Source organism: Paenibacillus sp. 102 (assembly GCF_039549175.1).
In the GTDB taxonomy this organism is placed as follows: Bacteria; Bacillota; Bacilli; order Bacillales; family Bacillaceae_G; genus Bacillus_A.
This window is the reverse complement of the sequence record NZ_JBCGHT010000005.1, coordinates 112096-227438: the sequence shown is the minus strand read 5'-3', so window position 1 is coordinate 227438 and position 115343 is coordinate 112096. Positions and strand designations below refer to the sequence as shown.

The 115343-nt window shown below is 36.6% G+C and carries 118 protein-coding genes, 1 tRNA gene, 1 other RNA gene, 3 pseudogenes and 3 other annotated features (2 of these 126 only partly in view); of the genes and pseudogenes, 81 read left to right on the top strand and 42 right to left on the bottom strand.

The genetic code is table 11. The features are described 5' to 3' along the window. The 3 genes and pseudogenes from AAIE21_RS15140 to AAIE21_RS15130 all read left to right on the top strand — a co-directional run. Nucleotides 1–25: the 3' end of a MerR family transcriptional regulator gene (locus tag AAIE21_RS15140; protein WP_343267527.1), read on the top strand. It extends 737 nt beyond the left edge of the window; only the last 25 of its 762 coding nucleotides appear in the window; its start codon lies beyond the left edge, outside the window; its stop codon occupies nucleotides 23–25. Beyond that, nucleotides 22–639, top strand: coding sequence for a hypothetical protein (locus tag AAIE21_RS15135; protein ID WP_343267526.1), 618 nt, complete (start codon nucleotides 22–24; stop codon nucleotides 637–639). Before AAIE21_RS15140 ends, AAIE21_RS15135 begins: the two co-directional genes overlap by 4 nt. Before the next feature lie 91 nt (nucleotides 640–730). After that, nucleotides 731–1150 (top strand): annotated as a pseudogene (locus tag AAIE21_RS15130) (DUF4362 domain-containing protein); the annotation flags it as partial. 294 nt (nucleotides 1151–1444) lie between these two features. On the opposite strand, the gene AAIE21_RS15125 reads toward AAIE21_RS15130, so the two are convergent. After that, on the bottom strand, nucleotides 1445–3115 hold the full coding sequence (locus tag AAIE21_RS15125; protein WP_343267525.1) for an IS200/IS605 family accessory protein TnpB-related protein: 1671 nt from the start codon (nucleotides 3113–3115) through the stop codon (nucleotides 1445–1447). A 323-nt stretch (nucleotides 3116–3438) separates the two neighbouring features. On the opposite strand from AAIE21_RS15125, the gene uvrB reads away from it, so the two are divergent. From uvrB to AAIE21_RS15050, 15 genes are all read left to right on the top strand, one after another. Then, the gene (gene uvrB / locus AAIE21_RS15120; RefSeq protein ID WP_343267524.1) at nucleotides 3439–5415 is read left to right on the top strand and encodes an excinuclease ABC subunit B; all 1977 of its coding nucleotides are present in this window, start codon (nucleotides 3439–3441) and stop codon (nucleotides 5413–5415) included. Between the two features lie 5 nt (nucleotides 5416–5420). Continuing rightward, the gene (gene uvrA / locus AAIE21_RS15115) at nucleotides 5421–8291 is read left to right on the top strand and encodes an excinuclease ABC subunit UvrA (RefSeq protein WP_343267523.1); all 2871 of its coding nucleotides are present in this window, start codon (nucleotides 5421–5423) and stop codon (nucleotides 8289–8291) included. A 343-nt stretch (nucleotides 8292–8634) separates the two neighbouring features. Continuing rightward, nucleotides 8635–9009 carry a phage holin family protein gene (locus AAIE21_RS15110; protein WP_343267522.1) on the top strand — a complete coding sequence of 125 codons (375 nt, stop codon included), beginning with the start codon at nucleotides 8635–8637 and terminating at the stop codon, nucleotides 9007–9009. 162 nt (nucleotides 9010–9171) lie between these two features. Next, nucleotides 9172–10101, top strand: coding sequence for an HPr(Ser) kinase/phosphatase (gene hprK, locus AAIE21_RS15105; protein WP_343267521.1), 930 nt, complete (start codon nucleotides 9172–9174; stop codon nucleotides 10099–10101). Between the two features lie 23 nt (nucleotides 10102–10124). Continuing rightward, nucleotides 10125–10937, top strand: a complete 813-nt coding sequence (gene lgt / locus AAIE21_RS15100; protein ID WP_343267520.1) for a prolipoprotein diacylglyceryl transferase — start codon at nucleotides 10125–10127, stop codon at nucleotides 10935–10937. A 66-nt stretch (nucleotides 10938–11003) separates the two neighbouring features. After that, on the top strand, nucleotides 11004–11642 hold the full coding sequence (gene ppaX, locus AAIE21_RS15095; RefSeq protein WP_343267519.1) for a pyrophosphatase PpaX: 639 nt from the start codon (nucleotides 11004–11006) through the stop codon (nucleotides 11640–11642). Nucleotides 11643–11663: 21 nt separating this feature from the next. Next, a complete protein-coding gene (locus tag AAIE21_RS15090; RefSeq protein ID WP_343267518.1) occupies nucleotides 11664–12185 on the top strand; it encodes an acyltransferase in 522 nt (173 codons plus the stop codon). Nucleotides 12186–12315: 130 nt separating this feature from the next. Continuing rightward, the gene (locus tag AAIE21_RS15085; protein ID WP_343267517.1) at nucleotides 12316–13827 is read left to right on the top strand and encodes a tetratricopeptide repeat protein; all 1512 of its coding nucleotides are present in this window, start codon (nucleotides 12316–12318) and stop codon (nucleotides 13825–13827) included. A 77-nt stretch (nucleotides 13828–13904) separates the two neighbouring features. After that, the gene (trxB, locus tag AAIE21_RS15080) at nucleotides 13905–14861 is read left to right on the top strand and encodes a thioredoxin-disulfide reductase (RefSeq protein ID WP_343267516.1); all 957 of its coding nucleotides are present in this window, start codon (nucleotides 13905–13907) and stop codon (nucleotides 14859–14861) included. A 170-nt stretch (nucleotides 14862–15031) separates the two neighbouring features. Next, complete coding sequence (locus AAIE21_RS15075) at nucleotides 15032–15838, top strand: DUF368 domain-containing protein (protein ID WP_343267515.1); 807 nt, start codon at nucleotides 15032–15034, stop codon at nucleotides 15836–15838. Between the two features lie 194 nt (nucleotides 15839–16032). After that, nucleotides 16033–16491: an NUDIX hydrolase gene (locus AAIE21_RS15070; RefSeq protein WP_001190078.1), complete on the top strand. Its 459-nt coding sequence runs from the start codon at nucleotides 16033–16035 to the stop codon at nucleotides 16489–16491. 20 nt (nucleotides 16492–16511) lie between these two features. Continuing rightward, the gene (gene rapZ, locus AAIE21_RS15065) at nucleotides 16512–17393 is read left to right on the top strand and encodes an RNase adapter RapZ (protein ID WP_017153387.1); all 882 of its coding nucleotides are present in this window, start codon (nucleotides 16512–16514) and stop codon (nucleotides 17391–17393) included. 3 nt (nucleotides 17394–17396) lie between these two features. Then, nucleotides 17397–18350 carry a gluconeogenesis factor YvcK family protein gene (locus tag AAIE21_RS15060; RefSeq protein WP_343267514.1) on the top strand — a complete coding sequence of 318 codons (954 nt, stop codon included), beginning with the start codon at nucleotides 17397–17399 and terminating at the stop codon, nucleotides 18348–18350. An 87-nt stretch (nucleotides 18351–18437) separates the two neighbouring features. Continuing rightward, nucleotides 18438–19388 (top strand): DNA-binding protein WhiA, encoded by a 951-nt coding sequence (gene whiA / locus AAIE21_RS15055; RefSeq protein WP_003201892.1) that lies wholly within the window; start codon nucleotides 18438–18440, stop codon nucleotides 19386–19388. A 22-nt stretch (nucleotides 19389–19410) separates the two neighbouring features. Beyond that, entirely contained in the window at nucleotides 19411–19668 is a 258-nt protein-coding gene (locus AAIE21_RS15050) for an HPr family phosphocarrier protein (protein ID WP_006096515.1), read from the top strand. A gap of 41 nt (nucleotides 19669–19709) precedes the next feature. On the opposite strand, the gene AAIE21_RS15045 is transcribed toward AAIE21_RS15050, so the two are convergent. From AAIE21_RS15045 to AAIE21_RS15000, 10 genes are all read right to left on the bottom strand, one after another. Further along, entirely contained in the window at nucleotides 19710–20939 is a 1230-nt protein-coding gene (locus AAIE21_RS15045) for a DUF438 domain-containing protein (protein WP_343267513.1), read from the bottom strand. 12 nt (nucleotides 20940–20951) lie between these two features. Then, complete coding sequence (locus AAIE21_RS15040) at nucleotides 20952–21179, bottom strand: DUF1858 domain-containing protein (RefSeq protein ID WP_343267512.1); 228 nt, start codon at nucleotides 21177–21179, stop codon at nucleotides 20952–20954. Nucleotides 21180–21649: 470 nt separating this feature from the next. Next, nucleotides 21650–22231 carry an ATP-dependent Clp endopeptidase proteolytic subunit ClpP gene (gene clpP / locus AAIE21_RS15035; RefSeq protein ID WP_001049156.1) on the bottom strand — a complete coding sequence of 194 codons (582 nt, stop codon included), beginning with the start codon at nucleotides 22229–22231 and terminating at the stop codon, nucleotides 21650–21652. A 298-nt stretch (nucleotides 22232–22529) separates the two neighbouring features. Continuing rightward, entirely contained in the window at nucleotides 22530–23399 is an 870-nt protein-coding gene (locus AAIE21_RS15030) for a DUF421 domain-containing protein (protein ID WP_343267511.1), read from the bottom strand. 21 nt (nucleotides 23400–23420) lie between these two features. Further along, nucleotides 23421–23627 (bottom strand): DUF1657 domain-containing protein, encoded by a 207-nt coding sequence (locus AAIE21_RS15025; RefSeq protein WP_343267510.1) that lies wholly within the window; start codon nucleotides 23625–23627, stop codon nucleotides 23421–23423. An 11-nt stretch (nucleotides 23628–23638) separates the two neighbouring features. Then, nucleotides 23639–23989, bottom strand: coding sequence for a stage V sporulation protein AE (gene spoVAE, locus AAIE21_RS15020; RefSeq protein WP_098336686.1), 351 nt, complete (start codon nucleotides 23987–23989; stop codon nucleotides 23639–23641). Then, nucleotides 23986–25002 carry a stage V sporulation protein AD gene (gene spoVAD / locus AAIE21_RS15015; protein WP_343267509.1) on the bottom strand — a complete coding sequence of 339 codons (1017 nt, stop codon included), beginning with the start codon at nucleotides 25000–25002 and terminating at the stop codon, nucleotides 23986–23988. Before spoVAD ends, spoVAE begins: the two co-directional genes overlap by 4 nt. After that, nucleotides 25003–25479 carry a stage V sporulation protein AC gene (gene spoVAC / locus AAIE21_RS15010; RefSeq protein WP_343267508.1) on the bottom strand — a complete coding sequence of 159 codons (477 nt, stop codon included), beginning with the start codon at nucleotides 25477–25479 and terminating at the stop codon, nucleotides 25003–25005. It abuts the gene before it with no gap. A gap of 34 nt (nucleotides 25480–25513) precedes the next feature. Beyond that, nucleotides 25514–26002 carry a YhcN/YlaJ family sporulation lipoprotein gene (locus tag AAIE21_RS15005; RefSeq protein WP_343267507.1) on the bottom strand — a complete coding sequence of 163 codons (489 nt, stop codon included), beginning with the start codon at nucleotides 26000–26002 and terminating at the stop codon, nucleotides 25514–25516. 115 nt (nucleotides 26003–26117) lie between these two features. After that, nucleotides 26118–26324 carry a DUF1657 domain-containing protein gene (locus tag AAIE21_RS15000; protein ID WP_033673197.1) on the bottom strand — a complete coding sequence of 69 codons (207 nt, stop codon included), beginning with the start codon at nucleotides 26322–26324 and terminating at the stop codon, nucleotides 26118–26120. 180 nt (nucleotides 26325–26504) lie between these two features. On the opposite strand from AAIE21_RS15000, the gene AAIE21_RS14995 reads away from it, so the two are divergent. From AAIE21_RS14995 to eno, 9 genes are all read left to right on the top strand, one after another. After that, nucleotides 26505–26580: transfer RNA gene (locus AAIE21_RS14995), tRNA-Arg, on the top strand. Between the two features lie 524 nt (nucleotides 26581–27104). Next, nucleotides 27105–28412, top strand: coding sequence for an RNA polymerase factor sigma-54 (gene rpoN / locus AAIE21_RS14990; protein WP_343267506.1), 1308 nt, complete (start codon nucleotides 27105–27107; stop codon nucleotides 28410–28412). A gap of 9 nt (nucleotides 28413–28421) precedes the next feature. Further along, a complete protein-coding gene (locus AAIE21_RS14985) occupies nucleotides 28422–28667 on the top strand; it encodes a glutaredoxin family protein (RefSeq protein ID WP_343267505.1) in 246 nt (81 codons plus the stop codon). 135 nt (nucleotides 28668–28802) lie between these two features. Next, nucleotides 28803–29831: a gapA transcriptional regulator CggR gene (cggR, locus tag AAIE21_RS14980; protein WP_343267504.1), complete on the top strand. Its 1029-nt coding sequence runs from the start codon at nucleotides 28803–28805 to the stop codon at nucleotides 29829–29831. 26 nt (nucleotides 29832–29857) lie between these two features. Next, the gene (gap, locus tag AAIE21_RS14975) at nucleotides 29858–30862 is read left to right on the top strand and encodes a type I glyceraldehyde-3-phosphate dehydrogenase (RefSeq protein WP_000161237.1); all 1005 of its coding nucleotides are present in this window, start codon (nucleotides 29858–29860) and stop codon (nucleotides 30860–30862) included. A 139-nt stretch (nucleotides 30863–31001) separates the two neighbouring features. Beyond that, nucleotides 31002–32186 (top strand): phosphoglycerate kinase, encoded by a 1185-nt coding sequence (locus tag AAIE21_RS14970; RefSeq protein WP_001036331.1) that lies wholly within the window; start codon nucleotides 31002–31004, stop codon nucleotides 32184–32186. 32 nt (nucleotides 32187–32218) lie between these two features. Then, nucleotides 32219–32974, top strand: a complete 756-nt coding sequence (gene tpiA, locus AAIE21_RS14965; protein WP_343267503.1) for a triose-phosphate isomerase — start codon at nucleotides 32219–32221, stop codon at nucleotides 32972–32974. Next, on the top strand, nucleotides 32971–34500 hold the full coding sequence (gene gpmI / locus AAIE21_RS14960; RefSeq protein ID WP_343267502.1) for a 2,3-bisphosphoglycerate-independent phosphoglycerate mutase: 1530 nt from the start codon (nucleotides 32971–32973) through the stop codon (nucleotides 34498–34500). Before tpiA ends, gpmI begins: the two co-directional genes overlap by 4 nt. A 30-nt stretch (nucleotides 34501–34530) precedes the next feature. Next, nucleotides 34531–35826, top strand: coding sequence for a phosphopyruvate hydratase (gene eno, locus AAIE21_RS14955; RefSeq protein ID WP_343267501.1), 1296 nt, complete (start codon nucleotides 34531–34533; stop codon nucleotides 35824–35826). A gap of 49 nt (nucleotides 35827–35875) precedes the next feature. On the opposite strand, the gene AAIE21_RS14950 is transcribed toward eno, so the two are convergent. Continuing rightward, entirely contained in the window at nucleotides 35876–36826 is a 951-nt protein-coding gene (locus tag AAIE21_RS14950; RefSeq protein ID WP_343267500.1) for a nucleoside hydrolase, read from the bottom strand. Between the two features lie 355 nt (nucleotides 36827–37181). Between AAIE21_RS14950 and AAIE21_RS14945 the strand changes: the two genes are divergently transcribed. The 7 genes from AAIE21_RS14945 (at nucleotide 37182) to ssrA (ending at nucleotide 43925) form a co-directional block, all read left to right on the top strand. Further along, nucleotides 37182–37550 carry a CidA/LrgA family holin-like protein gene (locus AAIE21_RS14945; protein ID WP_343267499.1) on the top strand — a complete coding sequence of 123 codons (369 nt, stop codon included), beginning with the start codon at nucleotides 37182–37184 and terminating at the stop codon, nucleotides 37548–37550. Further along, on the top strand, nucleotides 37547–38239 hold the full coding sequence (locus tag AAIE21_RS14940; RefSeq protein ID WP_343267498.1) for an LrgB family protein: 693 nt from the start codon (nucleotides 37547–37549) through the stop codon (nucleotides 38237–38239). Before AAIE21_RS14945 ends, AAIE21_RS14940 begins: the two co-directional genes overlap by 4 nt. 94 nt (nucleotides 38240–38333) lie before the next feature. After that, nucleotides 38334–38567 carry a preprotein translocase subunit SecG gene (gene secG, locus AAIE21_RS14935; protein WP_343267497.1) on the top strand — a complete coding sequence of 78 codons (234 nt, stop codon included), beginning with the start codon at nucleotides 38334–38336 and terminating at the stop codon, nucleotides 38565–38567. A 393-nt stretch (nucleotides 38568–38960) separates the two neighbouring features. Next, complete coding sequence (locus AAIE21_RS14930; protein ID WP_343267496.1) at nucleotides 38961–39701, top strand: alpha/beta hydrolase; 741 nt, start codon at nucleotides 38961–38963, stop codon at nucleotides 39699–39701. A 535-nt stretch (nucleotides 39702–40236) separates the two neighbouring features. Beyond that, nucleotides 40237–42648: a ribonuclease R gene (gene rnr / locus AAIE21_RS14925; protein WP_343267495.1), complete on the top strand. Its 2412-nt coding sequence runs from the start codon at nucleotides 40237–40239 to the stop codon at nucleotides 42646–42648. Between the two features lie 324 nt (nucleotides 42649–42972). After that, on the top strand, nucleotides 42973–43440 hold the full coding sequence (gene smpB / locus AAIE21_RS14920; protein WP_001123909.1) for an SsrA-binding protein SmpB: 468 nt from the start codon (nucleotides 42973–42975) through the stop codon (nucleotides 43438–43440). A gap of 126 nt (nucleotides 43441–43566) precedes the next feature. Then, nucleotides 43567–43925: a transfer-messenger RNA gene (ssrA, locus tag AAIE21_RS14915) on the top strand. Nucleotides 43926–44105: 180 nt separating this feature from the next. Here the strand turns inward: ssrA and AAIE21_RS14910 are convergent. The 3 genes from AAIE21_RS14910 to AAIE21_RS14900 all read right to left on the bottom strand — a co-directional run bounded on the left by AAIE21_RS14910 (nucleotide 44106) and on the right by AAIE21_RS14900 (nucleotide 46447). Further along, complete coding sequence (locus AAIE21_RS14910; RefSeq protein ID WP_343267494.1) at nucleotides 44106–45011, bottom strand: MerR family transcriptional regulator; 906 nt, start codon at nucleotides 45009–45011, stop codon at nucleotides 44106–44108. Between the two features lie 149 nt (nucleotides 45012–45160). After that, entirely contained in the window at nucleotides 45161–45439 is a 279-nt protein-coding gene (locus tag AAIE21_RS14905; protein WP_343267493.1) for a DUF1648 domain-containing protein, read from the bottom strand. Nucleotides 45440–46138: 699 nt separating this feature from the next. Next, on the bottom strand, nucleotides 46139–46447 hold the full coding sequence (locus AAIE21_RS14900) for an ArsR/SmtB family transcription factor (RefSeq protein ID WP_343267492.1): 309 nt from the start codon (nucleotides 46445–46447) through the stop codon (nucleotides 46139–46141). Nucleotides 46448–46587: 140 nt separating this feature from the next. Here AAIE21_RS14900 and AAIE21_RS14895 point away from each other — a divergent pair, with 140 nt between their 5' ends. Both AAIE21_RS14895 and AAIE21_RS14890 read left to right on the top strand, forming a co-directional pair. Further along, nucleotides 46588–47811 carry an MFS transporter gene (locus tag AAIE21_RS14895; protein WP_343267491.1) on the top strand — a complete coding sequence of 408 codons (1224 nt, stop codon included), beginning with the start codon at nucleotides 46588–46590 and terminating at the stop codon, nucleotides 47809–47811. 26 nt (nucleotides 47812–47837) lie between these two features. Further along, entirely contained in the window at nucleotides 47838–48773 is a 936-nt protein-coding gene (locus tag AAIE21_RS14890) for an aldo/keto reductase (protein ID WP_343267490.1), read from the top strand. 482 nt (nucleotides 48774–49255) lie between these two features. On the opposite strand, the gene AAIE21_RS14885 is transcribed toward AAIE21_RS14890, so the two are convergent. The 3 genes from AAIE21_RS14885 to AAIE21_RS14875 all read right to left on the bottom strand — a co-directional run bounded on the left by AAIE21_RS14885 (nucleotide 49256) and on the right by AAIE21_RS14875 (nucleotide 51729). Then, the gene (locus tag AAIE21_RS14885; RefSeq protein WP_343267489.1) at nucleotides 49256–50536 is read right to left on the bottom strand and encodes a purine/pyrimidine permease; all 1281 of its coding nucleotides are present in this window, start codon (nucleotides 50534–50536) and stop codon (nucleotides 49256–49258) included. 127 nt (nucleotides 50537–50663) lie between these two features. Continuing rightward, a complete protein-coding gene (cynS, locus tag AAIE21_RS14880) occupies nucleotides 50664–51113 on the bottom strand; it encodes a cyanase (RefSeq protein WP_343267488.1) in 450 nt (149 codons plus the stop codon). A 34-nt stretch (nucleotides 51114–51147) separates the two neighbouring features. Continuing rightward, nucleotides 51148–51729: a beta-class carbonic anhydrase gene (locus AAIE21_RS14875; protein ID WP_343267487.1), complete on the bottom strand. Its 582-nt coding sequence runs from the start codon at nucleotides 51727–51729 to the stop codon at nucleotides 51148–51150. A 167-nt stretch (nucleotides 51730–51896) separates the two neighbouring features. On the opposite strand from AAIE21_RS14875, the gene AAIE21_RS14870 reads away from it, so the two are divergent. Beyond that, nucleotides 51897–52328: an Lrp/AsnC family transcriptional regulator gene (locus AAIE21_RS14870; RefSeq protein WP_343267486.1), complete on the top strand. Its 432-nt coding sequence runs from the start codon at nucleotides 51897–51899 to the stop codon at nucleotides 52326–52328. Nucleotides 52329–52558: 230 nt separating this feature from the next. Here AAIE21_RS14870 and AAIE21_RS14865 read toward each other — a convergent pair whose 3' ends face one another. The 3 genes from AAIE21_RS14865 to AAIE21_RS14855 are packed head-to-tail and all read right to left on the bottom strand — an operon-like array spanning nucleotide 52559 to nucleotide 53899. After that, on the bottom strand, nucleotides 52559–53086 hold the full coding sequence (locus AAIE21_RS14865; RefSeq protein WP_343267485.1) for a permease: 528 nt from the start codon (nucleotides 53084–53086) through the stop codon (nucleotides 52559–52561). Continuing rightward, the gene (locus tag AAIE21_RS14860) at nucleotides 53083–53565 is read right to left on the bottom strand and encodes a hypothetical protein (RefSeq protein ID WP_343267484.1); all 483 of its coding nucleotides are present in this window, start codon (nucleotides 53563–53565) and stop codon (nucleotides 53083–53085) included. Before AAIE21_RS14860 ends, AAIE21_RS14865 begins: the two co-directional genes overlap by 4 nt. Continuing rightward, a complete protein-coding gene (locus AAIE21_RS14855; RefSeq protein ID WP_343267483.1) occupies nucleotides 53558–53899 on the bottom strand; it encodes a PadR family transcriptional regulator in 342 nt (113 codons plus the stop codon). Before AAIE21_RS14855 ends, AAIE21_RS14860 begins: the two co-directional genes overlap by 8 nt. Before the next feature lie 563 nt (nucleotides 53900–54462). Here AAIE21_RS14855 and AAIE21_RS14850 point away from each other — a divergent pair. After that, the gene (locus AAIE21_RS14850) at nucleotides 54463–55335 is read left to right on the top strand and encodes a YitT family protein (RefSeq protein ID WP_343267482.1); all 873 of its coding nucleotides are present in this window, start codon (nucleotides 54463–54465) and stop codon (nucleotides 55333–55335) included. A gap of 102 nt (nucleotides 55336–55437) precedes the next feature. On the opposite strand, the gene AAIE21_RS14845 is transcribed toward AAIE21_RS14850, so the two are convergent. After that, nucleotides 55438–56205: an NADH dehydrogenase subunit gene (locus tag AAIE21_RS14845; protein ID WP_343267481.1), complete on the bottom strand. Its 768-nt coding sequence runs from the start codon at nucleotides 56203–56205 to the stop codon at nucleotides 55438–55440. 1 nt (nucleotide 56206) lies between these two features. Then, on the bottom strand, nucleotides 56207–56536 hold the full coding sequence (locus tag AAIE21_RS14840; protein ID WP_343267480.1) for a PadR family transcriptional regulator: 330 nt from the start codon (nucleotides 56534–56536) through the stop codon (nucleotides 56207–56209). A 221-nt stretch (nucleotides 56537–56757) separates the two neighbouring features. Between AAIE21_RS14840 and psiE the strand changes: the two genes are divergently transcribed. The 15 genes from psiE to tyrS all read left to right on the top strand — a co-directional run bounded on the left by psiE (nucleotide 56758) and on the right by tyrS (nucleotide 72084). Next, complete coding sequence (psiE, locus tag AAIE21_RS14835; protein ID WP_174100984.1) at nucleotides 56758–57162, top strand: phosphate-starvation-inducible protein PsiE; 405 nt, start codon at nucleotides 56758–56760, stop codon at nucleotides 57160–57162. A gap of 84 nt (nucleotides 57163–57246) precedes the next feature. Further along, nucleotides 57247–57969, top strand: a complete 723-nt coding sequence (locus tag AAIE21_RS14830; protein WP_343267479.1) for a helix-turn-helix transcriptional regulator — start codon at nucleotides 57247–57249, stop codon at nucleotides 57967–57969. A 96-nt stretch (nucleotides 57970–58065) separates the two neighbouring features. Continuing rightward, complete coding sequence (gene csaA, locus AAIE21_RS14825) at nucleotides 58066–58395, top strand: chaperone CsaA (protein ID WP_343267478.1); 330 nt, start codon at nucleotides 58066–58068, stop codon at nucleotides 58393–58395. Nucleotides 58396–58861: 466 nt separating this feature from the next. Then, nucleotides 58862–60400: an ABC-F family ATP-binding cassette domain-containing protein gene (locus AAIE21_RS14820; RefSeq protein ID WP_343267477.1), complete on the top strand. Its 1539-nt coding sequence runs from the start codon at nucleotides 58862–58864 to the stop codon at nucleotides 60398–60400. 47 nt (nucleotides 60401–60447) lie between these two features. Further along, nucleotides 60448–61641 carry an MFS transporter gene (locus AAIE21_RS14815; protein ID WP_343267476.1) on the top strand — a complete coding sequence of 398 codons (1194 nt, stop codon included), beginning with the start codon at nucleotides 60448–60450 and terminating at the stop codon, nucleotides 61639–61641. A 337-nt stretch (nucleotides 61642–61978) separates the two neighbouring features. Continuing rightward, on the top strand, nucleotides 61979–62197 hold the full coding sequence (locus tag AAIE21_RS14810) for a DUF3955 domain-containing protein (RefSeq protein ID WP_343267475.1): 219 nt from the start codon (nucleotides 61979–61981) through the stop codon (nucleotides 62195–62197). A gap of 437 nt (nucleotides 62198–62634) precedes the next feature. After that, complete coding sequence (locus AAIE21_RS14805; protein ID WP_343267474.1) at nucleotides 62635–64203, top strand: spore germination protein; 1569 nt, start codon at nucleotides 62635–62637, stop codon at nucleotides 64201–64203. Continuing rightward, on the top strand, nucleotides 64203–65309 hold the full coding sequence (locus AAIE21_RS14800; protein WP_343267473.1) for a spore germination protein: 1107 nt from the start codon (nucleotides 64203–64205) through the stop codon (nucleotides 65307–65309). The genes AAIE21_RS14805 and AAIE21_RS14800 overlap by 1 nt, the downstream gene beginning before the upstream one ends. Further along, the gene (locus tag AAIE21_RS14795; RefSeq protein ID WP_343267472.1) at nucleotides 65290–66495 is read left to right on the top strand and encodes a Ger(x)C family spore germination protein; all 1206 of its coding nucleotides are present in this window, start codon (nucleotides 65290–65292) and stop codon (nucleotides 66493–66495) included. Before AAIE21_RS14800 ends, AAIE21_RS14795 begins: the two co-directional genes overlap by 20 nt. A 128-nt stretch (nucleotides 66496–66623) precedes the next feature. Further along, nucleotides 66624–67019, top strand: coding sequence for an SET domain-containing protein (locus tag AAIE21_RS14790; protein ID WP_343267471.1), 396 nt, complete (start codon nucleotides 66624–66626; stop codon nucleotides 67017–67019). Between the two features lie 117 nt (nucleotides 67020–67136). Beyond that, nucleotides 67137–67697 (top strand): sigma-70 family RNA polymerase sigma factor, encoded by a 561-nt coding sequence (locus AAIE21_RS14785; RefSeq protein WP_343267470.1) that lies wholly within the window; start codon nucleotides 67137–67139, stop codon nucleotides 67695–67697. Further along, entirely contained in the window at nucleotides 67667–69061 is a 1395-nt protein-coding gene (locus AAIE21_RS14780) for a DUF4179 domain-containing protein (RefSeq protein ID WP_343267469.1), read from the top strand. The genes AAIE21_RS14785 and AAIE21_RS14780 overlap by 31 nt, the downstream gene beginning before the upstream one ends. Before the next feature lie 192 nt (nucleotides 69062–69253). Then, nucleotides 69254–69508, top strand: coding sequence for a hypothetical protein (locus AAIE21_RS14775; RefSeq protein ID WP_343267468.1), 255 nt, complete (start codon nucleotides 69254–69256; stop codon nucleotides 69506–69508). Between the two features lie 28 nt (nucleotides 69509–69536). Beyond that, on the top strand, nucleotides 69537–70454 hold the full coding sequence (gene murB / locus AAIE21_RS14770) for a UDP-N-acetylmuramate dehydrogenase (protein ID WP_343267467.1): 918 nt from the start codon (nucleotides 69537–69539) through the stop codon (nucleotides 70452–70454). A gap of 74 nt (nucleotides 70455–70528) precedes the next feature. After that, nucleotides 70529–70750 (top strand) — a binding site (T-box leader). A 71-nt stretch (nucleotides 70751–70821) separates the two neighbouring features. After that, on the top strand, nucleotides 70822–72084 hold the full coding sequence (tyrS, locus tag AAIE21_RS14765) for a tyrosine--tRNA ligase (protein ID WP_343267466.1): 1263 nt from the start codon (nucleotides 70822–70824) through the stop codon (nucleotides 72082–72084). 318 nt (nucleotides 72085–72402) lie between these two features. On the opposite strand, the gene AAIE21_RS14760 is transcribed toward tyrS, so the two are convergent. From AAIE21_RS14760 to AAIE21_RS14750, 3 genes are all read right to left on the bottom strand, one after another. Continuing rightward, the gene (locus AAIE21_RS14760) at nucleotides 72403–73581 is read right to left on the bottom strand and encodes an NAD(P)/FAD-dependent oxidoreductase (protein WP_343267465.1); all 1179 of its coding nucleotides are present in this window, start codon (nucleotides 73579–73581) and stop codon (nucleotides 72403–72405) included. A 44-nt stretch (nucleotides 73582–73625) separates the two neighbouring features. Then, the gene (locus AAIE21_RS14755; RefSeq protein ID WP_343267464.1) at nucleotides 73626–74066 is read right to left on the bottom strand and encodes a DUF1641 domain-containing protein; all 441 of its coding nucleotides are present in this window, start codon (nucleotides 74064–74066) and stop codon (nucleotides 73626–73628) included. A 459-nt stretch (nucleotides 74067–74525) separates the two neighbouring features. Continuing rightward, nucleotides 74526–74876, bottom strand: a complete 351-nt coding sequence (locus tag AAIE21_RS14750) for a winged helix-turn-helix transcriptional regulator (RefSeq protein ID WP_343267463.1) — start codon at nucleotides 74874–74876, stop codon at nucleotides 74526–74528. A 317-nt stretch (nucleotides 74877–75193) separates the two neighbouring features. Between AAIE21_RS14750 and AAIE21_RS14745 the strand changes: the two genes are divergently transcribed. The 4 genes from AAIE21_RS14745 to AAIE21_RS14730 all read left to right on the top strand — a co-directional run bounded on the left by AAIE21_RS14745 (nucleotide 75194) and on the right by AAIE21_RS14730 (nucleotide 79042). After that, the gene (locus tag AAIE21_RS14745; protein WP_343267462.1) at nucleotides 75194–76429 is read left to right on the top strand and encodes an MFS transporter; all 1236 of its coding nucleotides are present in this window, start codon (nucleotides 75194–75196) and stop codon (nucleotides 76427–76429) included. Then, entirely contained in the window at nucleotides 76429–77268 is an 840-nt protein-coding gene (locus AAIE21_RS14740; protein ID WP_343267461.1) for an aldo/keto reductase, read from the top strand. The genes AAIE21_RS14745 and AAIE21_RS14740 overlap by 1 nt, the downstream gene beginning before the upstream one ends. Nucleotides 77269–77412: 144 nt before the next feature. Then, nucleotides 77413–77973, top strand: a complete 561-nt coding sequence (locus AAIE21_RS14735; RefSeq protein WP_343267460.1) for a biotin transporter BioY — start codon at nucleotides 77413–77415, stop codon at nucleotides 77971–77973. Between the two features lie 139 nt (nucleotides 77974–78112). Then, nucleotides 78113–79042, top strand: a complete 930-nt coding sequence (locus AAIE21_RS14730; RefSeq protein WP_343267459.1) for a thioester domain-containing protein — start codon at nucleotides 78113–78115, stop codon at nucleotides 79040–79042. Between the two features lie 26 nt (nucleotides 79043–79068). Here AAIE21_RS14730 and AAIE21_RS14725 read toward each other — a convergent pair whose 3' ends face one another. Together AAIE21_RS14725 and AAIE21_RS14720 are read right to left on the bottom strand one after the other, a co-directional pair. Further along, on the bottom strand, nucleotides 79069–79437 hold the full coding sequence (locus AAIE21_RS14725; RefSeq protein WP_343267458.1) for a YxeA family protein: 369 nt from the start codon (nucleotides 79435–79437) through the stop codon (nucleotides 79069–79071). 152 nt (nucleotides 79438–79589) lie between these two features. Next, the gene (locus tag AAIE21_RS14720; protein ID WP_343267457.1) at nucleotides 79590–80228 is read right to left on the bottom strand and encodes an NAD(P)-dependent oxidoreductase; all 639 of its coding nucleotides are present in this window, start codon (nucleotides 80226–80228) and stop codon (nucleotides 79590–79592) included. A 324-nt stretch (nucleotides 80229–80552) separates the two neighbouring features. On the opposite strand from AAIE21_RS14720, the gene AAIE21_RS14715 reads away from it, so the two are divergent. The 3 genes from AAIE21_RS14715 (at nucleotide 80553) to AAIE21_RS14705 (ending at nucleotide 85203) form a co-directional block, all read left to right on the top strand. Further along, a complete protein-coding gene (locus tag AAIE21_RS14715) occupies nucleotides 80553–81980 on the top strand; it encodes an alanine/glycine:cation symporter family protein (protein ID WP_343267456.1) in 1428 nt (475 codons plus the stop codon). A 327-nt stretch (nucleotides 81981–82307) separates the two neighbouring features. After that, nucleotides 82308–83489 carry a NupC/NupG family nucleoside CNT transporter gene (locus AAIE21_RS14710; RefSeq protein WP_343267455.1) on the top strand — a complete coding sequence of 394 codons (1182 nt, stop codon included), beginning with the start codon at nucleotides 82308–82310 and terminating at the stop codon, nucleotides 83487–83489. A gap of 532 nt (nucleotides 83490–84021) precedes the next feature. Continuing rightward, nucleotides 84022–85203, top strand: a complete 1182-nt coding sequence (locus AAIE21_RS14705) for a NupC/NupG family nucleoside CNT transporter (RefSeq protein ID WP_343267454.1) — start codon at nucleotides 84022–84024, stop codon at nucleotides 85201–85203. A gap of 40 nt (nucleotides 85204–85243) precedes the next feature. On the opposite strand, the gene AAIE21_RS14700 is transcribed toward AAIE21_RS14705, so the two are convergent. The 3 genes from AAIE21_RS14700 to AAIE21_RS14690 all read right to left on the bottom strand — a co-directional run bounded on the left by AAIE21_RS14700 (nucleotide 85244) and on the right by AAIE21_RS14690 (nucleotide 87470). After that, entirely contained in the window at nucleotides 85244–86413 is a 1170-nt protein-coding gene (locus AAIE21_RS14700) for a DUF418 domain-containing protein (RefSeq protein WP_343267453.1), read from the bottom strand. A gap of 171 nt (nucleotides 86414–86584) precedes the next feature. Further along, nucleotides 86585–87091 (bottom strand): ferritin, encoded by a 507-nt coding sequence (locus AAIE21_RS14695; protein ID WP_343267452.1) that lies wholly within the window; start codon nucleotides 87089–87091, stop codon nucleotides 86585–86587. Nucleotides 87092–87146: 55 nt separating this feature from the next. Further along, nucleotides 87147–87470: a MazG nucleotide pyrophosphohydrolase domain-containing protein gene (locus AAIE21_RS14690; RefSeq protein WP_343267451.1), complete on the bottom strand. Its 324-nt coding sequence runs from the start codon at nucleotides 87468–87470 to the stop codon at nucleotides 87147–87149. A gap of 73 nt (nucleotides 87471–87543) precedes the next feature. On the opposite strand from AAIE21_RS14690, the gene AAIE21_RS14685 reads away from it, so the two are divergent. Together AAIE21_RS14685 and AAIE21_RS14680 are read left to right on the top strand one after the other, a co-directional pair. Continuing rightward, complete coding sequence (locus AAIE21_RS14685) at nucleotides 87544–88122, top strand: LOG family protein (RefSeq protein WP_343267450.1); 579 nt, start codon at nucleotides 87544–87546, stop codon at nucleotides 88120–88122. Nucleotides 88123–88289: 167 nt separating this feature from the next. Further along, entirely contained in the window at nucleotides 88290–88541 is a 252-nt protein-coding gene (locus AAIE21_RS14680; protein WP_343267449.1) for a hypothetical protein, read from the top strand. 23 nt (nucleotides 88542–88564) lie between these two features. On the opposite strand, the gene AAIE21_RS14675 is transcribed toward AAIE21_RS14680, so the two are convergent. Together AAIE21_RS14675 and AAIE21_RS14670 are read right to left on the bottom strand one after the other, a co-directional pair. Further along, a complete protein-coding gene (locus AAIE21_RS14675) occupies nucleotides 88565–88762 on the bottom strand; it encodes a hypothetical protein (RefSeq protein ID WP_343267448.1) in 198 nt (65 codons plus the stop codon). 549 nt (nucleotides 88763–89311) lie between these two features. Beyond that, complete coding sequence (locus AAIE21_RS14670) at nucleotides 89312–89749, bottom strand: Dps family protein (RefSeq protein ID WP_343267447.1); 438 nt, start codon at nucleotides 89747–89749, stop codon at nucleotides 89312–89314. Nucleotides 89750–89963: 214 nt separating this feature from the next. On the opposite strand from AAIE21_RS14670, the gene AAIE21_RS14665 reads away from it, so the two are divergent. The 4 genes from AAIE21_RS14665 to AAIE21_RS14650 all read left to right on the top strand — a co-directional run bounded on the left by AAIE21_RS14665 (nucleotide 89964) and on the right by AAIE21_RS14650 (nucleotide 93902). After that, nucleotides 89964–90398 (top strand): DUF3920 family protein, encoded by a 435-nt coding sequence (locus AAIE21_RS14665; RefSeq protein WP_343267446.1) that lies wholly within the window; start codon nucleotides 89964–89966, stop codon nucleotides 90396–90398. Nucleotides 90399–90512: 114 nt separating this feature from the next. Further along, the gene (locus AAIE21_RS14660; protein WP_343267445.1) at nucleotides 90513–90923 is read left to right on the top strand and encodes a MarR family winged helix-turn-helix transcriptional regulator; all 411 of its coding nucleotides are present in this window, start codon (nucleotides 90513–90515) and stop codon (nucleotides 90921–90923) included. A gap of 49 nt (nucleotides 90924–90972) precedes the next feature. Continuing rightward, entirely contained in the window at nucleotides 90973–91671 is a 699-nt protein-coding gene (locus tag AAIE21_RS14655; protein ID WP_343267444.1) for a pirin family protein, read from the top strand. 581 nt (nucleotides 91672–92252) lie between these two features. Further along, entirely contained in the window at nucleotides 92253–93902 is a 1650-nt protein-coding gene (locus tag AAIE21_RS14650) for a M4 family metallopeptidase (protein WP_343267443.1), read from the top strand. A gap of 51 nt (nucleotides 93903–93953) precedes the next feature. On the opposite strand, the gene AAIE21_RS14645 is transcribed toward AAIE21_RS14650, so the two are convergent. Beyond that, nucleotides 93954–94268 carry a metal-sulfur cluster assembly factor gene (locus AAIE21_RS14645; protein WP_000076465.1) on the bottom strand — a complete coding sequence of 105 codons (315 nt, stop codon included), beginning with the start codon at nucleotides 94266–94268 and terminating at the stop codon, nucleotides 93954–93956. Nucleotides 94269–94407: 139 nt separating this feature from the next. Between AAIE21_RS14645 and AAIE21_RS14640 the strand changes: the two genes are divergently transcribed. Next, nucleotides 94408–95502 carry a TIGR04053 family radical SAM/SPASM domain-containing protein gene (locus AAIE21_RS14640; protein ID WP_343267564.1) on the top strand — a complete coding sequence of 365 codons (1095 nt, stop codon included), beginning with the start codon at nucleotides 94408–94410 and terminating at the stop codon, nucleotides 95500–95502. A gap of 437 nt (nucleotides 95503–95939) precedes the next feature. On the opposite strand, the gene AAIE21_RS14635 is transcribed toward AAIE21_RS14640, so the two are convergent. Next, complete coding sequence (locus AAIE21_RS14635; RefSeq protein WP_343267442.1) at nucleotides 95940–96734, bottom strand: class I SAM-dependent methyltransferase; 795 nt, start codon at nucleotides 96732–96734, stop codon at nucleotides 95940–95942. 114 nt (nucleotides 96735–96848) lie between these two features. Then, nucleotides 96849–97122: a binding site (T-box leader), on the top strand. Nucleotides 97123–97174: 52 nt separating this feature from the next. On the opposite strand from AAIE21_RS14635, the gene metG reads away from it, so the two are divergent. Next, nucleotides 97175–98809: a methionine--tRNA ligase gene (gene metG / locus AAIE21_RS14630; RefSeq protein ID WP_343267441.1), complete on the top strand. Its 1635-nt coding sequence runs from the start codon at nucleotides 97175–97177 to the stop codon at nucleotides 98807–98809. Between the two features lie 24 nt (nucleotides 98810–98833). Here the strand turns inward: metG and AAIE21_RS14625 are convergent, their stop codons facing one another. After that, a complete protein-coding gene (locus AAIE21_RS14625) occupies nucleotides 98834–99736 on the bottom strand; it encodes an EamA family transporter (protein WP_343267440.1) in 903 nt (300 codons plus the stop codon). An 879-nt stretch (nucleotides 99737–100615) separates the two neighbouring features. Here AAIE21_RS14625 and AAIE21_RS14620 point away from each other — a divergent pair. Beyond that, complete coding sequence (locus AAIE21_RS14620) at nucleotides 100616–101230, top strand: DedA family protein (RefSeq protein WP_343267439.1); 615 nt, start codon at nucleotides 100616–100618, stop codon at nucleotides 101228–101230. Between the two features lie 275 nt (nucleotides 101231–101505). On the opposite strand, the gene AAIE21_RS14615 is transcribed toward AAIE21_RS14620, so the two are convergent. After that, nucleotides 101506–102192 (bottom strand): hypothetical protein, encoded by a 687-nt coding sequence (locus AAIE21_RS14615; protein ID WP_343267438.1) that lies wholly within the window; start codon nucleotides 102190–102192, stop codon nucleotides 101506–101508. Between the two features lie 164 nt (nucleotides 102193–102356). Between AAIE21_RS14615 and AAIE21_RS14610 the strand changes: the two genes are divergently transcribed. The 4 genes from AAIE21_RS14610 to AAIE21_RS14595 all read left to right on the top strand — a co-directional run bounded on the left by AAIE21_RS14610 (nucleotide 102357) and on the right by AAIE21_RS14595 (nucleotide 104662). Then, entirely contained in the window at nucleotides 102357–102578 is a 222-nt protein-coding gene (locus AAIE21_RS14610) for a helix-turn-helix transcriptional regulator (protein ID WP_343267437.1), read from the top strand. Continuing rightward, nucleotides 102568–103275, top strand: a complete 708-nt coding sequence (locus tag AAIE21_RS14605; protein WP_343267436.1) for a DUF3169 family protein — start codon at nucleotides 102568–102570, stop codon at nucleotides 103273–103275. The genes AAIE21_RS14610 and AAIE21_RS14605 overlap by 11 nt, the downstream gene beginning before the upstream one ends. A 29-nt stretch (nucleotides 103276–103304) precedes the next feature. Next, complete coding sequence (locus AAIE21_RS14600) at nucleotides 103305–104381, top strand: site-2 protease family protein (protein ID WP_343267435.1); 1077 nt, start codon at nucleotides 103305–103307, stop codon at nucleotides 104379–104381. A 140-nt stretch (nucleotides 104382–104521) separates the two neighbouring features. Then, nucleotides 104522–104662 carry a DUF3985 family protein gene (locus tag AAIE21_RS14595; RefSeq protein ID WP_336453390.1) on the top strand — a complete coding sequence of 47 codons (141 nt, stop codon included), beginning with the start codon at nucleotides 104522–104524 and terminating at the stop codon, nucleotides 104660–104662. Between the two features lie 83 nt (nucleotides 104663–104745). Here AAIE21_RS14595 and AAIE21_RS14590 read toward each other — a convergent pair whose 3' ends face one another. Further along, entirely contained in the window at nucleotides 104746–105132 is a 387-nt protein-coding gene (locus AAIE21_RS14590; RefSeq protein ID WP_343267434.1) for a DUF3938 domain-containing protein, read from the bottom strand. A gap of 574 nt (nucleotides 105133–105706) precedes the next feature. Between AAIE21_RS14590 and AAIE21_RS14585 the strand changes: the two are divergent. Together AAIE21_RS14585 and AAIE21_RS14580 are read left to right on the top strand one after the other, a co-directional pair. Further along, nucleotides 105707–106008, top strand: a pseudogene (locus AAIE21_RS14585) (site-specific integrase); the annotation flags it as partial. Nucleotides 106009–106216: 208 nt separating this feature from the next. Further along, nucleotides 106217–106747 carry an SMI1/KNR4 family protein gene (locus AAIE21_RS14580; protein WP_343267433.1) on the top strand — a complete coding sequence of 177 codons (531 nt, stop codon included), beginning with the start codon at nucleotides 106217–106219 and terminating at the stop codon, nucleotides 106745–106747. 137 nt (nucleotides 106748–106884) lie between these two features. Here the strand turns inward: AAIE21_RS14580 and AAIE21_RS14575 are convergent, their stop codons facing one another. Further along, a complete protein-coding gene (locus AAIE21_RS14575; protein WP_343267432.1) occupies nucleotides 106885–107778 on the bottom strand; it encodes a YitT family protein in 894 nt (297 codons plus the stop codon). Nucleotides 107779–108053: 275 nt separating this feature from the next. Here AAIE21_RS14575 and AAIE21_RS14570 point away from each other — a divergent pair, with 275 nt between their 5' ends. From AAIE21_RS14570 to AAIE21_RS14555, 4 genes and pseudogenes are all read left to right on the top strand, one after another. Then, a complete protein-coding gene (locus tag AAIE21_RS14570; protein WP_343267431.1) occupies nucleotides 108054–108338 on the top strand; it encodes a hypothetical protein in 285 nt (94 codons plus the stop codon). 28 nt (nucleotides 108339–108366) lie between these two features. Beyond that, nucleotides 108367–109149 carry a membrane protein insertase YidC gene (locus AAIE21_RS14565; RefSeq protein ID WP_343267430.1) on the top strand — a complete coding sequence of 261 codons (783 nt, stop codon included), beginning with the start codon at nucleotides 108367–108369 and terminating at the stop codon, nucleotides 109147–109149. 380 nt (nucleotides 109150–109529) lie between these two features. Next, nucleotides 109530–110183 (top strand): annotated as a pseudogene (locus AAIE21_RS14560) (hypothetical protein); the annotation flags it as partial. 287 nt (nucleotides 110184–110470) lie between these two features. Continuing rightward, nucleotides 110471–110707 (top strand) — a binding site (T-box leader). A gap of 65 nt (nucleotides 110708–110772) precedes the next feature. After that, nucleotides 110773–112086, top strand: a complete 1314-nt coding sequence (locus AAIE21_RS14555; protein WP_343267429.1) for an APC family permease — start codon at nucleotides 110773–110775, stop codon at nucleotides 112084–112086. 112 nt (nucleotides 112087–112198) lie between these two features. On the opposite strand, the gene AAIE21_RS14550 is transcribed toward AAIE21_RS14555, so the two are convergent. Further along, nucleotides 112199–112447, bottom strand: a complete 249-nt coding sequence (locus AAIE21_RS14550) for a PepSY domain-containing protein (protein ID WP_343267428.1) — start codon at nucleotides 112445–112447, stop codon at nucleotides 112199–112201. A 252-nt stretch (nucleotides 112448–112699) separates the two neighbouring features. Here AAIE21_RS14550 and AAIE21_RS14545 point away from each other — a divergent pair, with 252 nt between their 5' ends. Beyond that, entirely contained in the window at nucleotides 112700–113872 is a 1173-nt protein-coding gene (locus AAIE21_RS14545; RefSeq protein ID WP_343267427.1) for an MFS transporter, read from the top strand. A gap of 77 nt (nucleotides 113873–113949) precedes the next feature. Further along, entirely contained in the window at nucleotides 113950–114129 is a 180-nt protein-coding gene (locus tag AAIE21_RS14540; protein ID WP_343267426.1) for a hypothetical protein, read from the top strand. A gap of 23 nt (nucleotides 114130–114152) precedes the next feature. Here the strand turns inward: AAIE21_RS14540 and AAIE21_RS14535 are convergent, their stop codons facing one another. Then, nucleotides 114153–114911 (bottom strand): TrmB family transcriptional regulator, encoded by a 759-nt coding sequence (locus AAIE21_RS14535; protein ID WP_343267425.1) that lies wholly within the window; start codon nucleotides 114909–114911, stop codon nucleotides 114153–114155. 131 nt (nucleotides 114912–115042) lie between these two features. After that, nucleotides 115043–115343, bottom strand: the end of a protein-coding gene (locus tag AAIE21_RS14530) for an adhesin (protein ID WP_343267424.1). It continues 335 nt past the right edge of the window; 301 of the gene's 636 nt are visible here — the last part of the coding sequence; its start codon lies beyond the right edge, outside the window; the stop codon is at nucleotides 115043–115045.

The following is a 115343-nucleotide window of genomic DNA, read 5'->3' as shown; positions in this document are numbered from 1 at the left end:
TGATGAGAGGGAGCGTGGGAAATGAGTATACTTGCAGAATATCGTTGGTATTTCTTAATTGGGGCGGAAGTTGTATTTTGGGTATCAGCTATTGGATTCTTTTTATTGCGTTATGGATTTCGGTTACGGAAAGCTAGTTTTATCGCTGGAATTGTGTTACTTCTTAATGAAATATTTATTTTAGCTTTAGGTGTCATTGATTATTATGAAACTGGTAAGTTTTCTAACTTTCAAATCATTACGATAGTGATATTACTATACGCAATCTTTTATGGAAAAAAAGATTTAAAGAAATTAGATATACGTATCCAGAAGCTTGTTGCCAAATGGCGAAATGAACCGATGCCTATCATTGAAGATCCATTAGAAGTTACTGGCTGGGCTCATACGAAGCAGGAAATATGGGAATGGAGCCTACATCTCATTTTATTTACGATTGTTCATATTGGATTTTTCTTTATGTATGGGCTTGTGCCAATTGAACAGTGGGGAGATTGGCTTGAAAAAGGTATTGTTTTAAATGAGGCGGCAAGTCGTGTGAGCCAGATATGGGGTGTTGTACTTCTTATTGATACGATCATTACATTTTCATATGTGTTTTTTCCGAAGAAGAAGAAAGGGGAAGAGAAGTCACTTTAAAAATGAGAGTGGCTTTTTGTTTGAGGGAAGGTTGTGGTAGTAGTTACAAAGAATCTTTTACGTTGTATATAAATAGTATGAACAGGAGAGGATGACAATAAGAAAAAGAACGAGTTTGATATATCTTTTCATAGTAAGTTTAGTAGCATGTTCACAATCGGGCGGTAAAATTGATGAGAATAATGATGTAATTGCAAAAGATCATAAGGTTTCTAATTTACATAAATTTGAGAAGTTCGTTACGAATGTTGAAAAAGGTGCAGCAGATAAAATACGTATTGTGAATTACACACACGAAGGAGATCCAATCTTTCAAACGCTAGAATACGATGGAAACGAAATAAGCTATTCTTCAGATAGTTCCTATGATAAATTTGCAGGTAAAGATAAAGGGATTTACTCCGATACTTGTAAAAACATAATAAAAGATATTCGTGAAGATATAAGGTATACGCTACATGATTGTAAGAAAGAAATTGGTCATAATGGGTATCACTTGTTCAGTTTGCCATTGAACTACCCCCACCTACCTCTACAAGAGCTTGAGGTGGGGGATTCTTCTGTCTCTGTCCTCGCAAAAACAGTTCCTCTCGTTCAACAAAGAGGATACAACGATATAGAGTTCGGTAGTGTCTATATGTAATGTAAGACGACCCATTCTATCTTCCGACGAAAGGCAAACAAAATAGGTACAACTACTTTTTCTTATATCGAGGCTAGAACACTTTGTCATGCATCCAGTTCCTAGACTTATTATCTGCTCTGGTAATAAGCGTAAAAATCTGGGACAAGGCGTTATGTTTCTTTATGCAAATCGTTTTGCTAGTTTTCTCTTTTCATTTTCAAACAAGTGTAACCGTTCGACTTGTAAGGCTTCTTTCGGTTGATCTACATCGTATAGCTGATAGAAATGATGTGTGCGAATATCCAATCGATTGTTTAATCGATGCCAATGACTCCAGTGATGTGCGTCTTTCTTTGGAATATAAGGCTGAAGCACCTGAGGTACTTTTTCTTTATATCCTAATCCCCGGCGTCCAATGGTAAAGGCCGCGGATTGATGAATAGAGATACCGAATTTCCGCATATATTTCATCTTTCCTGCAATCGAAGTATAAGCGGGATTCACTTGAAAGACAGCCACGTCTCTTTTATCTGCACGATTCAAAATTGAGTTTGTCATCTTCGCATACGCGAACATACTCTTCATTCGATTTGCTTGTTTATTTCCGTATCGATCCCCTGTTTTCGATTGGGTTGTATCTAACTTCTCGATGACAATCGGCTTGTTATACCGCTCCGCTAAGTCCACTAAGCGAATCGCTTCCACTTCGATGATTTTTGTGATTTGTCCTGTAGATTTACCCATAATAGAAAAACGAAGGGAACCACTTCCTTTATAATTTCCATCCTTCGTTACATTTGCCCAAGCAAAATGCTCAAGATTGCAATCTACACCGATTACACCATCTGATCTACTGTAATTCGTGTGAGGGTTTTTCGGCACATCGATTAAACATTTTACAATGTAATACTCCCCATAGTCTTCAACAGACCATGCAATCGGTTTACCATGCTTTTTCTTATTCTTACACTGTAATTGGGTTGTGATTACTTCTTCAATCATTTCTTGCCCATACGGGAACGTAACAGCTGGAAACATAAGTGTTTTCCCGGAACTTGTCGTCATCCACAATTCTTTTGTCTCGAGCACATACTGAAATACAAAATTGCCATGTTTGGCATCTTTCCGTCCAGATAGGATCAGTTGTTTATTTCGAGCACGAGAAAATAATGTTTTCCATTTGTCATGGTTACGTACAAACTCGCGGATCGTAAATTGCGAGCGAAACAGTTTTTTGCTTCCAAATACTGCGCTTGGAATATTCGTTTGATCGGATGAAAGTTTTTGCGTTAAACGGGATTGTCTGTGAGTGAGATGACCGATTTTCGCCTGAATTCTTTTCATTTGAATATCTAAGTATTGGTGTTCAAACAAATATTCACTCAGCCAAATTAAGGTGTCTTTTTTACGAGATAAGGAGATGAGGTTGTTGTGCTTCGCGAAGCGGGTGTTTTTCGGAAATGTCAGCGTTCCTTTCACACAACTTTGTTTGATTTTGCGAAGACTTGCTAGTTTTGTCCGTTCTTGTTTCAACTTTTTCTTAGGTTTCTTAAGCTTCTCTTGCGTTTGCTTCTCATATAATTTCTGTAACGCCATTAAACCTGTAAACAACGCCTTTGCTTCTTGCACCGCACTGTTTGCATAATAATCATTCAATTGGTATTTCCGCTTGAGAACGAGATGAAGACTGTCTGGATACAACTTACGGTTCCAACGTTTTTCACGAACAATCGTTTGAAACGCAAAGCGTTTTGCCTGATTAAATGTTTCAACGGTATCTGCCAATGCATCTACCATTTCATGCGGTACATCTATCTTGTAGATTCGTTTCGAGAAATACGCTCTCTTCACCTGTTCTCACCTTCTTTTATTTGATAAGATCATTATACACTGAAGGGAACGTATGTTCTACAAAAAAAGAGACGTTTTCTTGAAAAAGAAAAAACCGATTCATCCCCCACCTTCACTTCGTTTAGAGGCAGGGGTCTTCTCGGTTAAAATGATAAAATAAATGAAATTAAAACGGGAAGTGACTTATATAAAGAAGGATCCTTCCTTTTTCTATTATATATTGTCGAAAACTTTACCGAATATCTGTTCGTTTTCTTGGTTTTTTTATGGGTATTCGTGGTAAAATGGGAATACAGATTTTTTTATGAGGAGGTCGGATTTTTTTGGAACATCAATTTGAGATTGTCTCAGAGTATTCCCCGCAAGGTGACCAGCCAAGAGCGATAGAGCAGCTGGTAGCAGGGATTAACAATGGTAAGAAACATCAAGTGTTGCTTGGAGCGACAGGAACGGGAAAGACATTTACGATTTCAAATGTCATTAAAGAAGTGAAGAAGCCAACACTTGTAATGGCTCATAATAAAACATTAGCAGGGCAGCTGTATAGTGAGCTCAAAGATTTCTTTCCGAACAATGCGGTTGAGTATTTTGTGAGCTATTACGATTATTATCAACCGGAAGCGTATGTACCACAAACCGATACGTTTATTGAAAAAGATGCCCAAATTAATGATGAGATTGATAAATTGCGTCACTCAGCAACATCAGCCTTATTTGAACGTGATGATGTCATTATTGTAGCAAGTGTGTCTTGTATTTACGGTTTAGGTTCGCCAGAAGAATATCGTGAACTTGTTGTTTCACTGCGCGTTGGTATGGAAAAGGACCGCAATCGGTTGCTTCGTGAACTTGTTGATGTGCAGTACGGTCGTAATGATATTGATTTTAAACGCGGAACATTTCGGGTGCGCGGAGATGTAGTCGAGATTTTTCCGGCATCGCTTGATGAACATTGCATTCGGATTGAGTTTTTTGGTGATGAGATTGATCGAATTCGTGAAGTGAATGCCTTAACAGGCGAAGTATTAGCAGAACGTGAGCATGTGGCAATCTTCCCGGCGTCTCACTTCGTTACACGTGAAGAAAAAATGAAAGTTGCCATTGAAAATATTGAAAAAGAATTGGAAGAACGTTTAAAAGAATTAAATGATAACGGTAAATTGTTAGAAGCGCAGCGGATTGAACAACGGACTCGTTATGATTTAGAAATGATGCGCGAGATGGGATTTTGTTCAGGTATTGAGAACTACTCCCGTCATTTGACGCTTCGTCCAGCAGGATCAACGCCGTACACATTAATAGATTACTTCCCTAATGATTTCTTAATTGTTATGGATGAGTCACATGTAACGGTGCCGCAAGTAAGAGCAATGTATAACGGGGATCAGGCACGTAAACAAGTGCTTGTTGATCATGGATTCCGTCTACCGTCAGCGATGGATAATAGACCGCTTATGTTTGAAGAATTTGAAGAGAAAACGAATCAAGTTGTGTATGTATCAGCAACACCAGGACCATATGAACTAGAGCATACGCCGGAAGTTGTGGAACAAATTATTCGTCCAACTGGGCTTTTAGATCCACAAATTGAGGTAAGACCAATTGAAGGACAAATAGATGATTTATTAGGAGAAATCCATGACCGCATTGCGAAGAATGAGCGCGTATTGATTACGACATTAACAAAGAAAATGTCAGAGGACTTAACAGATTATCTAAAAGATGTTGGCATTAAAGTAAACTACTTGCATTCTGAAATTAAAACGCTGGAGCGGATTGAGATTATTCGCGATCTTCGCCTTGGTAAGTTTGATGTGCTTATTGGTATTAACTTGTTGCGAGAAGGGCTTGATATTCCAGAAGTATCACTCGTAGCTATTTTAGACGCGGATAAAGAAGGATTCTTACGTTCAGAGCGATCATTGATTCAAACAATTGGCCGTGCCGCACGTAATGAACACGGTCATGTAATCATGTACGCAGATCGCATAACGAGATCGATGGGAATTGCGATTGAAGAGACGAAACGCCGTCGTCAAAAACAAGAAGCTTACAACGAGGAACACGGTATTACGCCGAAAACAATTCAAAAAGAAGTGCGTGATGTGATTCGTGCAACGACAGCCGCAGAAGAGACGGAAGTATATGAAGCAGTGCCGGCTAAGAAAATGACGAAGAAAGAACGAGAAAAAACAATCGCGAAGATGGAAGCAGAAATGAAGGAATCGGCAAAAGCGCTAGACTTCGAGCGTGCAGCTGAGCTGAGAGATTTACTGCTAGAATTAAAAGCGGAAGGGTGAAAATAGTGAGCAAAGATTTTATCGTTGTAAAAGGTGCGAGAGCGCATAACTTAAAAAATATTGATGTAACCATTCCGAGAGATCAGCTCGTTGTTGTGACAGGTTTGTCTGGTTCAGGAAAATCATCATTAGCATTTGATACGATTTATGCCGAAGGACAGCGCAGATACGTGGAGTCTTTATCCGCGTATGCGCGCCAGTTTTTAGGGCAAATGGATAAACCGGATGTGGATACAATTGAAGGGTTATCTCCAGCTATTTCAATCGATCAAAAAACGACGAGTCGTAATCCTCGTTCAACGGTCGGAACAGTGACGGAGATTTATGACTATTTACGTCTATTATTTGCACGTATTGGGACACCGATCTGTCCGAACCATGGAATTGAAATTACATCACAAACGGTAGAACAAATGGTAGATCGTGTTTTGGAATACCCAGAGCGTACGAAATTACAAGTGTTAGCACCGATTGTTTCAGGGCGTAAAGGTGCGCATGTGAAAGTATTAGAAGATATAAAGAAACAAGGTTATGTCCGTGTGCGCGTTGATGGTGAGATGCTTGATGTGTCTGATGAGATTACATTAGATAAAAATAAAAAGCATTCCATTGAAGTCGTAATTGACCGTATTGTTGTGAAAGACGGAGTTGCGAGCCGTCTTGCCGATTCCCTTGAAAGTGCACTCAAACTTGGGGGAGGCCGTGTATTAATCGATGTAATTGGAGAAGAGGAACTTTTATTTAGTGAGCATCACGCTTGTCCGCATTGCGGTTTCTCAATCGGGGAGCTAGAGCCTCGTATGTTCTCTTTTAATAGTCCATTTGGAGCTTGTCCGTCTTGTGATGGGCTCGGTTCGAAATTAGAGGTAGATTTAGAACTTGTGATTCCAAACTGGGATTTATCGTTAAATGGGCATGCGATCGCTCCTTGGGAACCGACTAGTTCCCAATATTATCCGCAATTACTACAATCGGTGTGTAATCATTACGGCATTGATATGGATATGCCTGTAAAGGATATACCGAAAGATTTATTCGATAAAGTGTTGTACGGAAGTGGAGAAGAGAAGGTTTATTTCCGTTATGTGAATGACTTTGGTCAAGTGAAAGAAAGCGAGATTTTATTTGAAGGAGTTATTCCAAATATCGAACGTCGTTACCGTGAAACGAGTTCTGATTATATTCGTGAACAAATGGAAAAGTATATGGCGGAGCAAGCATGTCCGAAATGTAAGGGCGGCCGCTTAAAGCCGGAAAGTTTAGCTGTTTTTGTTGGTGGGAAAACAATTGCGGATGTAACGAAGTATTCTGTTCAAGAAGTTTACGATTTCTTCTCGGACATTGAATTAACGGAGAAGCAAGAACAAATCGCTCGTTTAATTTTACGTGAAATTAAAGAGCGTGTAAGTTTCTTAATTAACGTTGGGCTGGACTATTTAACATTAAGCCGCGCTGCAGGAACGCTATCAGGCGGTGAAGCACAGCGTATTCGTCTGGCAACGCAAATTGGTTCTCGTTTAACTGGTGTATTATATATTCTTGATGAACCTTCTATCGGCTTACACCAGCGTGATAATGACCGTCTAATTCGTACATTGCAGGAAATGCGCGATCTAGGAAATACACTAATCGTTGTTGAGCATGATGAAGATACAATGATGGCTGCTGATTACTTGCTTGATATCGGTCCTGGTGCAGGGATTCATGGTGGGCAAGTTGTGTCAGCCGGTTCACCAGATGAAGTGATGAATGATGATCATTCATTAACTGGTCAATATTTAAGCGGTAAGAAGTTTATTCCGGTTCCACTTGAAAGACGTAAAGGGGACGGGCGTAAAGTTGAAATTATTGGTGCGAAAGAAAACAACTTAAAAAATGCAAAAATGTCATTCCCGCTTGGTACATTTGTAGCGGTTACTGGCGTATCTGGCTCCGGGAAAAGTACGATGATCAATGAAGTTTTATATAAATCGTTAGCGCAGAAGTTATATAAAGCGAAAAGTAAGCCAGGAGCACATAAGGACATTAAAGGCCTGGAACATTTAGATAAAGTTATTGATATTGATCAATCACCAATCGGGCGTACGCCACGTTCAAACCCAGCGACATATACAGGTGTTTTTGATGATATTCGCGATGTGTTTGCGCAAACGAATGAAGCGAAGGTACGTGGATATCAAAAAGGACGCTTTAGCTTTAACGTGAAAGGTGGCCGCTGTGAAGCTTGTCGCGGTGATGGGATTATTAAAATTGAAATGCACTTCTTACCGGATGTATATGTTCCATGTGAAGTATGTCATGGAAAACGTTATAATCGTGAAACGTTAGAAGTGAAATATAAAGATAAGAACATTTCTGAAGTACTAGGAATGACGATTGAAGATGGGGTAGAATTCTTTGCGAACATCCCAAAAATTAAACGGAAGTTACAGACGCTTGTAGATGTAGGTCTAGGCTATATGAAATTAGGCCAGCCAGCTACCACATTATCAGGTGGTGAAGCGCAGCGTGTGAAACTTGCATCTGAATTACACCGCCGTTCTACAGGTCGTACGTTATATATTTTAGATGAGCCAACAACAGGTTTACATGCGCATGATATTGCACGACTTCTAGAAGTACTGCAGCGCCTTGTTGAAAGTGGTGAAACAGTACTTGTAATTGAGCATAACTTAGATGTGATTAAGACAGCAGATTATATTGTTGACCTTGGCCCAGAAGGTGGAGACAAGGGCGGACAAATCGTTGCTTCAGGGACACCGGAGCAAGTTGTAAAAGAAGAACGTTCGTATACAGGGAAGTATTTAAAAACGATTTTAGAGCGTGATACAGCTCGTATGAAAGAGAAGATGAAAGAGGTTGAAGTAGGGAGCTAAGCCGATTGGCTGGCTCCTTGTTTTACTTTGTGGGAGTAATCAGATTTAGAATGATAGGTATACAAGTATAGGGGATGGAATAAGTTATTATATAAATTTACTTTGACTTTTCAGTATGTAAGTCGTAGCTATAAAAACAAAAGGTGACTCGCACTCATTTTCCCCCATTATTTTCCTGTGTCATGGGGCTAAAAAAGGTTCTGACCGCTCCTAGGCATGGCCGGATGCTCTCTCCCCACCAAAAAAGAAAGGTTTTCTCTTGTTTTTTAATTTACATGACACTTGGCGTTTCCTAGCCATTAGCGTATGATTAAGTATATATGTCAAAAGGATGTGTAAGAAAATGAGATGGATTCTATCACTTCTTGTAAATAGCGTCGTGTTAATTGTTGTATCAGGTCTTCTAAAGGGAATTGCACCAGACGCATTTTACATAGAAAATATACAAACGGCAATTATTGCGAGCATTATTTTATCGATTCTAAATGTGTTTGTAAAACCGTTGTTAATTTTAATTACGTTACCGATTACTGTGTTAACATTTGGATTTTTCTTAATCGTAATTAATGCAATTACGTTAAAAATAACAGATTCTTTATTAGGTGATGCTTTTAATATATCAGGATTTGGTGTAGCGATTCTTGCGGCAATTTGCATTTCTATTTTCAATATGCTGATTGATAAAGTAATTGTAGAGCCGTTATCTGAAAAGAAATAGAAAAATGACAAAAAGAAAAACATTTCACGAGTCTCATGAAATGTTTTTTTCTATTTAATAGAAACCATATTTCTTGTTTACAGAAAAAAATGGTACAATATCGGATAGAATGGAATTTTACATCAAATGAGACTGAACCCGCAGCGGAGTGGAGGTTTACATATGCCAAAAGTAAGGACAAAAGATTTAATTGAACAATTTCAATTGGAATTAATAAGTGGTGAAGAAGGAATTCATCGTCCAATTGATACAAGTGACTTATCGCGACCTGGAATTGAAATGGCAGGTTTTTTTACATATTATCCAGCTGATCGCGTCCAGCTTCTTGGGAAAACGGAGCTTACGTTTTTCGATACGCTAACGAGTGAACAAAAGCAAGAAAGAATGAAAGTTCTTTGTACAGAAGAGACACCTTGTATTATTGTAACTCGTAATCAAGATGTACCGAAGGAATTATTGCAGGCATCAAGTCAATCTGGTGTGCCTCTTTTACGTTCTTCTCAAACGACGACAAGGTTATCAAGTCGTTTAACAAACTATTTAGAGGGTAAGTTAGCGCCAACAACTGCCGTTCACGGTGTGTTAGTGGATATTTACGGTGTTGGTGTTTTAATTACAGGTCAAAGTGGTGTCGGGAAAAGTGAAACAGCACTTGAACTTGTAAAACGTGGTCATCGTTTAGTGGCTGATGATAGTGTAGAAATTCGTCAAGAAGATGAAGATACATTAGTCGGAAGCTCTCCAGATTTAATTGAGCATTTATTAGAAATTCGTGGGCTAGGGATCATTAACGTAATGACGTTATTTGGTGCAGGTGCCGTACGAAACTATAAGCGTATTACACTTGTAATTAGTCTTGAGATTTGGGATCAAAAGAAAAACTATGATCGCCTAGGTCTTGATGAAGAGAAAATGAAGATTATAGATACAGAACTTACGAAGATTACACTTCCGGTTCGTCCTGGTCGAAACTTGGCTGTTATTATTGAAGTAGCGGCAATGAACTTCAGATTAAAACGAATGGGAGTCAATGCAGCGCAACAATTTTCAGAGCGCTTAATGAGTGCGATTGAACTAGGGAATCAGGAGTGATTTAGGAGAGGGAGGTCATACATATGCTGTTAGGGTCTGTACCACAGCTAGACCGCGTAGCAATTCAACTTGGACCATTCCCAGTTTATTGGTATGGGATTATTATCGGTACGGGTGTTTTGCTTGGACTTTGGCTTGCTACTCGCGAAGGTGAACGATTAGGTATTCCGAAAGATACATTTGTTGATCTTGTTTTATTTGCGGTACCGATTGCGATTATTTGTGCGAGAGCATACTATGTTATTTTTGAATGGGAATATTATGTACAAAACCCAAGCCAAATTATTAATATTCGTCAAGGTGGTTTGGCAATTCATGGTGGCTTAATCGGGGCGGTTATTACGGGAGTTTTCTTTGCGAAAAGACGCGGTGTTTCCTTCTGGAAGTTAGCTGATATTGCAGCGCCAAGTATTTTACTTGGACAAGCAATTGGACGATGGGGAAACTTTATGAACCAAGAGGCTCATGGCCGTGAAGTAACGAGACAATTTTTAGAAGGTTTATATTTACCGGATTTTATTGTGAATCAAATGTATATTGCTGGTGTTTACTATCATCCAACGTTCTTATATGAATCATTATGGAATTTTGCTGGTGTAATTCTATTATTGTTATTACGCAAAGCGAATTTACGTCGTGGTGAATTGTTCTTTACTTACTTAATTTGGTATTCAATTGGCCGTTTCTTTGTAGAAGGCTTACGTACAGATAGCTTAATGTTAGGACCTCTTCGTATTGCACAAGTGGTGTCCATCGGGCTTGTTGTTATTTCGATCATTTTCATTATTGTGAGACGTAAAATGGGGCAAGCTGATAAAAGATATTTAGAAAACTAGAAAAAAGTAGCATCTTGTATGAGATGCTGCTTCTTTCATATTCAGGCAGCGAAAGGACCTTAGCATATGAAAATAAATACAGTGTTATTTGATTTAGATGGAACATTAATTAATACAAATGAACTTATTATTTCTTCCTTTTTGCACACGTTAAACAAGTACTATCCGGATCAATATAAGCGCGAAGACGTATTGCCATTTATCGGTCCATCTTTGCATGAGACGTTTCGTTCAATGGATGAAAGTAAGATAGATGAGATGATTCAGTGCTATCGCCAGTTTAATCATGACCATCACGATGAACTAGTGGAAGAATATGAGACTGTTTATGAGACGGTCCAAGAGTTAAAGAAGCAAGGATACAAAATTGGAATTGTAACAACGAAGGCAAGACAAACGGTAGAAATGGGTTTAAGACTTTCTAAATTAAATGAGTTCTTTGATGTTGTTGTTACAATTGATGACGTAGAACATGTGAAACCACATCCAGAACCAATTGAAAAAGCATTAAAGCTACTAGGTGCAAATCCAGAAGAAACATTAATGGTTGGCGATAATCATCATGATATAGTAGGCGGACAAAACGCAGGTACGAAAACAGCGGCAGTTGCCTGGACGATTAAAGGAAGAGAGTACTTAGAATCGTATAAGCCGGATTATGTACTAGATAAAATGAGTGATTTGTTATCCATTTTGTCTGAATAGTAGGTAAGGGGAGAGAGCCAAGTGCGACGGACAACGCGCTACCCTGTTTCAGGAGCAAATTCATTATGGAATGTATATAAGACAGTATCGTTCTTTAAGGTGCTGAAAAATTTTATTGTCATTCAAATTGCACGCTATACACCTTTTTTATCGATGAAAAATTGGTTGTATCGCACATTTTTACGAATGAAAGTAGGAAAGCAAACATCATTTGCACTTATGGCAATGCCGGATCTTATGTTTCCGGAAAAGATTACAGTTGGAACGAATTCAATAATCGGCTATAATACAACGATTTTAGCTCATGAATATTTAATTACGGAATATCGCCTCGGAGAAGTAGTGATAGGGAATGAAGTGATGATCGGGGCGAATTCGACTGTATTGCCAGGTGTGAAGATTGGGGACGGTGCCATTGTTTCAGCAGGGACGCTTGTTCACCGTGATATACCAAGCGGTGCTTTTGTAGGCGGGAATCCCATGCGTATTATTTATACGAAGGAAGAAATGGTAGAGGAGAGAAGGTCAATGTTAAAAATGTAACATTTCTCTTCTCTTTTTATGAATAAAAAGGAAATAATTGATTATAATATACTGTTTTGTTTTTTACGGAATCGTTTATACTTATAGATAAAAGAATGTGTGAGCGAGAAAACAAAAAACTGGAGGATATATGGGGAAAAATCAACGGATGTATAAGGAGAACGGACAAGTTATCTCTTTTAATCAATTAGCTGATTTCTTTTATAAAAAAGGAATGAAAGCTTATCAGGGTCATAAATTACAAGATGCAATTAAATACTTTCGAAGAGCGGCACAAAGTGAGCAAGAGCCGTTTATTTTATGTCAATTAGCAACTGTATTATCTGAAGTCGGTGAGTATCAAGAATCAAATCAAATTTTCTTGAAGTTGATTCGTTCGAATTCTGATATTGAGCAGTGCTATTATTTTATCGCAAATAATTACGCATATCTCGGTTTGTTTCAGCAAGCAAAGAAGTATGCAGAGAAATATTTAGAGATAGCAACAGAAAAAGAATTTGTGGAAGATACGTTAGAATTACTTGAGATTATGGAAGAAGAATCGTTTGATACGGAAGAAATTGAAGATGAAGATGAATTAATTGTTATGCAGGAAGAGGCGAATCGCTATATCCGTAACGGACAATTGGAGGAAGCGATTGCTACACTTGAAGTTGTAACGAAGGATTATCCAGAGTTTTGGTCGGGTTATAATAACTTAGCAATTGCTCATTTTCAGTTAGGAAATGTGGATAAAGCATTAAAGTTAACAGAAATGATTTTAGAGAAAAATCCTGGTAATATACATGCGCTTTGTAATACACTTATTTTTCTATATTCAATTGGAGAGCATAAGCAAGTCGAAGCGTTAGCTGGGCAATTAGAATCAGTATACCCAATGTCATTTGAGCACCGATTGAAGCTAGGGACAACATTTGCGACAATTGGTCACTTTGCATCAGCATATAAATGGTTAAGATTATTAAAGCGTCAAGGATATGAAGGAGATGTCAGCTTTTATTATTGGTTTGCATACTCTGCTTATATGATAGAAGATCAACATACAGCGGAAAAGATGTGGCAATCTGTTGTAGAATTACACCCTGATAAAAAAGGGAAAGAGCCGTGGAATGCCCTGCATTTAGCTGATGAAGGACAGAATGTTTTGTTTGAAGAATTGCGGAAATCTTTCCAGCAAAGTGAAACGTTAGAAGAGCAAATGCTAGCACTGTATTTAATGAATGAACTAACAACACCTGAAAAAATTGGCTTCTTCTTTGATGTGACGCAAGCGAAAAATCGTGTGCCGATTGTTTCGCAACTGGCAAAATACTTCTTTTTAATGAGTAGTAATAAGAGTATTCCAGGTGAGTTACAACCGTTTGAACAATGTATTCGGATTGCGGATGCCTTATATAACTATACCAATAAAGAAGATGAATTGATTGAAGAATGCTTGCATTTTTGGTTTTGTACTTTTATACGCTTATATACATCTGGGACGGTATTTACGAATGTGTTTGGTTGGTCTGCGGCAATCGAATATATTGTGCGCGGCCAGCAGAGAAATAAAATGACACAAGCCGAACTAGGAAATATATATAATGTATCTGTAGCAACTGTGAGAAAATATGTGCAAGTAGTAAAGCGTACTCACGCATAGGCAAATCATTGGGAAAAAACAGATGCTAACAGTATAATGAGGGTAAGTTATGGTAGGAATGAATAGGAGTGAATAGTGTGTCAGAAGAAAAAATTTATGATGTCATTATTATTGGTGCTGGACCAGCTGGGATGACAGCTGCAGTGTATACGTCTCGTGCAAATTTAAGTACGCTTATGCTTGAACGTGGTATTCCGGGCGGACAAATGGCAAATACAGAAGATGTAGAAAACTATCCAGGTTATGAATCCATTTTAGGACCTGATTTATCAAATAAAATGTTCGAGCATGCGAAGAAATTTGGTGCTGAATATGCATATGGTGATGTGAAAGAAGTCATCGATGGTAAAGAATATAAAACAATTATAGCTGGTAAGAAAGAATACAAAACACGTGCAATTATCGTTGCAAGTGGTGCAGAGTACAAAAAAGTCGGTGTACCAGGTGAAAAAGAACTTGGTGGCCGCGGTGTATCATACTGTGCAGTATGTGACGGTGCATTCTTTAAAGGAAAAGAACTTGTTGTTGTTGGCGGCGGAGACTCTGCTGTTGAGGAAGGCGTGTATTTAACACGTTTCGCATCAAAAGTAACAATCGTTCATCGCCGTGACGCTCTTCGTGCACAGAAAATCCTGCAAGACCGTGCGTTCCAAAATGAGAAAGTAGACTTCATTTGGAATCACACTGTAAAAGAAATTAACGAAGAGGGCGGTAAAGTAGGTAGCGTAACACTTGTAGATGTAAACAGTGGTGAAGAACAGGAGTTTAAAACTGATGGTGTCTTCATTTATGTTGGTATGTTACCACTATCAAAACCATTTACTGAACTTGGTATTACGAATGAAAATGGTTATATTGAAACGAACGAGCGCATGGAAACGAAAGTTCCTGGTATTTTCGCAGCTGGTGATGTTCGTGAGAAAATGCTTCGTCAAATTGTAACAGCAACTGGCGATGGTAGTATTGCAGCGCAGAGTGCACAGCACTATGTAGAAGAGTTGTTAGAGGAATTAAAAACTGTAACAGAACAATAAGGATATGAATCCTTTTAGAGAAGAGAGCTACCTTCATAGATGGTGGCTTTCTTTATTTTTTATTTAAAATGTAAAATTTTTGTCAAAATTCCGATGGAAGGTACAGATGGTTATTGTTATACTAGAATTTACGGAAAAAATGATTATGAGAAATGAGGAGTTTATTCGGTATGGAATGGCGTAATATATATCGCGGTTTTTGTATGGGCGTTAGTGATTTAATTCCTGGTGTTAGCGGCGGAACAATTGCTGTTGTGCTAGGAATTTATGAAAGGTTACTTGCGGCGATTAGTGGATTTTTTAGTCGTGAATGGAAAAAGCATTTAGGCTTTTTAATTCCGCTTGCTGCTGGTGTAGCAGTAGCGTTTTTAACATTAAGTCATGTTATTAAGTATTTACTGGAAAATCATTATGAGCCAACACAGTTTTTCTTCCTTGGTTTAATCTTGAGCATTTTACCAATGTTAATGAAGGAAGCAAATGCAAAGGAAACATTTAAAGCAGGACATATTGTTATACTAATCGTTGCAGCGGTTCTTGTAGCTGTAACGGCATTCTTTAAGCCAGATAAAGCAGCGGATCCAATTACGACGTTAACAATTTTAAATACAGTAGGTCTATTCTTGGCAGGATGGATGGCTAGTATGGCTATGCTTCTTCCAGGGATTAGCGGATCATTTATTTTATTAATTATCGGTGTGTATCCAACAGCAATTAATGCGCTAACAACATTAAACCTACCACTAATTGCAGTAATCGGTGCAGGTGTTATGGTTGGGTTTGTGGTGAGTAGTAAAGGGATTAGCTACTTATTAGCACATTTTAAAAGTGCAACATTTGCGGCGATTATCGGTCTCGTTATCGGATCGATTGCAGTAGTGTTTCCTGGAATTCCGACCGGTAGCATGTCGATTGTGAGTTCAATTATTACGTTTATTTTAGGCTTTGCGATTGTATCGTATTTTAGTAAAAAGTAAGTGGTCAATCTCCTTGGCGATAAAATTCGTTAAGGGGATTTTTTATGTTCTTAGGAAGAATAAGTTTGTTTACTTATTAGTAATTTGCTTATTTAAGGGGCTAGCCTCCTTCATTGTGACAAACTGTTTTTGATAGTATAATGAAATGAGTATGTGATGAAAAAATTCATCACAAGTAGCTGAGGTGAAGAAGCATGCAAAGAGTAACAAACTGTGTGTTAATTAAAGATAATGAAGTTCTCCTATTACAAAAACCTCGTCGGAACTGGTGGGTTGCACCGGGCGGAAAAATGGAACGCGGTGAAACGGTAAGAGATTCTGTTGTTCGCGAATATCGTGAAGAAACAGGTATTTATTTAAAGAACCCAGCATTAAAGGGGGTCTTCACTTTTGTCATCCAAGAAGGTGATAAAGTTGTTTCTGAATGGATGATGTTCTCCTTTTTAGCCACAGATTTTGCAGGAGAAAACAAATTGGAAAGCGAAGAAGGCATCATTGGCTGGCATACATTTGATAAGATTGATGAATTAGCGATGGCGCCAGGAGATTATCACATTATTGATTACTTAATTAAAGGAAATGGAATCATCTACGGTACGTTTGTATATACACCAGACTTTGAATTACTTTCATATCGATTGGATCCAAGCTAAACCGCCGAGGAGGGGATACAATGACAGCAAATAATGATATTAAAATGGTAATTATTACAGGGATGTCCGGTGCAGGAAAAACAGTAGCCCTGCAAAGTTTTGAAGATTTAGGATATTTTTGTGTAGATAACTTACCACCGATGTTATTGCCAAAGTTTGTTGAACTGATGGCAGACTCGAAAGGGAAAATGAACAAGGTGGCACTAGGTATTGATTTACGTGGCCGCGAATTTTTTGAACATTTATGGGGAGCGCTTGATGATTTATCAGAACGCACTTGGATTATTCCTCATATTTTATTTTTAGATGCGAAAGATAGCACGCTTGTAACGCGTTACAAAGAAACGAGACGTTCGCATCCACTTGCACCGACAGGACTTCCGTTAAAAGGAATTGAGGCCGAGCGTAATTTATTAACAGACATGAAGGCAAGAGCGAATATTGTACTTGATACGTCTGAGTTAAAACCGAAAGAATTACGCGAAAAAATTGTTCATCTGTTTTCAACAGAAAACGAGCAAGCATTTCGTGTGAATGTGATGTCATTTGGATTTAAGTACGGCATTCCAATTGATGCAGATTTAGTATTTGATGTTCGTTTTTTACCAAATCCATATTATATTCCACAGATGAAGCCGTTAACAGGACTGGATGAAGAAGTTTCGTCATATGTGCTCAAGTTTAATGAGACGCATAAATTTTTAGAAAAGTTGACGGATCTTATTACTTTCATGCTTCCTCATTATAAAAGAGAAGGCAAGAGTCAGCTTGTAATTGCGATTGGATGTACAGGTGGGCAACATCGTTCTGTGACACTTGCAGAATACCTTGGAAAACATTTGAAGCCAGAATATATCGTTCATATATCTCATCGTGATGTGGAGAAGAGAAAGGGCCATTAAGGGATGAAAAAAGAGAGAAAACCTAAAATTGTCATCATGGGAGGAGGAACTGGACTATCGGTTTTATTACGAGGATTGAAGAAATACCCTGTTGATATTACAGCGATTGTTACAGTAGCTGATGATGGTGGCAGTTCAGGTAGATTGCGTGATGAGTTAGAAATTCCACCACCAGGCGACATTCGTAACGTGCTTGTTGCGTTATCAGATGTGGAGCCGCTTGTGGAAGCTTTATTTCAACATCGTTTTACATCCGGAGAAGGTTTAACGGGTCATGCATTAGGTAATTTATTATTAGCTGGTATGACGTCGATTACAGGAGACTTTTTCCATGCCATTACAGAAACGAGTAAAGTGTTAAATGTGAGAGGGCGTGTTTTACCAGCGGCCAATCAAAGTGTTGTTCTTCATGCCGAATTGGAAGATGGGCAAATTGTAACAGGTGAATCGAAAATTCCGTACTTTGGGAAAAAAATCAATCGTGTGTTTTTAACACCGGGTGATGTAGAGCCATTGTATGAGACATTGATGGAAATTCAGCGAGCAGATTTACTTGTCTTCGGTCCAGGTAGTTTGTACACAAGTATTTTGCCAAACCTAATTGTAGAAAAGATCGGTAAAGCTGTTCTTGCTGCAAGGGCGAAAAAAGTATATGTATGTAATGTCATGACGCAAGCTGGAGAAACGATGGGATATACAGCATTTGATCATGTGCAGGCTTTACATGATCACCTTGGCGAACCTTTCATTGATACAGCAATTGTAAATAATCATGATATTCCTACTGAATTACGTAAACTGTATGCAGAAGAAATGTCTGAACCTGTTGTAGTTGATGAAGATCGTTTTGCTGAAAGTGACATTCGCTTAATTCAAGATGAATTGGCAAAGTATGATGATCAAGTTGTAAGACATGATACATTAAAATTAGCTTCTATTTTATATTCGTTATTATAAGCATGCGTTATCTCTGTATGAGATAACGCTACTCATTCATATAGGACAAGATTTTTGTTCCAAAATATAGTATAAGGAGGTGGGGCTGTGTCATTTGCATCAGAAACAAAGAAAGAGCTCACGAAGCTTGAAATGAAGGAGTGCTGTGAGAAAGCAGAATTATCAGCATTGCTTCGAATGAACGGATCACTTTCTTTTTCAAACCGTCGCCTTTCGATTGATATTCAAACAGAAAATGCAGCAATCGCAAGAAGAATTTACACATTGCTGAAAAAAGGATATGACGTGACGGTAGAATTGCTTGTTCGTAAAAAAATGCGACTGAAGAAAAATAATGTATATATCGTTCGGCTTGTTGAGAAATCTCGTGAAATATTAGCGGATTTGCATATTGTTAGGGAAGACTTTTCATTTATTCGTAATATTTCACAAGAATTGATTGAAAAGAAATGCTGCAAACGATCCTATTTAAGAGGTGCATTTTTAGCAGGTGGTTCAGTAAATAACCCAGAAACATCATCTTATCATTTAGAGGTCTTTTCGTTATACAAGGAACATAATGATTCTATATGTGAACTGATGAACGGATTTGATTTAAATAGTAAGACACTGGAAAGGCGTAAAGGGTACATTACGTATTTAAAAGAGGCGGAGAAAATTACGGAGTTTTTAAACATTATCGGTGCACATAATGCATTGTTAAGATTTGAGGATATTCGTATTGTTCGTGATATGCGTAATTCGGTCAATCGTTTAGTGAACTGCGAAACAGCCAATTTAAATAAAACAATTGGTGCCGCTTTAAGGCAGATTGAAAATATTCGTTACATTGATGAAACGGTTGGACTCGATGTTTTGCCAGATAAATTACGAGAGATTGCACAATTACGTATTAATTATCAAGATGTAACATTGAAAGAACTAGGCGAGATGGTATCTGGGGGGAAAATTAGTAAATCAGGTATCAATCATCGCTTGCGTAAAATCGATGAAATTGCAGAGAAATTACGCGCGGGGGAACCGGTAGCAAAAAAATAACGGTAAAGGGGAAATGGGAGCTATGGTTCAGAAACAAGTTGAGGTTGCATTAAAAAACGGCTTACAAGCACGTCCGGCTGCGTTGTTTGTACAAGAGGCAAATCGTTTTCATGCTGATATTTTCATTGAGAAAGATGGCAAAACAGTCAATGCGAAGAGCATAATGGGGATTATGAGCTTAGCGATTGGGTCTGGCAGCAACGTAACGATTATAACAGAAGGTTCAGATGCGGAAGCAGCTTTAGAAGCGCTGGCAGCATATGTACAAAATAAACAGTAAAAAGCTATCGCATGTAGCGATAGCTTTTTTGATTGGATAAATTATGAAAGGATCCGTTTTTCTCCTTGGAGCTCACGAATTGGTTGAATGTTTTGTGTGAATTCGACAGTACCCATATATTTCCCATCTGTATTTCGCACTGCGAAGTAGCGAATATATACATATTTATCTTGAAATTGAATCCAAAAATCTTCGCAATCTTTTTTTCCAGATTTGAAATCTTCTAAGAGTTTTTCAACGACATGAACGCTTTTTGGAGGATGGCAGTTTTGGACTGTTCGACCAATGACAGCTTTCGTGCGGGCAAAGATTCGTTCTTTTCCATGAGAGAAGTAGCGCACAACATCATTTTCATCAATGAATGTAATATCAACAGGTAAGTGATTTAACATTAGTTCTAACTGCTTTAAAGATAATATACCTGTTTCGAAACGAATCAGTCCTTCGGATATGGCTTCTTCTTTAATCATATTTCTTTCTGGTTTCCATGTACTTGTAGGACTTGTTAAGCAGTAGCCGATTTCATCACTTTCATGAGCGATTTTTAACCATTCATCTTCTGTAAGAGTTTGAAGGGCCATCGGAAATAAAATATTTTCTTCTTTAAAAATCATTTCAGTTACGTCATGGATGACGAAAGAAACGCGGTCTAAGACTGATTTTTTATCTTGATTATAATTTACTAATTTTTGTTTTGCTTCTTTAATAGCGGCACGAATTCTGTCATCAACGCCCCACATGACTTGAGTTGGCCCATAAATGCCGTATTTCTCTAAATAAGGGAAAAGTAGATTTTCTTTCCGGCTATAATGTTTATCAACATCTAGTAATAAATTTAAGTCTTCTATTAGTTTATAAATATTTTCTTCGTTATCTTCTTTTTCAAAATGTTCATAGTGAAGTTGAAGTTTGAAATTCACAAGTAGATCGATTTCTTTGTTTTCCAGTTTAAATGTATGAATGGGATGGCCTGGTTGCTCTTCTTGTTTATTAGATTGATGAATTTCTTCAATGGATCCTTTAAAAACAGCTGTATGAACGGAGCATAAGCGTTGTACTTCTTCAACTGGAATTTCTTCTTCCTCCATAAGTGCCTGTTCGAGCTTTGAAATTTCTGCTACAGTAATATTTCCGATTGCTTCTTGAAACTGAGTTGTTACATCTTCAATGTTTTTTCCGTTATGAAGATCTTTAATAATAGTCTTTAAGATTGTTTGTCGTTCAGAGCTATTTATATTTTCTTGTTCACGGTTATTAATCATTTCGCTCATAAGGATTCTCCTCTACTCGTTAATGTTAAATCCACTATTTTGAAAAGCTTCTTTTACTGTGTCCAATGAAATACCTTTCATTCGGCACCCTTTCGGAATAGTCATTACACGTCCAACTGTTTGCAGCATATTAGGTTTTGTTATATTTTCAAAGCCAAGCTTTTTTAAAATTGGGATGATTTCAGGATGTTGAGTTGTTAAATCATAAACAGTGTGATGAAAATTAATTTGTTTTGGCATCATTCTCACCTCGAAATAAATGATATGAATTATCATTTACACTGTAACATAAAGATCGGAATATGATTGTGAGCCAAATCACACATTTGTTTTTTTTACAGGTTTGTCACTTTTTCTGTATTAAATAATGGGTATGGAGAGGGTGGGAGAGGTAATTTTGTCGAGTGGTCGATATGTTGTGTCGAATCGTCGATATATTTCAATTTGCGCCGATATATCATGAGAAGTAGGCGATATATTGAAAAAATTGCTGATATATTTTGTGAAATGGTCAATAAGAAAGGCTATCGCATGAGCGATAGCCTTTTTGAGAGCAGTTCTAAACGAGCCGCTTCTGCTTTTAGTATTATCCAGCTCCGGCGGCTAGAATGTCCGGTCGTTTCGCCCCCTCGGACGAGGCAAAAAGCGCCTCGTCCGAGGGGGTTCCAACGTCCTCCTGTTCTAAACGAGCCGCTTTCGCTTTTAATATATTAACGGTTTGTAAAGATTTTATCGATTAAGCCGTATTCTAGTGCTCTTTCTGCTGTCATGAAGTTGTCGCGGTCTGTGTCGCGTTGTAGTACTTCTAATGGTTGACCTGTGCGATCAGCAAGAATTTGGTTTAATTTTTCACGTAAGAATAGGATACGTTTTGCAGCGATTTCAATTTCAGTCGCTTGACCTTGTGCACCGCCAAGTGGTTGGTGAATCATAACTTCACTGTTTGGAAGTGCGAAACGTTTTCCTTTTTCACCTGCTGCAAGTAGGAAAGCACCCATAGATGCTGCCATACCGATACAAATTGTTGATACTTGTGGTTTAATAAATTGCATTGTATCGTAAATTGCCATACCTGCTGTGATAGAACCACCAGGGCTGTTGATGTATATGTGAATATCTTTTTCAGGGTCTTGGGATTCCAAGAATAAAAGCTGGGAAACGATTGAGTTTGCTACGTTGTCATCAATTGCACTACCAAGCATAATGATGCGGTCTTTTAATAGGCGAGAGTAAATATCGTAAGCGCGTTCTCCACGATTTGTTTGTTCAATTACTGTAGGAATTAAATTCATCTGTTATTTCCTCCTTTGAAAGCTTTCTTAGTCTTATAATACAATTATGGTCAATAAAGGTCAAACGAAACCACTTAAATCAAAAAAAATATGTAGTTGTATCATGATTTATTCGCTATGTATTTGAAATTCCCTGCTTATGTATCTTCAACATCATAACCGAATTATATAAATTTAAACGTATTTGATAAAGTGAAACGTTAATCAGTGGGGGAAAGGGAAGGGTGTGAAAAGGGAGGATATTCTGTTGGCGAAATAACAAAAGAACGCCTTTTCTGTAGAAGCGTTCTTTTGCTTATTATTCCTTTAAAAGATAGGTTACTCTATTTAAAATAGTTTCAATTTGTTTTGCGTTTTTGCTATACATTTGACTTGCTGATTTTGAATTTGTTTCTAATGAAAATAATTCAAGATCAGCCTGGCATTTTTTCAAAGAAGCCAATAATAATGGTTTATCTTGAGGAGACGGCATTTGAAGTTTATCATCATAAATATCGACAGTAAGTTGTCCGTAAGAATCGATTTGTCCAATAAAAACATTTTCTATCACGACGCCGATTTTTTCTAATTCGGCATGAAGCCAGGCGCGATTATGACCACTGGCTGCAAGTGGTTCATCAAGTACATTCCCATCCATAATGACAGTTTGTGTTTCTTTTGCAGGTGCGACTTGTAAACCAATATCTTTTGGAGTAAGTGGCTGTTTGTCTCTCTTTAACAAGACATTTAGTTCACCGCCCGACTCCAATACAGCATATTCAATGTCTGCTATGTTAAATACATTCCTCTTTCTAAGAAGCTCTAGTAATTCATCAATTGTATAATTTTCTTTCTTTAAATTATCCTCAAGAACTTTTCCGTCTTTTATAAAAACAGTTGCTTTTCCTTCAATGAAATTTCTGAGCCGCTTGTTTTTTAAAGCAACCATACCTGCGAAAAATGGAACAAGAGAAAAAACAAGCATACTAGAAACACCATGCCAAAAGTTTCGTTCCAATCCTGATGTAACTTCAGCAGCGATGTTACCGATTGTCAAACCTGCAACGTATTCGAAAAATGAAAGCTGTGAGATTTGTCTTTTTCCAAGCAATTTTGTCATTGAAAATAAAATAACTAAAATAGCTAAAGAACGTATAATGACAAGTAACCAGTCTGATACATGAGGCATGTTAATTTCCTCCTGTTCTACCTAAAATCCTTTATATTGTGGTTCTTCTCGTTCTAATACTGAAATTCTACTTTTAAGGTCAGCGATTACACTGTCCATTTCCATCATACATTCATGGAAAACCCGTTTTGCTTCTTCATCAGCGGCATTTTGTGAAAATGTACTTAAACTTGCTTGTGCGCTTTTTAAACTTGCGAGACATGTTTTTACGCTGGCGATAACGGTCATGCAAACACCTCTTATCCTTTTGGTTTAAATAGTAATGCTCCGATAAATCCGAATATAATGGCTGCAGATATACCGGCACTTGTGACTTTAAACATACCTGTTATTACACCGACAATGCCATGTTTGGCTGCTTCGGCCATAGCTCCATGAACAAGGGCGTTCCCGAAACTTGTAATCGGAACCGTTGCTCCAGCGCCTGCAAAATCAATTAAAGGCTCGTACAGACCGAATCCATCTAGTATCGCACCAGCAACAACGAGCGTTGCCATTGTGTGAGCGGGTGTGAGCTTACCGACGTCAAACATAAGCTGCCCGATTACGCAGATGAGCCCACCGACGACAAAGGCCCAGAAAAAGATCATTGTTGTACACCTCCAAATTCAATCGATACGGCATGAGCGATACACGGAATAGACTCGTCTTGCTGGAAGGTAAGAGGGGATAGTAAAGCACCAGTAGCTACGACAAGTATTCGATTGAATTCTCCTTTTTTCATTCTGTTCAATAAATGTCCGTATACGACGGTCGCTGAACAACCGGGACCACTTGCTCCAGCTAATACAGGTTGACCCTCTCTATAAATAAGTAATCCGCAATCTTGAAACTGTTCACTTGCTACTTTTGTTCCGTGCTTATGCAGTAAATCATAAGCAATTTCACGCCCGACATGACCGAGATCCCCTGTAACGATTAAGTCGTAGTAGGATACATCAATTTGTCTTTCCCTTAAATGTGCTTCAATCGTATCAACAGCTGCAGGAGCCATTGCACCTCCCATGTTAAAGGGGTCGGTTAGACCCATATCAATAACTCGGCCAATCGTCGCTGATGTAACACGTGGCCCTTCTCCTTGATCGCTCAAAAGAGCGGCGCCAGCTCCTGTGACGGTCCATTGAGCAGTAGGAGGTTTTTGACCGCCATATTCAGTAGGATAGCGAAATTGTTTTTCAACAGCAGTATTGTGACTGGATGCACCTGTTAATAAATATTTTGCTCCTTTTGCATTTACAATACTTGCACCGAGGGCAAGTCCTTCCATAGAGGTAGAACAAGCACCAAATAATCCAATATAGGGAGCGCCGAGTGTACGGCAAGCGAAGCTAGAGGGAGTAATTTGGTTAATAAGGTCACCTGCTAAAATGAATTGAATATCTTCTTTGCGAAGCTTTGCCTTTTCGGTTGCGCGACTGCAAGCTTCTTCAAATAACACTTTATGTGCTTTTTCATAAGAGTCTTGCCCAAGCCATAAATCTTCATGAAGGGCATCAAAATCTTCAGGGATTTTTCCTTTCGCTTCAAATGGTCCACCGATAACCCCTGTTGAGATGATAACTGGTTTATTTTCAAATACCCATGTTCGGTGTCCTTGTAACATTTACATTCCTCCCCATTGGATGAGAATGGTTTTAATAAGACCGATAACAAAAGCGGCAAATACACCAAATAAAATAACGGATCCCGCTAATTTAAACATGTTGCCACCTACTCCAAGGACAAAGCCTTCTGTCTTATGTTCAATGCAAGCAGATATAACGGAGTTTCCAAATCCGGTAACAGGTACGGCTGTACCAGCACCCCCAAATTGGGCAAGGCGATCATATACGCCAAATCCTGTAAGCAGCATAGAAATAAAAATCAGTGTTGCTACTGTAGGGTTTCCTGCTGAGCGCTCTGAAAAATCAAAGTATGTGATGAAGAAGGTGGAGATAAGTTGACCGATTAAACAAATAAAACCACCTACAAAAAAAGCTTTTATGCAATTTTTTAAAACGGGCCTTTTCGGTTCACGTTGTTGCTCAAATTTTTTATACTCTTGTTGTATTGGTGTTAAATCTTTATCTTTACTTGGCATGTGAATCATTCCTTTTCCTTTAGAGAACGTACAATTAAGTATCAGAGTTCATTTCTGAGTGGACTGTCTTTAATTTCTTTCTAATGTATTTTTTGTCTGCTTCTTTTTTCTTAATTTTGTTTTCCAGCTTATCTAATAGGATGAAAATCTTTCGATCCGTACTGACATAGATATTGAAAGTAGGGTTTTCTTTTTTTAATTGTTTTTTGATTTTTGCTTTCAATGGTTTTAACTGAAACCGTTCATGATGTTCTGGTTTAACAGCTATGTAAAGATCTGTGTTAGAGTTAGCAGCTCTAGCTTCTAGTATTTCTTCCGTGGCAAGTGCCTTTTTTTTCGCGTCATGCGCGATAGATTGATTAAAAGATTCCTCCATACTTACTTTCGTTAATTGAGGATCCTTTTTTTTGTCTGTTTTTTTCTGTGTTTCTTGTTTCACCTCTTTATCTAAAGAATGCGTACATCCTGTTATGAAACCTAATAGAAGCACGAATAACACGGTAATTGTGCCAAATTTTCGCATCGCAATCATTCCATTTCTATTGCTTTATGTAATTCGAGTGAAAAAGGATGATATGGAATCATCCTTTTTCTGTTTCTCAAACAGTGAGTACCATAAGATAAAACAGTACTTTCACTTATTGTTGTCCGTATTGAGGCTCTTCTTGCTGAACTTCTTCAACACGTGGATTTAAAGTATCAATGATAGATTGCGTTTGCTGCGCAGCTGTCTGGAAAAGTTGTTTTGCTTGTTGGTTATCCGTATCAAGCGCGAATCCCTCTAAGCTTGCTTGTGCACTTTTTAACCCAGAAACAGTTTGCTTTAATTTTGTAATTACAGTCATTGAATGAAGCCTCCTTTGGAATATCAATTCAAAGATTATGATTTGTGAATAGGGGTGAAAATATAATTTCCAAATTTAGGTTTTTGACTTTGTTTTTGAAGAAATAGGAGGGAGTTTTTTTACGCGATAGTAGTTGCGTACATTGACATAAGAAGATATAATTACCAGTATATTGTTCATGCGCCCATAGCTCAGTTGGATAGAGCGGTGGTTTCCGGTACCACGTCTGTCGGGGGTTCGAATCCCTCTGGGCGCGTCAAAAAGTCCTAACTTACATTTGTAGGTTAGGACTTTTTTATTTTATTTCGATTATATATTGGTAATTCGACACAAAACATCGACCGTTCGGCAATATACAAAATGATTCTGTTTTCTCTTTTATTTTCCTTCTTGTTATATCTGGTTATAAGATTTAATATTAGTATGTGGTAATAAAAAAGGCTTTATGTCGCTTTTTCAATTTGTATGTATATAAGTCGCTTCTATGAAAGCAAAAAGAGACCTTCGCTTACTGTCTTCTTTTGACTTTACTTGGCATGGGGCAAAAAAAGCACTGACCGTTTCTATGCGTAATCGGATGCTCTCTTCCATCCAAAAAGGAAGGTTTTTAATTTGTATTTACATATTTTTTATTATTTTCTTTCAATATTATTCATTTTGCAGTTGTAAGATGTAAATGTCATTAATACATATAAATTAATAATATTTTGGAATGGGTATCCATGCAGGATTCTCCTTTTAACAAACTTATTGTACAATAGAAACAAGGGGGAGATTAGTTTGAAGGCAAGTCTTTTACAAGAACAAAGCTTACGTTTGGCAATGACACAAGAGTTAAGACAAGCGATTACAATGCTCCAGTATAATGTACAAGAATTATCGGAGTTTTTGTATGAGCAATCGTTAGAGAATCCCCTTATTGAGTTAGGTGGTTTTGAGAGGGAGAGGAAAAAGAGCTCTAACACAAGTAAAAGTACCAGCAAACAAGTCGACAATCAAATGGAAATCTATAGTGTGGATTCCACAACGATTCAACAACATTTATTAGATCAAATACAGTATTATAAAATAGACGAAGAAGAGCGAAAAACAGCTTCTTTCATTATTATGAACATGGATGAGAATGGATACTTACAAGAAACGAATGAAGAATTAGCAGAGCTACTTTCTGCGTCAATTAATGCGGTAGATCGCTCTATAGAACTTGTCCAATCATTAGAGCCAGCAGGGGTAGGAGCACGTAACATTCAGGAATGTCTATCAATTCAGTTGAAGCGCTTACAAAGGAGGGATGGGTTGGCGGAAGAAATTGTGGATGAACATTTCGCTTATTTCGTTAAGAAAGATTGGCGAAAGCTCGTTCAAGTTATGAAATGTAGTAATGAAGAATTACAGGATGCTGTAAACTGCATTACATCACTACAGCCAAAACCAGGTCTCGCATTTTCTTCTGAGAAGCCGCTTTATATTGTTCCGGATATGGCTGTGAAAAAAGACGGTAGTCGTCTGGTTTTACAAATGAATGAACGGAATATGCCGAGAATTGAAATTCATTCAGAGTATAGTGCGCTTCTTCATAATAGTGAAAGTGAAGTGGCTTCCTATGTATCTGAGAAGTATCAGCATGTGCAGTGGATTATGCGTAGTTTAAAGCAACGAAAACAAACGCTTTTGCAAGTAATGGACATCATTATGGAAAAGCAACATGATTTCTTTTGGAAAGGTCCAGAGTATTTAAAACCGCTTGCTTTAAAGGAAGTAGCAGAGGAATTAAGTGTACATGAGTCCACAATTAGCCGTGCTACACGTAATAAATATGTACAAACGCCGCATGGATTGTTTGAAATGAAGTCATTCTTTAGTAATGCGGTCGCTACAACAGAAGATGAAGCTGTTTCTACAAAGCGTGTAAAACAATTTATTCAAAAGCTTGTAGAACAAGAAAATAAGAAAAAACCACTTTCAGATCAAAAAATTTCAAAATTGTTAGAAGAAGAGCATGAAATCGTTATTTCAAGAAGAACAGTTGCGAAATATCGAGAGCAAATGAACATTCCGGCTTCTTCTTTAAGAAAAACAATTGGATAGGTGAAGAAGATGAAGGTTGTTTTATATACGAAAACGGACTGTGGACTTTGTGAGAAAGCAAAGCAGCTTTTGAAAGAAGTGCAACATGAATATTCTTTTGACATCGAGGAAATAGATATATACGAAGATGATGAGCTTTTAGAAAAGTATCAAATTATGATTCCCGTTGTAGAAATTGACGGAAAACAGGCGGAATACGGTGTCATTCACAAAGATGTCATAATAAACTATATAAAGAATGCAGTTAAGAGTTGAATAAGTTTCTATCTCCTGTTACAATAATACACGTAGCAGGGATTATTTTTTTAAACCTAGTGGGACATAAAATGTCACTATGGGACATAAAATGACCACAAGGGAAAATGAACCGATGCAGTGAGGAGAAATGATATGCGCTCATGGATTCAAAATACAAAAAAATTATTACCTGATCTGCTACCTGTTATGCAAACGAGAATGCAAATTCTTCAACACATTCGTCTCATGCAGCCGATTGGAAGAAGAAACTTATCTGCAAGTCTTGGTATGACAGAACGAGTATTGCGAAGTGAAGTACAAGTTTTGAAAGAACAAAACTTAGTTCACGTCGCCTCTTCTGGAATGACTTTAACAGAAGAAGGAACAACTGTGGTTCTTGCTTTGGAAGACTTTATGAAAGAAATTTCCGGGCTAAAGGTTTTAGAAAAACAACTTAAGGAAACATTAGACTTGGATGAAGTTTTCGTTGTCCCTGGTGATAGTGATGAATCACCTTGGGTCAAATTGGAGATGGGCCGTGCTTGTGTGACTTGTATAAAAGACCGTCTGACAGCGAATAATATCGTTGCTGTGGCTGGAGGAACAACGCTAGCTGCTGCTGCGGACATGATGCAACTCGATTGCAAAGATTTACATATGCTATTTGTCCCAGCACGTGGTGGAATTGGTGAAGGTGTCGAATTAGAGGCCAATACCATTTGTGCGAAAATGGCACAGAATACGATGAGTAATTACCGCTTATTGTATGTTCCAGACCATGTTAGTAGCGAAGCATATGCGTCCATTGTGACAGAGCCTTCCGTGAAAGAAGTTCTTGAGTTGATTCGATCTTCCAATATCGTTATTCATGGAATAGGTGATGCGTTAACAATGGCACGTCGCAGAAGTACTTCAGAAGCAGATTGGATGAAAATTAAAGCAAGTGAAGCAGTCGGCGAAGCTTTCGGTTATTACTTCAATGAACAAGGTAATGTCGTTCATAAAGTACAAACAGTTGGCATGCAGCTAAAAGATTTACAAAACGTATCTCACGTTGTTGCAGTCGCTGGAGGTTCTTCAAAAGCAAAAGCAATACAGGCTGTAATTAAGCAAGGGCATACTTCGATTCTGATTACAGATGAAGGTGCAGCAAAACAATTAACAAAGGGTATTACCCTTTAATATAATCCCCCAAGGAGGAAATTCAAATGACTAAAATTGGTATTAATGGATTTGGACGTATCGGACGTAACGTATTCCGCGCAGCTCTTAACAACTCTGAGGTAGAAGTAGTAGCAATCAACGACTTAACAGACGCTAAAACATTAGCTCACCTTTTAAAATATGACACAGTTCACGGAACTTTAAATGCAGAAGTATCTGCTAACGAAAACAGCATCGTTGTTAACGGTAAAGAAATTAAAGTTATCGCTGAGCGTGACCCAGCACAATTACCATGGAGCGACTACGGAGTAGAAGTAGTAGTAGAATCTACTGGCCGTTTCACTAAAAAATCAGACGCTGAGAAACACTTAGGTGGATCAGTTAAGAAAGTTATCATCTCAGCTCCAGCTTCTGACGAAGATATCACTGTAGTTATGGGTGTTAACCACGAACAATACGATGCAGCTAACCACAACGTAGTATCTAACGCTTCTTGTACTACAAACTGTCTAGCTCCATTCGCTAAAGTATTAAACGAAAAATTCGGCGTAAAACGCGGAATGATGACAACAATTCACTCTTACACTAACGACCAACAAATCTTAGACTTACCACACAAAGATTTACGTCGTGCTCGTGCAGCAGCTGAAAACATGATCCCAACATCTACTGGTGCAGCTAAAGCTGTAGCATTAGTATTACCAGAACTTAAAGGTAAATTAAACGGTGGCGCTGTACGTGTTCCAACTGCTAACGTTTCTCTTGTTGACTTAGTTGTTGAACTTGACAAAGAAGTAACAGTTGAAGAAGTAAACGCAGCATTCAAAGCAGCTTCTGAAGGCGAATTAAAAGGTATCCTTGGATACAGCGAAGAGCCATTAGTATCTATCGACTATAACGGATGTACAGCTTCTTCTACAATCGATGCATTATCTACAATGGTAATGGAAGGTAACATGGTTAAAGTACTTTCTTGGTACGATAACGAAACTGGTTACTCTAACCGCGTAGTAGACCTAGCTGCATACATGACTTCTAAAGGTCTTTAATTCTTAAGTATATAAGCAATCAATGACAAAACGAGGGAGAGGGTTTGTTCCCTCTCTCTCTTCTTTCGTTTTAGAAGCAAATGTGTTAAGCTTTTGAATGGGTTTTGTCAATCCTAACTAGTAGTCGGAGGGAAATCCAATGAACAAAAAATCAATTCGTGACGTAGATTTAAAAGGTAAACGAGTATTTTGCCGCGTTGATTTTAACGTACCTATGAAAGAAGGCAAAATTACAGATGAAACTCGTATCCGTGCAGCTCTTCCTACAATTCAATATTTAGTAGAGCAAGGTGCGAAAGTAATTTTAGCAAGTCACTTAGGCCGTCCAAAAGGTCAAGCAGTAGAAGAATTACGTCTTACGCCAGTAGCAGCACGTTTAGGTGAGCTTCTTGGTAAAGATGTTAAGAAAGCGGACGAAGCATTCGGACCAGTTGCACAAGAAATGGTTGCAGCAATGAACGAAGGCGACGTATTAGTTCTTGAAAACGTACGTTTCTATGCGGGCGAAGAAAAGAACGATGCAGAACTTGCGAAAGAATTTGCAGCTCTTGCTGATATCTTCGTAAACGATGCATTCGGTGCAGCTCACCGTGCACATGCTTCTACAGCAGGAATCGCAGACTACCTACCAGCAGTATCTGGTTTATTAATGGAAAAAGAGTTAGATGTATTAGGTAAAGCACTTTCTAACCCAGAACGTCCATTCACAGCTATCATCGGTGGTGCGAAAGTAAAAGATAAAATCGGTGTAATTCGTCATCTATTAGACAAAGTAGATAACTTAATCATCGGTGGCGGACTTGCTTACACATTCGTTAAAGCTTTAGGTCATGAAATTGGTCTATCTCTATGTGAAGACGACAAGATTGAACTAGCTAAAGAATTTATGCAACTTGCAAAAGAAAAAGGCGTAAACTTCTACATGCCAGTTGATGTTGTAATCACAGAGGAATTCTCTGAAACTGCAACAACTAAAATTGTTGGTATCGACTCTATCCCTTCTAACTGGGAAGGCGTGGACATCGGTCCTAAAACACGTGAAATTTATGCAGATGTAATTAAAAACTCTAAGCTTGTTGTATGGAATGGACCAATGGGTGTATTCGAAATGACTCCATTCGCAGAAGGTACAAAAGCAGTAGGGCAAGCATTAGCAGATGCAGAAGATACATACTCTGTTATCGGCGGTGGTGACTCTGCAGCAGCTGTTGAAAAATTCGGTATGGCTGATAAAATGAGCCACATTTCTACTGGCGGCGGTGCGTCATTAGAATTCATGGAAGGTAAAGAGCTTCCAGGTGTAGTTTGTCTTAACGACAAATAAGTAGCAGCCAAAGAAAAAGGACGGTGCAAAGCATGCGTAAACCAATTATCGCAGGTAACTGGAAAATGAATAAAACTCTATCTGAAGCAGTTAGCTTCGTAGAGGAAGTTAAAGGTCAAATCCCAACAGCTTCAGCTGTTGATGCAGTAGTTTGCTCTCCAGCTCTATTCTTAGAGCGTCTTGTAGCAGCAACTGAAGGAACTGATTTACAAGTAGGTGCACAAAACATGCACTTCGAAAAAAATGGTGCATTCACTGGCGAAATTAGCCCAGTAGCACTTAGCGACTTAAAAGTAGGCTACGTAGTACTTGGCCACTCTGAGCGTCGTGAAATGTTTGCTGAAACAGACGAGTCAGTAAACAAAAAGACTCTTGCAGCATTTGAACATGGTTTAACACCAATCGTTTGTTGTGGTGAGACTTTAGAAGAGCGCGAAAACGGAAAAACATTTGATCTAGTAGCAGGTCAAGTTACAAAAGCACTTGCAGGTTTAACAGAAGAGCAAGTTAAAGCAACTGTTATCGCTTATGAGCCAATCTGGGCTATCGGTACAGGTAAATCTTCTTCTTCTGCAGATGCAAACGAAGTATGTGCGCACATCCGTAAAGTTGTTGCAGAAGCTGTTTCTCCAGAAGCTGCAGAAGCTGTTCGTATTCAATACGGCGGTAGCGTAAAACCAGAAAACATTAAAGAGTACATGGCACAATCTGACATCGACGGCGCTTTAGTTGGCGGTGCTAGCTTAGAGCCTGCTTCGTTCTTAGGTCTTCTGGGGGCGGTAAAATGAGAAAGCCAACAGCTTTAATCATCCTTGACGGTTTCGGACTACGTGAAGAAACTTACGGGAATGCTGTAGCGCAAGCTAAGAAACCTAATTTTGATGGTTACTGGAACAAATTCCCTCATACAACGTTAACGGCGTGTGGTGAGGCAGTAGGTCTTCCAGAAGGTCAAATGGGTAACTCTGAGGTTGGTCACTTAAATATCGGTGCTGGCCGCATAGTATATCAAAGTTTAACACGTGTAAATGTTGCAATTCGTGAAGGTGAGTTCGATAAGAACGAAACATTCCAAAATGCAATTAAAAGCGTGAAAGAAAAAGGTACTGCTCTTCATTTATTCGGTTTACTTTCTGACGGTGGTGTGCACAGTCACATGAACCATATGTTTGCTCTTCTTCGCTTAGCAGCAAAAGAAGGCGTGGAGAAAGTTTATATCCATGCATTCTTAGACGGCCGCGATGTTGGACCACAAACAGCAAAAGGTTATATCGATGCAACAAATGAAGTAATTAAAGAAACAGGAGTAGGACAATTCGCGACTATCTCTGGTCGTTATTACTCCATGGACCGTGACAAGCGTTGGGATCGCGTAGAAAAATGTTACCGTGCTATGGTGAATGGTGAAGGCCCTACTTATAAATCAGCAGAAGAGTGTGTAGAAGACTCATATGCAAATGGTATCTATGATGAATTCGTATTGCCGTCTGTAATTGTTAACGAAGATGACACGCCAGTTGCAACAATCAATAATGATGATGCAGTTATCTTCTATAACTTCCGTCCAGACCGCGCAATTCAAATTGCACGTGTATTTACAAACGAAGACTTCCGTGAGTTCGATCGTGGTGAAAAAGTACCTCACATTCCAGAATTCGTATGTATGACACACTTTAGTGAAACTGTAGATGGTTACGTGGCATTTAAGCCAATGAACCTTGATAACACATTAGGTGAAGTTGTTGCGCAAGCGGGATTAAAGCAACTTCGCATCGCGGAAACTGAAAAGTATCCGCACGTTACATTCTTCTTTAGCGGTGGTCGTGAGGCTGAATTCCCAGGAGAAGAGCGTATTTTAATTAACTCACCGAAGGTTGCAACGTATGACTTGAAACCTGAAATGAGCATTTACGAAGTAACGGACGCTTTAGTAAATGAAATCGAAAATGATAAACATGATGTTATCATTCTTAACTTTGCGAACTGTGATATGGTTGGCCATTCTGGGATGATGGAACCAACAATTAAAGCAGTAGAAGCAACTGACGAATGTTTAGGAAAAGTTGTAGAAGCGATTCTTGCAAAAGATGGTGTAGCACTTATTACTGCTGACCATGGTAATGCTGATCAGGAGTTAACTGCTGATGGTGGACCAATGACAGCTCATACAACTAATCCGGTTCCTTTCATCGTTACAAAAAATGATGTAGAGCTTCGTGAAGGTGGTATTTTAGGAGATATCGCCCCAACAATGCTTACACTTCTAAATGTGGAACAACCGAAAGAAATGACAGGTAAAACAATTATTAAATAATTTGCTTATATAAAAAGGAGAGAATTTATTATGTCAACAATTATTGATGTTTATGCTCGCGAAGTCCTTGACTCTCGTGGTAACCCAACTGTAGAAGTAGAAGTTTACACAGAAAGCGGCGCTTTCGGACGCGCTATCGTACCAAGTGGTGCATCTACTGGTGAGCACGAAGCAGTAGAATTACGTGACGGTGACAAATCTCGTTACCTAGGTAAAGGTGTTATGAACGCAGTAAACAACGTTAACGAAGCAATCGCTCCAGAAATCGTTGGTTTCGACGTAACTGACCAAGCTGGTATCGACCGTGCTATGATCGAATTAGATGGCACTCCAAACAAAGGTAAACTAGGTGCTAACGCTATCCTTGGTGTATCTATGGCAGTAGCTCACGCAGCAGCTGACTTCGTAGGTCTTCCATTATACCGTTACCTTGGTGGATTCAATGCAAAACAATTACCAACTCCAATGATGAACATCATCAACGGTGGTTCTCACGCTGATAACAACGTTGACTTCCAAGAGTTCATGATCTTACCAGTTGGTGCTCCAACATTCAAAGAATCAATCCGTATGGGTGCTGAAGTATTCCATGCACTTAAAGCTGTATTACATGACAAAGGTCTTAACACTGCAGTAGGTGACGAAGGTGGATTCGCTCCAAACCTTGGTTCTAACCGTGAAGCATTAGAAGTAATCATCGAAGCTATCGAAAAAGCTGGTTACAAAGCTGGCGAGAACGTATTCTTAGGAATGGACGTTGCTTCTTCTGAGTTCTACAACAAAGAAACTGGTAAATATGACCTTGCAGGCGAAGGCCGTACTGGCTTAACTTCTGCAGAAATGGTTGATTTCTACGAAGAGCTTTGCAAAGACTTCCCAATCATCTCTATCGAAGATGGTTTAGACGAAAACGACTGGGATGGTCACAAATTATTAACTGAGCGTATCGGTGATAAAGTACAATTAGTTGGTGACGACTTATTCGTAACTAACACTCAAAAACTTGCTGAAGGTATCGAAAAAGGTATCTCTAACTCAATCTTAATTAAAGTTAACCAAATCGGTACTTTAACTGAGACTTTCGAAGCAATCGAAATGGCTAAACGTGCTGGTTACACAGCAGTTGTATCTCACCGTTCTGGTGAAACTGAAGATGCTACAATCGCTGACATCGCAGTTGCAACTAACGCTGGCCAAATTAAAACTGGTTCTATGAGCCGTACTGACCGTATTGCTAAGTACAACCAATTATTACGCATCGAAGACGAACTAGGCGAAATCGCTGTTTACGATGGTTTAAAATCTTTCTACAACCTTAAAAAATAATTGTAGAAAATAAAGGCAGACCGTGAGAAATCACGGTCTGTTTTTTTTATTAAAATGGTTCATCTGTCATAATCGTCATAAAGTGTTTAAAGAACTGATTGTAATCAAAATCAATTGCAATTCGCTGTTTAGGCCTATTGATGAAAGGTTTGGAATTGGACAATGAACGGAAATCGGCAACACTTTGTCCACGAGCGAACTGTTCACTCATAACGTAAACTGGTGATTCATAATAGGTAAACATTGAATCATTAAGGAGTGCCATAATGGGCATCGTGTCATGAAAAGGACAACCTTTTAATTGTGGCAATGCTTTTTGATAATACCCATAATAGTAGTGATCGAATAGAGGTTTGATGAGAGGTGCTTTTCCTTTTGCATGAATGTATTCAGCCATTTCAGGTGTAACAATCGAGTATTGTGTAACGTTCAGTGGATATATAGACATGTTAGGAATGGATTGTAATACAATATTGGCAGCGACAGGATCACCATAAAAGTTTGCTTCAGATACAGGTGTGACATTTCCAGGATGTAAAAAGGCACCGCCCATTATATAGTAAGATTTGATTTGTTTCATCAAGCTTTCGTATAAAATAAATAGAAATGCAAGTGAAGTCAAACGTCCTATACTGACGATAATTAATTCATCTTTATATTTATTAATCAAATTGATAACCTCAAGAAAATTCTCCATTTGTCCATTTGTAAGAGATTCCTCCGGTACAATGGGACCTAATCCATGTATACCATGCACATCTGTGAAGAAATCAGGATTCCCACTAGTAAGAGGTCTTTCTGCACCACTAAATATTTTAATATTTGTATCTCCTGCCTTTTGTTGGAGGAATAAGGTGTTTTCCACTGCCATTTTTTTTGGGACATTTCCGTAATCCGCAACAATGCCAACGATTTCGATTTCATCAGCAAAGTATGCAAGTATGAGAGCGATTGTATCATCAATGCCAGGATCAGCAAAAATCAAAATCTTTTTGGTCATATGTTCACCACCCGTAGTTTTTCTAAAGTGAGAATGCTGTGCAGTTGATATGAGTAAATATATGTCATTTTAGATAGAATAGAATCCTCTATTCATAAGCAGTAAGCCTCAAACCTTTCTGATAGAAGATTTATTTTATCAAAATAACAACGTTAATATTCAGAAAATATAAACTTTTTATTTTAGGTCAATGTTTTTGACGTAAATTTCACTCAGAAATGCAGTTATATCAAGGGTGTAAGCGTATAACATACGTCGTTTTTGTTGTCAAGTTGATAAATTGCAGGTTTTTACATTTTATACTATGATAAGGATATAAAATAGAAGATCGTTATAAACATGAGGGATGATGAACATGAAGTTTACAAAGATTATTGTCCAAGTTGCAGCTCTTTACGTGTTTTACATGATGGGGACATGGGTGCAAGAAATGTTGAATATGCCGATTCCAGGAAGTTTAATTGGGATGTTCTTATTACTTGTTTTATTAAGCCTCAAGGTTCTTCCTGTGAAATGGTTTGATTTAGGAGCAGAAACACTCGTTGCCATTATGCCGTTTTTATTGATTCCACCAACACTTGGTTTAATGAATTACGGTGCTTTTTTTATGAGTAAAGGAATTTCTCTTTTCATTACGATTGTAGCGAGTACATTTTTAATTATTATTGTCGCAGGACATACAGGACAATATCTTGCGAATAGAAAGGAAAAAGAATCACGATGAATAGTATATTAATCGGAATTGGCTGGGTTATTCTTACCGTTCTTTTATATCAATTATCAAAGAAAATTTATAAATGGCTGCCAACACCTTTTACAATTCCAATGATCGTAGCGACAGCATTAATGATTGTTTTCCTAATGGTGTTTGATATCCCATATCAACAATACATGCAAAGTGGTGGCGGTTGGATTTCCAAACTGCTTGGACCAGGTGTTGTAGCATTCGCAATTCCACTATATAAACAGCGTCACGTATTGCAAAAATATATTGTACCAATTGCTGGTGGTGTAGTAGTCGGAACAACAGTTGCGATTGCAAGTGACTTCGTTATTGCGTCGCTTATGGGAACAGATAAAAGTTTAATTTTATCTTCTTTACCAAAGTCAGTAACAATGCCAGTTGCAATGAGCGTATCAGAGCAAGTTGGGGGAGTTCCATCATTAACAGCGGCGTTCGTTGTTGTAGCTGGGATTACAGGAACAATTACAGGTCCAATTCTATTAAAATGGAGCCGCGTTACAAACTCTGTTGGTAAGGGGATCGGTTTTGGATGTGCATCTCATATTATGGGTGTAATGAGAGCGATGAAAAACAATGAACATGAAGGTGTTATTGGGTCGGTAACAATGACATTAACAGCAATTTTAACTTGTTTGCTTGGACCGTTATTTGCAACCATGTTCATGTAATGAAGAAAGGCGAGAGCGATCGAACAGCTCTCGCTTTTCTATAGGATTTATGCTAACATTTAAACTAACTGAATCTTTGTAGGAGGTACGCCAGGTGCATACGTTATTATCAGTTTTACTTATTATTGTATCGATTTTAATGATTGTTTTGGTACTTATGCAGTCTAGTAATAGCTCAGGTCTTTCAGGTGCAATTTCAGGCGGTGCAGAGCAATTATTTGGTAAGCAAAAAGCACGCGGGATTGAAGCTGTATTAAACCGTATTACTGTGGTTTTAGCTGTACTATTTTTTGTACTAACAATTGGTGTTACGTACTTGAACTTATAAGTAAAGGCTTTGCTTTTAAAAGATATGGAAAAAGAAGAAGCGTTAGCGGATTCGTGCTAATGGTTCTTCTTTTTTTGTGCTCATTTGTATTTCATTATTCGAAAAAAGTTTCTAATTAGATTATGGAAATGGAACTATGGTAAACTAAGGATATATAGATACAAAATAAAAAAACCGACATAAAATCTTTCTTTTTTAGGTGGAAGAGAGCATCCGGCCATGTATAGAAGCGATCGGTGCCATTTTGAGCCCCATGCTATGTGAAAACAAAAAGAGAACACAAGTAGCAGTCTCCTTTTGTTTTCGAAGCTGTGACTTATATGTCGGAAAAGTAGCAGGGATATATAGAAACAATACGACTAGATTACGGAAGAGAAAGAGGAGAAGAAGATGATGAAATTAGCATCTCCGAAACCATTTACATTTGAAGGTGGAGACCGTGCTGTTTTATTATTACACGGATTCACAGGGAACTCAGCTGATGTACGTATGCTGGGGCGTTTTTTAGAGAAAAAAGGCTATACTTGCCACGCCCCGATCTATAAAGGTCATGGTGTACCACCAGAAGAACTTGTTCATACAGGTCCTGAAGATTGGTGGAAAGATGTTATGGCTGCTTATCAACACTTGAAAGACCAAGGATATGAGAAAATTGCGGCTGTTGGATTATCACTTGGTGGTGTATTCTCATTAAAGCTTGCTTATACATTACCGATTTTAGGTGTTGTACCAATGTGTGCTCCAATGTACATTAAGAGCGAAGAAATTATGTACCAAGGTATATTAGCATATGCACGTGAATATAAAAAACGTGAGCAGAAGTCAACAGAGCAAATTGCAGAAGAAATGATGGAATTTAAAAAGACACCAATGAATACGTTGAAAGCATTACAAGACTTAATTCGTGACGTACGCAATAATGTTGATATGATTTATGCACCAACATTTGTTGTACAAGCACGCCATGATGAAATGATTAATACAGATAGTGCGAACATTATCTATAACGGTGTAGAATCCACTTTAAAAGATATAAAGTGGTATGAAGACTCTACGCATGTCATTACGCTCGATAAACAACGTGATGAGCTACACGAAGATGTATATAACTTCTTGGAGCAACTAGATTGGTAAGATCTAGTTGCCTCTTTTTTTCATGGGGTGTTAAAAGCATTTAAAAACTACTCTTTTTAGGGTGGGAGAGAGGATCCGCGGTGGATAGAAGCGGTCAGAGCCTATTTGAGCCCCATGCCATGTGAGAACAGAAGGAGAAAATGAGAGAAGGTCTTCTTTAGTTTTCGAGGCCGTGAAGTAGGTGCTTAAAATTCAAAATATATATAAATTTAAATAGAGATATAAACCAATATTTTTAGATGAGAGAGAGGATCCATCCGTGGATAGAAGCGGTCAGAGCCTATTTTAGCCCCGTGCCGAGTGAGAACAGAAGGAGAATATGAGTGGGATCTTCTTTTGATTTCAAAGCTGCGACTTAGGTGCCAGTGAAATGGAATGGCTTTATATAGAAGTATATTTTAAAGATGAGAATTTTACTGCGAATAAGCAGCAGAATAAATGGTGAAAAACGAGTGTTTATAGAAGTTTCACTTTATACATAGCGTGTATTTCGGATACACTAGATAATATGAGGGTTAAAAGGAGGTATTTGTGCTTGGAAGAGATTATTCAAGAACATATTGATAAGTTGTTGTTATTTATGAAAGAAGAAGCGTATAAACCGCTAACGATACAAGAATTAGAAGAGGCCTTTGGTATTGTAGATTCCGCTGGCTTTAAAGATTTTGTAAAGGCACTAGTTATGATGGAAGAGAAAGGACTTGTTGTTCGAACGCGCAGCAATCGCTACGGTCTTCCGGAAAAGATGAATTTAGTGCGCGGTAAGTTAATTGGTCATGCACGTGGGTTTGCTTTTGTTGTCCCAGAAGAGAAGAAGACAGGGGATGACGACATTTTCATTCCACCTACAGAACTAAATGGTGCACTTCATGGTGATACAGTACTAGCACGTATTAGTTCGCAATCTAGTGGGTCACGCCAAGAAGGGACAATCATTCGGATTGTAGAACGTGGTACGAAGGAGTTAGTTGGTACATATACAGAGTCAAAAAATTTCGGATTTGTACTTCCAGATAATAAGCGCTGGACAAGTGACATTTTTATTCCGAAAAGTGCATCTATGGGTGCAGTAGAAGGGCATAAAGTTGTTGTGAAAATTACAAGCTATCCGCAGGATCGTTTAAGTGCGGAAGGTGAAGTGATTCAAATTCTTGGTCATAAAAATGACCCAGGGGTAGATATCTTATCTGTCATTCATAAACATCATTTGCCATTAGCATTTCCAGAAGATGTGATGGAACATGCTAACAGTGTACCTGAAACGATTTCAGAAGAAGATTTAAAAGATCGCCGTGATTTGCGCGATCAAATGATCGTTACAATTGACGGTGCAGATGCAAAAGACTTAGATGATGCGGTTACAGTAACAAAACTTGAGAACGGTAATTATAAACTTGGCGTTCATATCGCGGATGTAAGTCATTATGTCCATGAAGGATCTCCAATTGATGTGGAAGCAGCGGAGAGAGCAACGAGTGTGTATCTTGTTGACCGTGTAATTCCGATGATTCCACATCGTTTATCAAACGGAATTTGTTCACTAAACCCGAAAGTGGATCGTCTTACACTTTCTTGTGAAATGGAAATTAACAATCTTGGTGACGTTGTTAGTCATGAAATTTTCCAAAGTGTTATTAAAACAACAGAACGTATGACGTATGCTGATGTAAGAAGCATTTTAGAAGATGAAGACGAAGCGTTAATTGAGCGTTATGAAACGTTAGTACCAATGTTCAAAGACATGGGGCAGTTAGCACAAATTTTACGTGAAAAACGCATGAGACGCGGTGCAATTGACTTTGATTTTAAAGAAGCGAAAGTGTTAGTAGATGAAGAAGGCAAACCAACAGATGTTGTCATGCGTGATCGTTCTGTATCAGAAAAACTAATTGAAGAGTTCATGTTAGTAGCGAACGAAACAGTAGCAGAGCATTTTCACTGGATGAACGTACCGTTTATGTACCGTGTCCATGAAGATCCGAAAGAAGATAAATTAGAACGTTTCTTCGAGTTTGTCACAAACTTTGGCTATGCAGTAAAAGGACGTGCAAATGAAATACATCCTCGCGCCTTGCAACAAATTCTTGAAATGGTTCAAGGGCAACCTGAAGAAGTCGTGATTTCAACCGTTATGCTTCGTTCGATGAAACAAGCTCGTTACGACGCAGACAGCCTAGGTCATTTCGGGTTATCAACAGAGTTCTATACACACTTCACATCACCAATTCGCCGTTATCCAGATACAATTGTTCATAGATTAATTCGTGAATATATCATTAACGGTAAAATTGATAACGAAACACAAGCAAAATGGCGTGAAAAGTTACCAGAGATTGCAGAGCATTCTTCTAATATGGAACGCCGTGCTGTTGAGGCAGAACGTGAAACAGATGAACTGAAAAAAGCAGAGTATATGCTTGATAAGATTGGTGAAGAGTACGACGGTATGATTAGCTCTGTCACAAACTTTGGTTTATTCGTAGAGCTTCCAAATACAATTGAAGGCCTTGTGCATGTTAGTTATTTAACGGATGATTACTACCGTTATGACGAACAGCACTTTGCGATGATCGGTGAACGTACAGGTAACGTCTTCCGCATCGGTGATGAAATTACAATTCGCGTTATTAATGTAAACAAAGATGAACGCGCGATTGATTTTGAAATCGTCGGTATGAAAGGCACTCCAAGACGTAAATTCAAAGATCGTCCAGTTGTTATTGAACAACCAAAAGGCGGTAGAAAGAGACGCAGTGGTCGCAGCGAACGTAATAACGAGCGTGGTAGTGCACGTGGCAATGAACGTGGTAGCGGACGCAAATCCGAACGTGGTGGGCAAGGAAAAGCATCCGGTCGTCCGGGACAAAAAGATGGCAATGGTAAAAAGAAAAAGCCATTCTTTGAAAATGTTCCAGGATTTAAGAAGAAAAAGAAAAAGCGTAAGTAAGAGAGGGGTGGCTTCGCTTATATACTGAGCGAGCCACTTCCGTTTTTAGTGGTATCCAGTTACGACGGCGAGCTCCTCGCGTCTAAGAACCTTCCGCACGAGAAGATAAAAAGCATCTTCTGTGCGGGAGAACCTTAGCCGGTCAGAGCTGAACGAGCCGTCTCCACTTTTAGTAGTGGCTAGAATCTATGGTCGTTTCGCTCCCTCGGACGAAGCAAAAAGCGCTTCTCTGTCGCGAGCTCCAACGCCCCGAGATTCTAAACGAGCCACTTCCACTTTCTCGTAAATTTTGTTAAAATAGTACAAATAGAGGAGGGACAGATAATGCCAAAAGGTAGCGGTAAGGTTATTGCACAAAATAAAAAAGTATTTCATGATTATTTCATCGACGAAACATACGAAGCAGGGCTTGTCCTTCAAGGAACAGAAATTAAGTCTATTCGCGCAGGACGCGTAAACTTAAAAGATGCTTTCGCACGTATACATAATGGTGAAGTTTGGGTATATAATATGCATATTAGTCCATATGAGCAAGGGAATCGATTCAATCATGAGCCGCTTCGTACAAGAAAATTACTTCTTCATAAAAAAGAAATCGACAAGCTGATCGGGTATTCAAAAGAGACAGGTTATACACTTGTACCAGTTAAAATCTATTTGAAAAATGGATTTGCGAAAATGGCACTTGGTGTAGCACGAGGGAAGAAACAGTATGATAAGCGTCATGATTTAAAAGAGAAAGAAGCGAAACGCGAAATCGCACGTGCATTCCGTGATCGTCAAAAGATGTAATACAGAAATTTACATTTGTAAAATGTCGAACGTATGATATAATAATTCATGTAAGGCCAGTGAACATTGAAAAACAGCTCATTAAGTAGCTATCACGAATATACTTCGTATGCTCCATTCTTATATGGGGACGTTACGGATTCGACAGGGGTAGTTTGAGCTTAAGTTGCGAGTCGAGGGGATCGGCCTCGTTAAAACGTCAAAGCCAATAACTGGCAAACAACAAAACAACTTCGCTTTAGCTGCTTAATACAGCTTAGCGGTTCCTCCCTCCATCGTCCATGTGGTAGGGTAAGGGACTCAAACTAAGTGGACTACGCCGGAGTTCGCCGTCTGAGGGCGAAGGAAGAGAACAATCAGACTAGCAATTCGGAAGCCTGTCGATAGGCCGAAGAGTTTGCGAAATGCCAATATATCGACTACACTCGTAGAAGCTTAAGTGCCAATATCTTTGGACGTGGGTTCGACTCCCACCGTCTCCACCAATACATATTTGGTGGTTTTTTTATTTTGTATGTGATATGAACCATAAGTTTGCCGGAACGGCAAGCTTATGGTTCTTTTTATTTGCGGCAAACTTATGCTTTCAGGATGTTTTTAATGTCGCTTTTAAATCAACGCATGGTATTTAAAAAAAACGCTAGGTTGATCCTTGTTTATAAATATTAAAGACTTAATAAATAATCTTGATAATTAAAACCCAATTCCTTATTAAGTTCATTCTGAATCTTGTTGAGATTTTCCACCATTTTTTTATAGTTAGGATTTAATCCTTTTAAAATTGTACTAAATTCAGAATCCATTGTTAAATCTGGTAAGCCTTTAGACATTTGATTTTGTTTTGAAATCATCTCTCTCAAATTCTCATCGTTTTTAATAGTATTTATTTGAGTTTTTATTTTTTCTTTATAATCATTAACGATACGCATGTCTTTTTGGATGATTCCATCATAAAATAATTGAGTACTTTCTTTAAATCCTTCTATATCGTTTAAATTATTATTTAGGACTTGCTGAATTAAAGGGTGATCATTGGGAATTGAAGGGACATTATCTAATAGATTAATTAATTTCTTAATGTTATTTATCTCTTCAACAGTTTTAATTTTTATATCTAAAAATGGATGCATGGAAATTCCTATGAATTCTCCAAAGGGACCAGGAAAAATTTTTCGGAGAATTACATGTAATTGATCAATATATTGATGAGAAGAATCGATTAGTTTAGAAATATCTTTAAATGATTTTCCTAAATTCCAATTCTCCTTTACAACTTTGATCTGCTTTCTTTTTCGTTCAATAATCATGATATCATTATTTATTTTTCCTTCTTGAGTTTTTAATTCCTCTATAAAGTCTACATCACAATTCAAGATATTTTTGATTTGATTGATTGAAAAGTCTAATTCCCTTAAAAAAGCTATGGTGTGCAATTTCTCAACATCATTAACATCATAAATTCTGTATTGATTCTTTGGATCTTTATGTACTTCTATAAGCCCGATTTCCTCATAATATCTAACGGCTTTCTTTGTTAAACCTGTTTTCTCAGAAACTTCTTTGATGTTCACTATAATCATCTCCCTCTAAAATATTAAATGTATTTATAATTCTATTTTAAGGTTTCTTCTGAAGGTAAGACCAAGTAATATTTTAAAGGTTCCCCTAAGGGTAAGGTCAAATAATAAATTAAAGGTTACTCTTAGAGCAACCTTTAATTTTAATATATAGCCATATAAATTATTACAGCGTGAAGAATCGCAAATAAATATATTGCATAGAAAGCTTGAATTGAAATTTTACTCAAGTAATAGGCAATAAGCATAAATACTGGAAAAATAAACAGTCCGATATATTTTTTTACGATTAAATTAGGCTCATTCCATTCATTAAGGTGTACCGGAATTTCGTTATAACTAAACGGATAAGCTAAGATAGAAATTAAAAATGTTGATACGATAATTGCTAAAAGAACTTTATTGTTGAATAACCAATGCATAGCTACCTCACCTTTTTCTAAAAAATAAGATTGTTTTCGTTTTCCTTGCCACTTTAAAAATCGGAAAATTTGTTTACAATTATATGTTGTCATTAGCTTATTTGTAAAATATAAATCTATATTTTAGAGAGTAGAGCTCAAAAACAAAGAAAGGAGTAACAAGAATGTACCAAGATATTAATCACAAATCCGTAGCAATTTTTAGTATTATCATCATAATAATCTGGATCGTATTTTTATTTTTATTTTTAACTGTAATATCAGTCCTAAATGTCTCATGCTGATAATAGGTATTTTTATTTGTCTTGTTGTAAAATCCACGGCAAGTTTATGGGTTAATAATTAATTCACGGCAAAGTTATGCTTCCTTTCCCCTCAAACAATCAACTAAATCTCCTCAAAAACATGTGATTTCCGGCAAAGTTATGCTTCCTTTAGCGGCAATTTTATGGGTAAAGTCACATTGTATAACAGGAAGCATAACTTTGCATAAAATGCAGGTTTATGCTTTCTTTTTGTGCAAGAATATACTTCTCAAAAGTTATGTAAAAAAAGACATTTTAGCGGTTATTCTTATAAGTGTTTGGTGTGGAACAATTAAAGAATTAGAACTACTATAGATATAATTCTTTAGATAAACAAAAGTCGCCTCATATAAGACAGCGATTTTTGTTTATCTAAAAATAATTTACAAAAAATTCAAAATGGTTCAGATGCTTGTAAAATAGCTTGTAATAAACCAGGAAAACGATTATTTATGTCATCTTTTCGAATCGATATAAAACGTTGTGTTCCGTCTATTCTTGTGTTGATCACTCCAGATTCCCGTAGAACTTTAAAGTGATGGGAAAGTGTTGACTTAGCTATGGGAATATCTAGAGCGCTACATGACTGTTCGCCTCTCCCTGCTAGCTCCATGACTATTTTAAGCCTAATTTGATCGCTAAGAGCGTAAAGGATAGAGGATAAGCGAATTTCATTCATGTTTGGATGATACAATGTTCTCAAATTAATCACCTTCTTAAAATATAAAAAGTTAAGTCTATTTAGTTGAACTATACTATATTTCGTGATATATTTCCATTGTTCGAACATTATAGAACAATGGAAATATATCTTTACGAATAAAAAGGAGTTGATATTGGAAGATGAATAAAGATAGAGCAAAGCGAGATGTTAACACACGTTTAGCACTTATATCATTAATGATTAGTACCTTTGCAATTGGAACTACCGAATTCATTATCATGGGTATTCTGCCAGATGTAGCGAAAGATTTGAATGTAAGTATTAGTTCTACAGGATTATTAGTAACTGGTTACGCAATAGGAGTAGCGATAGGTGCTCCATTACTTACTGCTTTAACAGGAAAGATGCAGCGTAAAAAACTATTATTGATGTTGATGTTATTGTTTGTAATCGGTAATACATTATGTGCAGTTGCTCCTACATATGAATTCCTTTTAGTATCAAGGGTATTAGCAGCTTTTGCTCATGGAACATTTTTTGGTGTAGGGTCTGTTGTAGCTTCAAGATTAGTTCCTCCTGAAAAGCAATCAAGTGCCGTTGCAATGATCTTTACAGGGGTATCTGTTGCCAATATTATAGGTGTACCATTAGGTACTTTTGTTGGACAAAGTCTAGGATGGAGAGCATCTTTTTGGATTATTAGTGCATTAGGGGTTGTGGCAATATTATGTATCACAAAGTTCATTCCACAAATAGCTCTTACGTCCGTTCCAAGTTTTCGTCAAGAAATTCGAGTGCTGAAAAAGCCACAAGTTCAACTTACTTTATTAATGACTATTCTTAGTTTCGTAGGGGTTTTTGCGGCATTTACATACATTGCACCAACTTTAACAGATATTACAAAATTTAGTGCTAGTGCGATTACACCGATTCTCCTATTGTATGGATTAGGATTAACAATAGGTAATACAGTAGCTGGTAGACTTTCAGATTGGAAGCCTATGCCTACAATTATTGGTATGCTCGCTTTATTAACACTTGTTATGGGAAGTTTCTATATAACAAGTGAATATAAAACTTTAGCTGTTATTACTGTATTTTTATGGGGATTTACTTCGTTTGGGCATGTACCAGGTCTACAAATGCGAGTTATTGCAAAAGCGAAAGGAGCACCTAATATTGCAGCTTCTTTAAATATTAGCGCATTTAACTTGGGAATTGCTTTAGGATCATTTGTGGGAGGGGTAGTAATTAACACTAGTTTAGGTTTAAAGGCAATTCCATTAATTGCAGCACTTTTAACTGTATTATGTATTGGGGTTGTCTTAGTAGGATGGTTATTTGATAGTAAAGAAGAAAAGCAAGTTCAAGTCAATCAAGATTTAAAAATTAAAAATGCTTAAAATTAAATGGAAAAGGGGTTATTTAAATGGATTTTTCTCAATTAAAGAAAACAAATATTAAAATTTCAGAAATTGGTTTTGGAACAAATGCAGTAGGAGGACATAATCTCTATACAAACATTGATGAAGAACAGGGAAAGAAAATGATTGAAGAAGCAATAAGGGGAGGCGTAACATTCTTTGATACATCTGATTCTTATGGACTTGGACGATCTGAAGAAATTTTAGGTGAAACGATTAAACATAAACGTTCCGAATTAGTTATTGCAACTAAAGGTGGAATTGAGAAATTAAATGATGGCTCAACAAGAATTAATAATTCACCGAAATATATGAGAACAGCAGTAGAAAATAGCTTAAAACGTTTAAAAACAGATTACATTGATTTATATTATATTCACCTTGTAGACCCAAGTGTTCCACTTTCAGAATCAGTTGGAGAGCTTTCACGTTTAAAAGAAGAAGGGAAAATTAGAGCAATTGGGATATCAAATGTAGATTTAGAGCAATTAAAAGCAGCTAATTTTTCAAATGAAATCTCAGCCGTACAATGTCCATATAATATGCTAGATAGATCTGCAGAAGAAACTTTATTACCATATTGTGTACAAAATGAGATTTCTTATATTCCATACGGCCCTCTTGCATTTGGTATTTTAGGTGGAAAATATACGAAAGATTTTGTCCTTGAAAAAGCAGACTGGAGAAATGATGTAGATTTATTTAAGCCAGCAATTTATCAAAAGAATATAGAAAAAGTTGAGAAGCTGAAAATGATTGCACGAGAAAAAGGTATAAGTCTTCCAAACCTTGCACTTTCTTGGTTACTTGTTCAAGAGGGAGTAGATGCAGTAATCCCTGGTGGAAAAAGACCTGAACAAGTAAGTGGAAATGTTAAAGCTAGTCATATAACTTTATCAAAAGCTGATATAGAAGGAATCAATGGAGTTTTGTCTAATTAATTTTTGATGAATAAGAATTGCAAAAGTGAATCGTATTCCGAGGTGTTTTTCAATGAAATAATGTGTTGGAATAAGATAAGTAATAAAAAGGCTATCTCAAGGTACTATTTTGGGATAGTTTATTTATTTAGTAGGAGGAAAGTTTAACGTAGAACTGCTTGCAATGTTATGCTTCCAAAATAAACTTTCTGCAATTTTATGGGTAATTTTGAGTGGGGATTTTACAGTATTAGGACTGAAAACCCATAATTTTATGCAAAGTTATGGGTTATTGGTGTGCAACTTTATGAGTTAAGTCACATTTTGTATAACAAGAAGCATAAGATGGCCGTTTTGGTCAACTTATGCTTCCACTAAGTTAAACTTTCTAATAATGTTCTAATAAGATTAAAATATTCTTCTTTTACCATTGCAGTTTCATCTGAAAAATCAATTATTAAATCCATCTAATACTTCTTTTTATAAATAAGTATATAAATACTTTACTCTTTCCAAAATTGTTCCAGTAGAATGACAATCATGGTACCTACGAGTAATCCGTTACTTAAAACATATTGTAAGGAAGAAGGAATTCCGCTAAATGCACTTTCTGGAAGAAACATTATTCCCAAACTAATTAATAATGCAATTCCTAATATAGTTAGTCGCCGTTGATTTAATTCTTCACGTAAAATCGATTGAAATGAAATTCCTATCATTTGGACAAATGTTGCTAAAAGTGCAGCATTAGCGATAGGACCTGGTAGTAAGGATATAAAGCTTACAATTAAGGGAATAAAAGAAATTCCTGCTAATATGAGACTTGCTATAAGGAACGACTTCATTTTTCTTTGTCCTGTTAGTTGAATAAATCCTGCTGACGCAGGTAATGGTACAATTCCAATTGTAGAGAACAACGACGAGATAACATGTGATATACCTCCGACCCATACACCACGGTTCAGTGTTTGCTTTTCATTTTCTTTAGATAACGGGGCCACTTGTTTTACAGCCGAAATAGCAGCAATCGTATTTGCAACTAAAAGAAATGTAAATAAAGTTGCGGTTAGAGTCATTCCAATATCGAATCTAGGTGTGCCCCAAGCAAATATCTCTGGTAACTTAACTAAAGGTGTGTGTGAAGGCGTATGAGATGATTTTCCTAATAAAGCATATAAAAGCCAACCACATGAAATTCCAAGTAACACAGCGTAACTTTTCATCCACCCTTTCCCTTTAATTGATAAGAAAGTAATAAGGGCAAAAACAAAGAGCGCAATAGTAGCTGTTGTATAATCAGGATGAGTTACAGATCCTTGTAATCCCATCATTCCTTTTAGTAACACACCACTAAGCTGAAGAGCTAAAATTAAAAGAAAAGTTCCTGTAACCAAAGGTGTAAATAAACGTAAGGTTCGATGCACAAGCCCTGTTATACCAAGGACGAAGAGTAATATACCTGCAATAATTAATCCGCCTTCTAAAAGTTGTAATACATCTTTTGCACTTTGTCCCTGATGCATAGCGACTTGTCCCAATATGACAAATATACTTACCCATGAACCGGCTGGACCATCCGCAATGGGATAGCGATGCCCAAACCATGCTTGTATAAATGAACTTACTCCCACAACTAAAAAAGTTCTCTGCATTAATGTTGAGATATCTTCTATTGATAAATGGAATATGCTACCGATAATGATAGGCAATGCAATTGCATTTGCTAATAGAAACACAAACCACTGTAGAATACTAAAGCTCGTATCAAAATATTTTTTATTCATATTACTCTCCTTTGCCGAAAAAGAACCTCATAGTAAAAATCCATCCTTTCTACACAGTTAGATTAAAAAGGATGGATTTTTTTAGAACTATAAATTACTTTAATTGTATAGATAGATTTTCAATTAATTACCATGTACGGAATGGTAAGAATTTCCCGTTAAGTGTAATAACGATACGAGGATCGCCACCTTTTGGATCTTCTTGTGTGTCCACACCTAGATTGAAGTTAATTGCACTCATTACACCTTCGCCAGCTTTTTCTAAGATTAATTCTCTAAGAGTTGGTGCGTATTGTAACATCATTTCATATAATCGATATAAGATTGGGTCAGTAGGAGGCATTTGCATTACTTGACCTCTAAACGGAACTACTGTTAATGCTTGAACTACTTCTTCATCTAATTCTAATAGTTTACCGATTTTTTCTGCTTCTGAACGTGTCATTGTAGCTTGTCCTAATAACGCTGTTACAACCCAAGTCTCAGAGTTTTCACTTACTTTTGAAATTTCTTCCCATGTTAAACCTTTTTTAATTTTTGCTTCCATAATTTTTTGCGTAGCTTCTTGTCTATTCATATCTAATAACTTCCCTTCATTTAAGTAATAATAATTAATTTTTCATACCATTTAATGCTTTATATCCATCAACTACTAAATCTAATTTACCTGTGTGAGGATCAATAACTAAACCATGTACAGGAACATCTTTTGGAATAAGTGGATGATTTCTTACTAAATCAACATTAGCTTGAGTTGAATCGCAGACATCATCGAATCCAAATAACCATTTTTCAAGGTCAACACCAGCATATTCAATAGCTGATAAAATTTCTGGTGAAGCTACTCCACGATCTAATATTTTTTGAAGTGTTCCTTTTGGATTAGTTTGACTCGCACCACATCTATGGTGTCCGATAAGAAAGATTTCATCTGCATTTAGATCATATACTGATGCTACAACACTTTGCATAACACTATCGAAAGGAGAAGCAATCTTACCACCTGCATTTCTGATAACTTTTGCATCACCATCGTGTATATCTAAAGCTTTTGGAAGTAGCTCAATTAAACGAGCATCCATGCAAGAAACAACAACCATACGTTTTTTAGGCATTTTTGTCGCTTCACGAGGAGCGTATTCCTTATTTTCTACAAATTGTTCATTGAACGATAAAATATCTTGTAATAACATATTTGTAACCTCCTTTAAATCTAGATGTATTTTTTTGTTGCGTCCTCTGTGTTATAAGTAAATATAACTGATAAACAATGTGATGTGAGAGGATAAACTAAGTATAGTGAATTGTATCGATAAGCAGAATAAGTTGGCGAAACACTTTCTGGCTTTCTACTTTCACGGTGAAAGGATTGGTTTATATCATTGATCAAACAGATTTTGAGATACTGAAATCATTAGGAGAAAACTCAAGAATACAATGGAAAGAACTTGGTCAAAAAATACATATGACGGGACAGGCTGTAGGAAATCGAATTCGGAGATTAGAGGATTTAGGGATTATTGAACAATATACAATCGCAATAAACCGAATCAAACTAGGACAAACAGTGACTGCATTTGTTACTTTGTTCGTAACAACAGCTAATCATCAAGAGTTTATGAATTTCTTTCAAAAAGAAGAAGGAATTTCTGAAGTACACCGTATAAGTGGTGAGGGGTGTTATTTATTAAAAACACATTTTGCTTCCAATGAAGACTTGGATAACTTTCTAGGACGACTATTAAAGTATGGGAATTATCGTGTTAACCTATCAATAGGAAAGTTGAAATAAGGTTTCTTTTCTTCGGAGGGGATAGTAACGTTATTTGCTAATCCCTATTTGTATAGAGATAATAAAGTCGTTAACTTTATATCTTGGATAGTAAGAGCCTTACTACAATTTGTGTGTAGTAAGGCTTTTTAAAGTTGTTTGAAAAATGCGAGTCATATCGTTGTACCTTTAAAGGTTACAGCTATAGAAGAACCTCGGATGGAAGGCCTTAAAGACTTATTGATCTAAATCTAAACTTCTTTCGTTATATCATATTGTAACAATTGCCGTTGATCATAAAATTTCTCAAAAATGATGCCCATTAAATAGAAAAATAATAGACCGAAGCAAATGTGAATGAGTGTAAATGTAGCTCCAAATGAAGAGAATTCATACACTATGATCGGTAACTTTGCAGTTGTCCAAACACCTAAGAAAAATACGATGTACCTAATACCTGCCCCTTTTTTTAATAAAAGTGCTGCAATTGGAAATGCGACGTAGAGGGGGCCGGCTGCAATTCCTCCTAATAATAGGGAGAATAAGATTCCATAGATACCAGATTTTTCTCCCATATATTTAATTAATGTTTCTTTCTTTACCCATTGGTCCAGTAACCCTACGAATATTAAGACAGGAGGAAGTAGAAAGAGCATATCTAAAATACTTTTTCCTGTTAATTGAAATGCGTTCCATCCCAATGATTGGTTTATAAAAGTCAATATAATGAGCCCCAATAGTAAAATGAAAAAGAATCGATATCTTTTTAATTCATTCATACCATCACCACCCAAATGATATATGAGAATAGGAGAGATATGAATAAGGCAGAGGCATTACGAGCATAGGCAAAACTTCGCCCAAATATTTTTTGTTCCATCGGTAAAGTTGTGATTCCGACTGACATTAATGTAGACATTAATGCTGCAACTTGAGGGAGGCCCGCACCATTTTGGACTAATGTATTTCCAAGAGGAAACACAACAAAGCTTGGAATGAGTGCAACAGAGCCAATTATTGTTGAATAAACGATACCGATGAATCCAGATTTTTCACCAATTATGGAAGAAATGAAGGAAGGTGTTAATATCGATAGGGATAGTCCAACGAAAAGCATAATTGATAGCATGGAAGGTATAAGATTACGAAACATTTTCCATGACTTTAATAGAGCATCTTTTGTTTTATTCCGATCCTTTACAAACGAAATACTGATAAGAATAATGGCTAAAGAGTAAAGGAGAGCGCCGTTAATCATGATTAGACTCTTTCCAGTCTTTATATTTGTCTAAGAAAAATGATAAGTTTTTAATTTTTTCTTCAATATCTATTTGAAACTCTTCTAATTGTTTTTTTCCCACTGTAGTAATTTTGTATACCTTTCTCGGCTTATCTTGATCAGATGTATCCAAATAAGATTCAACAGCACCTTCTTTTTCTAATTTTTTTAGGGTGCGGTATATGATGGCACTATCGATTGGATTGACGGGAAGCTCTTCTTCACATTTCTGTAGAAGTTTCCCACCATAGCTATCTCCCTCCGTTAAAAACAGTAAAAGAAATGCACCTGTATGTCTTCCTGTATGTTTCATAAAATTCTAACCTCCTGTATTAAATGTAAAAAATATTTTTTGTCATCATAACATTAAAAGTATTACTGTGAGTAACATATTACTGTCATTAACAGTAATATGTTACTCACAGTATAGATTTAATATAATGTCATGTCAATTCTAAAAATAAACAACATGTTTTTTATCACAAAAAAGCCTTATTGGTGAGGGCTAATAATCAGTGGAGGATGAAGAAAAACCAACTGATTAAATTTTCACTTTATCTTTCTGATAACATGAATTCAATTGCAAATACTACCGAAGAATGAACAAAGTTAACAGAAATGAATGCGATGTCATCTATAGATGTTGTTGAGGTGAAAAAATCTCAAGAAAAGCAAGAGTGATTTAAAAGTGAAGTAGCTGAAAATATGTCCGTTCTGTAATTCCATAATCGTGACATTTTGTTGAATGATAACTTAAAAGAAAATGGATATGCTTTGCATTTTAGAAGAGATTGTGAAGATTTCTACTTAAAATGGGAATGTGTTACAATAGTTATTAAGAATGAAAAAAGAAACTAGTTTGAAACGAGGAATTATATGAGTACAATCAAAAAGCGCAAGCCCAATAAACTAAAAATCGTTTTACGAGCATTAGCGATTATTATTGGTGCATTTATAACAGCATACGGACTAGAAGCGGTATTAATCCCAAACAACGTTTCAGATGGTGGTGTGACGGGTTTAAGTATCGTTAGTTCACAATTATTTGGATTACCATTAGGACTTCTAATCGCAATCTTTAACATCCCCTTTGTTTGGTTAGGGTATAAGCAAATTGGTAGAAATTTTGCTATTTATTCAGTTATCGGTATTGCTTCACTAGCAATCGGTACTGTTCTTATGCATGACGTACCAACTATTATTCACGGTGATACATTGTTAGTTACCGTTGTCGGTGGTATTATTATCGGTTTTGGTATGGGACTAGCATTGCGTAACGGTGGCGCATTAGATGGAATCGATATGTTAGCTGTATTACTTTCGCGAAAATTACCTTTTGGAACAAGTGATCTTATCTTATTTTTAAACATGTTTGTCTTTATTGTTGTTTCAACAGTGTTTGGTCTGCAAGGAGCGATTCTTTCAGCAATTGCGTACTTTATCGCTTCTAAAGTCATTCATATCGTTGAGGTAGGTTTAAGTGGTTCTAAAACATTTAAAATTATCACAAAGGAACCTGAATTAATGGTAGAAACAATTCGAGAGCGCTTGGGCCGAAGTGCAACGTATAATGAAGTGTACGGCGGTTATTCAAGAGAGAAATTTAAAGAAATCACTTGTGTGATTAACCGTTTAGAAGAAAGTAAAATGAAAGAAATCATTCATGAAATTGATGAAAGTGCCTTTATTACGGTATATGACGTAGCAGAAGTAAAGGGCGGCAATTTCAAGAAGCATGATATTCACTAGTTACAATTTAGAAAACTTTAATATAGTTTCACAAAAAATCACCTTTTCGTTTGATGAAAAGGTGATTTTTTAACGCTTATGGAGTAAAAAGAAAACCACTTCTTAAGTATTGGAAGTGGTTTTCGCTTTCTTGTAGAAATAGATTATTAGTAAAATACCTATAACGATACTAATGATAATCGTTAGTGTAATATACTTTGGATCTTTGTTTATTTCAGCTGGAATCACATGTTCTAAAATTGGACCGATACAAATTACGAATGCAACCAAAATTGTAGCCCATGATTTTGTATACAATGCAAATGCAATGAAAATAAGGATACATACACTAGCAATGATATAGCTTTGCATAGGAGTTGCGATGAAATAGTCTGTATCAAGTCTGCCATCTAACCAAAGATAAAAGCCAACCCATCCTCCGATAGTAATGAGCTGCGTTATTATTAAAAGAATCATTGAATTTTTCGTAGATGGATATACTTTCGGAAGTCCTTTAAAGAATACAAATGCAAATAGTGCCATTGTTAAGAAGACTGGTAGTGATCCAAATAGCAATATGTTTTGTGAAATTTTGAATGTTCCTCTAATGGCTGGAGCTACGCACATATAAGCAATAATCACTAAAATCGCAGCGGGAATTATTATGAGTAACCCTTCTTTGTCTGTTGGAAGTTCTTTCCCGATATTTTTCATATGCTGTTTACGACTTTTCCCAATGATATGATCGACACTTTGCCCTCTTGATTCAGCTTCTGTTAAATGAACTTCTAGCTCTTCCACTATCGCATTGATATCTTCATCTTTTTTTCCGCGTTGTAATAAATACATTCTGAGTTCGATTAAAAATTGTTCGGATTTTGTTGATAACATGTTATTCACTCCCTTTACTTATCACTTTTTCTACCGATATTTTTAAATTAGTCCAGCGTTCTTTAAAACTGCTTAGTTCTTTTTCACCTAATTCTGATAATTGATAGTATTTTCGCTTAGGGCCAGCAGTTGATTCTTTTAATACACTCGTAAGCAATCCTTCTTTTTGCATACGTAATAGTAATGGATAGATTGTGCCTTCACTAAAAGAGTGAAAACCGTAGCTATGCAACTTCTCTGTTAATTCATAACCGTATACTTCACCTTCTTGAATGATAGCTAAAATGCAACCATCCAGAATTCCTTTTAGCATTTGTGTTGAGTCAGCCATGTTAGCCTCCGATTCATATATCCTTTTAATACCTTGCAATGCAAGTGTTATGGTAAAGGTAACATGGAATTAACTTGTAATGCAAGGTATTACGTGTGTAGTTTTAATGTTTTGGAAAAAAAATCAAGTGAAACTATAATTTAACACTTCTAAAATTTATATGGCAGGATAATTTTGCTATAATAAATGAGTATGATTCACCTATAGAGGAGTGCTAGAAAATGCGATCATTTAATGTTGATGAATTTATTGCAAGTGTTTTACAATGGATATTAAATACAGCTCTTATTATCCTATCCATTGTTCTATCTATCTTTTTAATTAATGAAACAATCACATTTATACAATACATATTTTCCACAAAAAAATATACGTCTTATAAGCTAGTTGAAAGTATTATTGTTTACTTTTTATACTTTGAATTTATCGCATTAATTATTAAGTACTTCAAATCGAATTATCACTTTCCGCTACGATATTTTATTTATATAGGAATTACAGCGCTAATTCGATTAATTATCGTTTCTCATGAGGAACCACTTGAAACATTATTATATGCAGGGGCTATTCTTATTTTAGTTATTGCTTTATATATATCTAATATGAGGGATTTGAAGAAGCATTAGATAAAAAGTAGTGCAGACCAAGCTATTGGTTCGCACTACTTTTTTTGGTATTATGAATCCAAATATCAAAAGGGAGAAAATGCAATGGAAACATATAAAGAGATTGTAGCGGAACGCCGAATGTATACAGCTGCTAAAGATACACATTCCCATAGTTATGCCCAGCTCATTTTACCCCTTCAAGGAGAACTTGTTATAAAGGCTGGGGCACAAAACCTTCTCATAGACCAACAAACATTATTTTTTGTTCCTCCTGAATGTGATCATACTTTTCATTCTTCTGTACGTAATGAATTTTTGGTTCTAGATATCCCTTATTTTATGATTCCTGCTGGTGAGTTACAAAATAGGGGGATTTCTTATCAATTTACGAATCAGTGGAAAGGGATTCGCTATCTTATCCTGGATGGAATAGAACAGGGAAGATCTGCGCTTAAAGAGCTCTATCCGTATATTTCACATTGTTTACGACAAGAGCAACAACCTAAGTCGATTCAATATATCCACGAACATTATCATGAGAATATAACGGTACAAAAACTTGCGGAACTTGAGCATTATAATCGTTCCTATTATTCAGATTGGTTTCTAAAAGAGACAGGGAAATCTCCATCGGTATATATACAAGAAGTGCGCTTGAATAAGGCGAAAGACTTATTACGAAATACCAATTTACCTATTTTGCACATTGCAATTCAAGTAGGATTAGAGCACCAATCTTCCTTAACGCGTTTATTCCAAAAATATGAGGGAATCACACCGAGCCAATATCGAAAAGGTAACTTTTCATTTGTAACGAATACATGACATATGGTTAAAAATTACTGATTTTCAGTAAAAAAAATCTCATTGTATGTGTCTAAAATGTAAATATGGATATTGTAAAAACAGGAGGTAATATATGTGGCAAGCATTGAGGATTTTATGAAATTAGATATTCGTGTTGGGACTGTAATAGAAGCCATACCATTTCCGGAAGCGCGGAAACCGGCTATAAAATTAAAAATTGATTTCGGTGAGATGGGCCTTAAACAATCTTCAGCTCAAATTACGCGAAGATATGAACCAGAACAACTTATTGGCCAGCAAGTAATCGCAGTTGTGAATTTTCCTCCTAGACGTATCGCAGGTTTTAAATCTGAGGTATTAGTAGTAGGAGGTGTACCAGAAGAAGGGGACGTTGTGCTGTTAAAACCGGATGAGCCTGTTGCAAATGGAACGCCAATCGCATAAGAGTGTAAAAAATCGAATAGAAGTATGTAGTTTTTGATTACAGTATTTGGTTATTTCTTGACCTTTTGCAGAAACATATGCTAAAATCCCCTTTAAGAATAAGGAAGGTGCTTGAAATGCTTTATATAAAATTTGTAAAACTCGTTAGAAAACTTTGCTCCGCACAAATGTATACGGTGAAGCGTTGTACGGAGCTTAATCTGGGAGCATAATGTCTCTCATATTCATCGGCTGAATAGTCTTCGAAAAAAGTGTAGTTTTGCTATGCTTATTTGGTTATGACTATTAGCTGATGAGTAATAGATGAAAGGGCCATAGACAATGCTTTGTCTATGGCCCTTTGTGTATAGTATTCCAATGAGCTGTTACAAATTGGAGTAGTATAGCAAAAATTACGAAGCAGAGGGCTAGTGTCGGATGACGCTATCCCTCTGCTTTTTTTATTCTTAGGAAAAGAGGGATCATTATGAGCTTACTTAAAGTTGAAAATGTATCACATTGTTTTATAGATAAAATCTTATATGAAAATGCTACTTTTGATTTATACAAAGGAGAACATATGGGAGTAGTAGGACAAAATGGATCGGGAAAAAGTACGTTAATAAAAATATTGATGGGAGAAGTTATTCCTGATGCCGGCGATATAAAATGGCAATCTAATATTCAAATTGGACATTTGGATCAATATGCTGAAATTGATGGGAATCATACGGTTTTAGCATATTTAAAAATGGCTTTTATAGATTTATTTGAAATGGAAAAAAGAATGAGTAAGTTATATGAGGAGAGTGCGATAACTGGCGATGAAGAGCAATTGTTACAAGCAGCTGAGTATCAAGAACAGCTTGAAGCACAGGAATTTTACTCGATAGATAGCACAATAAATAAAATTGCTGCTGGTTTAGGAATTGATGCGATTGGTATGGATCGTAGAATCGAAGAATTAAGCGGTGGACAAAGAGCGAAAGTGATTTTGGCAAAGTTGCTACTTGAAAAACCGAATGTTCTGTTGCTAGATGAGCCAACGAACTTTTTGGATAAAGAACATGTTGAATGGCTTACTGGTTATTTAGTAGGGTTTGAGGGTGCTTTTATTGTTGTTTCTCATGATTTTGATTTCTTAGAAGAAGTGTCTTCTTGTATATGTGATATAGAGTTTGGAACAATCAAGAAGTACTACGGTAAATACTCAGATTTTTTAAGACAAAAGGAGCATTTACGAAAGGATTATATTCGTCAGTACCACGCACAACAAAAACAAATTGAAAAGACGGAAGAATATATTCGAAGAAATATTGCTGGGGTTAATTCTAAAATTGCGCAAGGGCGCAGAAAACAGCTCGAAAGGATGGAGCGAATTGCCCCGCCTGCTTTTACTCATAAACCATCTATTCGTTTTCGTGAACTTGACCTTTCAAAACAGACGGTTCTTACGATAAATGACCTTGAGGTGGGTTATAACTCAGCTCTTTTGCCAAAATTGAATTTCTCAGTTATAGGCGGCCAAAAGCTTGTTATTACAGGATTTAATGGCATTGGAAAATCTACATTATTAAAAACTTTAGTTGGACGCATTCCGAGCATTTCAGGGGATTTTGATTTTGCAGACCCAATAAAAATTGGTTATTATGAGCAAGATTTGAAATGGGAAAACGGGGCAATGACACCAATTCAGATTATTTCAGAACAGTTTCCAAAACTGAATATGAAAGAAATTCGTCATCATTTAGCGCAGTGCGGTGTAAAAGACACGAATGTAACACAAGAGATTCGTACATTAAGTGGTGGTGAACAGTCAAAAGTAAAATTATGCAGACTGTTACTAACTCCTTGTAACTTTTTAATTTTAGATGAGCCAACGAATCATTTGGATGCGGAAGCAAAGAAAGCTCTACAAAACGCTTTAGTACGGTTTAAGGGAAGTGTATTACTCGTTTCTCATGAAGGAAATTTTTATCGTGAGTGGGCAGATAGCATTTTCAATATAGAAAATGGCGTAATGTAAATCCTATTCAAAATACTTGAGATGAAACAAGAGGTGTAAATAAATTTATGTATGATAACAATTGGAAAACAAAAATCGTTCTATTCCTAACAGCACAAACCATTTCGTTGTTCGGTTCATCATTGGTTCAGTACGCAATTATATGGTATATCACACTTACAACATCATCTGGGATGATGTTGACCATTTCTACTGTTTGTGGTTTCCTTCCGCAAATTGCGATTTCTTTATTCGCAGGCGTGTGGATAGATCGTTATAACCGTAAGAAAATGATTATGTTATCCGATGGGATAATTGCGTTTGCGACATTCATTTTAGCAATTTTATTTGTAGTGGGTTATAAGAGCATTTGGTTACTTTTCATTGTATTGCTAATTCGGTCGGCTGGGACTGGGATACAAACTCCAGCTGTTAATGCTTTGATTCCACAGATTGTCCCAAAAGATAATCTTATGAAAGTAAATGGAGTAAACAGTAGCATTACATCTTTAATCATGTTTCTTTCACCGGCAGCAAGCGGAGCAATTCTCTCTATAGCAAGTATTGAATCTACATTTTTTATTGATGTTATTACTGCAGTCATCGGGATTGGCATCATGTTTATGATTCAGGTACCAGCGTATATAAACAAGGAAAATAAGCAAAAGTCTAACGTACAAGGTATAAAAGAAGGGTTTGCTTATTTAAAAGAAAATGTGTTCATTAAGCGATTGCTCGTGTTATTGATTATCATAATGATTTTAGCAAGCCCTGCCGCATTTTTAACACCTTTAATGGTGAGTCGTTCCTTTGGTGCGGAAATGTGGAGGTTAACAGCAAGTGAAATGACCTTCAGCGCTGGAGCTGCTGTGGGAGGAATCTTAATCGCTGCGTGGGGTGGCTTTAGAAATCGCATGCACACGACAGCTCTTGCATGTGCTTTATACGGCTTGATAATGATCGGATTAGGTATCGCGCCAATATTTGTCGTATATTTGTTGTTTAACTTCTTAATTGGAATAACGATGCCTTGTTTCAACACTCCAATTACAGTCTTATTGCAGGAGGAAGTTGAGCCTTCCATGCACGGTAGGGTGTTTAGTCTTGTACAAATTTCTAACTCATGTGCTTTGCCATTAGGGATGATTATATTCGGACCACTGGCTGATATTGTACAAGTAGAAAATTTATTAATATATGCAGGGACATTCGTTTTATTTTGTGCTTTTTATATTTTCTTTAGTAAACGATTTATTCTATAAAACAGTATAATTCAAGTGAAAAAAGTTTGTGGAACAGTAAATGTCCCACAAACTTTTTTATTTGAAATAATAAATATTTATTGTTTTACGATAAAATATTGTTGATTTATAATTTACTTTGGATTATTATATGGTTAGTAATTGAAGGGTGTTTCTTTTTTATGAAACAGAAAGAATTATCCGTATGATTAAAGTTTCACTTTATGTAATCCTTTCAATGTATTTGTTTGGATTACTGGAATCCCATTTTTTATTGCTTGAGTTCTAGAATGCCAACCATGTGACATTTTAGAATATGAAAAAAATGAATCTTAATTATTTAAAACGAGGAGAATATATGATGAAAAAGAAATTCTTATTAGCTATTACACCAATATTATTAGGGATTATTTGTCTTGGTATCCATGCCTCAAATAGTAGCGTGGCACCGGATGGTTTGCTTGTAGAACCTTATTTCTTCTTAGTTCCAGTAAGTTATGTATTATTTTTAACTGGTATTATTTCTGTGTTGTTTGTGGCGATTGTTACGATGTTTAAAAAAGGGAAACTTAATTAATTCAATTGAGATACTCTTTTAAATATATAAAAGGAAGCATAACTTAGGGTTATGCTTCTTTTTTGATTGTGCAAGAGCATGCTTCATCGTTAGTAATAAACAAAGAAGGATCACTCTTTATAACAAGATGTATTTTTTGCCTAATCATATATCCAATTATAAATTTTTGATAGTAGAAGGTTAATATAAACCAAAAAGTGATGGTAATTCCTTAAATGGATTAAATTTCCGCACATCAGACATAATAATGCTTAAGAAATTCCAATTAGGATAAAAAATTGCAGTGTCAACTGCTGATATTGGGTGATTAAAATGTGGAAACCGCTTATTTCTTATCTTCCAGATTGGAAAGTGTTTGTGCAAGCTTTTATCGTATTTTTCGTTCCTTATGTGGCCTCGCGAGTTTTTAGCTGGATCCGTACATTAGAGAAAGAGTGATGAGGGTGAAAGAACAGGAATCAAAGATGAAACAGATAGAAAAACAAGGTGATACATATAAGGAGCAAAGTGGAACAGGTCATTTTACAGGCAATTTCACCGTGGATTTAGCGAGTGTAAAGGAAGAAATTCGTTATAACTCCGATGTACACATTCGAGAGTTTAACATAGGGTGTACAAATGTTAGAGCAGCACTTGTTTTTGTCGAAGGACTGTCGGATAAAGATCTTATCGACATGCATATTATGAAGTCATTGATGTTTAATTTTTATGAAGAGTACAAGAGTGTGCCGTCTTATGTGGAAGGTACCATTTCAAAAGAGTTTATTAAGAATCGAGTCCTTACTGTTAGTGGTATAGAAGAAGTGCATTCTATAAAAGGATTGATGTCGAAAGTTTTGATGGGCTCAACAGCACTTTTGATTGATGGATTATCAGATGTATTCATTCTTTATACAAAAAAAGGGAAAACACGGAATGTTGAAGAGCCCATATCAGAAGTGTCAGTTAGAGGGCCGCGGATAGGATTCACAGAAGTTTTATGTGAGAATACCGCTTTGTTACGGCTACATGGTGAAAATGAGGATTTATCATTAATAAAATTCCAGGTAGGAACGCGAGCAAAAAAAGAGTTGGTTATTGCCTATATGAAAGAGATTGCTGACTCAGAGTTAGTAGAAGAGGTTAAGAAAAGAATTCAGAAAATCGATATTGATAATGTACCGGAATCAGGGTATGTAGAGCAGCTCATTGAAGATAATTACCTCAGTCCTTTTCCACAAGTGCAGAGTACGGAGCGCCCGGATCGGGTTATCGCAGCCTTAATGGAAGGACGGGTTGCAATTTTATTGGATGGAACGCCTTTTGCTTTAATTGTACCAGTTACATTTAGCATGCTGATGCAATCACCTGAAGATTATTATGAACGTTGGATTCCAGGCACATTTATCCGTTTATTGCGTTTTGGAGCAGCTATAATTTCTCTTTTTGTACCTGCTTTATATATTTCTTTTATCTCATTTCACCCCGGATTGATTCCAACTAAGTTAGCTATTTCAATCATAGGAGGACGAGAAGGGGTTCCGTTTCCTGCAATTATAGAAGCGCTGTTTATGGAAATAGCCATCGAAATTTTACGGGAAGCAGGATTACGTTTACCTAAACCGATTGGTTCAGCGATGGGGATTGTCGGTGGATTAATCATTGGAGAGGCTGCAGTACAGGCAGGGATTGTCAGTCCAGTTATGGTCATCGTAGTAGCAGCAACCGCTATTTCCTCCTTCGCTCTCTCACATTATAGTGCAGCAATTCCACTTCGTATTCTTCGTTTTGTAGCTATGTTTTGTGCTGCCATATTTGGATTATATGGGGTCATCTTGTTTTTTCTTTTCTTATGCAGTCATGTAGCGAGATTGAAGAGTTTTGGTGTGCCCTATGCTAGTCCAGCCGTTCTTTATCGACTTAGTGATTGGAAGGATTTTGTGATACGTATGCCACTTCAGATGATGAAACGTCGTCCGACAATGATGAAGCCCAAAGATTCAATACGAAAAGGAAGTGAAGAGTGATGATTACCGGTCCAAAAGATCGAATTCCGACTTCCCAAGCAGTTGTCATTCTTATTAATTATATACTTGCAGTAGGAATTCTTACTCTGCCTAGAACAGCTGCGGAGAAAGTCAAGACACCAGATGTTTGGATAACTGTTATTGTCGGGGGGGGAATTGCGATGGTTGCAGGGGTAATCATCGTTAAATTAAGTCAACAGTTTCCTGGAAAAACTTTTTATCAATATAGTCAAGACATTGTAGGAAAATGGGTGGGGGCGTTACTTAGTCTACTCATTGTAGGCTACTTTGTTATGCTTTCCTCATTTGAAGTTAGAGTGCTAGGAGAAGTAACAAGTTTTTTTTTATTGGAAGGCACCCCTGGGTGGGCTATTATCATGCCGTTTATGTGGGTAAGTATTTATTTGAACTTAGGCGGTATAAACTCGATAGCTCGCCTGTTTGAAATAATCTTTCCAATTACAGTCTTCATTTTTTTGCTGACTTCCTTTATGAGTATTGGAATATTTGAGTTAGATAATCTCCGTCCTGTATTAGGGTTAGGAGTTATGCCAGTATTAAAAGGCATAAAAACAACAACTCTCGCATATTCAGGAGCCGAAATCATGTTGATCCTTTTGGCATTTATGAAACAACCACTCCAGGCTGTAAAAGTCGTTCTCATCGGAACCGCTATTCCCTTAGTCTTTTATGTCGTGACAGTTGTTATGGTGATAGGAGCGTTTTCAGTTGATGGGGTGATAATGAGAACCTGGCCTACAATTGATCTTATGCGAAGTTTTGAAATCCCCGGTTTGATATTTGAACGGTTTGAGTCTTTATTACTTGTGATATGGATCATGCAAATATTTGCAACTTATACAATCTGTTACTATGCTGCAGCCTTGGGATTAGCACAGCTTTTTAACAAGAATAGTCACTCATTTATGTATGGGCTTCTTCCGATTATTTACATTATTGCTGAGATACCGAAAAACATTAATGATCTATTTAAATTTGGGGATATGATTGGCAATGTAGCGCTTGTATTATTCGGTATCTTTCCACTGCTTCTTCTTGTAATTTCGAAATGGAGGAAGAGAAAGAATGAACCGAAGTGTGAATAATATACGGCTTCTTTTCGTTGTATCATCAGTTCTTTTGCTTCTGGCTCTTACAGGATGTTGGAGCAGTCATGAAATTGAAGAACTTGGTTTCGCGGTAGGTTTGGCAATTGATAAAGGAAAGGAGACGAATGTTGAGAGAGAGATAGAAGAACAAGGAGGAGGTTATCAGAAAAAAAATCTTGTAACATCAACCTATCAATTGGTTACACCACAATTAGCATCAGGAGGAGGAAAAGGTGGAATATCGCAACAAAAACCTTACACGAATATTTCTGAAACTGGAGATTCCCTTCACCAATCGATTCGTGAAGTTGCATTAAGACGGCAGAGGCCTATAATTTTTCATCACACGAAAGTGATTGTTGTTAGTGAAAATCTTGCGCGGACGTATAGTTTGAAACAGCTGCTGGATATTTATATCCGTGATAATGAGATAAGACCAAATTGTCTCGTGTTGATTAGTAAAGGGCGAGCTAGCGAGACCTTGAAATCGAAGGAAAAAGGAGAAATTCCAGCGTTTCTTTTGCTTGGAATTGCGGATAATCAATATAGATCATCGCGGATTTTACCTCCTATGCCGCTTGCTAAATTATCAGGAAAGATAAAGTCAGGAGATAGTTTTCTTTTGCCAAATGTGATTTCGGTAAATGGAGAAGTGAAATTTGCGGGCGCTGCCGTAATCAAAGGAAAGACAAAAAAACTGCGTGGCTTTTTGAATGAAAATGAGGTGGAAGGCTTAACATGGCTAACTGGGAAAGGGAAAAGCGGTTTAGTGAAAAGTTTTGATGCAAAGACAGGAAAACCCATCATGTATGAAGTGAAATCTATGAAAAGTAAAATTCAACCCCACGTTAAAGGGGATAATATCTCTTTTGATGTGGATATTCAATCAGAGGGACGGATATCTGAAAACTGGGTCACTTCGGGAAAACCTTTTGAAAATAAGTTTCTAAAAAGTGTAGAAAAAGCTGCGAAACAAGAAGTGAATCGATTGGTGAAGCGTACATTGAAAAAAATTCAAAAGGAATATCACACCGATGTGGCTGGCTTCGGTAACAGATTGAAAATTGAGTATCCAAAGGTATGGAAAAAGGTCGAAAAAGATTGGGATAAAACATTTAGTAAGGTTCCAATCAAATACAGCATAAAGTTAACGATCCAGGACTATGGTACGGAAGGATCTTAGAAGTGAGATTCCTTATCCAGTATTGTTTTATAGCATAAGAAAAATAAAACCAATTGCTTTTCTCGTCATTATCTGCCAAGCTTAAGAAGATAAAATACTTCAGAGAAAGAAATGTATAGGTGACGAATATGATTGAAATAAAGACTTCTGAACTTAGTGATGGAGAATTTAATAGAGGTGTATTTGCGACTCGTGATATAAAAAAAGGTGAGCTTATACACGCAGCACCAGTTATCTCTTACCCAAATGAACAGCATGAGTTTATAGAGAAAACGTTACTTGCTGACTACGCATTTGAGTATGGAGTGAATCATACGGCAATTCTTTTAGGGTATGGCATGCTATTTAACCATTCTTATACGCCGAATGCAACATATGAGATTGTCTTTGAAAATCATACGTTTAATTTCTTTGCTTATAAGGATATAAAAGCAGGAGAAGAGGTACTTATCAACTATAATGGTGAAGTTGATGACGATGAGTTACTATGGTTCGATAAGGAAAAAGAAGAAAACGATAAGTAATACAGTCTGGAAAGGGCACATTCTATTGGATGTGCTCTTTTGTATGGAATGAAAATATAATTTTTTTGAAACCAAACTGTACTTTTATTTATCTAATAGATGAAAGGAGGGGATACGATGGATGAAATAAAATTAGTCAAAAAAGCAAAAAAAGGTGACGATGCAGCTTTTGAACAGCTTATTAGCCTATATCAAGACCAGTTGTACCGCACTGCTTATCTGTATGTACAGAATAAAGAAGATGCACTGGACGTTGTACAGGAAACAGTATATAAAGCGTACTTATCCATAGATCAATTAAAGAAACCAAACTATTTTTTGACATGGTTGACACGTATTCTTATACATAATGCCTATCAGCTATTAGGTGAAAAGAAAAAAGTGAAGAAGTTAGAGGATGGAAGAAAAGCAGATACATATGGCGGGATGCCAAGCAAACTACATCAAATTGAACAAAATATTGATTTGCAGGGAGCAATTCAAAGGTTGGATGAAAATTATCAAACAGTAATCATTTTATATTATTATTATGATCTTCCAATTCATCAAATTGCGTGGCAAATGAATGTGCCAGAGGGAACGGTAAAGACATATTTGCACCGGGCGAGAAAATCTTTAAAAAAATTATTAGGGGGGAGTGATGAGAATTGGATAAGCAGTGGTTTAATGACGAAGTAAATAAAATTGAAGTTCCAGGGCAAGAATTGAATCTGACTATACAAAAAGGTATTGCTAGAGCAAAAGCAGAAAAGCCAGCTAAAAAGATATATAAGAAAAGAAAAATTGCTTTGTTAACTGCCGCTTCAATATGTATAGGCGTATTAGGTTCTGGGTTTGTGTTTCCGCAAATGAGTCGTGTATTGGCGGAAGTTCCGATTATCGGGAAAATTTATTCGCATTTTCATGATACAATTGGTCAAAACTTGTCGGCAAGTAAGCTTGTAACAGAGTTAAATCAGCAAGCGGTGAGCAATGGAATTAGCGTAACAATGAATAGTGTGTATTATGATGGTGGTAGAATTGGGATTACGTTTAAAGTGGATAATCCAGACGAAGTATTTATAAAGAACAATTCTGGTAGGGATTTTTATTATGATTTTAAACTTGTTGATGGAAGCGAAAAATGGGGGCGTGCAGCTTCATTTGATGGGAAAATTACAAAAGACGGTTGGTTTGGGAATATTCATATTGATTATCCAGAAAAAGAGCTTCCCCAAAATACAACATTGCCAATTACTATTACGTCTATCGGAGATACAAAAGGGATTTGGAAATTTGATATTCCCGTACAACAATTGGAGAATAAAATGATTCAGCCTCAGCAGTCTATTAGTAGTGAAGATAATGAACATACATTGAACTTTGAAAAGATTACAGTTGGGAAAAGCTCAATTGCAATCGACTATAAAGCCATTTATCCACTTATTGGAGAAAATGATTTAGCGAGAATCGGAAAAGTAACTGATGATAAAGGAAATGAAATCGATTTTAAAACGTCAGGTATTGAATTTGGAAGAGAAAAAGTCGGAAATCGGATAGAATCTGATGAGCGCTCTATTTTTGGGGAAGTTCCAGAGGACGCAGAATTTATTATACTACATCCAAATGTGAGATTGTCTGAAAAGCCGTCTATTCAGGCTTTAAATCAAAAGACACCATTTGAAATACAAAGTACTCGTAGTGATTTCAAGATTGTTGTTAATAGCATTCAGCATAAAAAACAAAGGCTAATTTTGCAATATACATTGCAAAATGTCGATACAAAACATATTTCTATGGATGAGTTGATCAATCGAGGGGAAGTTATGAATTTAATTGATTCTTCATATTTAGACAAAGAATTTGCACCGATTGGCCATGTGATAAAGGGGAGCGATGTAAAGGTATTGAATAAGGAAAAGTTACAATTCCAGGCGACATTTAAGTTAGATGGTGAATATGGTGTAAAGAATTTTAGTTTGAAGAATTATGTATTAGAAGTAGAAATGTCACCATATCATCCCGAAAAAGAATTACTGCCAGTTAAAGTTCAATTAAAATAACATAAAAAAAGGATGCCCTTAACATATAAAGAGGCATCCTTTTATATTACAAGAGCCTTACACTTTTGCAATATCTATTGTTGATGTGACAAAATATAGACATTTTTATCAGTTTGAAAAGTTCCTTCTTTAACCATATTTTTTCACATTGACATGCGATATAATAGAGTTTTGTAAAGGAAGAGATTAGATTTGAAATTTTTTCACCTTAAACTTGGTTATATCGGAAAATTTTTGAAGGTAAAGTTTTCTTCTCGATTTTTTGATAAGATAGAGACGGAAGCTATCTTACTAAACTATTCAGGTAATCTATGTGGTGGCCGATTACCTACTTATTTTCAGCATGGCATTACATGTAGTGTAGTAAATGAACTTGTAAGCGGAATGAAAGAGAATAAGAGAAATAGTTTTAAGAATGCTGGAACTATCGAGAGGATAGGCCATTAATTATTAATAGAAATAGAGGAATCATAGAATGAATATGCAGGAAGTATATAAATATTTAAGTAAAGTATTACCAGAAGAACATGTAAAACAAGATGAGATGTTAAAGAATCATACGCATATAAAAGTAGGGGGAAAAGCAGATGTGTTTGTGCAGCCCACTACTTATACTGAAATTCAACAAGTTGTACAATATGCGAATACACACAATATCCCGATTACGTTTTTAGGAAATGGTTCTAATGTGATTATAAAAGACGGTGGTATTCGTGGAATTACATTAAGTTTGACCCATATTACGGATATTACTGTGAATGAACAAACAATTGTAGCCCAAAGTGGTGCAGCAATTATTGATGTATCAAAAGTGGCGCTAGAACATACTTTAACAGGACTAGAATTTGCTTGTGGTATACCAGGTTCTGTTGGAGGAGCCTTATATATGAATGCAGGTGCATACGGTGGCGAGGTGGCATACGTATTAACAAAAGCGGTTGTCATGACAAAAGAGGGAGAGCTGACTACTCTTTCAAAAGACGACTTTGATTTTGGATATCGTAAAAGCACATTTGCCAATAACCACTACATCATACTTGAAGCTACATTTGAACTTGAGAATGGTGTATATGAAGAGATTAAAGAAAAAATGGATGATTTAACGTATAAAAGAGAATCGAAGCAGCCATTAGAATACCCTTCATGTGGTAGTGTCTTTAAGCGTCCGCCTAACCATTTTGCTGGTAAACTTATCCAAGATTCTGAACTGCAAGGAACGCGAATTGGCGGTGTTGAAGTTTCAACAAAACATGCTGGATTCATGGTGAACGTTGATAATGGGACGGCGCAAGATTATATCGATTTGATTCATTTTGTTCAAAAAACAGTGAAAGAGAAATTTGGTATTATGTTAGAAAGAGAAGTAAGGATTATTGGAGAAGATTTAAATTAAATAATTTCCAAAAAAATTTTGGGTATAATTGACAACATGTTTTCAATTCACTATAATGGCTATAATTTAACATATTCAATACGCTGAAAGAGCCCAGTAGCAGTTTGTCACTGTTATCGAGAAAGCTAGGGGTTGATGGAACCTAGCACAAACAAACTTGTGAATTACACTCTGGAGTATCTTAGGTAATGCTAAGCGGAGTAGCAAACGATATGATTGCTAAGAGTGGTATGAATAGTAGCATGGATACTATTTGTGCAATCTGGGTGGTAACACGGTTAATAATCGTCCCTATGTCTGGTATAGACATAGGGACTTTTTTGTTTTTTTGAAAGAGAAATTCAAATATTGAAGGGGATGGAAAGACATGAACATTATTGATGAATTAGAATGGCGCGATGCCGTTAATCAACAAACAGATGCAGAGGGATTACGTAAACTAGTAGAAGAGAAAAAAATTTCCTTGTACTGCGGCGTTGATCCAACTGGTGACAGTATGCATATTGGACATTTAATTCCGTTTATGATGATGAAACGTTTTCAATTAGCAGGACATCATCCGGTTATCTTAATTGGGGGAGCAACAGGAACGATTGGTGATCCAAGTGGACGACAAACAGAACGTCAATTGCAAACATTGGAACAAGTGCAACATAATGTGGATGCATTAACAGCGCAAATGAAAAAGCTATTTGACTTCGGTGGCAATAGTGAAGTGAAAATGGTAAATAACTACGAATGGACACATCAAATCAATATTATCGAGTTTTTACGTGACTACGGTAAAAACTTTAGTATAAATAGCATGTTAGCGAAAGACATAGTGGCAAGCCGTTTGGATACAGGGATTTCATTTACGGAATTCACATACCAAATCTTACAAGCGATGGATTTCCATCACTTATACAAAGAAGAAGGTGTCCAATTACAAATTGGTGGCAGTGACCAGTGGGGAAATATTACGAGTGGTTTAGATTTAATTCGTAAATTAGAGGGGCATGAAGCAAAAGTATTTGGATTAACAATTCCGTTATTATTAAAATCAGACGGTACGAAGTTTGGTAAATCAGCAGGCGGAGCAGTTTGGTTAGATTCTGAAAAAACAACGCCATTTGAATTTTACCAGTTCTGGGTGAATACAGATGACCGTGATGTCGTTAAGTACTTGAAATACTTTACATTCTTAACGAAAGAAAGAATTGATGAATTAGCAGTTAAAGTGCAAACAGAGCCGCATAAACGTGAAGCACAAAAAGTATTAGCTGAAGAAATGACGAAATTTGTTCATGGTGAGCATGCGCTTACGCAAGCTTTAAAAATTACAGCGGCATTATTCAGTGGGGATATTAAATCATTAACTGCTGATGAAATTGAACAAGGCTTTAAAGATATGCCAACTTTCCACGCTTCAAAAGAAACAAAAAATATCGTCGAGTGGTTAGTTGATTTAGGAATTGAACCTTCTAGACGTCAGGCGCGCGAAGATATTAATAATGGGGCAATTTTGATGAATGGAGATAAAGTAACAGATGTGAATACAGATGTAACGGCGGAAAATTCATTCGACGGAAGATTTATTATTATCCGTAAAGGTAAAAAGAATTACAGCTTGGTGAAATTAGGCGCATAAGGTTTTGTTATAGAGTAGAAGTGAGAGAGATCCTTGCTTCTACTTTTATAATATCCATAATTTCGTCATAAAAAAGTCAGTATATTAAGACTATTGTAGAGGTTTCTCTAGCTTTCGTGGCGAATAAAAATAATATATAAATCATTGCCACGAAGAAAAGAGGAGCCTTGCACTTATTATCTCTTTTTGTTGTAAACATGGCATGGGACAAAAAAAGCCCTGATCGCTTCTATGCAAGGCTGGATGCTCTCTCCCATCTAAAAAGAAAGCTTTTAAAAATAAAAAAAGCCCAAATCATGATTTGGGCTAGTGTTTGGATTAGTAAGCTAAGCTGAATAATCCTTTAATATGTGATAAGTAACGAACGTTACTTGCTTCTTTCATTAATGATGCTGGTAGACCTTTAAGTGGAGTTGAGCTTGCTCCGATTGTAGCAACAGCATCTTTACGTCCTAGACTTGCAAGTGTTCCAGAGTTTACTGGTGCGAACTCTTCGAATGCTTTGCCTTCTAGTGCTGCGTATAAGTTGTATCCAATTAACTCACCCATTTGCCAAGCGATTTGTGCAGTTGGTGGGTATGGACGACCTTCTGGACCGAAGACAACAGCGCTGTCTCCAGCAACGAATACGTCTTTGTGAGAAGTAGATTGTAGGTGTGCATCAACAGTTGCACGGCCGCGGTTCACTTCAAGTCCTGATTCACCGATTAATGGGTTACCTTGTACGCCGCCCGTCCAAACGAATGTGTTTGCAACGATTTTTTGACCGTCTTTTAAGTCGATTTCATTGCCAGCAACGTTTGTTACAGGAAGACCTGTTAAGAATTTAACACCGCGTGCTTCTAAGCTAGTAGTTGCACGTTCAATTAAATCGTCTGGTAATACTGGAAGGATTTTTGGACCTGCTTCAACAAGAAGTAATTTTACTTCTTTCGGGTTTACGCCGTGGCTTTTTGCAAGTTTAGGCATAATGTCAGCAAGCTCACCAACTAGCTCAACGCCAGTTAATCCGCCACCACCGATTAAGATTGTAGCATCAGCTTCATTTTTTGTTTTTGCGTATTCACGAATACGATCTTCAACGTGTTTGAAGATTTTGTTTGCATCAGCAGCAGATTTTAATACCATGCTGTTTTCTTCTAGTCCTGGAATACCGAAGTAAGCAGTTTTACTTCCTAAAGCAACTACAAGTGCATCATAAGATAAAGTAGTGCCGCCAGCTAGTTTTACTTCTTTTTTGTCTACTGAGAATGACTCAACAGTTGCAATTTTAAGATCGATGTCTTTGCCTTTGAAAAGTTTTGTAAGTGGCATTGCAATTGCTTGTTCAGAAACATTACCTGCTGCAAGGCGGTGTAGTTCAGTAATGATTTGGTGTGTTGGGTATTGGTTGATTACCGTAACTTGTGCTTCTGCTTTGCTGTAGTATTTACGTACATTTAAAGCGGCAAGAAGTCCGCCATAACCAGCGCCTAAGATGACAATTTGTTTTGACATAGTATGATATCCCCCGTCTTTACTAATTGTTGTTATAAGATAAATTATTTATTATTGCGTTCTGCACTAATTTGAAGATAAGCATTGATAAAGCGGAACATTTTTTGTGCTTGTGGATCTTTTAGTAATTTTAAAAGGCCGAAAAGACCGATAACTTCAGTGCTTTCTTCAGCGCGATCTTTTGCTTCGATAGCAGTTGCAGCCATGCTTTTCACTGTATCTTTTACAGGTTCTACAATCTCTTGGATTGCGCCAACAGTGTCGCTTTTTAATACTTCGTCAGTAGCAACAGTTTGAGCGAAGTCATAAGACTTAGTTAAAATGTTAACAAGCTCAGTTAATTTTGGAAGCTGTTCTACTAGTGCAGTTAATGATTCTTGTACCTCAGGTTTTAACAATTGATCAAGTACATCAAGTTGTCCTTGGCTAGCAGAAATTTGTAAAGATTCTTGTTCAGGCTTTGTTTGAGTGATAGTTTCTGGCATCTCCAATTCTCCTTTACGATAGCAATACTCTTATTTTTTTAGAAATAAAACATTCCTATTACAGGTAAGCGTTAGCAAAAGTTTGCAAAACTTTATACAAAGCTTCACAAAACACAATAAAATGCCTTTAAACTTATGATTGCAAGTAGTAGACAATCATAAATCCAAAACCATAATTTCTTACCTATTATTAATGAACTGTCCGATACATGGCTTGTCCGCATAATGGAAAGTTCCTTTATCGGAAAGTGTATATAATATATATCTTATATTATATACTATATACACTCAGGTTAACATAAAAATGATCCCTAATTATTTGACTTTGACTCGATAACCTAGTATTGGCAAGGGAAAAAAGTATATATTTTATTTTACTGATATCTAAAATATACTTGATTATAAAGAAAAAAAGGGAAAAATGAGCAAATGAATGCTCATTTTTCCCTTTTTTTCTGGTTAGGATGGATCTGCTTGTGTGATGAGCATGGAGGAATTTCCGTTCTTTTCAAGGTGACACTCTCCCCAGGTGCAAAGGGAGTCAAGAATTGCTTCTAGTGACCAACCGTATTCAGTAAGTGAGTACTCAACTTTTGGCGGGACTTGATTATATACTTTTCTTTGAATAACCCCATCTTCTTCTAACTCACGTAATTGTTGTGTTAGCATCTTTTGAGTAATGCCAGGCATTAAACGTTTTAGTTCACTTGTTCGTTTTGTCCCTTTTGTTAAGTGACAAAGAATAACAACCTTCCATTTTCCGCCGATTACTTCTAAGGTTGCTTCTACAGGAATATTGTATTTTTTCATATATTACAACCCCTTTAACGAGTCTTTTATCTTCATATGTTACTTTTTAGTGCCTATAGTACTTGAAAGTACGTACTGTTTTTCATGTTGAACATGTCTCATAATAGCATACGTAAGGGGCAAATGAGTAGTACGTTACTAAAAGGTGCCTATGTTACTTTTAGGTGCCTATCGTACTTTCAAGTGCGTTCTTTCAAAAAAGAATGAAACCATTCATAATAGCAGTTATGAGTAGTAAAACTATTTTTATTAGAAGATAAAAAGGCCTTTTTATCATACTATTATGATTGGATTTCTCGAATTAAGGAGGAGTTCAATTGAGTTCATATACAGTATCTTCTTCAGATGTTCAAACGAATAGAAGAAGTATGTTTGCTTTGTTAGCATTAGCAATTAGTGCGTTTGGCATAGGTACAACCGAATTTATTAGTGTCGGTTTATTGCCGGCTATTTCAAACGATTTACATGTTTCTGTTACAACGGCTGGTTTAACTGTTTCTTTATATGCGTTAGGAGTAGCATTTGGCGCTCCTATATTAACATCGGTAACCGCTAGTATGTCTCGTAAAACGTTATTAATGTGGATTATGATTATCTTCATTATTGGTAATGGCATTGCGGCGATGGCAACAAGCTTTGAGATGCTTCTTATTGCGAGGGTCGTATCAGCGTTTGCACATGGTGTATTTATGTCGATTGGTTCAACGATTGCGGCAGCGCTTGTACCAGAAGATAAACGTGCTAGTGCGATTGCTTTTATGTTCACGGGTTTAACAGTCGCAACCATTACAGGTGTACCGATTGGAACATTTATTGGTCAACAATTTGGCTGGAGAGCTTCGTTTATGGTTATTGTGGCAATTGGAATTGTTGCTTTAGTAGCTAACAGCATGCTTATTCCATTGAATTTACGAAAAGGTGCATCGGTATCTTTTCGTGATCAATTAAAGCTTGTAACAAATGGAAGACTGTTACTGGTTTTCGTTATTACTGCATTAGGATACGGCGGAACATTTGTGACGTTTACGTATTTGTCCCCACTATTACAAGAAGTAACAGGCTTTAAAGCAAGCACAGTTACAGTCATTTTGTTAGTGTATGGGATTGCAATCGCAATTGGAAATATGATTGGCGGTAAGCTATCTAATCGCAACCCAATTCGGGCATTGTTTTTTATGTTTTTCATTCAGGCAATTGTGTTATTTGTGCTTGCATTTACAGCGCCATTTAAGGTGGCAGGATTAATTACAATTATTTTAATGGGATTATTCGCGTTTATGAATGTTCCGGGATTACAAGTATATGTCGTGATATTAGCCGAGCGCTTTGTTCCAAGTGCTGTAGATGTTGCATCAGCTATGAATATTGCAGCCTTTAATGCTGGAATTGCGCTTGGGGCGTACTTAGGTGGCATTGTAACAAATTCATTAGGACTAATTCATACAGCATGGGTAGGTGCGATTATGGTAGTCGGTGCAGTTATTTTAACGGCGTGGAGTATGAGTTTAGAAATGAGAGATCAAATGAAAAATGTAAAGGAGAGAAGAGTATAATGAACAATTTACAAAGTACAACAACATTGCATAACGGCGTAGAGATGCCTTGGTTTGGTTTAGGTGTATTTAAAGTAGAGGATGGGCCAGAACTTGTAGAGGCTGTAAAAACAGCAATTAAAGAAGGATACCGCAGTATTGATACAGCGGCGATTTATGGAAATGAAAAAGCTGTAGGAGAAGGTATTCGTGCGGGGATAAAAGAAGCGGGAATTTCTAGAGAAGATTTATTCATTACTTCAAAAGTTTGGAACTCAGATCAAGGCTATGAAACAACGTTAGCTGCATACGAAGAAAGTCTAAAAAAGCTGGAGCTTGATTATTTAGATTTATATCTTGTTCATTGGCCTGTAGAAGGAAAATATAAAGATACGTGGAGAGCGTTAGAGACGATTTATAAAGAAGGACGCGTACGTGCAATTGGCGTGAGTAATTTCCAAATTCATCATTTGAAAGATGTAATAGAAGGAGCAGAAGTGAAACCAATGATTAACCAAGTCGAATACCACCCTCGTTTAACGCAAAAAGAATTGCAGGCTTTCTGTCGTGAACAAGGTATTCAAATGGAGGCTTGGTCACCGCTTATGCAAGGGCAGTTACTAGATAACCCTACATTACAAGAGATTGCAGCTAAATACGGAAAAACAACTGCGCAAATTATTCTGCGTTGGGATTTACAAAATGAAGTTGTAACGATTCCAAAATCAACAAAAGAACATCGTATTATCCAAAATGCAGACATCTTCAATTTTGAATTAACAAAAGAAGATATGGAACAAATGGATGCATTAAACAAAAATCATCGCGTTGGTCCAGATCCGGATAATTTTGATTTTTAATATAGAGTGGAAGAGAAGAGTGCAAAAAAGGTTTGTGCTCTTCTTTTTGTCTGTTGAAAACTAAAAATTCAAATAAAAACATTTACTCCTTATATCGAATGGGATATCTTAAATTTATAATATAAAATTTTTAGGGAGGTACATATGAATAACCGTCACACGAATCATTTCCGTATGTTAATTGTTACTGCACTATTTGCTGCTATAATTGGTATTTTGGCTCAAGTTACAATTCCTTTGCCGCTCGTTCCGATAACAGGCCAAACGTTAGCGATTGGTCTTACTGCTACAATTTTAGGTTCACGTTATGGCACTTTATCTGTATTGTTATATGTTTTAATTGGTGCAACTGGAATCCCTGTTTATGCTGGATTTAGTGGTGGTTTATCTGTTTTATTTGGTCCTACAGGCGGATTCCTATTAGCCTTCATTCCAACTGCTTTCTTAATCGGGTTGTTAACGGAAAAAACAAAATTAACATTTTGGAATTCGTTAATGGCAAATATTTTAGGGATGCTCGTGACATTAACAATTGGAACTGTATTTTTAAAGTATGTGGCGTCGCTAGGGTGGCAAGCAGCTTTCATGGGAGGATTTATTCCTTTCCTGATTGTAGGTGTGATAAAAGCTGCATTAGCTGCATGGATTGGAATTAAGGTAAGAGGAGCGTTAGTGCGTTCGAAATTATTATTGCAAGAACAATAAATGATGATAGAAACACGCGTAGAATGATTTCTGCGTGTGTTTTTTTAGCGTCTTAAGAAGGAAAAAGGAATGTATAAAAAGACTTTTTAACTAGATACTATACAGTAGTAAATTTGTTATTTTATAAGGGGTTGTGAACATGAATATTAAACGATCGTATAAGTTATTGGTTGCTTTTTTGAGTGTTTTATTTGTATTTGCGAATTTATTATTCCCACTCCAAAAAGCATCCGCAGAAGTTATGGATCACACAAAGTATCAAATGGATTGGAGTTATAGTAAATCGTTAAAGAAGCCAATCCGAACTGAACTCATTAAAACAGCAGATGGAAAAATAGCGTACTGCTTAGATGTTTTTTTGAAATCACCAAGTGGTCAAGATTTACCTGAAATAGGTAAGGTAGATATTGGCGTGTACCGTGTATTGTTAAATGGTTACCCACAAAAAAGTCCGCAAGAATTAGGTGTATCTGATTGGAGAGAGGCGCATTATGCGACGCAGCTTGCTGTATGGAATGCGCTTGGACAAGTGAGTATCGATGATTTAGATTTTCGTAATAAAAATGTAGAGAAATTAACGAAAGATATCGTTGCGAAAGCAGCTAGTAGTGAAGAAGTACAAGAAATTACGATGAGTGTTACGCCGTCGGAAAAACAAGAAGCAGTATTAAAAGATGAGTTCTTTGAGACTGGTTTATATACAGTTCAAACAAATGCAAAGAGTGGAACATATAAAGTGCAAGCAACTGGTGCGCCACAAGGAGCTAAGTTTGTGAATGAAAAAGGCGAAACAAAAACAGAATTTAATGTAGGAGAAAAATTCCGCGTGTTAATTCCGAAAGAAGCGCCTTCTGGTGAATTTAGCTTTAAAGTATCTGGTAATTTAACGAAATTACAAGGTATTGAACATAAGGGAACGGAAACGATTCAAGACGCAGTAGTTTTATTAGAGCGTAGTGAAGAGAAAACAAGCCCAGAGTTAGCGGTAAGTTGGAAGAAGACGGGGGTACCACAGAAGCCGAATCAACCGAATCAACCGAACCAACCTTCTACACCGTACAAAAGATAAAAAGTGCTGGCGTTTGCCAGCACTTTTTATTTTAATTCTAATTTAGCTTTCGCGGCATCAGGGATTTCATTTGGTTGTACTTCCATCCAAGACTTTCCATTCTGTCCTTTCGCTGTTACTTTCAAGTAGGCTCCGTGACGAAGTTTTTTTGTTACGTTAATTGTGATGTCTTGTTCTTTTCCGTTACTATCAAAACCTTTGAAGTTGTATTCATAGCTTTCGCTATCTTCACGGATAGAGTCTTTTCCTAAATGTTTACCGTCAGCTTTTACAACGGTGTAGTAATCATCCATTTTTACTAATGGATTTAATCGATCAACCATTACGCCGCCTTTCATTAAGAATGCACCTATTCCTACTATAAGAAGTAATGCTATAACAATAAATTTTTTCATGTATGATTCCACCTTTCATTATTAAATGTCCTACACATATTTAACAATAATCAGTGGAATGACACTATTTATTTTCCTTACAGTAATCTTACATTTTCGTAATCTGAGAATAAAAAATGGTGCATCGATTTAAATCGATGCACCATTTTTTATTATTCAGCTTCAGAAACAACTGTAAAGCGTTCGTTCACATGTTTTGGGTTTTCGATTTCATCAAGTACAGCTACAGCAAAGTCTTCGTAGCTTACGTAGCTATCACCTTTTTCGTTCACAAGAAGGTGATCTTTACCTGCTTTGTAAGAGCCAGTACGTTTTCCTAATGCGAATAGGGCAGAAGGGCTAATGAATGTCCAAGTGATATCATTTGTTTGTTGTAAGATTTCTAAGTTTTTACCCTGGTTTTGAGCAGTTGCAAGGTATTCTTTAGGGAAACCTGGTGTGTCAAATACACGTGTTGTTTTTGCTTCATCAACAAATAAGCTTCCAGCGCCACCAACAACCAGTAATTTTGTGCTAGGTGCACCTTTCATTGCTTCAATTAATACGTTCCCTGCCTCTACATGAAGATGTTCTTTGCCTGCAGGAGCGCCAAATGCGTTCACGACTACATCAAATGCTTGAAGGTCGTTAGCAGTAAGGTCGAAAACATCTTTTTCTAAAACTTTTACAGTATCTTCTGTAATTTTTGCTGCATTTCTTACGATTGCAGTAACTTCATGACCGCGATCAAGTGCCTCTTTTAAAATGCGACTTCCAGCTTTTCCGCTTGCTCCGATAATTCCGATTTTCATAATATATACCTCCGGATGTTTAATAGAATTAATGTCTAAATATATGTGTAAAAATGAATCGATGTAGTTAAGCAGGTATGTTTATTACCTGTTGTAACTAGTATAGTTACAGGTTTTATTTTTGTCAATTGCTTTGTTTATAAAAACATTTCTTTATATAGTATGTATGTTTTTAAAAATAACAAGTCATAATTCCTTACAAATAACATAGTGATGTCATAAAACCTTACATATGGAAGTAATATCCTGCCGAAAAATGTTGATTTTTGAATATTTTTTGAATATAATTCAATTTATGAAGAGAAATGGGAGGGGACTAATCGTATGAATATTTTAGAACAGTTCGTTTCATCAACGAATACGATTCTTTGGTCATATATTTTGATTGCAATGTTAATAGGGCTAGGGATTTATTTTTCTATTAAATTGAAATTCGTACAAATTACCCATTTAGGGGAAATGGTTCGATTAATGAGTGATGGATTAACTGGAAAGACACGTAAAAAGGGCAGCGTATCTTCTTTCCAAGCTTTCTGTATGAGTTCAGCAGCCCGTATTGGGATCGGGAACTTGGCTGGTGTAGCGCTAGCTATTTCTATGGGAGGACCCGGCGCAGTATTTTGGATGTGGGTAATCGCAATTATTGGGGCATCTTCAAGTTTCGTAGAAAGTACGCTTGCACAAATTTATAAAATAAAAGATGGCAGTGGCTTCCGTGGTGGTCCTGCTTATTATATGGAAAAAGGTTTAAATAAACGTTGGATGGGAATTTGGTTTTCTATTCTTATCACAATTAGTTACGGTTTAATTTTTAACTCAGTACAGGCAAATACAGTTACGTTAGCATTTAAAAATGCTTTTGGCATTGAGCGTTATGTTGTAGGAATTGCATTAGCTGCATTAGTCGCGGTTATTATTTTTGGCGGTGTTAAAAGTATTGCACGTATGTCAGAGATGATTGTTCCACCAATGGCAATTCTTTATATAGCAGTAGCTGTTTTCGTTGTTATTAAAAACTTCTATTTACTACCAGATGTCTTTACGGAAATCTTTAAAGGTGCATTCGGTTTAGATTCAGCTGTAGGTGGCGGTATTGGAGCAGCGATGAAGTATGGTATTCAGCGTGGATTATTTGCGAACGAAGCAGGTATGGGTAGTGCGCCGAATGCGGCTGCGACAGCAGATGTAACGCATCCAGCGAAACAAGGATTTATTCAAACAATTGGAGTTTTAGTAGATACATTTTTAGTATGTACATCAACAGCGTTTATCGTATTATGTTCTGGTGCATATAAGGCAACAAACTTAGAAGGAATTGAATTAACACAAAATGCATTAAGTTCGCAAATTGGCCCATGGGCAAGTAGCTTCTTAGCGATTATTATTTTCCTATTTGCATTTAGTTCACTTCTAGGAAACTATTATTATGGTGAAACGAATATTGAATTCATTAAACAAAGTAAAACTTGGTTAATGATTTATCGTGTTGCGGTAGTTGGAATGGTGCTATTCGGTTCTGTTGCGACGCTTCAAGTCGTATGGAATATGGCAGACTTATTTATGGGTCTAATGGTAATCACAAACTTAATTGCGATTACACTTCTTGGCCGATTTGCATATGCTGCGTTGGCGGACTATGTAAAGCAAAAGAAACAAGGGAAAGATCCAGTCTTCAGTGCAGAGTCTATTCCAGGTTTAACAAATACAGAGTGCTGGGACAAGCCAGTGGTAGAAAAAGAAAAAGCTGTATAATGAAATGGGGAACGAGCATCAAGTCGAACTTGATGCTCGTTTTTTGGTGGGGGAAAATTAGGGGGGATGAAGTAAAAGACGAACATTAACTTGAGTTTTATAAGAAAATGTAATTTTTTTTAGAAATATGAAGATGCGAGTTGGAATTTATGTTAGAATGTATAAGGTCTTTCCGGATAAGAGATAAGAAGGATTTAAGGTCATAGCATATATATTTTTATGTGTTAGGTGAAAGTTTGGATTATTTCTTATTTTATGTGGTCAGACGTTCAACGTTAAATAATTTTTCTAGAGCGTTGAATAAGGTTTAAATGGAGGATTTTATATATGAAATTTGTTATGTTTCTTGTAGGATTACTCGTTGTATTTATACTCGGTTTTCTTATAAGTACGGATCGAAAGAAAATCAAGTATAAACCAATCTTGGTTATGCTTGTTATTCAGTTGGCATTATCGTACTTCTTATTAAATACGCAGGTTGGTTATATTTTAGTAAAAGGAATTTCTGACGGATTTGGAGCGCTGCTTGCATATGCGGAATCTGGAATCGTTTTCGTATTTGGTGGTCTTGTTAATAAAGGAGAGGTTTCATTCTTCTTAACGGCATTACTACCGATTGTGTTCTTTGCCGTGTTAATTGGAATTCTACAACACTTTAAAATTTTACCGTTATTCATTCGTTCTGTTGGTTTCCTATTAAGTAAAGTAAATGGTCTAGGAAAACTGGAATCATATAATGCAGTTGCAGCTGCAATTGTCGGACAAGCAGAAGTATTTATTACAGTAAAAGATCAATTAAGCAAAATCCCGAAACATCGTTTATATACACTTTGTGCATCTTCTATGTCGACGGTATCAATGTCTATTGTTGGATCATATATGAAAATGATTGAGCCGAAATATGTAGTAACAGCACTTGTATTGAATTTATTTAGTGGCTTCATTATTATTCATATTATTAATCCATATGACGTTACGGAAGAAGAAGATACACTTAAATTAGAAAACAAACAAAAGCAATCGTTCTTCGAAATGCTTAGTGAATATATTATGCTTGGATTTACAATTGCAGTTACCGTAGCAGCGATGTTACTTGGTTTTGTAGCATTAATTACAGCAATTAATAGTTTGTTCGATACTGTTTTCGGTATTACATTCCAAGCTATATTAGGATATATTTTCTCACCGCTTGCATTTGTAATGGGAATCCCACAAGCAGAAATGGTAACAGCGGGACAAATCATGGCGACAAAATTAGTATCAAACGAGTTTGTTGCGATGCTTGACCTGGCAAAAGTAGGAGGGGGCTTATCGGATCGTACAGTTGGTATTTTATCCGTATTCCTTGTGTCGTTTGCGAACTTTTCATCTATTGGAATTATCGCAGGAGCAACGAAAGGGATTGATGAAAATCAATCAAACGTTGTTTCTTCATTTGGATTAAAGCTTGTATATGGTGCGACATTAGTAAGTATATTATCAGCGATTGTTGTTGGTGTAATGTTATAAAAAATGAAAAGCAATGAGCAAGCGCTCATTGCTTTTTTGAGTTCATTGAGATACAAGATAATCAGAAAAAACATGCCGTTATGTAGAGTGGGATTGAGCGGGAAAATAGTAAATGAAATTTTATCGGCGATGTTTCAAATATATTGACCATTTCTCATCATATATCGGCGCAAATTAAAATATATCAGCGATTCGACAAGGGATATCAATGTTTCGATAAATAACGACAACAAGTATATGGCATCGAGAGAGAGGAAAGGGATAAATTTACATATGATTTCTTTGAAAATTATGTTGCATTTCGATTAGATAACGCTTACAATTTGGTTTGTAGGTGGTATCAATTTCAGACTTTAAATACGGTAGGGAAGAAGAGACTACCTGTTATAAATTGCAATTTATGTAAACGCTTACTGATTTTAGGTTACAGTTTAAAGTAAATAGTATTTTAGGGTTCTTATTTTTTTAATATCAATGGTCGGACGTCATTCATTAGACGACAGATAACTCATGGGAAGTGGAGGATTCACATATGAAACTCGTTATGTTTCTAGTTGGTTTACTTGTTGTATTTGTACTAGGTTTCCTTGTAAGTTCAGATCGTAAGAAAATTAAGTATAAACCAATTGCAATTATGCTTGTTATTCAGTTAGCATTGGCGTACTTCTTATTAAATACAAAGATTGGATTTGTATTAGTAAAAGGAATTTCAGATGGCTTTGGTGCCATTTTAAAATATGCAGAAGCAGGGGTTAATTTCGTATTTGGTGGTTTAGCGAATGATGGACAAGCACCATTCTTCTTAACGGTATTATTACCAATTATCTTCTTAGCAGTATTAATTGGGATCTTGCAACATATTAAAATTTTACCGATTATTATTCGTGCAGTCGGTTTCGTATTAAGTAAGGTAAATGGTCTAGGAAGACTAGAATCTTATAATGCAGTAGCGGCAGCAATCGTTGGTCAAGGGGAAGTATTTATTACAGTAAAAGATCAATTAAGCAAGTTACCAAAAAATCGTTTATATACACTTTGTGCATCTTCTATGTCAACAGTATCGATGTCAATCGTCGGTTCTTATATGAAGATGATTGATCCAAAATATGTAGTAACAGCACTTGTATTAAACTTATTTAGTGGCTTCATTATCGTTCATATTATTAATCCTTATGACATTAGTGAAGAAGAGGACATTTTAGAATTACAAGAAGATAAAAAGCAAACGTTCTTCGAAATGTTAGGCGAGTACATTATGCTTGGATTCTCTATCGCAGTAACAGTAGCGGCGATGTTAATTGGTTTCGTAGCATTAATTACAGCAATTAACGGTATGTTTGACTCTATTTTCGGAATCACGTTCCAAAGTATTTTAGGATATGTGTTCTCACCGTTAGCATTTGTTATGGGTATTCCAACATCAGAGATGCTGGCAGCAGGACAAATTATGGCAACGAAATTAGTAACAAACGAATTTGTTGCGATGCTTGATTTAGGAAAAGTAGCGGGCGACTTATCAGCTCGTACAGTAGGTATTTTATCAATCTTCCTTGTATCTTTCGCAAACTTTTCATCTATTGGGATTATCGCAGGTGCAACGAAGAGTATTGATGGAAAACAAGCGAATGTTGTATCTTCTTTCGGATTAAAGCTTGTGTATGGTGCAACTTTAGTAAGTATCTTATCAGCGGTTATCGTTGGGGTTATGCTATAAAATAAAAAAGCAATGAGCTTAGGCTCATTGCTTTTTTTGTTTAACTAACTTTCTTTAACTTACGCTTAAAAATAGGCCTTTTCAAATAAGTTCCAAGCCGCCATACGTATTCAACAGGCCCTATACGATACCTTTGTAGCCAATAGGTACTAGCATATAATTGAACGCTATAAATTCCAATCGTCAATACGATGCCAAAGAAGTAACCGATTTTTCCATATAATCCGAAACCGTACGCATAAAAAATCGTAGTAGCAATGATAGTCTGTGCTAAATAGTTACTAACTGACATTTTACCCATATTAACCACATACTCAAGTAAGCGTAATGCTTTTTTGTAATGGAATAAGAGAATAATTGAGCTTCCGTAAAAAAGGGCCATGCCTAATGGTGAAACACTGTCTTTTAGCATAATGAGGATCGGTTGCTGTGTTAATAATGCTAAGATTTTTACTGTGAAAGAAAAGAGACCACTGATAAGCCAAAGTTTTTTGAGGGAAGATACATGTTTATCTATTTCAAACAGCCATCCTTTTTTCCCGACATATATTCCTAGCAAGAACAGCGGAGCCATTAGAATAATCATCAAAAAGGTTAGGAGGAATCCCCCGGAAAATCCAGTGATTCCAATATCTTCGAATGGATTTTCGTATAGGCGGAATTTTATATGATCTGTATAACTCCCGGTTTTGTGGACTGTTTGTTCTTTTCCAATGTAGGAGGAAAAATCCTCTACATTTGCATTGGACTCAAAAGGGTAAGAAATAAACATAGTAAATGCTAGTAAGATAAAGGCCCAAATAAGCAATGTTTTTGGTTTTCGATTGATAAACATCATTAAGAAAATCCCTACAATCCCATATGCAAATAAAATGTCTCCGCTCCAAATAAATATACCGTGAATATATCCAAGAATTAGTAAAATAATAATTCGTCGTATATAAATCGGAAAGAACCGCTTTTCTTTTGCGAGAATGCTCTTTTGCAGCAGAATAATACTAAGACCAAATAGAAAGGAGAATAGGGAAATGAAGTTGTGTGTACCAAAAAATTCAATAAACCAATTGGCTCCTTCATCAATCTTTCCGAACACATAAGTAGGTTGGTCACCGCTAAACATTCCAAACTGAATTAATGTCATATTAACGAGCAAAATCCCGAATAAAGAAAAGCCACGAACTGCGTCGATTGCCTCTAGGCGTTGTTTCATAGTTTTCCTCCTTTTCTTTTTGTTTTTCTTTGAAAATAATACCATTAGTAATGGAAGTCCTATGCAGAATGAATGGAAATTTAAGCCGATTTTAATGAAACATTAAGGTAAGAGGAGATTTGAAGAGAAAATAAAAATCACCCTAACAAATTCGTTAAGGTGATAAGGTCATTACTCTGCAGGAGGAGTAAAAGTACGTTTTTCTAGTTCTGCATCTAACATAAATAAAGCGTTAGAGTCGCTTGTAATACGTTTTAGTTTTTGAATGATGCTATCAAAAGAAGCCTCTTCTTCAACTTGTTCATCAACGAACCATTTCAAGAATGTAATTGTAGCGTGTTCACGTTCGTCCCACGCGATATCAGATAAATTATAAATACGTTTTGTTACTTCACGTTCATGCTCAAGTGCGATTTCAAATGCACTTAAAACGGACTCGTAGTCATTGTTTGGATTTTCAAATCCTGTAATAATGGCACGTTCTCCGCGGTCATTTATGTAATTATAAAGCTTCATTGCGTGGAAACGCTCTTCTTCTGCTTGAACAAGAAAGAAGTTTGCAAACCCATCATAGCTTTCCCCTGTGCAGTAAGCAGCCATTGCCATGTAAACATGGGCAGAGTAAAATTCAAAGTTCATTTGGTCATTAAGCGCATCGTGTAATTTTGTTGATAACATAAAAATCCTCCCTTGTATAATATCGGTAATATTATATCATAGATGATAAATATTCTCATTTAGTTTCTTGAAACCGTTTAGAAAGCTTTTCTACATGTGCCTCCATAATATCCTGTAAGTCTAAATCATATTTTTGAGAAAGAATAATGAGATTGGCAAGTACATCCCCAAGTTCTTCTTTTAACTCTATTTTCAATTCTGCTTCTTGTTTTTCCTGCTCATCTGGGCGATCACGTCCAATTTCAATCGCGCGCACAACGCGTGAAACTTCGCCTACTTCTTCCACTAAGAAATTTAAGCGAATAAAAGAGTTATATTGTGACCAGCTTCGTTTTTCGTAAAAATCCTCGATCCATCTTTGAAATTCGACTATATTCACTTCTTCCTCATCCCCTCAATATGTTGTACAATGTTCATTGTATCATAACAATATATAGTTTTGGGGTGTAGGTATGAGAAAGATTTGTGTGTTTGCAGGTTCTAATTTAGGAGAGAGACCTGAGTTTAGGGAGCAAGCAATCAAGCTTGGAGAAGTGCTCGTTCAAAATAATTGTGAATTAGTATACGGCGGTTCGTGTGTTGGTTTAATGGGAGAAGTAGCTAATGAAGTGTTACGCTTAGGCGGACGTGTAACAGGCGTTATGCCTCGTGGCTTATTTCGCGGGGAGATTGTTCATGAAGGATTAACGGAATTAATTGAAGTGGAAACAATGCATGAGCGTAAAGCGAAAATGGGAGAACTTGCGGATGCATTTATTGCGCTGCCAGGTGGCTACGGAACATTTGAAGAATTATTTGAGGTTGTATGCTGGTCACAAATTGGAATTCATGATAAACCGGTTGGGTTATTAAATATTAAAGATTTTTACGGACCAATTTTGCAAATGATTGATCGTGCAGCAGAAGAAGGGTTTATGAATCCATCTAATAAAGAGTTAATTGTTTCAGCAACTACTGCCGATGAATTGATCCAGAAAATGCAAAATTATAAACGACCTGTTATGGGGAATAAGTGGAAGCAGTTATCGTAATAAAAGTGCATAAAAGCATCTTTTTTAGACGGAAGAGAGCATCTGGCCATGCATAGAAGCGGTCAGTGCCTCTTTCAGCCCCATGCCAGGTTAAAACCAAAAGAGGAAATAAGTGCGAGGCAACTTTTTGCTTATGAGGCAGAGGCGTATAGGATGAGAAATAGAATATGGAAGAGGTTATGTTTCCTGAGTTTACATTTTTGAGGCCTGTCTTTATAAGTATTATTGCGGTTTTAGTTCTTGTTCTGTTCGTTATTACATATCAAAGAAAAGCGCTTATTAATGAATTTTTTCTTTGGTTTATTGTCGATGAGTATAATTTAAGTGGAGATGAACAATCTTTTGATATGTTTTTAGGACTTATTGTCATTAGTATTTTGAACGTAATCATCGATTATATAAAAAAGGGAAGGATATAATACATATTAAAAGGCATTCCATGTTATTTCGGAATGCCTTTATCAGTTTTATTATTTTGCTTCTTATATAAGTACCAACCGCCCCAACCACCAGCGATGGCAAGGAAAATGAGGAAAGGATAACTTCTTGTGTCCACGGTCAGATTGAAAATATTTGCTATACCTAAAGCAATTCCAACAGTCAATAAGGCGAAAAATGCTCGAATCAAATAGTCTTTCAACTGAACCACTCCCGTCATTTGATGGTGTATCTATCTAAATGATATTACGTAGAAGTAAATATCTGACTTTTCTATATTTTAACATAAAAACGTTTGAGATATATAGATATAATAATAAAACCCTCTCAAGTTAAATTGAGAGGGTTTTATGGAGTGGTTAGCTTCAGCGAGCCGCTTGCGCTTTTAGTGGTATCCAGCTCCAGCGACAAGAATGTTCGGTGGCTTCGCTTTTTCCTGCGAGGCAAAGAGCGCCTCTACGTCAAAAGCTCCATCCTCCTCACATTCTGAGCGAGCCGCTTGCGCTTTGAGTGTATCCAGCTCCGGTGGCAAGCTCTTCGTGTCTAAGAACCTTCCGCATAAGAAGGCAAAAAGCGCCTTCTATGCGAAAGAACCTTAGCCAGTCAGAGCTGAACGAGCCACCTGTGCTTTGAGTGTATCCAGCTCCACCTCCTAGCCCTTCGCGTCTAAGAACCTTCCGTACGAGAAAGTAAAAAACACTTTCTGTACGGAAGAACCTTATCCGTCAGGGCTAAACAGTCGGCTCCGCTTTTAGTTTAAGAATGCACGTAGCATCCATACGTGTTTTTCTAGTTCTGTGTAGATACCAAGTAGTAAGTCAGATGTCATTTCGTCGTCAGCGTCTTGTGCGATTTCCATACCTTTTTTTAGTTCGCCTAGCATCATTTCGTAGTCTTTCATAATTGCTTCGACCATCCCTTCTGCAGTTTCTCCGTAAGCCGCTTCTTGAATAGAAGATCGTTCTAAGTATTCTTTCATTGTTGCTACTGGTTTGCCGCCAATTGCTAAAATACGCTCTGCAATTTCATCGATGTGCCCAGCTGCTTCTGTATAAAATTGTTCAAATTTCTCGTGTAGTGTAAAGAATTGAGGTCCTTTTACATACCAATGGAAGTTGTGTAGTTTTGTAAATAATACGTTCCAGTCTGCTACCTGTTTGTTTAATACTGTGATTACTTGTGTGTTCATATGATCAATCTCCTTTTGAAGTTATTATGTTATATCGATTACTAATTTATAATTATTATAATCTAGAAATTAATATAAATCAACCTCTTTGCAAACTTTAATTTTGAACATTTTTTGAACTAGGTGTAATGTGATATTGCATTATGTGTTTATTTTTTATCATATTGTGGCATATGTATAGGAAAAGGGATTTTAGAAAGGAGAATGGAGGTTAATGGAACTCCAGTTTCAAAACGTATATCAGCAAGCTGGAAATTGGTATGTACTGGATTCTGAATTTCCGTGGGATATTCAGCGGGTGAAGAATGATGTGTTTTCACTTATTGAGAAACGAGAAATCCCAGTTATTTTCTGCGATACGTGTGATACAAATGATGTGCTCGTAAACTTAGGAGAAGAGGAAGAGGAGTTTTTATTTCCTTTAAGCGGTTTTTATCATAAAGAAAAACAGTTGATTTTTGTTTGTATGTGGGAACAGTATGAGCAAGTGCTCAAAACTTTACTACATGAGTTTCGACATTCTATGCAGCATGAAAACAATGTGTTGTATATAGAAAAAGAAGCATATGAGGCACGTTGGATTGAAAGGGACGCTAGGGCATTTGCTGAACGTAAAATGAATGAATATATGCGAAGGAATATAAACTAACGTATAGTGGTGGAAACATCACTATCTTTTTGTTTTTAACTTACTAAAACAAAGTGATTGACATTTATTAAGTTTAGTTCTAAACTAAAGACATCAAGCAAGCGAGGTGATGGAATGAAAACAGAAGAAAGGCTAGGACTATTGTTATGGTTTCGTTTATCACGCTTTTATAACAGAAGTATTCGGGAGACAAATCAACATTTGAAAAAATGGGATGTATCTGCTGCACAGTTTGATGTGTTGGCTCAAATTGGTGGGCAAGATCGATTAACGCAGCAGGAGCTTGGGAAAAAATTATTTGTTACAAAAGGGAATATCACGCAGCTTTTAAATAAGATGGAGCAGCTAGATTGGATTAAGCGAGAACAAGAAGGTACTACGAAATATCTTTCGTTAACAGAAAAGGGAAGAGCTTTATATGAAGAAACCGTTTCGCCACAAGAAACGTTTCAAGCAGAACAATTTGATAAATTAGATCACAATGAACAAAAACAATTACTAAAATTACTTCGAAAGTTACAATAAAAAAATTTAAATAAATATCTCGAATTCGAGATAATATGAGGTGAAGGATATGTTTAAAAAAATTGATAATAAAAAAATGGGAAGAGCAAATCACGGTTGGTTAAATACACATTTTCATTTTTCATTCGCAGATTATTATAATCCAGATAATATGAGATTTGGGGCACTTCGCGTTATTAATGATGATTTAGTAGCAGCGCAAACAGGATTCGACATGCATCCGCACCGTGATATGGAGATTATTTCTTACGTTGTAGATGGTGAATTAACGCATCAAGATAGCATGGGAAACCGCGGTACAATTGAGCGTGGACATGTACAATATATGAGCGCTGGCACAGGAGTCTTTCATAGTGAACATAATTTAGGAAATGAGACGTTACGTTTATTACAAATTTGGATTTTACCAGATCGTGCTGGCCACACGCCGAACTACGGTGAGTTTAAATTTGATTGGAACAAGCGTGAAAATACATGGTTCCATATGGTGTCTCCGGTTGATGGTGGTGCACCAATTGCCATTCATCAAGATGCAAACTTATACTCTCTATCGTTAGAAGCAGGAAAAGAAATTAGCTTACCTGTTGGTGAAGGGCGTCAAGTTTACCTTGTGCAAATTGAAGGAAGTGGCGTAGTAAATGGTGAAACACTTGTGATGCGAGATGCAGCAGAAGCAGTTGAAGAAGACATTCGCATTCAAGCAACGGAGAAATCGCATTATTTAGCGATTGAGATGAAAAAACAATAAGAGACAATACGAATAAAAAAGAAATAGCGCATTATTTTTACTGTGCTATTTCTTTTTGTGTTTTCTTAATGTCTTACACGAAACATGTTGAATAATTTTAAGATGAGAATGAAAAGTAGATTTGCTAACGCGGTACCTATAAAGAAAATGGCGAGAACAAATTCATTTAGCCCGTTATTGAATAAAAACTGAGCATAGCAGAGGATAGCTAATATTGCTGAAACGAGAGTAGGTAGAAAATATACGATTGTTTTTTTCTTTAGTTTTATGAACAAGAGGAAAGTCGCTAATAATGTTATCGGGCAGAAGGAATACATAATCATTTGCGGTAACATCATATCACCACCTTTCAATGAGAAAGTATGATTCAAGTTAAGAAGGCTATGAAATTGCATCTTTATTTTTATATGTAGATATCTTTAATTGTAATATAATGGTAACTTTTTGCGAATGAGAAATAGGAAGTTTTTAGATAAAATTATAAGAAAAATGTTTCTCAATATTTTTCAGAAGGATATATTTTCCTTTTTCCGAAATATATAAGAGTGTCAAAAAATTTTTGGGGAATGGGGAGTGTTAGATTGAAAAAGCAAGTCGTTTCATCAGCATTAGCTTTATCCGTTATCGTTGGGGGTTTTGGAGCATTTGGAGCAACAAACACAAAAGCGGCAGAAGGGCAAATTCAATATCACCAAGAATTTAAAACACCAGCTTACATAGGTGAGGAATGGAAAGCGCCAGAAGGATTAGATAAAAAAGAAACAGTATTTCAGTATTTAGAAAGCAAAAAGGATATGTTTAAACTAGCAGGAAATATCGAAAGTCATTTTAGTGTTGTAGGGGAAGAAAAGGATGCTGAATCGGGTACAACACACGTGAAGCTAGTTGAAAAACATAATAATATCCCGGTATATGGGTCAGATCAAACGGTTGCGCTTGATAAAGACAATAATGTGAAAGCATTCTTCGGGCAAGTTATCCCGAATTTAGAAGATAAAAATATTCCAGCTGCAGCGAGCATTACTGATGAGAAAGCGGTAGAAATTGCGAAAGCTGATATTGAGAAAGAAATTGGCAAAGTAAATCAATATGATGGTGTGAAAAAAGATTTATATGTGTATGAAAAGGATGGACAATATTATCTTTCATACCTTGTAAAAGCATCTGTTTCAAAACCAGCTCCAGGTTACTGGCATTATTTTGTTGATGCAACAAATGGAAATGTGATTGAGAAATATAATGCAATTGATCATATTACTGGTTTTGGATATGGTGTGTTAGGAGACAGACAATCATTTGAAATTGCTCAAGATGAAAAAACAGGAGCATTTAATTTATTTGATGGTAAACGTGGAAATGGTGTTCATACATTTGATGCACAAAATATGGATGAGAACTTTTTTAATCTCCTCTCACAATGGTTTGGATATACAGGTGAAGAAGTAGAAAGTAAATCGAAGTTCTTTGAAGATAAAGCTGCTGTTGATGCGCATGTAAACGCAGGAAAAGTATATGACTATTATAAAAAGGTATTTCAACGTAATTCTTTTGATAATCAAGGTGCGAAGTTAATTTCTTCTGTTCACGTAGGGGAAAATTGGAATAACGCTGCGTGGAACGGGATACAAATGATGTATGGTGATGGAGATGGAAAAACATTTATTCCATTATCTGCAAGCTTAGATGTTATTGCCCATGAGTTAACACATGCTGTAACAGAGCATACAGCAAATCTTGTATATAAAGATGAGTCTGGTGCATTAAATGAATCGCTATCGGATATTTTTGGTGCGATGGTAGACCGTGATGATTGGGAGCTTGGAGAAGATATTTATACACCGGGTAAACCAGGAGATTCACTGCGTTCCTTAAGTAATCCTGCTTCTATTCCAAATCCATTAAAACCGACTGAAGGTTATCCAGATCATTATGACAAACGTTATAAAGGAACAGCTGATAACGGCGGTGTTCATATTAACAGTAGTATCAATAATAAAGCAGCATATTTAGTGTCTGAAGGTGGCACTCATTATGGTGTGAAAGTAAATGGCGTTGGCCGCGAAGCTACAGAAAAAATTTATTACCGTGCGCTTTCAAAATATTTAACTGCAAACTCTAACTTTAAAATGATGCGCCAAGCTGCAATTCAATCTGCGACAGATTTATATGGCAAAAACTCTAAAGAAGTACAAGCTGTAACGCAAGCTTATGATGCAGTTGGTGTAAAATAAAAACACAAAAGAAAGACCTGACACCGATAATGTCAGGTCTTTCTTTTGTGTTTAATCACGGATACCTAGAGCAATTTTCGCCATACGTGACATACGCTCTTTTGACCAAGGTGGATTCCAAACTACATTGACCTCGATTTCATTTACTTCTGGTACATTTGTCGATAATACTTTTTTGACATCTGATACGATCTGCCCCGCCATCGGGCAACCGATAGAAGTCATCGTCATTGTAATGACAGCATTATTATTTTCATCTGCTGTCACATCGTATACTAAACCAAGGTTGATAATATCTACCCCTAGTTCAGGATCGATAACAGCCTCTAAATTGGCATATAATTTCTCTTCGAATTCTTGTGACATGCACAACACCCCTAATATTAATGATATCCATTCTCATTATAAAGGAAATAAGATAAAGATGCAGTGAAATAGCTCACAGTGTTTTTTTAGAAACTTCCCTATACTGGTTATAAGTATGTAGGAAGGAGCAAGAGTGAAAATGAATTATGATGAAAATCCGTTTATCGTGATATGGGAAGTTACACGAGCTTGTGAACTAAAATGTTTGCATTGCCGAGCTGAAGCGCAATATATGAGAGATCCGAGAGAGTTAACTTCTCTTGAAGGAAAGAGATTAATTGATGAAATATATGAAATGAATCAGCCGATGCTAGTTTTTTCTGGTGGAGATCCGCTTATGAGAAAAGATATTTATGAGCTAGCAGACTATGCGATTCAAAAAGGATTACGCGTTTCGATGACGCCTAGTGCGACTCCAAATGTGACGAAAGAGGCAATTCGAAAAGCAAAAGAGGTTGGGCTTGCACGCTGGGCTTTTAGTGTAGATGGTGCTACAGCTAAGACACATGATCGTTTTCGCGGCGTGGCAGGGTCTTTTCAGCTTACGATGGATGCGATTCAATATTTAAATGAATTGGAGATTCCCGTGCAAATCAATACCACCATTTCTAATTACAATATTCATGAAGTAGAAGAGATGGCAGTGCTTGTTGAGAAGCTAGGTGGCGTGCTATGGAGCGTGTTTTTCCTCGTTCCAACTGGAAGGGGAAATATAGATGATATGATTTCGCCAGTAGAACATGAACTTGTCTTTCGTAAATTATATGAGATAGGGAAAAGGGCTTCATTTGATATAAAGACAACAGCTGCGCAGCATTATCGGCGCGTTGTCATGCAACAAAAAAAGAATCGAGAAATTCGTTATGAAGATGCACTTCAAAATGGCTTAACCGGAAAAATTGATGGCTTAGGACGAGCACCAAAAGGCGTGAATGATGGCAACGGTTTTGTTTTTATTTCACATATTGGCGATGTGTATCCAAGCGGTCTATTACCAATTCAAACTGGAAATGTGAGAGAAAAACGTTTACGGGATATTTATCGTCACTCCCCAATTTTTCAAGCATTACGTAATCCAGATGGCTATAAAGGGAAGTGTGGGAAGTGTGAATACCGTTATATATGTGGTGGTTCTCGTTCTAGAGCATATGCGATAACTGGTGATTATTTAGAAAGCGAACCTTATTGCGTATATGTACCGAAAGCTTTACGAAGGTATAGAAATACGGATTGAAAAACCAACATAAAACCATTCCTTTTAGTTAGGAGAGAGGGTCCGCTCATGGGTAGAAGCGGTCAGTGCCTTTTTTAGCCCCATGCCATGTGAAAACAGAAGGAGAAAATGAGTGGAGACCTTCTTTTATTTTCATAACCGTGACTTATATGTCGGAAAATTAAAATGGATATGTATAGCTAATAAAAAATGTGAAATTCCTATTGTCTTTTTAGGATACATCATGTATACTTCTAATTAGTTGATAACGATTATCAGTATCAACTAAACATTGCTCTTCGTTATGTTGGTCATACCCCTTTTGACTGCGTAAGTCAGAGACAAAATGTTGAAATACCTTGTGTCCTATTCTACAGAATTATGGTAATCTCCAACCTCAACTTATATGCGTTAAGCATGCAAAAAGGATCCTATCCGTGAAGGGATCCTTTTTTGCATTATTTTGTCGCAATCAATGTGTAGATTCCAGGGATACGCTCCTCCATTCCTTCTGGCGCTGAAGAAGGAAAAACCCAGCGTTGGTGTGGACCATGTTCTTCAATAAGCTTTTCAATATGCAGATTCGCTCCTGCAACCTCTGTAATAATTTCTCCTAACGTCCAGCGACGAATCATCGTTTTAGGGAGCGTTTCTTGTCTCGATTTATCAAGTAGAATACTATAAGCAACGTTATCCTCAATTACTTCTTCAGAGAAATAATCTCCGTTTGCCTTAAACTTTTGATCATCTATTGCTAACAACTTTGTATAAAGAGGATGATAGTCACGAAGTATAAACGTACCACCGTCTTTTAGCAGCCCGGAGATTAGTGTAAAAAGTGGCTTAAGATCTAAAAAGTAGTGGAGTACACCGAGTTCTAACAAAACAATATCGAATGATTGAGAAGGTGTTATTTCTAGTACATCTGAAACGATATATTCAATAGACACTTCTGCAGCATCAGCTAGCTCATTTGCATATTTGGCATTGCTTTCAGAAATGTCCACAACAGTTACGTCGGCACCTAATAATGCGAATGCTACAGCTTTATTTCCTTTCGAGCCAAGTAAATTGATGATCCGTTTCCCTTTTAGATTTTGTATGTAAGGTAAGTAGTAGGCTACTTCATGAGCAGGATCTTGCATAAGTTTCTTAGCGTATTCTTTTGGAGTACCATGTCGATTGGTCCAAGCTTGATAGGCAGCAGCGCTCCAGCTTTTTTTATTTATTGTGCTTAATTGTTGTTGATTCAATGAAATCACTCCTTTTCTAAACATATAAATATTCGCAAGGAAGGTTTCATTTCCTTTTTTAAAAAATAAAAGTTTGATTTTTATGTATTCTAGTCGTAAAATACATGTTATATATGAAAAGCGTTGAAAAGGAAAAGTAGAATGAAACCATTCTTTCCAGAGAGCTTCGTTAGCTGAGAAGAAGCAAGAATGTTCATTTGAACAATGGCCTTTGAGCTGCGTCCTGAACTTATCAAATGATGATAGTAGGCGACGACGAGAGTTGGTCCTCGTTATCAAAACCACAGTATAAGAGCGTAATATTGCTCCGTACTTGACGAGGTCAGTTATGTGAATAGCTGACGAAATAAGGTGGTACCGCGACTGTTTATAAAGCCCCGCCCTTATCTTTTTTGAAGATAAGGGCGGGGCTTTTTTATATTTAAAAGGAGGAATAGATGATGAGTATTTTTATTGGAGGAGCTTGGCCGTATGCGAATGGATCTTTACATCTTGGGCATGTTACGGCTCTATTACCAGGGGACATTTTAGCGCGATATTATAGAGCGAAAGGTGAACATGTCCTTTATGTATCAGGTAGCGATTGTAATGGAACACCAATTGCCATTCGGGCAAAACAAGAGGGAGTTAGCGCAAAAGAAATTGCAGACCTTTATCATGAAGAATTCCAGCGATGTTTTCAGCATCTTGGGTTTACGTATGATTGTTATACACGTACAGATACAGAGCACCATCATGAAACGGTACAACAGATTTTTTTACGTTTATTAGAAGAAGGCTTTATTTATAAAAAGACAGTTGAACAAGCATATTGCGAAACATGCGCACAATTTTTACCGGATCGTTATGTGGAAGGAATTTGTCCGCATTGCCAGGAACCAGCACGCGGGGATCAATGTGATGCGTGCTCAGCCATTTTAGATCCGCTTGATTTACTAGAAAAGAAATGTAAGTTATGCGGAAGTACGCCAGCAGTTAAGGAAACAGAGCATTTCTACTTTGCATTGCATAAATTTCAGGAGCAGATTAAAGAGGCAGTGGTGGCTGTAAAACAAGAAGGCACATGGCGTGATAATGCGGTTCAACTAACAGAGCGTTACTTACAAGAAGGATTACAAGATCGAGCAGTGTCACGTGATTTACCAATTGGAGTACCCATTCCAGTTAAGGGATATGAGGATAAGAAAATCTATGTGTGGATTGAAGCAGTGTCAGGTTATTATTCAGCAAGTAAACGATGGGCTAAAGAAACAGGGAAAGATGATGGGGAGTTCTGGAGTAGTAGCGCCAAGACATACTATGTGCACGGGAAGGACAACATCCCGTTCCATTCTATTATTTGGCCAGCTGTATTACTTGGGATAGGAGAAAAGGCGATCCCGCATCATATTGTTTCAAATGAATATTTAACTGTTGAGAAGCGAAAATTATCGACAAGTAAAAACTGGGCGGTATGGGTGCCGGATATATTAGAGCGATATGATCCAGATTCGATTCGTTATTTCTTAACAATTAATGCACCAGAAAATCGCGACACTGATTTTTCTTGGCGTGAATTTATTTATAGCCATAACAGTGAGCTTTTAGGGGCATATGGGAATTTTGTAAATCGTACACTAAAGTTCATTGAGAAATATTATGACGGTGCTGTGCCAAAAGGTCATGTGAATCTAGAACTGAAAGAAAGAGTGGAGGGATTATATCGCAGTGTAGGGCGTGCAATTGAACAGGCTCATTTTAAAGTAGCATTAGAAACAATTTTTGAAACAGTGCGCTTTGCGAATAAGTATTTTGATGAGCAGGCGCCTTGGAAGCAAAGAGAAGAAGATCCTGCTGCTTGTGAAGAGACGATTTACAACTGTGTATATTTCATTGTAAATCTTGCGCAGTTACTCGAACCGTTTTTACCGTTTTCTAGTGAAAGAGTGCGGAACATGCTATCGATTACGAATACGAGTTGGAAATGTGAAAGTACATTGCCAGAGCGGGTGAGTGATGTGCAGCCATTGTTTGAAAGAATTGATCTAAAAGAAATTGAAAAAGAGGTAGAAAAGCTATACGCGGCATTAAAGTAAAAAGAGCACATGATGTGCTCTTTTTTAGGCGCTTTGTTCTATATTACGTTTCTTTTCTTTTCGTACAGTAAGAAATTGCGGTGTGAAAATACCGATTAATATACAAAGGATACCAAGCCATTGTAATAACGATACGACTTCATGAACAAGTGTAATGGAAGCGATAATTGCTGTTGGTAATTCAGCTGCTCCCAAAATCGTTCCAAGTCCTATTCCTACTTTTGGTACGCCAATGGAGAAACAAATGACCGGTATAACAACACCGAAGAATCCAAGGAAGAATGCATATTTCCATAATCCAGCCTGTAAGGCACCATCCGTTAAGAAGGTTGGAGGGAAAATTAAGCAAACGATAAGCGTAGCACTTGTTGTCATCAGAAAGCTTTTTGTATATGGTGGTACATTTGTAGCAACGCGCCCGCTTGCAAAAATATAAAAGGAAAAAGAGACAGCGGCTAATAGTCCAAAGATAATGCCCTTTGTAGAGAAGTTTTGTCCAAGTCCTTCAAACACACCACCTGCAAATAACGTTCCGGCAAATAAAATAATAATCGATATTATCTTTTCACGGCTTGGCAATGTTTTGTTCGCAATAGCTTCAATGACTACCCCAATCCATGTAAATTGAAAGAGTAGAACAACGGCGATGGAAGCAGGTAACTCTTCTACAGAAATGGCGTAGAAAATCCCGGTCATGCTCATTGTTGTTCCGACAGCTAATAAGGAGAATGCTTGTTTTTTCGAGATTTTATGACGCGAGAAGAAAAGGACGAGCAATAAAAGCCCAACCCAGCCAAATACATATTGTCCACCTAATAGCTCATGTGCGGAAAAACCATTCATAAAACCGAGTTTAAAAATTGTCGAAAGTACGCCGTAGCTACAGGCACCAAATAAAACTAATAATGAAAACTTAAATTTCTCCATAAAAAAATCCTCCTTTATAAATAAAAAAACGCCCGCTGTCCAGTTCAGGACAACGGGCGAACGAAACAGAGTGAAAACTCTACAAAATTCCGCCACTCACAATCGAGTGTGAGTTTGGGTATGAATAATTGAAAACGGACGTAAACCTTTTCTTTTTAGGTGGGAGAGAGCATCTAGCACGCATAGAAGCGGTCAGCTCATTTTCCTGCCTCATGCCAAGTGAAACCAAAAAGAGAAAAGGAGAGCAGGTCACCTTTTGTTCTTCATAGCCGCAACTTATACGCTTGAAAATCAAAGAGGATGTATATAGTCTGACTCTAGTTTATAGCAATCTCTTTTACATTTTCAATATAAAGTAGAAAAATACAAATTTAAAGAACAACAAACCCTTTCTTTAGGTGGGAGAGAATATCTGGCCAAGTATAGAAGCGGTCCGCTCCTTTTTCTGCTCCATGCCAAATAAAAACAGAGAGAGAAAAGGGTGTAATCGCCCTTTTCTTCATCTTCATAGTGGCGATTTATATAGATGTAATTCTTTTCGTAAATTTTTTTGTGTTTCTTTAGACGTTACACGTGAGAAGAGCTGAGTATATCGTATAAAAATAAAGATAGATGAACTTTTTTAAAGTTAACTCTGCGAAAATAAGAGAAAAACGTAATTTTTTCGTATATAATAAAGGAGAAATGAAAAAATTGCAAATATATAATAGATATTAGGGGAATTTGCATGAATATGGGTTATTTTAGTATTTTCCTTACAAAAATGTAATCTAAATGTAAGCAATTGTGATAGTTATTTCGACAATTTTTTTATACAATAATAGTAACAGTTTGTGCGTGATGGATGCTGTAGATTAAGAGGGAAAAGGAGAGATCGACATGGAATGGGTTCATGAATTATTTCAGCAATACGGCTATTATGTGGTACTTGTAGGGTTGCTGTTAGAGTATATCGCGCTTCCGTTTCCAGGGGAGCCGACGTTAGCATATGCGGGATATTTAGCACATACGGGAGAATTACAATTAACACTTTTAATTATTTTGTCATTTATTGGGACGAGTGTTGGAATGACAATTCAGTACTTTTTAGGGAATAAACTTGGTATGCCTTTTGTGCAGAAATATGGAAAATATGTGTTTTTAACACAGCGAAAAATTGATTTAACGAGAATGTGGTTTGATAAATATGGATATTTCCTTATTTTTATCGGATTCTTTATTCCAGGGGTACGTCACTTTACTGGATACTTTGCAGGAATCATTAATTTACCATTCCGTCGCTTTGCGATAACAATCTACTCTGGTGCTTTATTCTGGGTATCTTTCTTCTTAATCGGTGGTTACTGGTTAGGTGGAAACTTACATGATATCTTTGGAATACTGGGACAACACATTGGGAAAATTATTTTCGGAGTGATTGTAATTGTAGCAATTACGTTAGGAGTTCGCTTCCGCAAACAATTAAAACGTGTATTTGTACAAAGTGTAAATTAATATGGAATCCATTCTATGTCGAAAATTGGAAGAGGCAGTGCTTATAGGCACTGCCTCTTTTTTATTGAAATCCAGCTTCAGCGGCAAGAATGTTCGGTGGCTTCGCACCTTCCTGCGAGGCAAAGAGCGCCTCTACGTCAGGAGCTCCATCCCCTCTCACATTCTGAACGAGCCGCTTCCGCTTTTTATTGTATTCTCCATTTTGCTTTTATTTTACCTGTAATGTTATCACCAATAACTACAATATAATATGTTCCAGTTTTAGTTACTGAAAGCTAATAAGTATTTTCCTCTATTTCTGAAACAGATTCACTTTTGTTAAATTCACTAGAAAAGCGAAGACCATGACCATAGTTACCAGTTTCTTCAATAAGGAATTGAACATTCATTTCAATTGTCTGCCCCTTTTGGGCTTGAATAGGGATTTTATGTTCGCCGTTCAAATATGAAAAAGTTGCTTCAAATTCATTTTTTGTAGTGTGCTCTACCCATTGTTCTTTCTTTGTAAAATCAATTGAAGCAATTGTAATGAATAAAATAGGAATGATGATAGAAAGGGTATATCGAAACCATTTAAATTTCTCTCCGATAAGAGTGCATAAGTAAAAGTAAATCGCACAGATCGCTCCGATGGAACCGGCGATGAAAAAGAAAATAATGTGTTCATCGTAGAATAATTGAAAAGGGAGAAAGTAGAGATAACCGCACATGATGTAGAGCAAGATCTTTTTTATCATGCTTGCTTGTTTAGAACTTAGCTTATCAATTATGAGTGAGCACAAGATTGCATAGAAGAAAAGAGCGTAAGTCCAAGGGTTATATAAGGTATTAGATATGACGTCTGAGAGTTCATATAAATCAAAGTTATTTGTTATAAAGAAAAGTATTGCAAAAGAAAGATAGAGAACAAAAGCTGCTGAAAGTTTAATGAGAAAGTAAGAAAAAATCGATTTTTTCTCCATATTTCACCTCGTATATTATGTATTTTAAATGTATTATATAAAATTTCTAAATATGAATACACAATTATTTTTGACATATATTAACGTCAAAATGACAATGATAATTGACATTTAAGAGGATATTATTTACAATTTTAATTAAATAAACGAAAAAGAGGTAAGGTATGAAGCTTCAAAATCGAGTGAGAGAATTCAGGGCAAAGCATCGCATGTCACAAGGAGATTTAGGGAAAGCAATTGATTCATCTAGGCAGACGATTAGCTTAATTGAGCGCGGGGATTATGCGCCTTCGATTGTTTTATCGCTTAAGATTGCGCAAGTTTTTGGGGTGCCGGTAGAGGAAATATTTACGTTAGTAGAGGGGGAAGAGGAAGATGGAGAGTAAGGTAAAAGATACAATGTTTTTTATTATAAAATTCTTAATGTCTATGCTAGTGGGGTTAATCATTGGATACGTACTAGTTCATTATTTTGATGTTAGGTCAACCAAAGATGATTCTTATGTTGCGATAGCTGCGCTGTTTATGTTTTGTGCAGCGGGGTTATTCTTGTTTGGAAAGAATGTGCGAACATTAGCAAAGTTACGTGATGAAGAAGAAAGTATACAAGGACGTAGACTAGGGACTATGCTCATTTATTTACGTATAAGTGAAGTTATTGTGTGGTCTTGGGCGAGTTGTGCTGCCATTATGTATTATCGATCATTTACAGCCGGAACTCCTTCGTTACTTGAAATTGTAAACTTTGTTATAGCTACTGTATGTTTGATTCTTGTCATATGGAGTGGCTTTATTATGAAGAATCGATATAACAAGTTATATCCAGAACAATCCGTTACATATTCACAATCCATGGAAATGTGGGCGAGAAATGCAGATGAGGGACAAAAGCATATCGTTCATGAAGCGGGTTACAAGGCATATCAATTTACAAATGATGTGCTTGCATGGGCATGGATTCTGTCAATTGGTTATACAGTTGTAAGGGAAGCGGATTTCTTTCTAATTGGTATCATTTCATTTGTTTGGATATTACATATCGGAAAATACATGTATGAAATGCATAAAAAAATGATTTATTAATGTTAAAGATTATAGAGGAGAGAAAAGCGGTGGGCATTTTGAAAAGGCCAGTTTTTTCTATAGTTATTGCTCTTGTCTGTTCTTTTGTATATGGATGGATTCAACCAGAGAAAGCACAGGTATTGATTACATTTTGGATGCTTGTTTGGATTTTAGTACTCGTTCTTATGATCCATGAACTCGGGCATGTTATTTTTGGTTTGTTAAATGGTTTGCAATTTAAATTTATGACGGCAGGACCTATTACGATTCAAAAAGAAGAGGGAAAAATGAGGATAAGAGAAAATAAAAGGTGGATGTATTTTGGTGGCGTTGCAATGTTATTGCCTCCTTCTGTATATACACTAAACCTTTCAAAGAAATGGGCATGGATGACTTTAGGTGGACCGCTAACAAGTTTTGTGTGCGGCGCTGTATCAGGCTATATATACATGGTGAGTTATTATCAATTCCTTTTATATTTTTCTGTACTCCATTTTGTAATCTCTTTGGCCACAGCGATTCCGATGAAGGGAATCATGCTTAGTGATGGCAAGCAATTTTTAATTTTAATTAAAGGTGATGAGAAGGCTCGGCAGCATTTGCATAGTATTCAAGTATCCAGCGCGCTGTTAAGTTCAAAAAGGCCAAAAGATTGGGATGGTAAGATAGTAGAAATAAGTGCAGAAAAAATAAAGAGTGGCGAAGATGTAAGAGAAATAATGAGCGACCTTATGCTTGTGTTTTATTACCGCTGTGAAAGAGAAGGAATGGAAAAAGGCATAACTTGTTTAGAGCGAGTGCTACAAACACCTGTTACAAAAGAAAATAAATATTTTGTCAGTGGTTTTCATAGTTGGTATCTGTTATATAAGGTGCTATATGATATGGACGATGTTTCTCTACATGATATGAAGCAGCATGCTCATGCTATAACGAAATTAGATCCACATGGTTATTATCGTGCACAGGCGATTTTGAAATATTTGCAGAAGGATATGGGCTCCTTTCATACATATTTAAGGAAAGCAGAAAAAGAGTTAAAGGATGCTGAAAAGAGCGGAATAGGCTGTTTGCAATTAGAGAGGGAATGGCTTGAGAAGTTGCAAAAGAAACTAGTAATCTAGTAAAGGGAAAGAGGATATCTTACGCCGGGTAAGATATCCTCTTTTCTTTATGTAAATTTATTAGGTTTCACAAATGAAATGAGAAGAGTAGAATGAATGGACTTCCTATAGGAAGAAGAGACGTTATGGAGGCATTACACATGGGTATTTTGACGCTTATTTTGCTACTTTTGCTTATTTATGTATTTTGTAAAGTAACATATGTAGCATTGAAGCTATTGGCGATTGTATTAATTATTGTATGTATCGTTCAGTTTGGAGAGAAGTTGCTTGGGCTCTGAGTGGAGCGACGTGTCATGCTTTGTCGAATTGCGGATATATTAAAAAAAGAGGCTGGAAGATTTATCTTCCAGCCTCTTTTCTATTAAGAATTACTTTCGACTCCTCGGCCAGTATCTTCTTCAGGGTCTTGCAATAGGTTAAATACATCTGCTAGGCAAAATGCGATAAACCAAGTCCAAAGGCCGTGGAAGAAAGCTGAGCTTAATTGAAGTGGTAATGTATAATTTGTCATTGAGTAGGAAATACATCCTCCGACGATTCCGATCATTGTTAATAACATTGTTTTTTGAGCATTTTCTTCTGGATTAAAAAGGAAGAAAATGTATCCACCTAATATTGAAGCGCTTACAAGTGATTCGATTCCATTAAAAACGATATGTTCTCCAAGCTGAATGTTTGTCCAGAAGCAAATCATGCCACCGATAATAGCAAACAGTACAGCTACTATATAGCGTATATTTTGATTCATATGTTCATCTCCTTATATAATAAGATGATTTGGAAGTCAAAAAGGTAGGTATAATAGAAGTGAGTGTTAGTTGTACGTATCTTTTTTAGAAAAGATTAAAGAAGAATAACTAAGATAATCGGCTTTGTTTAAACCGTTTCTTGTATGATGTGATAATAATTAGTTATTACGCAAACTTGCATTGAGATATACCCGACTTCTCGTTTCTTTTTGCTTATAAAAGTAAGAGAAACTCCCAAGTCTATACATTCTTTTTTGTAAGTCTTATTGTATTATAACATATTTAACGAGAGAATAATAGAATTATCTGATTTTGTAATAAGTGTAAAAGTAAAAGCGCAAGGAATTCTAGTTAAATAGACTAAACTAATAAGAGGATATTATGTTCAACATATGAGCATATATCCTCTTTTCTTATACATATTAGATTAGTTATACAGATATTGAAAATATAGTTCAATATGTATTTAATGTTCGGAATAGTTCGTATAATTAAGGTGTGGGATGTAGCCCATAGCGGGAGGCGTAGTAAGGTCTTTAGACCGAACGTTAATATTTTTTAGGGGTGAGTGGTATGAGGGTACAAGAGGTTCTCATAGAGAATAACAACAAAAGATACATATTACTGGATCAAGAAGGATTCCCTGTAATGCCAGTTATGAAATATATAAAGTATTTAGATAAGACAGGAAAAGACCTAATACTCAAAAAACATATTGTTATTCTTTAAAACATTTTTATACCTACTTAGAAGAAACAAACAAAGATTACAAATTTATTAGATTAGAAGATTTAGTTGACTTTGTGGGGTGGTTAAAAAGCCCCTATCCGGGTTCAAATGTCACTCCTCTTCAACAAGAGAAAGCAAAGCGAACGGTGTTCTCCTTTCCTATTCGACTAGCGAACAAGCTTATCATTTATTACTACAACAACATAGGATAGTTGAACAAGAACAATAGATCTTTATGGTAAAATTTATTTGTGTAAGAAGAAATGAGAATTTGATTTTGAATAAGATTAAAATTTACTAAACAATCCTGTAGTAAAGGTATTATGTTTGAGACGTAAGAGGAGGATAAATAGCGTGATAAACCAAGCTGAATGGTTGTGGCAACGTATTATCGAAAGAGGATCAAATTCTGAAGGTAACTTTAAAGAATCATTAAATCTTCAGCCAGGTGCAAGTGATGAAGAGTTTCAACTTATTGAGGATACACTGGGGGTTACACTCCCTGAAGAAATGAAGAGCTTTTACAGAGTGTATAACGGACAAACTTGGGAACCCGGGGTGAATCCATTTGTAAGGAATTTGACTCTGTCCCCTACTTCTGAAATTATCGGTAATTGGAAATTTTTACAGGAAGAATTCGATCCTGATGATGATTTAGAGCCAGATATTGAAAAAGAGCTTAAACCAGCTCTTTGGAATTCTAAGTGGATTCCAATTGCGGAAAATGGTGGCGGAGATTACCTTTGCATTGATACAGATCCATCTGCAGTTGGGGTTTCAGGACAAGTTTTATACTTTTACCATGACTGGGGAAGGCGTGCTATTAAGGCAAAGAATATTTTTGCATTCATCGAAATTTGTTTAAAAGAAGAGAATTGTGAATAAATGTACTTAAAGTAACGGGTGCTTTAGTTAAATAAGAAAGGACATTACATATTAGTCATATAAAATATGTAATGTCCTTTAATTTATCTAACTTTTTTCATTTTAGGTCTTGATAAAATTCTATTCCTTGCGCTTTCTTATATACGTTTGAAACGTCCAACGATTTCAACGGTTTCTGTAATATTCATAAACGCATGATTGTCTACATGACGAATAATACGCTTCATTTCTCCTAACTCGTAACGAGTTACGACAGTGTAAATCATTTTTTTCTTATGGTTGGTATAGCCGCCGACAGCGTCTACCATCGTCACACCACGTATGCCGTGATGCAGTAGTGCGCTTTTAATTTCCTCGCCTTTTTCTGTAATCGTCATGATCGTTAATTTAATGTGTTTTGTATGCACAGCATCGATTACCTTGCTGACAACAAAACGGCTAATTAACGTGTACAGTGTAATATCCCATCCGAAAATAAAGCCAGCGACAACAAGTAAGACTAAGTTGAAGCCGAAAATAATGGCACCAATCGAAACGTCTTTATATTTCGCTACAATTAATCCAACAATATCAAATCCACCAGTCGAAGATGCAAAGCGGAATATAATTCCTGATGCTGCACCACAGATAACGCCACCAAATACAGAAGAAAGTAAAATATCATCTGATACTTGATGTACGGGGATAATGTTCATGGCAAGTGATGATACAGCCACGAAATAAGCTGTTAAAAAGGTTGTCTTCTTTCCTAAGTAAAAGTGACTTAAAATGAGAAGCGGGATGTTTAGTAAAAAGATAAGTGCACCGATATTATAATGCATTAAATAACCGATAATCATCCCCACACCAGCGAACCCACCGCTAATCATATTATGCGGGATAAAAAACATATTCATTGAAATAGCATACAAAATGGAAGCTATAAAAATAACAACCAACTGTATTACAAATTCTAAATGAAATGTTCTAGCTGCTGGGAAGGATAAAAAGGCGGTGTCGGGAACGTAATCGGCGTCTCCTAATTGACCCATAGTATGTTTCATCTCCATATTCATTTTTGATTACAAGAAGAGAATAATGCTTTTTTCAAAAACTGGCAATAGTTTTATTATAATGCAAAAATTTTATAAATTTCTAACAAATCAATCCTATTCAATTATATGTGTGAATATACTAAAGAAAACGAATACAATGATTTTTTATATCGTTTTTGTGAGAGAATATGCAAAATGTTTTTTTGAAAATAAAAGGAAATAGAGAACGTTTAAAGAATGTGCTAGAATGAACGTATTAAGGATGTGAAGCGATGGAATTTTTATTGCAAGATGCAATTCTATATATATCTGTTGTAACAACAGCGCTTTGTTTATTAGAAGTCTTTTTTCTCGCTAATGTTTCTCGCTTTGTACGCCAGCAAACATCAAGCGGTAGGCAAAAAGCTTTCGCAGTAGTTGATACATGTGAAGAGCGTATAGGGAATCTTCCACTTTTCTCTATCTTCTATAAATATGGTATGGCACGTTCGGTTCGTAGGCAAGAATCGAGCGGAGAGAGTGATGAGGTCGGTCCGTATACACCAATGTTTCGCTAATTAATTACGAAACATTGGAGGAATGAACATGTTAAAATCATACCGAGCTGTGCTCATTAGTTTATCATTATTACTTGTTTTTGTTTTATCTGGGTGTAGTAATGCAAGCCCGATTGATGCAAATAGTACTGGGATTTGGGATCACTATTTTGTTTATCCAATCTCGTTTATGCTTCAATTTGCCTCACATCATATACCTGGCGGAAGCTTTGGGATTGCGATTATTATCATTACGCTTTTGGTTCGCTCAGCGATGATTCCATTAGCTGTCTCGCAATATCGCAGTCAAATGAAAATGAAAAAAATACAGCCAGAGCTGCAGAAATTGAAAGAAAAACATGGTGATGTAAGCAAAGATATTGAAAAACAAAAACAATATCAAAAAGAAATGTCAGAACTAATGAAAACAGGCGGTTGGAACCCTTTGGCTGGTTGTTTGCCACTTCTGATACAAATGCCGATTTTCTCAGCGTTGTATTATGCGATTAGCCGTACTGAAGAGATTCGTACATCTTCATTTTTATGGGTAAACTTAGGACATGCAGATCCGTATCATATTTTACCGATTCTTGCAGCGCTAACAACATTTATTCAAATGAAAATTATGCAATCGAATGCGCAGGCAGGAGAGCAGGTTCCAATGCTCAAAATGCAGCAATTTATGATGCCGGCGATGATTTTATTTATGGGATTTGCCGCACCATCAGGACTTGTGTTGTACTGGGTTACAGGTAACATATTTACAATGATGCAAATGATTGTATTACGAAAAGTGATGGAACGTGAAGAAGGACAATTACAAAATGCATAGATAGAAGGAAGCCGCTCTAATTGAAGAGCGGTTTTTTCAGCTTATTGGGAAACAGGAGTTAGGAGGCTCCTGTTTTTTGTCTTTATTTGTCGGTTGGGCGATATCCTTTGTCGAATCGCCGATAAAATCTCATTCACCATTTTATACGAACCCCCCTCGGCAGTTCACCATGTTTCTTTTTATAGTTTTGTAACATTTTCCTTTCTCCACGGTCTGAGAAGGCTGCTCTAATTGAAATTTGCTTCCATATGTACAGTTGGAAATTCTTTTAGAAGCGGTTAAGGAAAAGTTAAGAAACCCAATTTACTATATGAACTGTATACGAAAGTGTACAAGTTTTAGAAATTTATTTTGATATGAAATGAAGGAGGATGTTTTCTATGAAGAAAAAAACAATTGGATATTTAGTAACGGCTGGAGCTTTATCAGTAGGAATCATGGGAGGAGCAGGTATCCCTGCTTTCGCAGCAACTAACAATGCAGATACTACATCAGAGGCGGAACAAACTACAAAAGAAAATACGGAGCGGAACTTAGATGAGGCCACGAAACAAAAAGTAAAAACAATTATGGAAGATATGAAAAAACAATTATCGGAGTTAGGAGTGAACCTTCCGGAGAAAGGAAAACACAAGGAAATGTTCGCTAACTTAGATGATGCTACAAAAGAAAAAGCAAAAGCGATCATGGAGCAGAAGAAATCGGGTACATTAACTCACGAACAAGTAAAAGAGAAATTAGCTGAACTAGGTGTAAACCTTCCTGAAAAAGGGAAACGAGGGGAGATGTTTGCGAATCTTGATGATGCTACAAAAGAAAAAGTAAAAGCGATTATGGATCAGAAGAAATCCGGAACATTAACACATGAACAAGTAAAAGAGAAATTAGCTGAACTAGGTGTAAACCTTCCTGAAAAAGAGAAGCGAGAAGAAATGTTTGCAAACCTAGATGATGCGACAAAGGAAAAAGCGAAAGCGATTATGGACAAGGCAAAAGCACAATTGACTGAGTTAGGTGTTGATTTTCCAAGTAAAGAACGTAAATTTTTTAATAAAACAGGCGAGTAACGAATTGAAAGATAGAAAGTGTAAAAACTATTGATAGAAGTTTCTTTCGCACGGGCAACCGAAAGAAATGATATAGAGTTTATTTAAGGGCAGATTTCTCTCTTGAAGAAATCTGTCCTTTTTTATCGAAGATTAGGGAAATGTATTCGGTTCTGTTATAATATAAGAGGAAATATTTTTGTATGTTATATAAAAAACATATTGATTATTTCTAAAAATTCAATATAATGAACAATAACTACAAAATTCGACATCAAGAAGTGATGATGAGGACACGATCAATTTTTTACGATTCTCAGAGAGGGAGGCCTTTGGCTGTGAGCTTCCTAATACGGAAAAATGGATTACCACCTCTGAACTGCAGCAGTGAAGAACAATTAGTAATTGCTTGCCGGCAAAAACCGTTATCTAGACTTGAGAAATTGGTGAAGTATGTTTTATTTTGCTGATGAAACAAGGGTGGAACCACGAATACAACACTCGTCCCTTTTTTAGGGAGGAGTGTTTTTTATTTCATTTTTGCATCACACTAGAATTGGAAGGAGGATACGACAGCATGCATCATGATGAGAAAAACAAAATTGGTTTAACTGTAGCACTATCTATCGTTGTAGGGACTATTATTGGGTCTGGTGTATTTATGAAGCCAGGGAGCGTATTAGATTACTCAGGGAGTTCTAATATGGCAATTCTCGCTTGGGTAATAGGTGGATTGTTAACATTAGCGAGTGGTTTAACGGTAGCTGAAATTGGAGCGCAAATTCCGAAAAATGGTGGATTGTATACGTATTTAGAGGAAATTTACGGGAGCTTTTGGGGATATTTATCTGGCTGGATGCAAACAATTGTCTATGGCCCAGCTATTATTGGAACATTAGGTTTGTATTTTAGTTCTTTAATGGTTAACTTTTTCTATTTAGATAAATCATGGAATTTACCGATAGCGATTGGAACAGTTGTATTCCTTGGTGTTGTAAATAGTATGGGAACAAAATATGGTGGCATTGTCCAAACAGTTACAACAGTCGGAAAGATGATTCCAATCGTATTAATTGTTGTGTTAGGTTTTTGGAAAGGGAATAGTGATATCTTTAATGTGGTTGTACCAATATCAGAAAATCAAAGTATTGGGATGGCGATTTTAGCAACATTATTTGCGTATGATGGCTGGATTTTACTTGCTTCTATCGGCGGTGAAATGAAGAATCCAACAAAGTTATTACCAAAGGCGATGACAGTAGGGATTTTAATTGTAACAGCTGCTTACGTATTAATTAACTTGGCGTTATTGAAAGTGTTACCAGCAGCAAAGATTGTAGATCTTGGAGAAAATGCGACAGCGACAGCAGCTGGCATGTTACTTGGAGAATATGGCGGGAAAATTATTAGTATCGGTATTATCATTTCTATTTTTGGTTGCTTAAACGGAAAGATTTTAACATTCCCACGTATTCCAATGTCAATGGCGGAACGTGGACAACTTCCATTTTCTAAGTTTATTGCAAAAGCACATGAGAAATTTAAAACACCTGCAAATGCAATTACTTTTGAAATTATATTAGGGATTATTTTAATGATTATTAGTGATCCAAATAAGCTATCTGAGATTTCCGTATTTATTATTTATATTTTCTATGTGATGACATTTATTGGGGTCTTCATTTTACGAAAACGTAATGAAGGGAAAGAACGCGCATACAGTGTACCGCTATTCCCGATTGTACCAATCGTAGCGATTTTAGGTTCATTATTCGTAATTGGAAGTGCGATTATGAATGATCCAGTAAGCTGTTTCTTATCAATTGGAATGGTATTTACAGGGCTACCGATTTACTGGTATTTAAATAAGAAAAAAGAGACTCAAGTGTAAAGAATGAGGATGATATAGGAAAAAACGCATGGAGCATTCATGCGTTTTTTTATTATCTTTATACTGTTATTCTTGGACAGTAAGAGCTGCATTGTTTTGGGGATGATTGGCATTAATCAAAATCATTTTCTTCTTCGATTTTTAAGATTTTCCCTGTTTTTGCGAGTATTTCTACCTCGAATAATCTGTTTTGTGGTGTCAAAATGAATATTTCATAAACTAAAACTCCATGTTCTAAATCCATATCTACATGTAGAATTTGCCCAGGTACTTGCTTTAGGGCGATTTCTTTTGCTTGTTGTAGAGTGATTCTCTGTCGAAACATAGGTGCTGGGTTACCAGGATAGGTATTGCCATACATTGAAAACTCCCCCTTATTTAATCATGTTATTTATCCATATGTGCTAGACAGGGCAGTGGTGCAAATAGATAAATTCCATGTCATTGTTCTTTATTTTTGTTCTTCATTTTAGGTGAGATCTAATATGGTCCTTTTTTCACTGTAAAAATCTTCTAAAGACATATAGGGGAATTTACACTTGATTGCTTTTGGTGTTTTGGTTACTATAGTTGTAGTAACCAAAAGTGAACGAGAGAAAGTGTGGGGAAAAACGTGAATTTTCGTGTATATATTTTAGCGATTGCGGCATTCGTAGTCGGGACGGTTGAGCTAATTATTGGAGGAACGCTCGATTTAGTAGCTGATGATTTAGGTGTATCTATTAGTGCAGCAGGCCAGCTTATTACAATATTCTCGGTTGTATTTGCTCTATCAGGTCCAATTTTATTAGCGGTGACAGGGAAAATTGAGCGTAAAACATTATATATCGGGGCATTATCTATTTTCTTAATTGGTAATATCATTTCAGCATTCAGTTTGAATTACGGGATGCTCATGTTCTCAAGGGTCATTTGTGCAGCAAGTGGGTCTTTAATTATTGCATTGTCAGTGACATTGGCTTCTAGTGTAGTAGAACCTCATTTCCGTGCACGTGCAATCGGAATTATTTTTATGGGGATTAGTGGGTCGCTTGTACTTGGTGTACCATTAGGTCTTGTACTTGGGAATGCATACGGATGGCGTGCACCATTTGTTTTAATTTCGGTATTAACGGTTATCGCGATTGCTAGTATTTCTTTATTTTTAACAAAGGTTCCACCAGTAGCTATATTGTCTGTAAGAGAACAGATTGCCACTTTGAAAAATAAAAAGATCGTGAGCGCGCAGTTAACATCATTTTTATTTTTAACAGGGCATTTAACACTATATGCATATTTAACACCTTTTTTAAAAGATGTGATGCATGTGGAGGCAAACTGGATTAGTGTATTTTACTTTATTTTCGGTATCGCAGCAGTAATCGGCGGAGGATTTGGTGGTTGGCTTGCTGACAAGTGGGGGTCTAAGAAAAGTATTATCTCGATTATTATCGTTTTTGCATGTGCTATCTTTATCTTACCAATGATGACATTCTCATTCCCGCTATTCATCATTATGATGGGACTTTGGAGTATGTTAAGCTGGGCGATTTCACCAGCTCAGCAAAACTATTTAATTGAAATTGCACCGGAATCAGCTGGTATTCAGCAAAGTTTAAATAACTCAGCGCTTCACTTAGGAATTGCACTGGGCTCAACAGTGGGCGGAGCTGTTATTGAACAATCGTCTGTTATATATAATGCTTGGGTAGGCGGAGGTTTTGTGATTTTAGCATTACTTTGCGCAATCTTTTCGATTACGAGAGGACAATCTACTCATGTGGCAAAGAAAGAATCTATCGTTTGATAGGTTCTTTTTTATTGGAATTGATGTAAAATATTGTTAATTTAAAAAGGTTTTAAACGGAAAGGATTGATATATATATGAATATAGATGTAATAACATCTAGTATAGGAGCTGTTTTTGTGTTAATCCCTATTCTTTTAATTGCATTTGTTTTTAGGTGGATTCGGCTTATCTATTTGAATTCTGAAGAACAGTTGAAACAAAATGAAAAGATGATTAGATTGTTAGAGGAGATAAAGGAGAAAAATGAAAAATAGCAAAGGAAGAGCCTTTGCTATTTTTAATATCGTAACTTCATTAAAATGCTTCGTATTTCCTCATCATTCATAAAGAGATCGTGATGTTTCTGTGTAATTTTTGCAAGTGCCACATCGTGATAGAAAAACTCTGTAAAGAATTTTACAAACGGCTGTGACATTGTTTTCATCGCCTGCCATGATTCTTTCTCTACCCCAGCAAATAAAATTTCGCGATCATCAATAATAAGAAGTAAGTAACGTTCTAATGCGTTAGGTTCTTCGGTGGGGATAAGAAAATGAACGTTTTCAAGCTCTGTTTCCACATTACCAACTACAAGTGCTTCGATATCAACGCCTTGCTTTGCTTTTGTTTCAAGTAAAGGAAGATACTCCAAAAAGGTATCGTTCCAAGCGGAAATACGGATAGATTGTTTCGCTTCTTCTACTAACTGTTTACTTTGTACTTGAATAGAAGATTGCATTTTTAAACTCCAAACACGGTCATCTGTGAAGGATCTTTTTGAAATATTTGTTTGGAGTTCTTTAATATTTGATTGAAACTCTGTCGTTAATTTTTGAATGGCGAGGTCTAGTGGCAGGGCGGTATATAGCTTTTTCTTTTCAGAGACGGAATCCATGACCATTCCTTTATCGATGAGGCGCGCTAATACCTCATATATTTTCGCTTTTGGAACACCTGAATGCTTTACAATCGTTGTTGCATCTAATGGTTCAACGCTTGAGACTACGACCTCATATGCTTGGCTTTCATATTGTGAGAAACCGAATTTTTGTAACATAATGCCTCCCGAACAAGATAGATTCTATACATAAGAATAAAGAAGTATGCGCATTTACACAAGTGCTTCACTTTTTAACCAGGAAAAAAGAAAGAATAGAATCCGAATGGATTCTATTCTTTGTTGTCTTTTTAATTATGAAGCGCCTTGAACATGAGCGCACCATTGTTTTCAGTAACAGTTAATGTACCATTAATTGCCTGAGTTGAGAATTGCTTTGTTTGAAAGTAATCTTTCGAACCGAGTCTTTCTAATATGGTATTTAAATCTTGTTCGCTTAGAGATGAATCAATCGAACGAATAACAGTCTTTATTGTGGAATAAAAGGCATCGATTTGTTCTTTAGATGTACCTGATCCAGCGATAGCGACAGCGGCAATACCACCAGTTGCTTTATAAATGGAAACGCCTAATCCAAATGTAGTATTAAAT

What these genes read in the sequence shown, in the direction of transcription:
- AAIE21_RS14700 (WP_343267453.1), bottom strand. Translation starts at nt 86,413, where the DNA reads ATGAAACAACGCCTAGAGGCAATCGACGCAGTTCGTGGCTTTTCTTTA.
- tpiA (WP_343267503.1), top strand. Translation starts at nt 32,219, where the DNA reads ATGCGTAAACCAATTATCGCAGGTAACTGGAAAATGAATAAAACTCTA.
- AAIE21_RS14830 (WP_343267479.1), top strand. Translation starts at nt 57,247, where the DNA reads ATGGAAACATATAAAGAGATTGTAGCGGAACGCCGAATGTATACAGCT.
- AAIE21_RS14885 (WP_343267489.1), bottom strand. Translation starts at nt 50,536, where the DNA reads ATGAATAAAAAATATTTTGATACGAGCTTTAGTATTCTACAGTGGTTT.
- cggR (WP_343267504.1), top strand. Translation starts at nt 28,803, where the DNA reads ATGCGCTCATGGATTCAAAATACAAAAAAATTATTACCTGATCTGCTA.
- AAIE21_RS14970 (WP_001036331.1), top strand. Translation starts at nt 31,002, where the DNA reads ATGAACAAAAAATCAATTCGTGACGTAGATTTAAAAGGTAAACGAGTA.
- AAIE21_RS14655 (WP_343267444.1), top strand. Translation starts at nt 90,973, where the DNA reads ATGTTTAAAAAAATTGATAATAAAAAAATGGGAAGAGCAAATCACGGT.
- AAIE21_RS15050 (WP_006096515.1), top strand. Translation starts at nt 19,411, where the DNA reads ATGGTTCAGAAACAAGTTGAGGTTGCATTAAAAAACGGCTTACAAGCA.
- spoVAC (WP_343267508.1), bottom strand. Translation starts at nt 25,479, where the DNA reads ATGCCAAGTAAAGATAAAGATTTAACACCAATACAACAAGAGTATAAA.
- AAIE21_RS14805 (WP_343267474.1), top strand. Translation starts at nt 62,635, where the DNA reads ATGAGGGTGAAAGAACAGGAATCAAAGATGAAACAGATAGAAAAACAA.
- AAIE21_RS14660 (WP_343267445.1), top strand. Translation starts at nt 90,513, where the DNA reads ATGAAAACAGAAGAAAGGCTAGGACTATTGTTATGGTTTCGTTTATCA.
- spoVAD (WP_343267509.1), bottom strand. Translation starts at nt 25,002, where the DNA reads ATGTTACAAGGACACCGAACATGGGTATTTGAAAATAAACCAGTTATC.
- AAIE21_RS15040 (WP_343267512.1), bottom strand. Translation starts at nt 21,179, where the DNA reads ATGCCAAAACAAATTAATTTTCATCACACTGTTTATGATTTAACAACT.
- AAIE21_RS14680 (WP_343267449.1), top strand. Translation starts at nt 88,290, where the DNA reads ATGGAAGAGGTTATGTTTCCTGAGTTTACATTTTTGAGGCCTGTCTTT.
- tyrS (WP_343267466.1), top strand. Translation starts at nt 70,822, where the DNA reads ATGAACATTATTGATGAATTAGAATGGCGCGATGCCGTTAATCAACAA.
- AAIE21_RS14815 (WP_343267476.1), top strand. Translation starts at nt 60,448, where the DNA reads ATGTATGATAACAATTGGAAAACAAAAATCGTTCTATTCCTAACAGCA.
- AAIE21_RS14785 (WP_343267470.1), top strand. Translation starts at nt 67,137, where the DNA reads ATGGATGAAATAAAATTAGTCAAAAAAGCAAAAAAAGGTGACGATGCA.
- AAIE21_RS15070 (WP_001190078.1), top strand. Translation starts at nt 16,033, where the DNA reads ATGCAAAGAGTAACAAACTGTGTGTTAATTAAAGATAATGAAGTTCTC.
- clpP (WP_001049156.1), bottom strand. Translation starts at nt 22,231, where the DNA reads ATGAATTTAATTCCTACAGTAATTGAACAAACAAATCGTGGAGAACGC.
- AAIE21_RS14845 (WP_343267481.1), bottom strand. Translation starts at nt 56,205, where the DNA reads ATGTTATCAACAAAATCCGAACAATTTTTAATCGAACTCAGAATGTAT.
- AAIE21_RS14760 (WP_343267465.1), bottom strand. Translation starts at nt 73,581, where the DNA reads ATGTCAAAACAAATTGTCATCTTAGGCGCTGGTTATGGCGGACTTCTT.
- AAIE21_RS14755 (WP_343267464.1), bottom strand. Translation starts at nt 74,066, where the DNA reads ATGCCAGAAACTATCACTCAAACAAAGCCTGAACAAGAATCTTTACAA.
- smpB (WP_001123909.1), top strand. Translation starts at nt 42,973, where the DNA reads ATGCCAAAAGGTAGCGGTAAGGTTATTGCACAAAATAAAAAAGTATTT.
- AAIE21_RS14985 (WP_343267505.1), top strand. Translation starts at nt 28,422, where the DNA reads ATGAAGGTTGTTTTATATACGAAAACGGACTGTGGACTTTGTGAGAAA.
- AAIE21_RS14610 (WP_343267437.1), top strand. Translation starts at nt 102,357, where the DNA reads ATGAAGCTTCAAAATCGAGTGAGAGAATTCAGGGCAAAGCATCGCATG.
- AAIE21_RS14540 (WP_343267426.1), top strand. Translation starts at nt 113,950, where the DNA reads ATGAATATAGATGTAATAACATCTAGTATAGGAGCTGTTTTTGTGTTA.
- AAIE21_RS14725 (WP_343267458.1), bottom strand. Translation starts at nt 79,437, where the DNA reads ATGAAAAAATTTATTGTTATAGCATTACTTCTTATAGTAGGAATAGGT.
- AAIE21_RS14865 (WP_343267485.1), bottom strand. Translation starts at nt 53,086, where the DNA reads ATGAATGAATTAAAAAGATATCGATTCTTTTTCATTTTACTATTGGGG.
- rapZ (WP_017153387.1), top strand. Translation starts at nt 16,512, where the DNA reads ATGACAGCAAATAATGATATTAAAATGGTAATTATTACAGGGATGTCC.
- AAIE21_RS14615 (WP_343267438.1), bottom strand. Translation starts at nt 102,192, where the DNA reads ATGGAGAAAAAATCGATTTTTTCTTACTTTCTCATTAAACTTTCAGCA.
- psiE (WP_174100984.1), top strand. Translation starts at nt 56,758, where the DNA reads ATGCGATCATTTAATGTTGATGAATTTATTGCAAGTGTTTTACAATGG.
- AAIE21_RS15075 (WP_343267515.1), top strand. Translation starts at nt 15,032, where the DNA reads ATGGAATGGCGTAATATATATCGCGGTTTTTGTATGGGCGTTAGTGAT.
- AAIE21_RS15135 (WP_343267526.1), top strand. Translation starts at nt 22, where the DNA reads ATGAGTATACTTGCAGAATATCGTTGGTATTTCTTAATTGGGGCGGAA.
- AAIE21_RS14730 (WP_343267459.1), top strand. Translation starts at nt 78,113, where the DNA reads ATGAATATTAAACGATCGTATAAGTTATTGGTTGCTTTTTTGAGTGTT.
- AAIE21_RS14625 (WP_343267440.1), bottom strand. Translation starts at nt 99,736, where the DNA reads ATGGAGAAATTTAAGTTTTCATTATTAGTTTTATTTGGTGCCTGTAGC.
- AAIE21_RS15005 (WP_343267507.1), bottom strand. Translation starts at nt 26,002, where the DNA reads ATGCGAAAATTTGGCACAATTACCGTGTTATTCGTGCTTCTATTAGGT.
- AAIE21_RS14565 (WP_343267430.1), top strand. Translation starts at nt 108,367, where the DNA reads ATGTTAAAATCATACCGAGCTGTGCTCATTAGTTTATCATTATTACTT.
- murB (WP_343267467.1), top strand. Translation starts at nt 69,537, where the DNA reads ATGAATATGCAGGAAGTATATAAATATTTAAGTAAAGTATTACCAGAA.
- AAIE21_RS14855 (WP_343267483.1), bottom strand. Translation starts at nt 53,899, where the DNA reads ATGAAACATACAGGAAGACATACAGGTGCATTTCTTTTACTGTTTTTA.
- AAIE21_RS14820 (WP_343267477.1), top strand. Translation starts at nt 58,862, where the DNA reads ATGAGCTTACTTAAAGTTGAAAATGTATCACATTGTTTTATAGATAAA.
- AAIE21_RS14595 (WP_336453390.1), top strand. Translation starts at nt 104,522, where the DNA reads ATGGGTATTTTGACGCTTATTTTGCTACTTTTGCTTATTTATGTATTT.
- AAIE21_RS14795 (WP_343267472.1), top strand. Translation starts at nt 65,290, where the DNA reads ATGAACCGAAGTGTGAATAATATACGGCTTCTTTTCGTTGTATCATCA.
- eno (WP_343267501.1), top strand. Translation starts at nt 34,531, where the DNA reads ATGTCAACAATTATTGATGTTTATGCTCGCGAAGTCCTTGACTCTCGT.
- AAIE21_RS14695 (WP_343267452.1), bottom strand. Translation starts at nt 87,091, where the DNA reads ATGTTATCAACAAAATTACACGATGCGCTTAATGACCAAATGAACTTT.
- AAIE21_RS14930 (WP_343267496.1), top strand. Translation starts at nt 38,961, where the DNA reads ATGAAATTAGCATCTCCGAAACCATTTACATTTGAAGGTGGAGACCGT.
- AAIE21_RS14750 (WP_343267463.1), bottom strand. Translation starts at nt 74,876, where the DNA reads ATGAAAAAATACAATATTCCTGTAGAAGCAACCTTAGAAGTAATCGGC.
- AAIE21_RS15000 (WP_033673197.1), bottom strand. Translation starts at nt 26,324, where the DNA reads ATGACTGTAATTACAAAATTAAAGCAAACTGTTTCTGGGTTAAAAAGT.
- AAIE21_RS14640 (WP_343267564.1), top strand. Translation starts at nt 94,408, where the DNA reads ATGAATTATGATGAAAATCCGTTTATCGTGATATGGGAAGTTACACGA.
- AAIE21_RS14685 (WP_343267450.1), top strand. Translation starts at nt 87,544, where the DNA reads ATGAGAAAGATTTGTGTGTTTGCAGGTTCTAATTTAGGAGAGAGACCT.
- AAIE21_RS14555 (WP_343267429.1), top strand. Translation starts at nt 110,773, where the DNA reads ATGCATCATGATGAGAAAAACAAAATTGGTTTAACTGTAGCACTATCT.
- AAIE21_RS14800 (WP_343267473.1), top strand. Translation starts at nt 64,203, where the DNA reads ATGATTACCGGTCCAAAAGATCGAATTCCGACTTCCCAAGCAGTTGTC.
- spoVAE (WP_098336686.1), bottom strand. Translation starts at nt 23,989, where the DNA reads ATGATCTTTTTCTGGGCCTTTGTCGTCGGTGGGCTCATCTGCGTAATC.
- AAIE21_RS14665 (WP_343267446.1), top strand. Translation starts at nt 89,964, where the DNA reads ATGGAACTCCAGTTTCAAAACGTATATCAGCAAGCTGGAAATTGGTAT.
- AAIE21_RS14710 (WP_343267455.1), top strand. Translation starts at nt 82,308, where the DNA reads ATGAAATTTGTTATGTTTCTTGTAGGATTACTCGTTGTATTTATACTC.
- AAIE21_RS14535 (WP_343267425.1), bottom strand. Translation starts at nt 114,911, where the DNA reads ATGTTACAAAAATTCGGTTTCTCACAATATGAAAGCCAAGCATATGAG.
- AAIE21_RS14715 (WP_343267456.1), top strand. Translation starts at nt 80,553, where the DNA reads ATGAATATTTTAGAACAGTTCGTTTCATCAACGAATACGATTCTTTGG.
- AAIE21_RS14590 (WP_343267434.1), bottom strand. Translation starts at nt 105,132, where the DNA reads ATGAATCAAAATATACGCTATATAGTAGCTGTACTGTTTGCTATTATC.
- ppaX (WP_343267519.1), top strand. Translation starts at nt 11,004, where the DNA reads ATGAAAATAAATACAGTGTTATTTGATTTAGATGGAACATTAATTAAT.
- AAIE21_RS14720 (WP_343267457.1), bottom strand. Translation starts at nt 80,228, where the DNA reads ATGAAAATCGGAATTATCGGAGCAAGCGGAAAAGCTGGAAGTCGCATT.
- AAIE21_RS14740 (WP_343267461.1), top strand. Translation starts at nt 76,429, where the DNA reads ATGAACAATTTACAAAGTACAACAACATTGCATAACGGCGTAGAGATG.
- AAIE21_RS14895 (WP_343267491.1), top strand. Translation starts at nt 46,588, where the DNA reads ATGAATAAAGATAGAGCAAAGCGAGATGTTAACACACGTTTAGCACTT.
- AAIE21_RS14860 (WP_343267484.1), bottom strand. Translation starts at nt 53,565, where the DNA reads ATGATTAACGGCGCTCTCCTTTACTCTTTAGCCATTATTCTTATCAGT.
- AAIE21_RS14890 (WP_343267490.1), top strand. Translation starts at nt 47,838, where the DNA reads ATGGATTTTTCTCAATTAAAGAAAACAAATATTAAAATTTCAGAAATT.
- AAIE21_RS15030 (WP_343267511.1), bottom strand. Translation starts at nt 23,399, where the DNA reads ATGCCTCATGTATCAGACTGGTTACTTGTCATTATACGTTCTTTAGCT.
- AAIE21_RS15085 (WP_343267517.1), top strand. Translation starts at nt 12,316, where the DNA reads ATGGGGAAAAATCAACGGATGTATAAGGAGAACGGACAAGTTATCTCT.
- gpmI (WP_343267502.1), top strand. Translation starts at nt 32,971, where the DNA reads ATGAGAAAGCCAACAGCTTTAATCATCCTTGACGGTTTCGGACTACGT.
- AAIE21_RS14850 (WP_343267482.1), top strand. Translation starts at nt 54,463, where the DNA reads ATGAGTACAATCAAAAAGCGCAAGCCCAATAAACTAAAAATCGTTTTA.
- cynS (WP_343267488.1), bottom strand. Translation starts at nt 51,113, where the DNA reads ATGAATAGACAAGAAGCTACGCAAAAAATTATGGAAGCAAAAATTAAA.
- AAIE21_RS14550 (WP_343267428.1), bottom strand. Translation starts at nt 112,447, where the DNA reads ATGTATGGCAATACCTATCCTGGTAACCCAGCACCTATGTTTCGACAG.
- gap (WP_000161237.1), top strand. Translation starts at nt 29,858, where the DNA reads ATGACTAAAATTGGTATTAATGGATTTGGACGTATCGGACGTAACGTA.
- lgt (WP_343267520.1), top strand. Translation starts at nt 10,125, where the DNA reads ATGCTGTTAGGGTCTGTACCACAGCTAGACCGCGTAGCAATTCAACTT.
- AAIE21_RS14940 (WP_343267498.1), top strand. Translation starts at nt 37,547, where the DNA reads ATGAATAGTATATTAATCGGAATTGGCTGGGTTATTCTTACCGTTCTT.
- AAIE21_RS14840 (WP_343267480.1), bottom strand. Translation starts at nt 56,536, where the DNA reads ATGGCTGACTCAACACAAATGCTAAAAGGAATTCTGGATGGTTGCATT.
- AAIE21_RS14735 (WP_343267460.1), top strand. Translation starts at nt 77,413, where the DNA reads ATGAATAACCGTCACACGAATCATTTCCGTATGTTAATTGTTACTGCA.
- AAIE21_RS14950 (WP_343267500.1), bottom strand. Translation starts at nt 36,826, where the DNA reads ATGACCAAAAAGATTTTGATTTTTGCTGATCCTGGCATTGATGATACA.
- AAIE21_RS14790 (WP_343267471.1), top strand. Translation starts at nt 66,624, where the DNA reads ATGATTGAAATAAAGACTTCTGAACTTAGTGATGGAGAATTTAATAGA.
- AAIE21_RS14810 (WP_343267475.1), top strand. Translation starts at nt 61,979, where the DNA reads ATGATGAAAAAGAAATTCTTATTAGCTATTACACCAATATTATTAGGG.
- AAIE21_RS15025 (WP_343267510.1), bottom strand. Translation starts at nt 23,627, where the DNA reads ATGACCGTTATCGCCAGCGTAAAAACATGTCTCGCAAGTTTAAAAAGC.
- AAIE21_RS15045 (WP_343267513.1), bottom strand. Translation starts at nt 20,939, where the DNA reads ATGAGCGAAATGATTAATAACCGTGAACAAGAAAATATAAATAGCTCT.
- AAIE21_RS14945 (WP_343267499.1), top strand. Translation starts at nt 37,182, where the DNA reads ATGAAGTTTACAAAGATTATTGTCCAAGTTGCAGCTCTTTACGTGTTT.
- AAIE21_RS15110 (WP_343267522.1), top strand. Translation starts at nt 8,635, where the DNA reads ATGAGATGGATTCTATCACTTCTTGTAAATAGCGTCGTGTTAATTGTT.
- AAIE21_RS14620 (WP_343267439.1), top strand. Translation starts at nt 100,616, where the DNA reads ATGGAATGGGTTCATGAATTATTTCAGCAATACGGCTATTATGTGGTA.
- AAIE21_RS14570 (WP_343267431.1), top strand. Translation starts at nt 108,054, where the DNA reads ATGGAATTTTTATTGCAAGATGCAATTCTATATATATCTGTTGTAACA.
- hprK (WP_343267521.1), top strand. Translation starts at nt 9,172, where the DNA reads ATGCCAAAAGTAAGGACAAAAGATTTAATTGAACAATTTCAATTGGAA.
- AAIE21_RS14575 (WP_343267432.1), bottom strand. Translation starts at nt 107,778, where the DNA reads ATGGGTCAATTAGGAGACGCCGATTACGTTCCCGACACCGCCTTTTTA.
- AAIE21_RS14670 (WP_343267447.1), bottom strand. Translation starts at nt 89,749, where the DNA reads ATGAACACACAAGTAATCACAGTATTAAACAAACAGGTAGCAGACTGG.
- AAIE21_RS14605 (WP_343267436.1), top strand. Translation starts at nt 102,568, where the DNA reads ATGGAGAGTAAGGTAAAAGATACAATGTTTTTTATTATAAAATTCTTA.
- AAIE21_RS14875 (WP_343267487.1), bottom strand. Translation starts at nt 51,729, where the DNA reads ATGTTATTACAAGATATTTTATCGTTCAATGAACAATTTGTAGAAAAT.
- metG (WP_343267441.1), top strand. Translation starts at nt 97,175, where the DNA reads ATGAGTATTTTTATTGGAGGAGCTTGGCCGTATGCGAATGGATCTTTA.
- AAIE21_RS14705 (WP_343267454.1), top strand. Translation starts at nt 84,022, where the DNA reads ATGAAACTCGTTATGTTTCTAGTTGGTTTACTTGTTGTATTTGTACTA.
- AAIE21_RS15060 (WP_343267514.1), top strand. Translation starts at nt 17,397, where the DNA reads ATGAAAAAAGAGAGAAAACCTAAAATTGTCATCATGGGAGGAGGAACT.
- AAIE21_RS14905 (WP_343267493.1), bottom strand. Translation starts at nt 45,439, where the DNA reads ATGCATTGGTTATTCAACAATAAAGTTCTTTTAGCAATTATCGTATCA.
- AAIE21_RS14645 (WP_000076465.1), bottom strand. Translation starts at nt 94,268, where the DNA reads ATGTCACAAGAATTCGAAGAGAAATTATATGCCAATTTAGAGGCTGTT.